75 protein-coding genes, 2 pseudogenes and 1 riboswitch are annotated in these 89,331 nt (G+C 39.8%); of the genes and pseudogenes, 64 read left to right on the top strand and 13 right to left on the bottom strand.

All coding sequences use genetic code 11. The features are described from left to right. The coding region (locus tag ACO6HM_RS07435) for a GNAT family N-acetyltransferase (protein WP_485390458.1) at positions 1-269 on the top strand (269 nt) is incomplete at its 5' end. 161 nt (positions 270-430) lie between these two features. Here ACO6HM_RS07435 and ACO6HM_RS07440 read toward each other — a convergent pair. Beyond that, positions 431-843 (bottom strand): annotated as a pseudogene (locus tag ACO6HM_RS07440) (IS4 family transposase); the annotation flags it as partial. A 271-nt stretch (positions 844-1,114) separates the two neighbouring features. Between ACO6HM_RS07440 and ACO6HM_RS07445 the strand changes: the two are divergent. The 22 genes and pseudogenes from ACO6HM_RS07445 (at position 1,115) to ACO6HM_RS07550 (ending at position 20,410) form a co-directional block, all read left to right on the top strand. Next, a complete protein-coding gene (locus ACO6HM_RS07445) occupies positions 1,115-2,008 on the top strand; it encodes an ORF6N domain-containing protein (RefSeq protein ID WP_485390459.1) in 894 nt (297 codons plus the stop codon). A 245-nt stretch (positions 2,009-2,253) separates the two neighbouring features. Further along, positions 2,254-3,348 carry an ankyrin repeat domain-containing protein gene (locus tag ACO6HM_RS07450; RefSeq protein WP_485390460.1) on the top strand — a complete coding sequence of 365 codons (1,095 nt, stop codon included), beginning with the start codon at positions 2,254-2,256 and terminating at the stop codon, positions 3,346-3,348. Between the two features lie 26 nt (positions 3,349-3,374). Beyond that, positions 3,375-3,557 carry a hypothetical protein gene (locus ACO6HM_RS07455; RefSeq protein ID WP_485390461.1) on the top strand — a complete coding sequence of 61 codons (183 nt, stop codon included), beginning with the start codon at positions 3,375-3,377 and terminating at the stop codon, positions 3,555-3,557. Positions 3,558-3,626: 69 nt separating this feature from the next. Beyond that, entirely contained in the window at positions 3,627-4,289 is a 663-nt protein-coding gene (locus tag ACO6HM_RS07460; protein ID WP_485390462.1) for a response regulator transcription factor, read from the top strand. Continuing rightward, on the top strand, positions 4,286-5,302 hold the full coding sequence (locus ACO6HM_RS07465) for a sensor histidine kinase (RefSeq protein WP_485390463.1): 1,017 nt from the start codon (positions 4,286-4,288) through the stop codon (positions 5,300-5,302). Before ACO6HM_RS07460 ends, ACO6HM_RS07465 begins: the two co-directional genes overlap by 4 nt. 139 nt (positions 5,303-5,441) lie before the next feature. Then, a pseudogene (locus ACO6HM_RS07470) lies at positions 5,442-6,199 on the top strand (ABC transporter ATP-binding protein). After that, entirely contained in the window at positions 6,196-8,193 is a 1,998-nt protein-coding gene (locus ACO6HM_RS07475) for an ABC transporter permease (RefSeq protein ID WP_485390464.1), read from the top strand. The pseudogene ACO6HM_RS07470 and the gene ACO6HM_RS07475 overlap by 4 nt, the downstream one beginning before the upstream one ends. A gap of 19 nt (positions 8,194-8,212) precedes the next feature. Continuing rightward, entirely contained in the window at positions 8,213-8,347 is a 135-nt protein-coding gene (locus tag ACO6HM_RS07480) for a hypothetical protein (RefSeq protein ID WP_485390465.1), read from the top strand. Between the two features lie 333 nt (positions 8,348-8,680). Next, positions 8,681-9,982 (top strand): ATP-binding protein, encoded by a 1,302-nt coding sequence (locus ACO6HM_RS07485; RefSeq protein WP_485390466.1) that lies wholly within the window; start codon positions 8,681-8,683, stop codon positions 9,980-9,982. Between the two features lie 141 nt (positions 9,983-10,123). Further along, positions 10,124-10,390, top strand: a complete 267-nt coding sequence (locus tag ACO6HM_RS07490; protein WP_485390467.1) for an ORF6N domain-containing protein — start codon at positions 10,124-10,126, stop codon at positions 10,388-10,390. Positions 10,391-10,435: 45 nt separating this feature from the next. Next, positions 10,436-11,005, top strand: coding sequence for a hypothetical protein (locus tag ACO6HM_RS07495; protein WP_485390468.1), 570 nt, complete (start codon positions 10,436-10,438; stop codon positions 11,003-11,005). Between the two features lie 165 nt (positions 11,006-11,170). Further along, positions 11,171-11,854, top strand: a complete 684-nt coding sequence (locus ACO6HM_RS07500) for a zinc metallopeptidase (RefSeq protein WP_485390469.1) — start codon at positions 11,171-11,173, stop codon at positions 11,852-11,854. A 135-nt stretch (positions 11,855-11,989) separates the two neighbouring features. Beyond that, a complete protein-coding gene (locus ACO6HM_RS07505) occupies positions 11,990-13,762 on the top strand; it encodes a Na/Pi cotransporter family protein (protein WP_485390470.1) in 1,773 nt (590 codons plus the stop codon). An 80-nt stretch (positions 13,763-13,842) separates the two neighbouring features. Continuing rightward, the gene (locus ACO6HM_RS07510; protein WP_485390471.1) at positions 13,843-14,721 is read left to right on the top strand and encodes a methionyl aminopeptidase; all 879 of its coding nucleotides are present in this window, start codon (positions 13,843-13,845) and stop codon (positions 14,719-14,721) included. Between the two features lie 98 nt (positions 14,722-14,819). Continuing rightward, positions 14,820-15,551 carry a leucine-rich repeat protein gene (locus tag ACO6HM_RS07515; RefSeq protein ID WP_485390472.1) on the top strand — a complete coding sequence of 244 codons (732 nt, stop codon included), beginning with the start codon at positions 14,820-14,822 and terminating at the stop codon, positions 15,549-15,551. 14 nt (positions 15,552-15,565) lie between these two features. Continuing rightward, entirely contained in the window at positions 15,566-16,453 is an 888-nt protein-coding gene (locus tag ACO6HM_RS07520) for a DegV family protein (RefSeq protein ID WP_485390473.1), read from the top strand. Between the two features lie 108 nt (positions 16,454-16,561). Continuing rightward, a complete protein-coding gene (gene rpmG / locus ACO6HM_RS07525; RefSeq protein ID WP_023356034.1) occupies positions 16,562-16,711 on the top strand; it encodes a 50S ribosomal protein L33 in 150 nt (49 codons plus the stop codon). Positions 16,712-16,737: 26 nt separating this feature from the next. Beyond that, a complete protein-coding gene (gene secE / locus ACO6HM_RS07530; RefSeq protein ID WP_485379129.1) occupies positions 16,738-16,947 on the top strand; it encodes a preprotein translocase subunit SecE in 210 nt (69 codons plus the stop codon). 20 nt (positions 16,948-16,967) lie between these two features. Continuing rightward, positions 16,968-17,498, top strand: coding sequence for a transcription termination/antitermination protein NusG (gene nusG / locus ACO6HM_RS07535; protein WP_485390474.1), 531 nt, complete (start codon positions 16,968-16,970; stop codon positions 17,496-17,498). A 13-nt stretch (positions 17,499-17,511) separates the two neighbouring features. Beyond that, on the top strand, positions 17,512-17,937 hold the full coding sequence (gene rplK / locus ACO6HM_RS07540) for a 50S ribosomal protein L11 (RefSeq protein ID WP_208428014.1): 426 nt from the start codon (positions 17,512-17,514) through the stop codon (positions 17,935-17,937). 88 nt (positions 17,938-18,025) lie between these two features. After that, entirely contained in the window at positions 18,026-18,721 is a 696-nt protein-coding gene (gene rplA / locus ACO6HM_RS07545) for a 50S ribosomal protein L1 (protein ID WP_208428015.1), read from the top strand. Positions 18,722-18,988: 267 nt separating this feature from the next. Further along, complete coding sequence (locus tag ACO6HM_RS07550; RefSeq protein ID WP_485390475.1) at positions 18,989-20,410, top strand: MATE family efflux transporter; 1,422 nt, start codon at positions 18,989-18,991, stop codon at positions 20,408-20,410. Positions 20,411-20,850: 440 nt separating this feature from the next. Here ACO6HM_RS07550 and arsS read toward each other — a convergent pair whose 3' ends face one another. The 4 genes from arsS to ACO6HM_RS07570 all read right to left on the bottom strand — a co-directional run bounded on the left by arsS (position 20,851) and on the right by ACO6HM_RS07570 (position 23,296). Then, entirely contained in the window at positions 20,851-21,816 is a 966-nt protein-coding gene (arsS, locus tag ACO6HM_RS07555; RefSeq protein WP_485390476.1) for an arsenosugar biosynthesis radical SAM (seleno)protein ArsS, read from the bottom strand. Positions 21,817-22,019: 203 nt separating this feature from the next. Next, positions 22,020-22,358 carry an arsenosugar biosynthesis-associated peroxidase-like protein gene (locus ACO6HM_RS07560; protein ID WP_208428019.1) on the bottom strand — a complete coding sequence of 113 codons (339 nt, stop codon included), beginning with the start codon at positions 22,356-22,358 and terminating at the stop codon, positions 22,020-22,022. Between the two features lie 101 nt (positions 22,359-22,459). Beyond that, on the bottom strand, positions 22,460-22,897 hold the full coding sequence (locus tag ACO6HM_RS07565; protein WP_485390477.1) for a C-GCAxxG-C-C family protein: 438 nt from the start codon (positions 22,895-22,897) through the stop codon (positions 22,460-22,462). Between the two features lie 111 nt (positions 22,898-23,008). Further along, the gene (locus ACO6HM_RS07570; RefSeq protein ID WP_485390478.1) at positions 23,009-23,296 is read right to left on the bottom strand and encodes a DUF4491 family protein; all 288 of its coding nucleotides are present in this window, start codon (positions 23,294-23,296) and stop codon (positions 23,009-23,011) included. Positions 23,297-23,906: 610 nt separating this feature from the next. Between ACO6HM_RS07570 and ACO6HM_RS07575 the strand changes: the two genes are divergently transcribed. Together ACO6HM_RS07575 and ACO6HM_RS07580 are read left to right on the top strand one after the other, a co-directional pair. Beyond that, complete coding sequence (locus ACO6HM_RS07575; RefSeq protein ID WP_485390479.1) at positions 23,907-25,631, top strand: hypothetical protein; 1,725 nt, start codon at positions 23,907-23,909, stop codon at positions 25,629-25,631. Between the two features lie 141 nt (positions 25,632-25,772). Continuing rightward, positions 25,773-26,714: an Rpn family recombination-promoting nuclease/putative transposase gene (locus ACO6HM_RS07580; RefSeq protein ID WP_485390480.1), complete on the top strand. Its 942-nt coding sequence runs from the start codon at positions 25,773-25,775 to the stop codon at positions 26,712-26,714. A 102-nt stretch (positions 26,715-26,816) separates the two neighbouring features. On the opposite strand, the gene ACO6HM_RS07585 is transcribed toward ACO6HM_RS07580, so the two are convergent. Next, positions 26,817-27,812, bottom strand: coding sequence for an NAD(+) diphosphatase (locus tag ACO6HM_RS07585; RefSeq protein WP_485390481.1), 996 nt, complete (start codon positions 27,810-27,812; stop codon positions 26,817-26,819). Between the two features lie 311 nt (positions 27,813-28,123). Between ACO6HM_RS07585 and ACO6HM_RS07590 the strand changes: the two genes are divergently transcribed. Continuing rightward, positions 28,124-30,118 (top strand): 2-isopropylmalate synthase, encoded by a 1,995-nt coding sequence (locus ACO6HM_RS07590; RefSeq protein ID WP_485390482.1) that lies wholly within the window; start codon positions 28,124-28,126, stop codon positions 30,116-30,118. 127 nt (positions 30,119-30,245) lie between these two features. Here the strand turns inward: ACO6HM_RS07590 and ACO6HM_RS07595 are convergent, their stop codons facing one another. Next, complete coding sequence (locus ACO6HM_RS07595; protein ID WP_485390483.1) at positions 30,246-30,716, bottom strand: COG2426 family protein; 471 nt, start codon at positions 30,714-30,716, stop codon at positions 30,246-30,248. Positions 30,717-31,080: 364 nt separating this feature from the next. Between ACO6HM_RS07595 and nifJ the strand changes: the two genes are divergently transcribed. Both nifJ and ACO6HM_RS07605 read left to right on the top strand, forming a co-directional pair. Then, positions 31,081-34,620 (top strand): pyruvate:ferredoxin (flavodoxin) oxidoreductase, encoded by a 3,540-nt coding sequence (nifJ, locus tag ACO6HM_RS07600; protein ID WP_485390484.1) that lies wholly within the window; start codon positions 31,081-31,083, stop codon positions 34,618-34,620. A gap of 208 nt (positions 34,621-34,828) precedes the next feature. Next, positions 34,829-38,647, top strand: coding sequence for a phosphoribosylformylglycinamidine synthase (locus tag ACO6HM_RS07605; RefSeq protein WP_485390485.1), 3,819 nt, complete (start codon positions 34,829-34,831; stop codon positions 38,645-38,647). A gap of 353 nt (positions 38,648-39,000) precedes the next feature. Here ACO6HM_RS07605 and nspC read toward each other — a convergent pair whose 3' ends face one another. The 6 genes from nspC to ACO6HM_RS07635 form a co-directional block, all read right to left on the bottom strand. Then, positions 39,001-40,179, bottom strand: a complete 1,179-nt coding sequence (gene nspC / locus ACO6HM_RS07610) for a carboxynorspermidine decarboxylase (protein ID WP_485390486.1) — start codon at positions 40,177-40,179, stop codon at positions 39,001-39,003. A gap of 63 nt (positions 40,180-40,242) precedes the next feature. Next, positions 40,243-41,502 carry a saccharopine dehydrogenase family protein gene (locus tag ACO6HM_RS07615; RefSeq protein ID WP_485390487.1) on the bottom strand — a complete coding sequence of 420 codons (1,260 nt, stop codon included), beginning with the start codon at positions 41,500-41,502 and terminating at the stop codon, positions 40,243-40,245. Then, positions 41,502-42,380 (bottom strand): polyamine aminopropyltransferase, encoded by an 879-nt coding sequence (gene speE / locus ACO6HM_RS07620; RefSeq protein WP_485390488.1) that lies wholly within the window; start codon positions 42,378-42,380, stop codon positions 41,502-41,504. Before speE ends, ACO6HM_RS07615 begins: the two co-directional genes overlap by 1 nt. 28 nt (positions 42,381-42,408) lie before the next feature. Continuing rightward, a complete protein-coding gene (locus ACO6HM_RS07625; RefSeq protein ID WP_485390489.1) occupies positions 42,409-42,705 on the bottom strand; it encodes a hypothetical protein in 297 nt (98 codons plus the stop codon). Between the two features lie 560 nt (positions 42,706-43,265). Then, a complete protein-coding gene (locus tag ACO6HM_RS07630; protein ID WP_485390490.1) occupies positions 43,266-44,717 on the bottom strand; it encodes an aminotransferase class I/II-fold pyridoxal phosphate-dependent enzyme in 1,452 nt (483 codons plus the stop codon). A 636-nt stretch (positions 44,718-45,353) separates the two neighbouring features. Continuing rightward, positions 45,354-45,473: riboswitch (FMN riboswitch) on the top strand. A 175-nt stretch (positions 45,474-45,648) separates the two neighbouring features. Then, positions 45,649-46,920, bottom strand: coding sequence for an IS110 family RNA-guided transposase (locus ACO6HM_RS07635; protein ID WP_208427912.1), 1,272 nt, complete (start codon positions 46,918-46,920; stop codon positions 45,649-45,651). A gap of 285 nt (positions 46,921-47,205) precedes the next feature. Between ACO6HM_RS07635 and ACO6HM_RS07640 the strand changes: the two genes are divergently transcribed. The 36 genes from ACO6HM_RS07640 to hydG form a co-directional block, all read left to right on the top strand. Next, positions 47,206-47,946 (top strand): ECF transporter S component, encoded by a 741-nt coding sequence (locus ACO6HM_RS07640; protein ID WP_485390491.1) that lies wholly within the window; start codon positions 47,206-47,208, stop codon positions 47,944-47,946. Between the two features lie 232 nt (positions 47,947-48,178). After that, on the top strand, positions 48,179-48,415 hold the full coding sequence (secG, locus tag ACO6HM_RS07645; protein WP_208428034.1) for a preprotein translocase subunit SecG: 237 nt from the start codon (positions 48,179-48,181) through the stop codon (positions 48,413-48,415). A 110-nt stretch (positions 48,416-48,525) separates the two neighbouring features. Then, positions 48,526-50,712, top strand: a complete 2,187-nt coding sequence (gene rnr, locus ACO6HM_RS07650; RefSeq protein WP_485390492.1) for a ribonuclease R — start codon at positions 48,526-48,528, stop codon at positions 50,710-50,712. Further along, positions 50,705-51,175 carry an SsrA-binding protein SmpB gene (gene smpB, locus ACO6HM_RS07655; protein WP_485390493.1) on the top strand — a complete coding sequence of 157 codons (471 nt, stop codon included), beginning with the start codon at positions 50,705-50,707 and terminating at the stop codon, positions 51,173-51,175. The genes rnr and smpB overlap by 8 nt, the downstream gene beginning before the upstream one ends. A gap of 123 nt (positions 51,176-51,298) precedes the next feature. Continuing rightward, the gene (locus tag ACO6HM_RS07660) at positions 51,299-52,576 is read left to right on the top strand and encodes an AI-2E family transporter (protein ID WP_485390494.1); all 1,278 of its coding nucleotides are present in this window, start codon (positions 51,299-51,301) and stop codon (positions 52,574-52,576) included. Positions 52,577-52,603: 27 nt separating this feature from the next. Continuing rightward, complete coding sequence (locus ACO6HM_RS07665) at positions 52,604-53,413, top strand: mechanosensitive ion channel family protein (protein WP_485390495.1); 810 nt, start codon at positions 52,604-52,606, stop codon at positions 53,411-53,413. Between the two features lie 46 nt (positions 53,414-53,459). Next, positions 53,460-54,926, top strand: coding sequence for an RNA-binding domain-containing protein (locus ACO6HM_RS07670; RefSeq protein WP_485390496.1), 1,467 nt, complete (start codon positions 53,460-53,462; stop codon positions 54,924-54,926). 292 nt (positions 54,927-55,218) lie between these two features. Further along, the gene (locus ACO6HM_RS07675) at positions 55,219-55,926 is read left to right on the top strand and encodes a TlpA family protein disulfide reductase (protein WP_485390497.1); all 708 of its coding nucleotides are present in this window, start codon (positions 55,219-55,221) and stop codon (positions 55,924-55,926) included. 173 nt (positions 55,927-56,099) lie between these two features. Further along, the gene (locus ACO6HM_RS07680) at positions 56,100-56,507 is read left to right on the top strand and encodes a Fur family transcriptional regulator (protein ID WP_485390498.1); all 408 of its coding nucleotides are present in this window, start codon (positions 56,100-56,102) and stop codon (positions 56,505-56,507) included. A 234-nt stretch (positions 56,508-56,741) separates the two neighbouring features. Beyond that, the gene (locus tag ACO6HM_RS07685) at positions 56,742-57,641 is read left to right on the top strand and encodes a LysR family transcriptional regulator (RefSeq protein WP_485390499.1); all 900 of its coding nucleotides are present in this window, start codon (positions 56,742-56,744) and stop codon (positions 57,639-57,641) included. A 36-nt stretch (positions 57,642-57,677) separates the two neighbouring features. Then, the gene (gene rfbC, locus ACO6HM_RS07690; protein ID WP_485390500.1) at positions 57,678-58,250 is read left to right on the top strand and encodes a dTDP-4-dehydrorhamnose 3,5-epimerase; all 573 of its coding nucleotides are present in this window, start codon (positions 57,678-57,680) and stop codon (positions 58,248-58,250) included. A 101-nt stretch (positions 58,251-58,351) separates the two neighbouring features. Next, positions 58,352-59,389 (top strand): dTDP-glucose 4,6-dehydratase, encoded by a 1,038-nt coding sequence (rfbB, locus tag ACO6HM_RS07695; RefSeq protein ID WP_485390501.1) that lies wholly within the window; start codon positions 58,352-58,354, stop codon positions 59,387-59,389. A 3-nt stretch (positions 59,390-59,392) separates the two neighbouring features. Continuing rightward, a complete protein-coding gene (gene rfbD / locus ACO6HM_RS07700) occupies positions 59,393-60,319 on the top strand; it encodes a dTDP-4-dehydrorhamnose reductase (RefSeq protein WP_485390502.1) in 927 nt (308 codons plus the stop codon). A gap of 148 nt (positions 60,320-60,467) precedes the next feature. Next, positions 60,468-61,598 (top strand): CPBP family intramembrane glutamic endopeptidase, encoded by a 1,131-nt coding sequence (locus ACO6HM_RS07705; RefSeq protein ID WP_485390503.1) that lies wholly within the window; start codon positions 60,468-60,470, stop codon positions 61,596-61,598. A gap of 6 nt (positions 61,599-61,604) precedes the next feature. Next, positions 61,605-63,254, top strand: coding sequence for a putative manganese-dependent inorganic diphosphatase (locus ACO6HM_RS07710; protein ID WP_485390504.1), 1,650 nt, complete (start codon positions 61,605-61,607; stop codon positions 63,252-63,254). 271 nt (positions 63,255-63,525) lie between these two features. Continuing rightward, positions 63,526-64,935, top strand: a complete 1,410-nt coding sequence (locus ACO6HM_RS07715; protein ID WP_485390505.1) for a Sapep family Mn(2+)-dependent dipeptidase — start codon at positions 63,526-63,528, stop codon at positions 64,933-64,935. After that, positions 64,936-67,389, top strand: a complete 2,454-nt coding sequence (locus ACO6HM_RS07720) for an LTA synthase family protein (protein ID WP_485390506.1) — start codon at positions 64,936-64,938, stop codon at positions 67,387-67,389. It abuts the gene before it with no gap. Positions 67,390-67,458: 69 nt separating this feature from the next. Beyond that, positions 67,459-70,200, top strand: a complete 2,742-nt coding sequence (locus ACO6HM_RS07725) for a YfhO family protein (RefSeq protein ID WP_485390507.1) — start codon at positions 67,459-67,461, stop codon at positions 70,198-70,200. Further along, complete coding sequence (locus ACO6HM_RS07730) at positions 70,169-71,110, top strand: glycosyltransferase family 2 protein (RefSeq protein WP_485377250.1); 942 nt, start codon at positions 70,169-70,171, stop codon at positions 71,108-71,110. The genes ACO6HM_RS07725 and ACO6HM_RS07730 overlap by 32 nt, the downstream gene beginning before the upstream one ends. Continuing rightward, the gene (locus ACO6HM_RS07735) at positions 71,107-71,532 is read left to right on the top strand and encodes a GtrA family protein (RefSeq protein WP_485390508.1); all 426 of its coding nucleotides are present in this window, start codon (positions 71,107-71,109) and stop codon (positions 71,530-71,532) included. The genes ACO6HM_RS07730 and ACO6HM_RS07735 overlap by 4 nt, the downstream gene beginning before the upstream one ends. Positions 71,533-71,662: 130 nt before the next feature. Continuing rightward, a complete protein-coding gene (locus ACO6HM_RS07740) occupies positions 71,663-72,004 on the top strand; it encodes an Asp23/Gls24 family envelope stress response protein (RefSeq protein ID WP_485377252.1) in 342 nt (113 codons plus the stop codon). A gap of 107 nt (positions 72,005-72,111) precedes the next feature. Then, complete coding sequence (gene nusB / locus ACO6HM_RS07745) at positions 72,112-72,531, top strand: transcription antitermination factor NusB (protein WP_485377253.1); 420 nt, start codon at positions 72,112-72,114, stop codon at positions 72,529-72,531. Between the two features lies 1 nt (position 72,532). Next, complete coding sequence (gene xseA / locus ACO6HM_RS07750; RefSeq protein WP_485390509.1) at positions 72,533-73,813, top strand: exodeoxyribonuclease VII large subunit; 1,281 nt, start codon at positions 72,533-72,535, stop codon at positions 73,811-73,813. Further along, on the top strand, positions 73,806-74,015 hold the full coding sequence (xseB, locus tag ACO6HM_RS07755; protein ID WP_485377255.1) for an exodeoxyribonuclease VII small subunit: 210 nt from the start codon (positions 73,806-73,808) through the stop codon (positions 74,013-74,015). Before xseA ends, xseB begins: the two co-directional genes overlap by 8 nt. After that, positions 74,008-74,931, top strand: a complete 924-nt coding sequence (locus tag ACO6HM_RS07760) for a polyprenyl synthetase family protein (protein ID WP_485380119.1) — start codon at positions 74,008-74,010, stop codon at positions 74,929-74,931. Before xseB ends, ACO6HM_RS07760 begins: the two co-directional genes overlap by 8 nt. An 18-nt stretch (positions 74,932-74,949) precedes the next feature. Next, the gene (gene dxs / locus ACO6HM_RS07765; RefSeq protein WP_485390510.1) at positions 74,950-76,839 is read left to right on the top strand and encodes a 1-deoxy-D-xylulose-5-phosphate synthase; all 1,890 of its coding nucleotides are present in this window, start codon (positions 74,950-74,952) and stop codon (positions 76,837-76,839) included. A 6-nt stretch (positions 76,840-76,845) separates the two neighbouring features. Next, positions 76,846-77,673 (top strand): TlyA family RNA methyltransferase, encoded by an 828-nt coding sequence (locus ACO6HM_RS07770; RefSeq protein ID WP_485390511.1) that lies wholly within the window; start codon positions 76,846-76,848, stop codon positions 77,671-77,673. Then, positions 77,673-78,533 (top strand): NAD(+)/NADH kinase, encoded by an 861-nt coding sequence (locus ACO6HM_RS07775; RefSeq protein WP_485390512.1) that lies wholly within the window; start codon positions 77,673-77,675, stop codon positions 78,531-78,533. The genes ACO6HM_RS07770 and ACO6HM_RS07775 overlap by 1 nt, the downstream gene beginning before the upstream one ends. A 40-nt stretch (positions 78,534-78,573) precedes the next feature. Further along, on the top strand, positions 78,574-79,017 hold the full coding sequence (gene argR / locus ACO6HM_RS07780) for an arginine repressor (RefSeq protein ID WP_485390513.1): 444 nt from the start codon (positions 78,574-78,576) through the stop codon (positions 79,015-79,017). A gap of 72 nt (positions 79,018-79,089) precedes the next feature. After that, the gene (locus tag ACO6HM_RS07785) at positions 79,090-80,448 is read left to right on the top strand and encodes an FAD-dependent oxidoreductase (RefSeq protein ID WP_485390514.1); all 1,359 of its coding nucleotides are present in this window, start codon (positions 79,090-79,092) and stop codon (positions 80,446-80,448) included. A 123-nt stretch (positions 80,449-80,571) separates the two neighbouring features. Next, a complete protein-coding gene (locus ACO6HM_RS07790) occupies positions 80,572-81,300 on the top strand; it encodes a YebC/PmpR family DNA-binding transcriptional regulator (protein WP_485390515.1) in 729 nt (242 codons plus the stop codon). A gap of 119 nt (positions 81,301-81,419) precedes the next feature. Next, positions 81,420-85,358: an Ig-like domain-containing protein gene (locus tag ACO6HM_RS07795; RefSeq protein ID WP_485390516.1), complete on the top strand. Its 3,939-nt coding sequence runs from the start codon at positions 81,420-81,422 to the stop codon at positions 85,356-85,358. A 9-nt stretch (positions 85,359-85,367) separates the two neighbouring features. Continuing rightward, positions 85,368-87,053 carry a DNA repair protein RecN gene (recN, locus tag ACO6HM_RS07800; RefSeq protein WP_485390517.1) on the top strand — a complete coding sequence of 562 codons (1,686 nt, stop codon included), beginning with the start codon at positions 85,368-85,370 and terminating at the stop codon, positions 87,051-87,053. Positions 87,054-87,154: 101 nt separating this feature from the next. Beyond that, positions 87,155-87,415 carry a TM1266 family iron-only hydrogenase system putative regulator gene (locus ACO6HM_RS07805; protein WP_208428067.1) on the top strand — a complete coding sequence of 87 codons (261 nt, stop codon included), beginning with the start codon at positions 87,155-87,157 and terminating at the stop codon, positions 87,413-87,415. Beyond that, entirely contained in the window at positions 87,405-88,469 is a 1,065-nt protein-coding gene (gene hydE, locus ACO6HM_RS07810) for a [FeFe] hydrogenase H-cluster radical SAM maturase HydE (protein ID WP_485377267.1), read from the top strand. Before ACO6HM_RS07805 ends, hydE begins: the two co-directional genes overlap by 11 nt. Before the next feature lie 24 nt (positions 88,470-88,493). After that, positions 88,494-89,331 (top strand): [FeFe] hydrogenase H-cluster radical SAM maturase HydG (gene hydG, locus ACO6HM_RS07815; RefSeq protein WP_485390518.1); only part of this gene is annotated, 838 nt, incomplete at its 3' end.

An 89,331-nucleotide genomic window follows, 5' to 3' on the forward strand; every position in this document is an offset into this window, starting at 1 on the left:
TTGAAAAAGATAACGACTTTATCGGATATGTGATTTATCATGATTACGATTCAGAGAGTGTCGAGATTGGATGGGTTTTAGAACCTTCCTTTTGGGGGCTGGGGATTGCAACATGCTTGACATCAGGTATGATAGCAAAAGCTAGAAACTCAGGTAAACAGGTAGTGATTGAATGTGTACCTGAACAAAAAAGTAGTATTCGGATAGCTGAAAAATATGGATTTCAAAAGTGTGGTATTATCGATGGACTGATGATATATCGTTTGTAGAGGTAAATCCAAGTTTGTTTAAATTATCGAATAGTGTGAAAACAAAGCTCATAACTTTAAGACCTGAAAATCTTTCAGCTATGTGCTTTTTCTGTGCTTATTTTATATCTGGCTGAATATTAGCAGATATACCTTTTCTATAAAACTTTACAGTGCTTTCTTTATGCCACTGCAGCCTCTGGATGGAGCGAAATACGCAGATATTCAGGTAGTCTTGCTTCAAAATCAGTAGTAAAAGCAGTCAATTGCTCATCGTTTTGCTTCAAGATCACCTGAAGGCTTGTCATCAAGGTATTCATCAGAATGCCAAGTGATCTGCTGAAAGTAATGTCTGCTATTTCATCGACAAGGAAGAAGAACAACTCGCCAAGGGTTCTCTGATTTTCATTTTGACGTTGCTCCATTGCAATTAACATATATCTGGTAAGCACAATAGCTATGTGGGCTGTTAGTGCATCATAGGATAAGCTATGGCATTCTCCTTTCCTACCATAACACAGACAGAAAGCAGATACTTTGATTTGCCACGGCGCTTTTTGTTCCGGGAATAGATATCTTTGATATTTATATCTTTTGCCGAAATGTCATTGCGGTATGCCGTTTTATGCTCTATAATAGTAGATATTTTAAACGGCAGTGCATGTTTATTTGACAAAAAAGCTCCAGAAAGAGATAGTGCCAGTGAGAGGCTTGCCTGTACTGAACAGCTTATTGCTTCGGTAGAGAAGGATGGGGTAGAAGGGATTCAGACAGAAGTGGATAAGAACAGTCTGGATGATGGTTAAGTTATTTTATCAGATTTGAGGTCGCAAATTGCGACTTCAAGTTAAAATATGGAGATATTTATGGCAGAAGATAAAAATCTTGTCATAGAAGATAATAAAGAAATACAGAGTATGATTTATACCTTTAGGGGTAGGCAGGTAATGCTTGACAGTGACCTTGCTAGGCTGTATCAGGTAGAAACTAAATATTTAAATAGGCAGAGAAATAGGAATGCTGAAAGATTTCCAGAAGATTTCTGTTTTCAGTTGTCAAAAGAAGAATATGAGATTTTGAAGTGCCAAAATGTCACCTCAAAAAAAGAAAATGGTTCAGGTGGTAGAAGATATCTTCCTTATGTTTTTACAGAACAGGGAATTGCAATGCTTTCGTCAGTTCTTAAAAGTGAAGTAGCAGCTAAAGCAAGTATAAATATAATGAGAGCTTTTGTAGAAATGCGTAAGTTTCTTATATCAAATAATGAAATGTTTGCTCGTCTTGATAGAGTTGAGTTAAAGCAATTGGAAACAGATAAAAAGTTGGAAGAAGTCTTTGACTACATAGCCACAACAAAAGAGGTGAAACAGAAAATCTTTTTCAACGGTCAGATATATGATGCTTTCAGCCTAATGGTGGAAATTGTAGAAAAGGCAGAAAAAGAGCTCATACTGATAGACAACTATGTTGATGTAAATACTCTTAACATATTGAGTAAGAAGAAAGATGGAGTAAACGTGTTAATTGTAACATCTGGGAATGGAAACCTTACTGATAAAGACGTTGCTAAGCTTAACTCACAGTATCCGAAGCTGGCAGTTAAAATAAGTAAAGATTTCCATGACAGATTTATTATCATAGACAGAAAAGAGGTTTACCATGTAGGAGCATCTATTAAGGATGCAGGGAAGAAAAGTTTTGGAATTACGAAGTTAGAAGAGCAGGACTTGATAGACAGTCTTTTAGGTAAGGTGCGATAATATCGGGCATCAGCTCCGTTTTTGCGTTGCTCAGAGGCGCATTGCGAAGCAGCTAAGCCTATGAGCAATGCAAAAAGGTAGGAGCGTCACTTAGTAAGATAAAAATCAGAATTAAAAGACATAATTGAAGGTCGTAGGTTGAAAATTCAAAATGGATGAACCGCCTACATAAAGGGACATCAAAATAGGCAAGACCTAACTGACATCATATTGTAAATGAACTAAGGGGGAAAATGGAGGATTTTATGGAAACATATAAAATAGCACATTTTGGAACTTTTGATGCATCTGAATTGGACTCGGAAATTATAGCAATCTATAACAACGATTTAGAAGCATTGAAAAAACTGCTTGGTAAAAAAATAAACAAGATTATTAAAATAAAGGGAAAATATACCGAATCATTTACTCCGTTAGAAATGGCGCTGTACTTAAACAAAAAGGATATAATCAAATACTTATATGAAAACAATGCTTCGTACAAAGGTAAATTCCACCCTAAGCCGATTGAAATTGCTCTAAGGTGTTGCGATGCCGAAACAGTTCTTATGTTTAAAAATGATTTGGAAAGTATGGACGAAGAGAAAAAAGCCGAACTATTGAAAACGATTTTTTGGGGAGATAATAAGGCAGAAAACATAGAGGCTTTGGAGAGTCTTGGCATCACCATCTCTAAATACGGCGGGCTTATGTTAAGATATTCAGCTTTTAATAATGATATTGAAACGGTGAGACTTTTCTTAGAAAAGGGAGCAGATGTAAATTATCACAAAGCAGACTCGGTTTTCTCCGATACAAGCACACCTATCATAAAAGCCGCGCTGTGCAATAATCTTGAAATTGTCCGTTTGCTTGTAAAGTATGGAGCTGACATAAGCATAGAAAACAAGCGCGGAGAAAGACCGTATTCCATCGCTGTTAAAAATGATAACAGAGAAATGATAGAGCTTTTAGCAAAATACGAAACAAGAGATTTACACAGTATTGAAAGCAAGGATACTGTGCTAAAAAAGTATAAATTGCCGAATAGTCTGGTCGAATTTCTTAAAGGAGACAAACTCAAGATAAAAATTGTCGGTGACAAGTATTGCAAATTTATTCGTTTTTACTCTTACCATGACACCGTAGAAACGAAATGGAAAAGGAAAAAAGTGCTGTCATTGGTGGCAGAAGTTGATAATTACAGTGCTGTCGATATAGTTTGGCACCATGATAAACAAATGATTTGCGCTATTGACGAGGAACATGAGACTTTTACTCCCCTTGCCCCTTGGGAAGAGTTTTATATGAATATGGGAAAATATGTTTTGGCATACTTGAATGGAGATATGAATACTTAAAGAAAATGAATTAAAGGAGACCAGCTATGAAAGATTTTAATAAGTACAAATTATTAAGCAAAGGGAAAGTATTTGGTGATAGGGCTAAAATTGCCTTATTATTACTATATAGCAGCACAGCTTATGAAGAGCTAAAAGACGAAGGAGCGCAAACCTCAGTTGCCGGAAGTTATGGCTGTATAGGTGGTGATCCGGCTGCAACACTTTAGCCAGTTCTTAAAAGTGAAATAGCAGATAAAGCAAGTATAAATATTGAGTACAAAAAGGAAGTAAAAAGAGTGAAAATATTTATTATAGAAGATGAGATGACAATCAGGGAGGAACTAATCGAGCTTCTTCAAAAATATGGATATGAGTGTAGCAGCAGTAACGATTTTCGCCATATCTCAGAAGTGGCGCTTTCCTCAGGGGCAGACTTAATCCTCCTTGACATCAATCTACCCTATCAGGACGGCTTCCAGGTATGCAGAGAAATAAGACAGAAATCAACGCTTCCCATCATTGTTCTCACCAGCAGAAACAACGACTTTGACGAACTGATGAGTCTAAACACTGGAGCTGACGATTATATATCAAAGCCATATAATGCACAGGTTCTTCTGGCACGAATACAAAAACTTCTGAAGAGAACATATGATGTGCAGGACAATGTTATAATTACCTACAAGGGACTGACCTTAAACGTACTTAAAGCTGAAATAAGCTACAAAGGGCAGAGTAAAGCACTTACCAAAAATGAAATGGGGATTTTACGGATGCTTATGATGAATAAGGGGAATATCATTCCACGTGATGCCATCATTGATGAGCTATGGCAGAGTGAGGAGTTTATTGACGAAAATACCCTGAATGTAAATATTGTGCGCTTGAGAAAAACACTTGCAGAGATAGGCCTGCCTGATTATCTGAAAACAAAGCGCGGACTGGGGTATTGCATATGAGGATGTCAGAATATCTAAAGGACCGTATTTTCTCTTTGATGTGTATGTTTGTATCTATGGTTCTGCTCTTTGCCCTTCTTTGGCTAATTGGAACAGCTACAGTCTTTGTTCTGTTTGCAGAAGTGGTTTTTGCTACAGCGTATGTGACATCACTTGTCTATGATTTTATCCGCAAGAGTGGATACTATAAGCTGCTTTTGAAAATGTTAGAGCAGATGGAAGAAAAGACGCTTCTAGGAGAACTCCTCTCACATCCTGGATTTTTAGAGGGACAGCTTCTGATAGAGGTGTTGCACCGCTGCAATAAATATCAAAATGACAGGATAGCCGCTGCCAGACAGGATACCAGAGAATATAGAGAGTACATTGAGTCCTGGGTACATGAGATTAAGACACCGATTACGTCAGCACGTCTTATGATTGAAAATGAAAAGAATCCAACGACACTGCGCATCAATGATGAAATAGGTAAGATTGAAAACTACGTGGAACAGGCTTTGTATTACGCTCGTAGTACTGATGTGGAGAAAGACTTTAAGGTAGAGAAAACTTCCTTACAGGCAATAACTGTAGCAGCGCTGAAGTCATACTCCAAACCACTGATACAGGCGGGTGGAAAGCCGGTTATGGAAGGGCTTGATATTCCTGTTACAGCAGATATCAAGAGTTGTACTTTTATCATCGGGCAGATGATTTCCAATGCAATCAAGTATCGAAAAGATGGACTGCAAATCACATTTACAGGTAGAGCTGAAAAAAACAGAGTGCTGCTTTTGGTCTCGGACAATGGAATTGGGATATCGGAAGCTGATTTACCTAGGATATTTGATAAGGGATTTACGGGTGAAAATGGACGCCGCTATTCAAAGTCAACAGGCATTGGCTTATATCTTTGTAAAAAAATGTGTGAAAAAATGAATATCGGGCTTTCTGCTTCCAGTACGTCTGGGAGAGGGACTACCATAACGATGGATTTTCCTACTGAAAGCTACTTGAAAGAGGCGGGGGTGTAGATTCCTGCTTCTTTTATTATTATATCTTTAGATTACATTTTTGTAAGGTAAATGTAATCTAACTTAATGGCATAGTCAGATGTATTAAAGTAGAATAAAGGTACAAAAACAAAGGGCCTTTGAGAAAGGAGTAAGACAAATGGAAAATACAATATTACAGGTAGATGATATCCAAAAATTTTATGGCAACAAGGGAAATTTGACTAAGGCTATTGATCACATTTCTTTGTCCGTGAAAAAGGGAGAATTCCTAGGGATTATGGGAGCTTCAGGCTCAGGAAAACTACATTGCTAAACTGTATATCTACTATAGACACTGTCACAAGCGGACATATTTACATAGAGGGGAAGGATATTACAGAACTTCATGGAGCTATGCTGTCGGAGTTTCGAGGGAAAAAACTGGGATTTATATTTCAGGATTTTAATCTTTTAGATACGCTGACTGCTTATGAAAATATTTCACTTGCACTGTCTATAGCGGGTATGAAGTCAGTGGACATTAACGAGAGAGTATTACAGGTTGCAAAGGCACTGAATATTCAAGAAGTGTTAGAAAAGTATCCTTATCAGATGTCAGGAGGCCAGCAGCAACGTGTAGCAGCGGCGAGGGCAATAGTGACAAATCCCGCTATAGTACTGGCAGATGAGCCGACAGGGGCACTGGATACGAACTCTTCAAGGATGTTGTTGACTATGTTAACCGAGCTTAACGAACAACTGGATGCCACCATTCTAATGGTAACTCATGACGCTTTTTCAGCGAGCTATTGTAAACGCATACTTTTTATCAAGGACGGTAAGGTTTTTAATGAACTGCATCGTGGCGAGGATACCCGCAAAGAGTTTTTTGCAAAGATACTTGAAGTGGTGTCAGTACTGGGAGGTGAAAAATGATTTCACTAAAGCTGATTTTTCGAAATGTTCACAAGAACGTAAGGGAATATTTTATTTATTTTTTAACGCTGATGTTCTCGGTAAGCCTCTTTTACGCGTTTAACTCGATATCTGCTCAGCCGGCACTTTCTAATCTTGGTGTCACCAGAAAGGTCTTATATGAACAGCTGGTTATACTGATATCTGCACTTTCGATTGTGATTGCTGTGGTGCTGGCGTTTTTAATTATTTATGCAAATCAATTCCTATTAAAAAGACGTAAAAAGGAATTGGGCCTTTACATGTTGCTTGGGATGAAGAAGGGACAGATCTCAAGACTGTTTGCGGGCGAAACTCTATGTATTGGAAGTATTGCACTTGCAGTGGGATTGGTTTTGGGCTTTGCCATCTCACAGGGAGTTTCGCTGGCAGCACTAAGGCTCTTTGCAGTAGAATTGGACAAATTTCAGGTTGTATTTTCTGCAAAGGCACTTTTTATGACTGCCTTATGTTTTGCAATTATCTTCCTGATTGTACTGCTCTTTAATGTCTGGTCGGTTACAAATGTAGAGTTGATTGACCTGATAAGGGCAGACAGAAAAAATGAAATGATGAAGTCAGGAAAGCCGGTACTTACAGCCTGCTTGTTTATACTTTCCATAATAGGTATTGGAGCTTCTGCCATTTTGTTTAATAAGAATGGGATATTGCCGACGAAGGAGAATTTCTCTTTTCAAATTGCGGTCTCAAGTTTAACTGTGGGAACCTTCCTTTTGTTTTTCACCTTGTCCACAGTTTTGATAAGGCTCTCAAAAGCTAATAGGGCTTTTTATCTGAAGGGCTTAAATACATTTCTTGTGCAGCAGATTGCAAGCAAAATCCGCACAAATTATCTAATTGTTACTATTGTATGCGGACTTCTCACCGTTACCATTTGTACAGTGTCAATCGGTGCAAGTACAGCGCTTACAATGAATCAGTTAGCCAAGGAAGCGGCTCCTTATGACCTAAATGTGGTTTCAAATATTTCTGTAGACGGAGATGGGGACATTGCAGCATATCTTGCAAAAAAAGGAGCCGGACTGGATAAATACGCCGAGAAGATGGAGCAGATTAGCTCGTATGAGACTGACCTTACCTATGGAGAGTATTTTAATGGTCAGAGGTTGGAGCTTTGGCAAATTGATGAAGAGCTTCCCGAACAAAAGATTGATGCATTTGCCTTATCGGATGTCAACAAAGCACTTAAAATGCATGGGAAGAAGCCACTCACGTTAAAGGAAGATCAATATCTGATAAACTGCAATTATAAAGGGACTTATGCCTATATAGATACCGCACTAAAGATGCATCCGGAAGTCACGATAAATGGAGAGGTATTACATAGGGCTTCTGATGAAGTGATGCAGGATACATTTATCATGACTAGTATTGGTAACAATGACAGGGGGACATTAATCATTCCTGATAAGATTGCTAATGGCCTTAAGAAAGACATGAATGCACTTTTGGTACGGTATAAGCCTGATGTAAACTCCAATGAAGTACTGAAAAAAATGATACCAATTGGACTGGATAAAACACACGGATATAGATACGCAGAAAAGAACATAATGTATGAAATGTATTACGGAACCAATGCGTTGATGAGCTTCTTATGCTGCTATCTTGGTATAATCTTTCTTTTAATCTGCGCAGCTCTACTTGCATTAAAACAGCTTACAGAGACGACCGACAATGTCAGCCGTTATGGGCTGTTGCAAAAATTAGGAGCGGCAAAAGGAGATATAAGTAGAGCCATTTTTGTACAAACAGCGGTATTTTTTGCTCTTCCTTTGATGGTTGCAGGCATCTACTCTGTTTTTCTTACAGAAAAGGCGATGACTGTTGTAGAAAAATTTATGAATATCCATATTTCAACCAATATAGGATTAACTGTGATTATGTTCCTTATTATTTACGGAGGATATTTCCTTGCAACCTATCTGTCAGCTAAACGTATGGTGACAGAGTAAAAGAAACGGAGGTATAAAGATGTTTGAAAATGTTAATATGAATGGTGTATTTCATAGTATTGTTGATACCTGGCTGCCTGTAATCGGAGTAGTGGCTGCTGTGATTATAGTTATAACAGTTGTCAGTGTGATACGTAAAAAGAAAAAACACTGAGAACAATTTAAGACTAAGTGTAAAATGTAGTACTGATTCAAAAAACTGTACTGTAAAGGTAAATATATTCTTGTAAGCAAACCTCCCATATTTTAGGTGGGAGGTTTTTATGAATGTGGCGATACAAATTCTAATTTTATACATGTGGAGACGGTAGTATTGATTACTAAGAAGGGCTGATATAAACACCATATAAGGCTTTTTTATTAAAACATAATTGCGGAGTCCGCAAAAATTTTTCGAGTTACTCTTGATAAAAAGCTGAAATTTGGTTATAATCAGTACAAAAAATAAATGCGGAATCCGCAAAAAAATCTTAATAGGTGAAATGATATGGAATTTAGCAGACTTGAATATATGCAAAAGTTGATATCCAAAATGCATAATGGAAGAGTAAAGATTATTACAGGAATCAGAAGATGCGGGAAGTCTTATCTTTTGTTTGAATTGTTTACACGTTATCTTCAAGAAGAAGGAATTGCTGCCAATCAGATAATTACACTTGCTCTCGATGAGTTTAGAAATGCTAAATACAGAAATCCCATGGAATTAGACAAATATATCAGAGAACAGATAACTGATAAAAGTAAGCAATACTACATTTTGATTGATGAAATACAGTTTGTGTCGGAAATTCAAAACCCATATGTTGAAAGTCGTGATGCAAAGCTTACCTTTGTGGATGTAGTGCTAGGGCTAATAAAAATAAAAAATGCGGATGTCTATATTACCGGCAGCAACTCAAAGATGCTTTCAAGTGATGTTTTAACTCAGTTTCGCGACCGTGGAGATGAAATACGTGTTTATCCACTATCCTTTACAGAGTTTCATGAGATGTATGAAGGGAATGAGCGTGATGCCTGGGTGGATTACTACACATATGGGGGCATGCCTATCGTATCCTCCCTACCGTCACATGAAGAAAAAAGTCAATATTTGAGAAATCTGTTCAAAAGAACATATATAAAAGATGTTGTTGAAAGATACAATATACAGAACGATACAGCGGTGTTAGAGGATTTGTTAAACATTACTGCATCTGCTGTGGGCTCACTTACAAATCCGACTAAACTTTCAAAGACCTTTTTGAGCGAAAAACAGATCAAAATCAGTTCCGCAACTATTGACAAATATCTTGATTATTTTGTAGATGCATTCCTTATCTATCGAGCTAATAGATATGATGTAAAGGGAAAGAGATATATGCAGACTCCGCTGAAATATTACTATACCGATGTAGGTTTGCGGAATGCGAGACTGGGGTTCAGGCAACAGGAAGAAACCCATATTATGGAAAATGTACTTTATCTAGATTTGATTAGAAGAGGATATGATGTAGATGTAGGTGTCGTGGAGCAAAACATCAAAACGCCTGAAGGAAAGAAATTGCGAAAACAGCTTGAAGTTGATTTTGTTGTCAATCGAGGAGATGAGCGTTATTACATCCAATCAGCATTATCTGTTGCCGAACCTGAAAAGAGGAAGCATGAAATAGAGTCGTTGATTCGAATCCCGGATTCGTTTAAGAAGATAGTAATAACAAGAGACTACATCAAACCCTGGATAGATGAAAATGGTATACAGTATGTTGGTGTTGAGCAATTTCTGCTTGATAAAAATGCTCTGAGTGTGTAACCGCTCCTACCTTTTTGCGTTGCTCATAGGCTTAGGTGCTTCGCAATGCGCCACTGAGCAACGCAAAAACGGAGCTGACTTCTATGATTTTATTGAAAAATCATATTAGCCACAAGAGAGGGCAGGTGGGGTAGGCAGGTAATGATTGACAGTGACCTTGCTATGCTGTATCAGGTAGAAACTAAATATTTAAATAGGCAGAGAAATAGGAATGCTGAAAGATTTCCAGAAGATTTCTGTTTTCAGTTGTCAAAAGAAGAATATGAGATTTTGAGGTGCCAAAATGTCACCTCAAAAAATGAAAATGCTTCAGGTGGTAGAAGATATCTTCCTTGTGTTTTTACAGAACAGGAAATTACGAATCTGGAAGTAGAAGAACTGACGAAAAGCCTTTTAGCTAAAGTATAGTAGACAATATATTAGGGAGTAGTTACATAAATTAAAGGAGGCTGTATGAAAGATTTTAATAAGTACAAATTATTAAGCGAAGGAAAAGCATTTGGAGATAGGGCTAAAATTGCCTTATTATTACTTGATAGCAGCACAGCTTATGAAGAGCTAAAAGAAGAAGGGGCGAAAACCTCAGTTGCCGGAAGTTATGGCTGTATAGGTGGAGATCCTGCTTCAATACTTGAGATGCTTACAATAGAATTGATATGCCGTAATCCTCGTGATACCTGGTATTTGCCTGACGATGTAAAATATTGGGACAGACGCTTTGGCAGTTTGTTTGAAACAAAGTTTTTTTGCTATGATGACGATGTAGAAACCTGGAGTAAGATACTATATAAATACTTTATAAAGCTAAAGTGGATGCCTAAAAGGGAAGATTATACTTCGACAAAAAGCTATAATAATGTCTGGGGATATTTTGCAGAGCTCTTAGCCGTTGTAAAAGAAAATAATCACCCTGAATTTAATAAATATTATGAGATTGCTACCCAAAACGGTATGAGTGAAGTGGTATTTGAAAGAAAGATAAAGGAGCTTTCTGAAATAAAACATTCATTTATAAAAGATTAAATATTACCTTGTTAAAACTTTACAAAATTAACCCCCATTGCCATAAACATCATAATCCATTATAATTATATTCATCTTTAGCTAAGGCTGTTACCTGTCAAAGTAAAAAACTGTGACAGAGTCTGCCTGATTGAAGTGAGAATAATTGTACCAGGAGGAAATTTTATGTATTGGTTTTATACAGATATCCCATTGTTTATAGGCGTAATTCTTACTATGATTGCATCTTTTTACTTAAAGAGCACATATAGGAAATACAGTCAGGTTTCAAACAGTAGAGGGATGACAGGGGCAGATTGTGCTATGATGATTCTTCGCAATGCGGGGATAAATGATGTAAGTGTTCAGTATATTCCGGGAAGCCTTACCGACCACTATTCTCCAAATGAGAAGGTTCTTAGACTTTCTGAGAGTGTCTACGGTTCTACTTCAGTAGCGGCACTTGGTGTGGCAGCACACGAATGTGGCCATGCTATTCAAGACAAAGAGGGATATGCACCCCTTAAACTTAGGTCAGTATCAGTACCTGTAGCAAATATAGGCTCTATGCTTTCCTGGCCACTCATTTTAATAGGTCTTGCAATGGGCTATATGGGGCTTGCGCAGATAGGTGTTATATTGTTTACTTTTGTGGTTTTATTTCAGCTCATTACCCTACCTGTTGAGTTTGACGCATCAAGAAGGGCAATGATTGCTCTTGAAGAACAGAACATATTAGCTGGCAGTGAGTTAAGTGACGCAGGTAAGGTCTTAAGAGCGGCAGCCTTGACTTACGTTGCAGCCCTGCTTTCATCCATTTTGCAGCTATTAAGGCTTATAATGCTTACCAGAGGCGGAAGAAGGAGATAATAGTTTGTGGATGAATAACGCCTCGAAAAAAATATACACATCTTTGTAAAATTTTAAATACCTCTGTATTTATTCATGAAAATTTGTTATTCTAATAGATGGTAAACATTTATATAGTGGCTAGAGGAGAAAGAAATGACTATTTATTCCGTATTTTCGCTGTTAGGCGGACTTGCATTCTTCCTTTTTGGTATGAACGTGCTCTCGGGAAGCCTTGAAAAGGTGGCGGGAGGAAAGCTTGAGACAAGCCTTAGGAAGCTTACCTCAAATGTGTACATGAGTTTATTCTTAGGAGTTGCAATTACAGTTGCCCTGCAGTCATCATCAGCACTCACCGTTATGCTGGTCGGACTTGTAAACTCAGGAATCATAACACTTTCACAGACCATCTTCGTTATATTTGGTGCGAATGTCGGCAAGACTGCTACATCATGGCTGCTTTCCCTAAACAGCATACAGACGGATAACTTTTTCATATCATTATTAAAGCCTGCTAACTTCTCGCCTATAATGGCGTTTGTTGGCGCATTTATGATGATGGCTTGCAAGTCGCAGAAAAAGAAAAACTTGGGCACGGTTCTTATCGGCTTTGCCCTCCTTATGCATGGAATGGGCATGATGAGTGATTCTATGTCTCCTCTTGCGAAAATGCCGGAATTTACAAGTGTGCTTACAGCATTTAACAATCCTATCATAGGTGTGTTAATCGGTGCTGTGTTTACGGGTATCATCCAGTCCTCAGCGGCTTCGGTCGGTGTACTTCAGGCGCTTTCACTTACAGGCTCCATTACCTTTGGTATGGCCATTCCTATTATCATGGGTGAAAATATCGGTACCTGCGTGACATCTCTCCTTTCATCCATCGGAGTAAAAAGAGATGCAAAGAGAGTGGCCATAGTCCACATAAGCTTTAATATAATCGGAACGGTAGTATGTCTTGTGATATACTTCTTGCTTAGATACTTTGTTCAGCTTACCATTTTTGACAAGCCGATTAGCATAATTGCAATAGCTATCTTCCATACAAGTTTTAATATATTTACAACCTGCATACTCCTGCCGTTTAATAAGGTACTCCTAAAAATTGCCTATGCTGTGGTTAAGGATGAGGGTGCAGAGAAGGAAGCTGAGAAGGAAGTGCTTTTCGATGAAAGACTTTTACTTTCTCCCGGACTTGCTATCTCACAGGCAAGAAGTAAGGTGAAGGAAATGAGCCGCCTTGCAAGTGCGAATATAAATAGAACACTTGAAAACTTTGAGAATTTTAGCAACAAGAAGAGCGAAGAAATCAAAAAGGCTGAGGCTACCCTTGATTATCTTGAAGACGAGATTGGGTCCTTCCTTATCAAGCTTTCGTCAAAAGAAGTAAATGATGTGGAAGGTAATACCATATTTGAAATGCTCCACTGCATCAATGACTTTGAGAGAATAGGCGACCATGCCATAAACCTTAACAAGATAGCGAAGGAGCTTAAAGAAAAAGAACTGAACTTCTCAGACTATGCTCTTGATGACTTTAAGGTGCTTCATGGGGCGCTTTCGGAAATCCTTGATATGACTGTAGAATGCTTTGCAAAGGATGATGAGAATAAGGCGGGCGAGATAGAACCTCTTGAACAGGTCATTGACGGAATTACTAGAGAAATGAAAGACAGACATATCAAGAGACTTCAGGCAGGCAAATGCAGCGCTGAACTTGGTATATATCTTACTGATATAATCTCTAACTGCGAGAGGGTTTCAGACCACTGTTCCAATATTGCGGTTTGCATTATTCAAAGTAAGACCTCTTCTTTTGAGACTCACGGCTACTTAAATGAGCTAAAGAGCAGCAAAAGTGAAGCATTTACAGCAAGATACGAGGCATACAACAATAAATACAGACTTTCTGATGAATTTATGTCTTAATGACTTGACTTTAATACTGAAAAGAGTATATTCTTAAAAGGTCGGTTAGAAATGGCTAATAATAGAACGAAGGTAGAGAAATGTTTTTTGATAAAATAGGCAGGAATGATGATTGCTGGTGTGGAAGTGGCAATAAATATAAGCACTGTCATCAGCAATTTGATGAAAAGCTGGCTGAATTAAAGAGTGCAGGACATAAAATACCTACACATAAGATGATTAAAAATGCAGCTCAGATAGAAGGAATCAGAGAGGCGGGCAAGGTAAACAATGCAATACTTGATGAGGTTGCATCAAAAATCAAAATGGGAATGAGCACCGAAGAAATCAATTCTATAGTTGTAGAAGCAACTGCAAGGCTGGGTGGAATAGCGGCTCCTCTTAACTATGAGGGCTTCCCAAAGAGTGTATGCACCTCTATTAATGATCAGGTTTGCCACGGTATCCCTTCCGCAGAGGACATATTGGAAGACGGAGACATAGTAAATGTAGATGTAACTACCATATATAAGGGCTATTACGCAGATGCTTCAAGGATGTTCCTTATAGGAGATGTCCTCCCTGAGGATAAAGAGCTGGTAAAGGTAGCAAGAGAGGCTATAGATGTAGGCCTGTCTGTGGTAAAGCCTTGGAACTGCCTAGGCGATGTGGGACAGGCAATCAATGACTTTGCCAAGGCACACGGGTACTCAGTTGTACGTGAGATAGGCGGTCATGGCGTAGGGCTGGAGTTCCACGAAGACCCTTGGGTAAGCTATGTAAGTAAAAAGAATACAGGCTATGTGCTTGCGCCAGGCATGGTATTTACCATAGAACCTATGATAAATGAGGGCAGGGCGGAAATATTTATAGATGAGTCAAATGAGTGGACAGTATATACCGAAGACGGCTCCTACTCAGCACAGTGGGAAGTTACAGTTGCTGTTACGGAAGATGGGTATGAGATTTTAGCATCGTAGTTATATGCATAGCGGTTTGTACACATTTTACCCGTGCAAAGTGTTGTAGTAAGGTTCTTATTTAATTCACAGTTACATGTATAATGAAAAGGAATAAAATGAAAATTAAAATTAAAGAAAAGGCAGTTTTTGCTGTATTATCTATGGTTTTCTCCTTTGCTTTTTTGCAGGGGTTAACGGCTGAGACAGTGAAAGCTAATGAAACAAAAGCAAGAATAATAGTGGCAGAAGCTATAGTTAGCGAAGGGGCGGTAGAAGCAACAAGCCCTGATGCTATAAATGCTACACATTCTGCCATAACCACAACTTCTCCTGCCATATCGACATCTCCTGCAGTTTCTACCCAGAGTGGTATCAATGATGGAGATGATGAGGAAATCACAGAAATAGAAGCGGATGATGAATTCTCTGTTGGTGGAGTATTTTACACAGTTACAGAGATAAAAAACGGAAAGGTCTATGTAGGAGTCTCAGGAGTTGTAAATGACAGGGCAACGACAGTTTTCATCCCTAAGAAGATAAAATTCAAAGGTAATGAAATGACAGTTACTTCCATAGAGGAGGACGGATTTTCCTATATGGAAAGGCTTAGGAAGATTGTTATTTATGCAGACATTGTTAAAATAGGCAATGATGCCTTTAAGGATGCGGTTAAGTTTGACAGGTTTGTTATAAGGACAACTAAGCTTAAAAAAGCAGGAAAGAATATATTTAAGAATGTAAGCAAAAAGATGATTATAGAAGTGCCTAAAAAATCACTTTCCTCATATAGGAAGCTGTTTAAGAACAAGGGAGTCAGGGTTAAGGAAATTAGGGTGATTAAGAAGTAATACCTGGTTAGGAGATGATAGTGAACGATTTTATATTAAGCTGCTGTTCGACTGCTGATTTATCCGCATCTCACTATGAGAAGAGGAATATTAAAACTATTCCTTTTCATTTTAGTCTTGATGGCGTAGAGTACCTGGATGATGGAAGTATGTCTATAGATAAGTTTTATAAAGAAATGGCGGCAGGAAAGATGACATCTACCTCTCAGGTAAATGTTGAAGAATATGAGAATTATTTTGAAGAATTTCTAAAAGAGGGCAAGGACATTTTGCACCTCACCCTATCTTCGGGCATCTCAGGGACTTATAATTCTGCAATGCTTGCAAAGGATGAGCTAAGTGAAAAATATCCGGATAGAAAGATATTTATAGTGGACAGCCTCGCAGCAAGTTCAGGCTATGGACTGCTTATGGACAAACTTGCAGACATTAAAGATGAGGGTAGGACTATAGAAGAAGTAAGGGACTTTGCCATAGAGAACAGGCTTAGGCTAAACCATTGGTTCTTCTCTACAGATCTTACCTACTATGTAAGAGGAGGCAGGATATCAAAGGCAGAAGGGTTTATAGGCAATGTGCTTGGCATCTGTCCACTGCTTTATGTGAACAGAGAAGGCAAACTTAAGCCATACGAGAAGGTAAGAACAAAAAAGAGAGTCTATAGTAGGATGGTTGAAATGATGGAAAAGCTTGCAGACGATGGAACAGACTACTCAGACAAATGTTATCTGTCAATGTCTGCCTGTATTGATGATGCACAGAGGGTGGCATTGCTTATTGAAGATAGATTTAAGAAAATCAAGAATAAAATTCTCATTAACAATATAGGAACTACAATTGGCAGTCATACAGGCCCTGGCACTGTTGCGTTGTTTTTCTGGGGTAAAGAGAGAGGCGAGTAAAAAAATATTGACTACTCGCCTTTTCTGTGCTATATTGATATAGCGAGATGAAAGAGGTCTTTTTTTTATGCCTAAAAACAAGGTAATTTTAAAGCGGAGGTGAAATTAATGCGAGTTAAAATCACACTGGCATGTACAGAGTGTAAACAGCGTAACTACAATACGATGAAGGAAAAGAAACTTCATCCGGAAAGAATGGAAACAAAGAAGTATTGCAGATTCTGCAAGAGACATACTTTACACAAAGAAACAAAGTAATTGTGTTAAGTTGAAAGGAATGTAGAATGGGAGAAAAGGCGAATAAGACAACTGAGAGTGCGGTTAAGACCGGTTTTGCTCAGGAAGTCAAGTCGGAGTTTAAGAAGATAATCTGGCCAAGCAAAGAGTCCCTTACAAAAGAGTCAGTTGCCGTAATAGCAACTACTATTGTACTCGGAGGCATTGTAGCCCTTTTGGACTTAGGCATCCAGTATTTAATCAATGGTGTTCTTTAATATTAAAAAAAGGTGATTATATGGCAGAAACTAATTGGTACGTGGTACATACTTACTCAGGATATGAGAATGCAGTCAAAGATGACATTGAAGCAACTATCAAAAGCAGAGAATTACAGGACGAGATAAAAGAAGTTCTCGTGCCAACTGAAGAAGTTACCATCATTAGAAGTGGTAAGGACAGTAAGAAGGGCAAACCTACACCAAGAAAGCTTTATCCCGGTTATGTATTCATCAACATGGTAATGAATGATGAAACCTGGTATGTTATCAGGAATACAAGGGGTGTTACAGGCTTTGTAGGTCCGGGATCTAAACCTGTTCCTCTTTCTGCTGAAGAAATGGATAAGATGTTAAATGGAATCCGCACTTCAGTTGAAGCAGATATTGAGGTTGGTGACTGGGTTAGAATAGTTACAGGTTCATTTAAGGATCAGGAAGGCGAAGTTATCGAGGTTGATCTTGATGAGAGACTTGTGACCATAAATATCAACTCTATGGGAAGAGATATGCCGGTAGAAATTAGTTTCACAGATATCAAGAAGATTTAACGGAGGTTATGATATGGCTAAGAAGGTCGAAGGTTATATAAAATTACAGATCCCTGCAGCGAAGGCTACACCAGCCCCTCCTGTAGGACCTGCACTTGGACAGCATGGTGTTAATATTGTCCAGTTTACAAAGGAGTTCAACGCACGTACAGCTAAGGATGAGGGTATGATTATCCCTGTAGTCATTACTGTATATGCTGACAGAAGCTTTAGTTTTGTTACAAAGACTCCTCCGGCACCGGTTCTTTTAAAGAAAGCGGCAAAGATTGAGACTGCATCAGGCGTACCTAACAAGAATAAGGTAGCTAAGATTCCTTCTTCTGAGGTAAGAAAGATTGCAGAGCTTAAGATGCCGGACCTTAATGCATCAAGCATTGAGGCAGCTATGAGCATGATAGCCGGCACAGCTAGAAGTATGGGTATTGTTATAGAAGACTAATTATTAGTCGTGATTATTTGATTTTAGTGTGAGTGGGAGACTGCAAATGGCAGTCGAACAGTTAGATAACCACAGGAGGTTTTTAATAATGAAAAGAGGAAAGAAATATCAGGACGCAGCTAAGCTTGTTGAAAAGACTAAGGCTTACGATACAGAAGAAGCAGTAGAACTTGCAAAGAAGACAGCTGTGGCTAAATTCGATGAAACCATCGAAGCACATATCAGACTCGGTGTAGACGGTCGTCACGCTGATCAGCAGATTCGTGGTGCTGTAGTGCTTCCTCACGGAACAGGTAAGACTGTACGTGTGCTTGTATTCGCAAAGGGTACAAAGCTTGATGAGGCTCAGGCAGCAGGAGCAGATTTTGTTGGTGGCGAAGAACTCATTCCAAAGATTCAGAACGAAGGTTGGTTCGATTTTGATGTAGTTGTAGCTACTCCTGACATGATGGGTGTTGTTGGCCGTCTTGGCCGTGTACTCGGACCTAAGGGACTTATGCCAAACCCTAAAGCAGGAACAGTAACTATGGATGTTACTCAGGCCGTTAACGATATTAAGGCAGGTAAGATTGAATACCGTCTTGATAAGGCCAACATTGTACATGTACCGGTTGGAAAGGCATCTTTTACTAAAGAGCAGCTCGCAGATAATTTCACAGCACTTATGAGCGCTATAATAAAGGCAAAGCCGGCTTCAGCCAAGGGCCAGTATTTAAGAAGTGTAACCATCGCTTCTACAATGGGCCCTGGTATCAAGATAAATACGTCTAAATTGGTAGGCTAATTAGTTAAAAGTTGACATTTAGGCAGTAAGAAGCCCTTATCCTTTACATCGCGCATATATGGCAGCCTGTTTATATACAGGCTGCTTTTGTTAGAGGGGAAGTCCTTATGACTTCCCCTCTAACAAAAGCAGGATTTATAAGCCTGATTTTGCAGTGATTAACAAGGACCGTTATAAAGCTATAATGAAGTGGATTTTACTTTTAATGATATTCGGTAAATACGTAATATAAATAACCTTATCAGAAAAATAGTAACGGAGGCAGACATGGGAATTAAAGAGAGTTTATTTAAAAAACTTGGTGGCGCAAAAGACATGACCGAAGGCAGTCCATCAAAGAGACTTATAGAGTTTTCCATCCCTCTCCTAATCGGGAATTTTGCCCAACAGCTATATAGTACAGTTGATTCTGTTATAGTTGGAAAGTACGTAGGTGATGGGGCATTGGCTGCAATAGGTGCCAGCGGAGCTCTTGTGTTTCTTCTTATGGTGTTGTTCATAGGCATTTCTATGGGAGCCGGTATCCTTGTATCTCAGTACTATGGGGCTAAGGATAGAGAAATGCTCTCAAAGACCATTGGAAATGCCATCATCTTAAATGCCATCATCAGTATCCTCATAATGATTGCAGGAAGTCTCTATATAAGGCCTTTTTTAGAGCTTTTAGGGACACCTCACCAAATACTAGATATGGCAGTAAGCTATACAATGATTAGCTGTCTAGGCATCATGGGTACCAGCTACTATAACATTTTATCAGGCCTTCTAAGGGGAATGGGCGACTCAGTCATGCCGCTTATCTACCTCATAGTATGCACTGTAGTAAACATCATTCTAGATATCATCTTTGTAGGACCACTAGAAATGGGAGTTGCAGGAGCAGCCTATGCCACCATCATTTCACAGATTATATCTGCCATTCTTTGTTATCTGAGAATGCTTAAGATGAAGGATGTGCTTACCCTTGACAGACAGGCCTTTAAGCTAGATGGGACACTGTCAAGACATCTTGTAAAGCTTGGGCTTCCTGTTGGTATTACTCAGGCACTCTTTGCGATAGCCGCAATCTTTGTCCAGAATTTAACCAATACCTTCGGAACAGTATTTATAGCTGCATCTACGGTGGTAATGAGGGTAGACGGCTTTGCTATGCTTCCAAACTTCACCTTTGGTACTGCAATGACAACCTTTGTAGGACAGAATGTCGGAGCAATGAAGATAGACAGAGTTAGAAAAGGCACCAGGGACGGACTTAAAATCGGAGTGACTACCTCTGTTGTTTTAGTAGGGCTGATACTTATATTCGGAAAGTTCCTGATGGGGCTCTTTACCAATACAGAAGAAGTTATCGAAGTGAGTTATGAAATGATGTGTATACTTGGAATAGGCTATATAGGAGTCGCCATCAATCAGATACTTTCAGGAACCATCAGGGGAGCGGGAGATACTATGACTCCTATGTGGGTAGCGCTTGCTACAACAACTGTTATAAGACTTCCAATTGCCTATGGAATGGTTTACCTTACCAAGAGTGCGGCTCTTCCTGCCGGAGAACCAAGGAGCATATATTATTCTCTTGTGATTTCATGGGTGATGGGAGCCGTCATCACAGCCATCATATATAAGATAGGACGCTGGGCAAAGAGAGCCAGAATAGGCGGAAAGATAGTGGATATATCGAATATGTAGAAATTCTGTATTCTAATAAGGCTTGGCAACTCGTAAAGATTTAATGAAAAGCCAAATCAAGAAAGAATTCTGCTTCGCAGGATTCACCGCCTGTGGCGGGTCGCATAAGCGACATCTACATATCCGTCGCAGTGCGATCCCTCGGAGAGATTTTTATTTGACAGGTAATTTCAGAGAAATTTCCTGTCAAATAAAAATAAAAACCGCACCTGGTTGAAGGGTGCGGTTTTTTGGTTGATAGATTTAACGAAATCTTTTGTTTAGGATTGCTCCTTATCAAGAGTATAATTAATAAACGAGTGCATTTCAAGGATTAATGCCTAACTTATAAAAGTTCTAGAAAAATTGCAAATTAATCGTTGTTTTATCTAGAAAAAATGAAAAAGAGCTCTAAATGAGCTCTATAGATAAGTGGCACCGCCACTTTAGAGTGAACCGCCTCAGCTGGAGCCTGCCCCTGCAGTACAGGCATAACAGTGTTTATCAACCAGGATGGTTCTCTTTTTGTAAGGCTTTCCAAGTAGATCAAATATTGTCTTTTCAGGCTGTAAGCAGGGAAGACCAGCGGCAAGATTAAAGTCACAGTCGTATACCTTCCCATCATAGTCTACAGATAGCTGAAAACGGCACATTATAGACTTAGCAGCTTCAGGGTTAAAGGCTTCATACAGCTTCTTAAGGTAGCTCTCAAGATTGTGTGTCCTTGCGAGGAAGGCACCAAAGCGTCCTAAAGGATTGTTATAGAGAGTATACAGGGAATTGAAACTAATACCAAAGTCAGCATCAAGCCTCTCCTTATACTCCTTTTCCATGGCTGTCTGGTCAGGTGGAAAGAAGGCTCCCGCAGGATTGTAGACAAGATTAAGCACAAGTCTCTCATCCCTTCCGTAACCAAGTTCATTGAGACGCCTAAGAACAGTTATAGCTCTTTCAAACGCCATATCTCCCCTTACCCTATTCATCTCTGCAGCGCGGTAATAAGGGAGGGAACAGACTATTTCAACACAGTTTTTGGCAAAAAACTCAGGCAGGTCAGTATATCCCTCCTCCAAAAGTATCACAAGATTAGTGCGGACTATTACTTTTTTAGCAAATTTCGCAGCCTCTTCTACAAGATAGCGAAGATTAGGATTCATTTCAGGAGCACCACCGGTAATATCTATGGTAGATATATTCTGCTCTTTAGCATAGGAAAGGGCAGCATCCATAACCTCCTTTGACATTTCCTCTGTCCTTGCAGGACTGCTTAGAACGTGGCAGTGCTTGCAGGCAAGATTACACCTTCTTCCTATATTCATCTGGAGTACATCCAGTGAATCAGCTGTATGAAGACAGGACCTGTCTACGGTTTCTTTGAAATCAGGTACAGAAGTAATATCTGCAAAACTACGGATAATATCGTCCATTGGTATCTCCTTTAATTGATGCTATATAAAAAGAACTGTCATAACAGGCCTTTGGCTTATTATGACAGAACTATGATTACTTATTAAAGCTAAAACGTCATAAGAGAGCAAACGCATTTAACATCATAACAAAAATGTTCGTAATTTGCAAATCTTATAAGAAAAACCCCAGTGTCTAAGCTCAAAGCATAAATGGTATCCAATTAGAACTCGAGCTTCTCAACGATATTCTTAGCCTGCACACCATGTACAAGGGAAGCACCGCCTCTTATAGCAGCTGCTACATGGATAGCTTCCATAATCTGCTCTTTATTCACACCTTTATTGAGGCAGTCATTGGTGTAAGCGTCTATACAGTATGGACACTGAACTGTATGTGCTACTGCAAGTGCGATAAGAGACTTTTCTCTTGCGGTAAGAGCACCTTCTGCAAATACAGCATTGTAGTACTCGAAGAACTTCTCTCCAGCGTGAGTTGTAGGTGTTTCACCTGCAACTGAGCCAAACTTTGCTAAATCTTCCGGATTGTAATAAGTTTCCATAATAACCTCCTGATAATAATTTGATCGCATCATTTACTAAATATCAAGCCCTCTTAAATATTACAAATAAGAGGTCTATATACTATTGTGAATGATGGATTTTAGTTTTCCATCTCATCCAAGATGTCTAGGGCAGTCCTGACAAAGCGGGGACAGGCTTCGAATAGAATGCCGCTCTCAAATATCTTAGGGACATCCTCAGGCTTTGAAAAGTCATAGCCTAGCAAATCTCGGCAGGTGCAATGGTTATGAGCCTTCTTAAACTTCTCTAAGAACTCAGCCCTTTTTGCAACCAGCTTATCCTTAACTTCTTGCTGATTCGCCCCTGTATTGCCATACTTCATACCAAGCACCAGCATTCCGCCTATGATGGCACCGCAAGTTTCGCCTATGCCAAGCCCTGCACCAAAGGTTGAAGCAACCTTGAGGGCATCTTCCTTTGACATACCAAGTCTGTCTGCCCATTCTCCCATAATAATCTGGGAACAGTCAACTCCGCCCATAAAGGAGTTAACAATCTCTTCTTTGGTTAATTCCATATTCCCTCCTTAAAGATGAGTTTGTAATATTGTATCATAATATTTGAATTAAGTCTGTTACTATAAACAAACACAATAAATAGGCGGATTTATAATGTAAATAAATATATATTAGTATCTTCTTTTAGGATTTTTTGGAAACCAACCTTTTTTAACCCTATCCTCCTGCTCAAAGAGTTCTCTTATACTCCATAGACAGGAAATACCAAAGACTGCAATCAGGGAACTGATGACAGGACTACTTATAAATAATGAGATGAAGAGAGAAGTAATTCCTGTAGCTAAGAACAGAGGCCAGATTTTCTTTGAAAAATAATACTCCCCCTTTACTACAATGACGTGAAAAACTCCAATGAGCAAAAAAGTAGCTACACCGAGAATTAGACCTGAATAATTCATGTTATCCTCCATAAACTAAGTTTACATATATTGATGGCTCGACTTCGCTAGGTGCTTAGATATCACTCGCACTAAACTAACACTTCACCTGACGTCTCGTAATCATTAAGTGCTCAAATTATATCATAATAACCAATAAATTAACAGTATGTTTATTTGGTGATATTTTGTCAAGAGTATTATTATATGGAAAAAGATAACACAGAAAGCGTAGATTAGAATAGAACACATAAAAGACGGAAAAAAGACTTGCATTTAAGTGGTGATGGGTGTATAGTATAGTTGTGGTTACAAAATGCATAGGGACATCAATTTAGTTATTTAATTTGAAACCAACAAATTTAAATGCACACAAGACTTTAGCACTCTTTATAGGAAGCTCCCGAGAGGGGTTATTTAGAAAAATAAAAAAAGTTTCAAAAAGGTGTTAAGTTTTTTATCTCCCGTTCCGATATAGTATGTGTAAGTCAAAAAAACTATAAACTACGTTATACGGATTATCTTAGCGTACATAGGATATGATGTTAACCAGCCAGGGATGGCGACTAGGGAGACTGTCTTAGCGTACATAGGATGAGGTCCCGACAATAATAAGGAGGTTATTAGAATTATGAATTTCAAGAAAACAATCGCAAAGTCACTCGTTGTAGCAATGGCATTAGGTATGGTGCCTGTAGCTAACTTACAGACAGCTAAGGCTGCTCCTGCAATTACTTTCAAGGGTGCTGAAGGAATTGCAACTGTTGCAGGTGCTAAGTTCTGGGGCATAGCTAAGGAAGACAAAAAGGGTGGCAAGGATAGTGTAACAATCGATACAGCTAAATACAAGATAACAAATGTGCAGGATATATCTGATATGATAGATGTATATGCCGCACTTAAGGGTAAAGCTGGAATCATCGCTGTTGGTGATACTCCAACTCCTGATAGTACTTGGAAGGTATTAAAGCTTGAAGCTGCTGATACCACTTTCAAGGCTCAGTTCGTAGCTAGTACAAGCGCAGTAAAGGGAACAAAGCCTACTCACGCTTTAGGTGGAGATTTCGGTTATCTTTTTGCTACTAAAGGTAAAAAGGGTGAGACAGAAGTAGATTTAAAGGCTGATGCTGAAAAAGTTGAAGTTAAGCTTAATGATGGCAGCTGGCAGACATTCCAGGCTTTCCTTGGTGGAACAGCTCCTACCGATGATCTTGTTAATAAGAGACTTAGAGCTCTTGGACAGAGCGGATCAACTCTTTCATTCAGAATTAAGGGAACAGATACAGCTTGGGCTAGTAAAGAGTCTAAGTTAAAGATTGCTACACAGGGCAATGCTCCTGCTGCAAAGGTAGATGTAACCAAAGAGACTACAAGTGTTAAAAACGGTGTAGAATGGCAGTTAGTTGATGCTGGCGCTGCTGCAGTTCCTGCAAACTGGAAATTATCTACAAGTAAGAAGGGACTTACTCTTTCAGAGCTTACTGGTTTAGTTGACACTAAGGATCAGGATTTACTTGTAAGAACAGGTGCTAATGCTAAGAAGATTGCTTCTAAGGTTGGTAGAGTATCACTTAAGAAGCCTGCTGAGAAATTGAATGTTGGTACTGCATTTACCGGTACAGGAGCAGCTATTAACGTTGATGGAAAGACTGGTGTTATCGTTAGCTCAACTCTTGCTTATGACATCACAAAGGGTCTTTTACTTCAGAACGTAAGCAGCAAGGATATTGAGTATGCTTTAGTTCCTTCAACAGGTGACACATCTAAGTTTAAGTGGAGCGTACTTAAGGCTTCTAAGGATCCTGTAAAGAAACCTACCAAGGCTAACCTTAAGTATTCAAAGGATGAGAAGGCTAATACCTGGACAGAAGGAAAGACTAAGCTTTTCTTAAGACTTTCAGGTACAAAGCAGGATAAGAATGGTGTTGCAACCAGATCTGGCGTATCTGCAGGTGCTATCATCAATATTGCTAACATTGCTCAGAACGTAACATTCGAAGGCGCAACTGTAGCTGGTGACGCTGCAAAGGCTGCAGTTACAGCAGCTAGTGGTTCAACTACAGCAGCTATTCAGATTGCTACAGGAACTGCTGCAACCTTCACTATCAATGCTAAGGTTGATAAGGTTGTAAATCCTAAGGGTGGTTCACCAAAGGTTAAAGTTGTTAAGGCTTTACCAAAGGGCGTTACTTACAAAGTAGGTAAGGTTGACGGAGCTACAGGTAAGTTCACAATCACTGTAAACGTATCTAACAAGGCATTTACAGGCGCTGAGATAAATGCAGATGCTGAGTATGGTCTTACATACGAAGGCGCTAACAGCGGATTCAAGATTACCTTCGCTAAGAAGAACTAATTTGATTCCCAATCAAAAAACTAAATTATAATAATTTGCCCCAACCGGAGTTTCCGGTTGGGGTTTTTTTAGACCTTTTATAAATCCTAAAAGCATGATATACTATAAATGACTATTCCGAGGTTCGCTAAGAATCAACATATGAACAACAAAGACAAAGCAGAAAAACTGCTAGAGGACTACAATGATGTATTTGCAGATATTGTAAATACCCTGCTTTTTGACGGAGTCAGTGTGATTAAGGAGGACTCGCTTGAAGAGAGTAAGGTTAATTCCATTTACAAAGCAGAGGACTCTAAGCTTCACGAGCAGGAGAGAGACATAAGTAAGTATTGGAAAGATGGGGGCTTAAATCTCCTAATAATCGGAATTGAAAATCAGACCAGAGTAGACAGACTTATGCCTGCAAGGATAATTGGATATGATGGAGCTTCCTACAGAAGTCAGTTGCTTAAAACTGATGATAAGGGTAATAAGACGAGGATTGCGCCAGTGGTTACGATAGTTCTATACTTTGGCACAACCAGGTGGAATCAACCTAAGTCTCTAAAGGGTATAGTGGACATTCCTAAAGGACTTGAAGACTATGTAAATGACTATAAAATCAATGTTTTTGAAATTGCTTTTTTATCAGAAGAAAAGGTAAGACAGTTTAAGAGTGATTTCGGGCTGGTTGCTAAGTATTTTACCAACATTAGAAAAGATCCATACTATTTGCCGGAGAATGAAAATGAGATAAAGCATGTAGATGCTGTGCTGAAGTTCCTTTCCATAATGTCTGGAAGTGAGGATATTATAGAAAAAATTACAACCAAAAATGGAAGTGAGGTGAAAACTATGACGGGAGGACCACTTAGCCAGTTGTACTATAAGGGTGTAAGAGAAGGCAGAGAAGAAGGCAGAGAAGAAGGCAGAGAAGAAGGTATGGAACAAGGTGTCAACGAGACTCTGCTAAAGGTCTACATTAACTGCCGTAAAAAAGGTATGTCTATTGAAGAGAGCGAAGACATAGTTCACTTTGCAGACAGAGAAAGCCTTGACAAGGCAGAAGAGGAATTTCAAAGGATGAATTCTGAAAATTAAATAAGTAAAGAGGAATTTATAAGGGGCTGTCACAATAGGGATGAAACCATACTGCAAATTATGTTTGTAATTGGTTCAATCCTTTGTAGCAGCCCCTTTATGTTAATTTTTATACCATCTTTCATCCAGCTTCCTATCTGCAAAATGATTTATCATTTCTTCTGTAAGGCTCACGCCTTCATGCATCTGCACTATATCCTCAGGATAGAACCAGGTACCCTCTTTAAGCTCTTCAGTCTCAAGTACAACCTCGTCACTTCCATCAACTTCTGCGAAAAATCCCGCAAGTAATGAAGAAGAGGCCGACCAGGGCTGGCTTTTGTAAAAGGTTATATTCTTAAGTCTAAGACCAACCTCTTCGTATGCTTCCCTTACAGCACTTTCTTCAAGGGTTTCCCCTATTTCCGTAAAGCCTGCTACCAGAGCGTAGCGGTCATATCCCTTGTTGGCATACTTTGTAAGTAAAATCCTGCCCTTATGAATGATGCCTACTATTACTCCGGGGCAGATTTTAGGGTATATCATATTGCCACAAGCGGGGCACTTAAGCATTCTCTCCTTGTTATCGTGTATAGTAAGTGCGCCACACCTGCCACAATGTCTGTTATCTCTGTACCAGCTATATAGCTGCCAGGCTGTTATGACAGCAAAGGAGGTAGAAAGGGGTATAAGGGAGCGAAACTTAGAGGCAGGTATATAGTAAAGTCCATCTGTACTATAATCACCTGACTCACTATTACCGGAATTCTCCCTATCTTTGATACTTGAATAAGCCAGACCTGTTCCTTTAAGAAATGAAGCATCGACAAGAAGGAAAAACTCACGGTTCTCGCCATCAATATCCATCTTAAAAAGATATATTAGCTTATTCTCTGCGACGCTAAGAGTCTCCCTGATTTCCTTAAAGGTAAGAAGCTTCCAAACCACCTCTTCACTTCCTGCCTTGCCGGGGATAGCACTTTCAAGGCTTGCAACGTTTCCTTCGGCGTGGCAAAGAAGTTCATTATTATGAAAATGCAGTATAAAACTATTGTCAGAAGGTTTAGTCTCTGCCTTGTAACTGTTGTCATAGCTATTATTTAAGTAATCCTGTATCATATTCATCCTCTTTCAAGAGTGTCTAATACTTTTGACACCCACATCATATATTGTAGCACTAAAACAAAGAGATACAAGTGCCATAAGTATTTAAATTTTCTACATACATACTTGAAGAGATAATTCTTAATCTAATTAAAATATATCAATAAAATAGTTAAAATATTACCTTGTCGATTAAGACGAAAATATGTTATATTAAAATATATCAATAAGATTGAGCTGAATAGTTTGTGATTAAAGCCACCTTTTTATGAATACAAGTGAAGTTACAGACTATCTAATAAATAAATTGTACATATGGAGAGAATATGAAAAACTACAATAAGTATCAAAGAAACTATTTTATGCCTAAACATCCTACCTATGACTGGGTGAAGAAGGAGCACATAGAAAAACCGCCTATTTGGTGCTCGGTTGACCTAAGAGATGGCAACCAGGCTCTCATTGAGCCTATGGATCTTGAAGAAAAACTGAAGTTTTTCAAGCTTTTGGTGGATATCGGCTTTAAGGAGATAGAGGTTGGTTTTCCTGCGGCTTCTGAGACAGAGTATAATTTCTTGCGTACACTTATAGAAAGAAACCTGATTCCTGAAGATGTTACGGTTCAGGTGCTTACACAGGCGAGGGAGCACATTATCAAAAAGACCTTTGAAGCAGTAAAGGGTGCGCCACACGCAGTTATCCATGTGTACAATTCTACCTCTGTAGCACAGAGGGAGCAGGTATTTGCCAAGGATAAAGAAGAGGTTAAGCAGATAGCTATCAAAGGAGCTAAGTTACTTAAAAAGCTCGCGGCTGAGACTGAAGGGAATTTTTCCTTTGAATATTCTCCTGAGAGCTTCACCGGTACTGAGGTGGAATATGCCCTTGAGGTGGTAAATGCAGTTATAGATGTGTGGGAGCCTGATAAGAACAATAAGGTGATTATCAATATCCCTGCTACAGTTGAGCTCTCACTTCCTCATGTATTTGCTACACAGGTAGAGTATATGCACAAAAACATGAACCGCAGAGATGGAGTGATATTAAGCCTGCATCCGCATAATGATAGGGGAACAGGGGTGGCTATAGCAGAGCTTGGCATACTTGCAGGGGCGGATAGAATAGAGGGAACTCTTTTTGGCAATGGAGAACGTACCGGTAATGTGGATATCATCACTCTTGCGATGAATATGTATTCACATGGAGTAGATCCGGGACTTGATTTTTCAAGGTTAAATGACATCAAAGAGGAATATGAGAAACTTACAAGAATGCAGGTCTCTCCAAGGCATCCTTATGCGGGAGAACTCGTATTTACAGCATTTTCAGGCTCACATCAGGATGCTATATCTAAAGGATTCACTTATAGAGAAAAACACAAAAAAGGTAAGTGGACAGTTCCATATCTTCCTATTGATCCTAAGGATATAAATAGGAGCTATGATGCAGATGTTATCCGCATCAACAGTCAGTCTGGTAAGGGTGGAGTCAGCTATATATTAAAGACGAATTACGGAATAGAAGTACCTAAGAATATGCAGGAGGAGCTTGGCTATACCGTTAAGTCGGTATCTGACCACGAACATGCCGAGCTTTCTGCTGATAGAATTTATAGCATATTCTATAACAAATATGTGAATAACCACGAAGTATTTAGTATAACTGATGCCGAGTTTGTTCAGGGAGGTGGATTCCTTGCAACCATTAATATAAGCCATGGTGGAAGGGAGCATGTGGTAAAGGCGAACGGCAATGGCCGACTCGATGCAGTGGCCAATGCCTTAAGACAGTATTTTGGCATAGAGTATGAGCTTACAGATTATGAAGAACACGCGCTTACAGGTAGTTCCGCATCTAAGGCGGTGACCTTTGTGGGAATAGTCTGTGGTGATAAAAAGTATTGGGGAGTCGGTATAGACGAAGATATAATTAAAGCTTCAATAGACGCACTTGTATCCGCACTTAACCAGTCTGAACAGCTAAAATACGTGGAGGAGAGGGAAGAGAGATTAACGGATATCCTCAACATTATTCAAGAAAATTATAAGGAGGTTACACTTGACTATATAGCAAAGAAGACCTTCCTTTCAAAACCTTATCTCTCAAAATATATAAGGATAAAGGCGGGTATACCTTTTGGAGATATTGTACGCATTACCAGGCTTAAGAAAGCAAAGGCATTCTTACTGGGAGGCAATATGAAGATTGAAACAATCTCAGAGGCAATCGGATACCCTAATGTGGAGCATTTTATAAGGCTGTTTAAGAGGGAGTATGGAAAGACGCCTGCCCAGTTTAGAAATGAAGCAAATAAAAAATAAAACAGCAAACAAATTCAAAAACTGCCCTTAGAAGACCTTTTTGGTATTCTAGGGGCAGTTTTACATGAAAACACCTTCTGGAAATCTAACACAATTATTGCTGTTTTTGCATAGAGTTAAGGCTTAATTATCGCGTGAGGAAAGACAGTGCACCAAGGCTTACCACCATCATGATTATGCCTGCAAGAAGTACTCCGGCAAGTACGGCTATAGTTCCCTTTTTAATGTTTATACCTAAGAGGCTGGCCGCAAGACTGCCTGTCCACGCACCTGTACCCGGTATCGGGATACCCACAAAGAGTGTGAGGGCAATAAAAAGTCCAAAGCCTGCTTTATTTTCAAGCTTCGCCCCTGCTCTATAGCCTTTTTCAAGGAAGAAATGGCAGATTTTGCCTATGTATGCCTTATCCTTTCCCCAATGTAAGAACTTGCTTGCAAAGAGGAAGATGAAAGGAATAGGAACCATATTCCCAAGTATGGAAATGATGTAGGCAGTTAAGGGCGGGACTCCGATTGCAGTTGCAAAGGGTATAGCTCCTCTTAGCTCGATTATAGGAAGCATTGATATAAAAAATACCTGTAAATATTTAATAAGCATGGCCACTCACTTTCTTTTTTATAATGTTTTTTGATTATAACATCTAATGATATTAGTGTCAAAAGAATAAAAAGTAAGGTTTGCCTACCGGAGAAGTTATTATCTTTATAAAAATCTCCTCTTTAAAAAGGGAAAATAAGATAGAAGATGTCGATAATGATAGCTATTATCAAAATTATCCAATAATTATTGAGAAATTACATCAATTAACACAAATTGCACAATAAAAATACATGATTTGGCTTTACATAATTAAACTTAAATAGTAGAATTAAGGATATGTAATAAAGCTTGAAACAAATACTTCGTTATTACGGATTGTTTTTGTTGTCATCAATAATATTTATTATTTAAGGAGGCTACTATGGCTAGATCAATGAAAACTATGGATGGAAATACCGCAGCCGCTCACGTATCCTATGCGTTTACTGATGTGGCAGCTATCTATCCTATCACACCTTCTTCACCTATGGCAGACTACACCGACCAGTGGGCTACCCAGGGAAGAAAGAATATCTTCGGACACGAAGTAATCATGTCTGAGATGCAGTCTGAAGGCGGTGCTGCAGGTGCTGTGCATGGTTCTTTACAGGCAGGTGCATTAACCACAACCTATACAGCTTCTCAGGGACTTTTACTTATGCTCCCTAATATGTACAAGATTGCAGGTGAGTTACTTCCTGCAGTATTCCACGTTTCAGCCCGTGCGCTTGCAAGCCACGCACTTTCTATATTTGGTGATCATTCAGACGTTTACGCCTGTCGTCAGTCAGGCTTTGCAATGCTTTGTTCAAACAGTGTACAGGAAGTTATGGACCTTGGTGCAGTAGCACATCTTAGTACTATCGAGAGCCGTGTTCCTTTCCTTCACTTCTTCGATGGTTTCAGAACCTCACACGAGATTCAGAAGATTGAAACCTGGGATTATGATGACCTTAAGGATATGTGCAATATGGATGCAGTTGCTGCATTTAGAAATAAGTCACTCAATCCTAACCGTCCTCAGCAGAGAGGTACAGCTCAGAACCCTGATATCTTCTTCCAGGCAAGAGAGGCTTCTAACCGTTTCTATGATGTAGTACCTGAAGTTGTTCAGAACTACATGGATAAGGTTAATGCTAAGATTGGTACTAACTACAAGCTTTTCAACTACTATGGCGCAGAAGATGCAGACAGAGTAATCATAGCTATGGGTTCTGTTTGTGAGACTATAGACGAGACTATCGATTATATGAACGCTAACGGACACAAGGTTGGTGTTGTTAAGGTACGCCTTTACAGACCATTCTCAGCTAAGCACCTTATCGCTGCTATTCCTGAGACAGTTAAGCACATCATCGTTCTTGACCGTACAAAAGAGCCTGGTTCTCTTGGTGAGCCACTTTACCTTGATGTTGTGGCATCTCTTCGTGGAACTAAGTTTGAGTCCTGCCTTGTTACCACAGGCCGTTACGGTCTTGGTTCAAAGGATACAACTCCTGCTCAGATTATTGCAGCTTACAACAATACTGAAAAGCCAAGATTTACCATAGGTATTAAGGATGATGTAACCAACCTCTCACTTGAGATTACCGAGAATCCATCTACTGCTCCTGAGGGTACAACCTCCTGTAAGTTCTGGGGACTTGGTGCAGACGGTACTGTTGGTGCTAATAAGAACTCAGTTAAGATTATCGGTGACCACACAGATAAATATGCTCAGGCTTACTTTGACTATGATTCAAAGAAGTCAGGCGGTGTAACCATTTCTCACCTTCGTTTCGGTGATAAGAAGATTAACTCTACCTACCTTATCAACAAGGCAGACTTCGTTGCCTGTCATAACCCTTCATACGTGCGTAAGTACGATATGGTTCAGGATATTAAGGATGGCGGAACCTTCCTTCTTAACTGCCCTTGGGATGTAAATGAGCTTTCAGAGCGTCTTCCGGGACAGGCTAAGAAGTACATCGCTGATCATAACATTAAGCTGTATACAATTGACGGTATCAAGATTGGTAAAGAAATCGGTCTTGGTGGACGTATCAATACAGTGCTTCAGGCAGCTTTCTTTAAGCTTGCTAACATCATTCCTATCGAGGACGCTGTTGAGTATATGAAGGCAGCGGCAAAGGCTTCTTACCAGAAGAAGGGTGACGATGTAGTACAGATGAACTACAACGCTATCGATGCCGGTGTTGCAGGCGTAGTTGAGGTTAAGGTTCCTGAGGACTGGAAGAATGCGGTAGCCGAGGATATCTCAGAGAAGGCTGATGCAGGTCTTGAGAACGTTGTTCACTATGTAAATACAATTCAGAATAAGGTAAATGCACAGGCAGGTAACACACTCCCTGTATCTGCATTCGTAGAGTATGCTGATGGTACTACACCTTTAGGCTCAGCTGCTTATGAAAAGAGAGGTATAGCAGTAGAAGTTCCTGTATGGAACAAGGATACCTGTCTACAGTGTAACCTCTGTTCTTATGTATGTCCTCACGCAGCAATACGTCCTGCTGTAATGGACGAGGAAGAGGCAGCAAAGGCTCCTGAATCTATGAAGATGGTAGACATGAAGGGTATGCCTGGCAAGAAGTTTGCAGTTACCGTTTCCGTACTTGACTGTACAGGCTGCGGTTCTTGTGTAAATGTCTGCCCAGAGGTTAAGGGAAATAAGACACTTTCACTTTCAGCTCTTGATACACAGCTTGTAGAGCAGAAGAGCTTTGACTATGGCAGGACTCTTGAGCTCCATGAAGATGTACTTGAGAAATTCAATGCAGTTACACCAAAGGGAAGTCAGTTCAGACAGCCTTACCTTGAGTTCTCAGGTGCTTGTGCAGGCTGTGGCGAGACTCCTTACGCTAAACTCATTACACAGATGTTCGGTGACAGAATGTTAATCGCCAATGCAACAGGTTGTTCATCAATCTGGGGCGGTTCTTCACCAGCTAACCCATATACAGTTGACAAGAGAGGCAGAGGTCCTGCTTGGGCTAACTCACTTTTTGAGGACAATGCTGAATATGGCTATGGTATGGCACTTGGCTCAGAGGCTCTTAGAATGAGAGTTATCGAAAATGCTGAGAGACTTATGGACAAGGTAGACGGAGATACCAAGGAATTAATCCAGAAATACCTTGATACACAGCATAACTCAGGCGAGAACAGTGTTGCAGCAAGAAGAATGATTCAGGCTCTTACAGCTTGTAACGTAGAAGCAGAAGAGAAGGATTATATCTTAGACAATGCTGATTATGCAGGCAAGAAGAGCCAGTGGATCTTCGGTGGAGACGGCTGGGCTTATGATATCGGTTACGGCGGTCTTGACCACGTACTCGCATCAAACAGAGATGTCAACGTATTCGTATTCGATACTGAGGTTTACTCAAATACAGGCGGACAGGCTTCTAAAGCTACTCCTACAGGTGCTGTTGCACAGTTTGCAGCAGGTGGTAAGGAAGTAAGAAAGAAGAACCTCGCTGAAATAGCTATGGGCTATGGTTACATCTATGTAGCAATGGTAGCCATGGGAGCTGATTACAACCAGTGTGTAAAGGCTATTGCAGAGGCTGAGGCATATCCTGGTCCATCACTCATCATCGGCTATGCTCCTTGTATCAGCCACGGTATCAAGGGCGGTATGAGAGTTTCTATGACACAGGAGAAGAGAGCCGTTCAGTCAGGTTACTGGAGCCTCTTCCGTTATAATCCACTTCTTGCAGAGGAAGGCAAGAACCCATTCACAATGGATTCAAAAGAGCCTACATTGAGCTATAGAGAGTTCATTGAGACAGAGGTTCGTTATAACAGACTTCTTAGAAGCAATCCTGAGAAGGCTGAAGAGTTATTCAAGCGTTCTGAGAAAGAAGCTAAGTTCAGACTTGAGACCTTCAAGAGAAGAACTACTTGGAATGTAGAGGAATAATCTCAAATAATACATAAATAAGTCTGTCTTTGACAGTTACGGCGTAAGCTCTTCAATATGAGGGGCTTACGCTTATTTTTTGTATAAAATACCGTTATATTATTAGAATAAAGTATAAATAAAATCATATATATTCATTTTACTAATAAATGACCTCATGCTATAATGAAGGAAACTAAACCTAAACTTATAAGCAAGGAGTGGGATTATGGGAAATATTAGAAGAGTATATGTTGAAAAAAAGAAGGACTATGCGGTTAGGGCAAAGGAACTAAAAGAAGAATTTGCCGACTATCTTTCACTTAAAACAATTGAAAATGTAAGGGTGCTAATCAGATATGACATAGAGAATTTGGATGAGGCTACCTACAAGAAGTCACTTGGCATAGTATTTTCCGAGCCACCTGTGGACTTACTCTACGAGGAAGATTTCCCGCTTGATTCTGGTGAAAGAGAGTTTTCTGTTGAATATCTTCCCGGTCAGTTTGACCAGAGAGCAGACAGCGCCATTCAGTGCGTTAAGCTCTTAAATAAAGAGGCTGAGCCTGTTATCCAGTCTGCTACTACTTATGTAGTAAAGGGGCAGATTACAGAGAAAGAATTTGAAGAAATAAAGGCTTATCTTATTAACCCAGTGGATTCAAGAGAAGCAGCAAAGAGTAAGCCTGAGACTATAGTACAGACCTTTCCTGAGCCAGAGGATGTAAAAATCTTTGAAGGCTTTATAAACATGCCTGAAAATGAGCTTAATGAACTTTACTCATCACTTAACCTTGCAATGACATTTAAGGACTTCTTGTTTATAAGAAAATATTTTTTAGAAGAAGAAAAGCGTAATCCAAGCGTGACAGAGATAAGGATGCTTGATACCTACTGGTCTGACCACTGCCGCCATACTACCTTCCTTACAGAGCTTACAGAGGTAGAATTTGAGGAAGGCAAGTACTCTAAGCCTTTGGTCACTAGCTTCAACGACTATAAGGAGAACTTTGCCTCCCTTTACAAGAACAGAGACGATAAATACATCTGTCTTATGGACATTGCTCTCATGGGTATGAAGAAGTTAAAAGAAATGGGCAAGCTCACAGATATGGAAGTTTCTGATGAGATAAACGCCTGCTCCATAGTAGTGCCTGTTGAAGAGACGCTTGCGGATGGCACTAAGCATACTGAGGAATGGCTCATCTTCTTTAAGAATGAGACACACAACCATCCTACAGAGATAGAACCATTTGGTGGGGCGGCTACCTGCCTTGGTGGTGCAATCAGAGATCCGCTTTCGGGCAGAGGCTATGTATATCAGGCTATGAGAGTAACAGGAGCAGCAGACCCTACACTTCCTTTGTCTGAGACACTTAGTGGTAAGCTCCCACAGAGAAAGATAGTGACAGGAGCGGCAGCGGGCTATAGCTCTTATGGCAATCAGATAGGACTGGCTACAGGCCTTGTAGATGAGATATATCATCCTGACTATGTGGCAAAGCGCCTTGAGATTGGTGCAGTTATGGGAGCTGCAAGAAGAAAAAATGTAATTAGAGAGAATTCAGATCCGGGAGACCAGATTATCTTACTTGGCGGACGCACAGGGCGAGACGGTATAGGTGGAGCAACAGGCTCCTCAAAGTCGCATACAACCAAGTCCATAGATACCTGTGGAGCAGAAGTCCAAAAGGGAAATGCTCCTACAGAGCGTAAGATTCAGAGATTTTTCAGAAGACCTGAAATAACTAAGCTCATAAAGAAGTGTAATGACTTTGGTGCAGGCGGTGTATCTGTAGCCATAGGAGAGCTTGCTGCAGGACTTCATATCAATCTTGACAAGGTACCTAAGAAATATGCGGGCCTTGATGGCACTGAGATAGCCATTTCCGAGTCCCAGGAGAGAATGGCAATAGTGGTTGACAGTAAAGATGTGGCTGCCATGCTTAAGTTTGCAGACGAAGAGAACCTAGAGGCTGTAGTTGTGGCTGAAGTAACTAAGGAGCCTCGTCTTGTTATGGAGTGGCGTGGCAAGGAAATAGTGAATATCAGCAGAGCCTTCATAGATACAAACGGAGCAAGAAGTGAGGCAAAGGCGAGGGTTAAGGCACCTGCTCCTGACATATTCTATGAGAACCATAGCAGGGAATTTGAAGGAAAGAGTCTTAAAGAGGCTTGGCTTTCAGTACTTAGCGACTTAAATGCCTGTGGTAAGAAGGGACTTGTTGAGAGATTTGACAGCTCAATCGGGGCAGCCACAGTTACCATGCCGTTTGGCGGAAAGTATCAGTTAAGCCCTATTCAGACTATGACAGCCAAGCTTCCAAATGATTTGGGAGAAAGCGATGTGGTAACACTTATGAGCTATGGCTTTGATCCTTATATCTCAAAGGAGAGCCCTTACCACGGAGCTGTCTATGCCGTTATCAATTCTGTAGCAAAGATAGTTGCAGCAGGTGGAGATATGAAGAAGATTCATTTCACCTTCCAGGAGTATTTTAAGAGGCTTGGTGATAAGGCAGAACGCTGGGGAGAGCCACTTGCGGCCCTGCTTGGTGCATACGATGCACAGATGAAGCTTGGACTTGCTTCAATAGGAGGCAAGGATAGTATGTCAGGAAGCTTCAATGACATAGATGTACCGCCAACTCTTGTAAGCTTTGCTGTAGATATAGGAAATGCTAACGACATTATCAGTCCTGAGCTTAAGAAGGCAGGGAACATCCTTGTTAAATTTAACATAGAAGAAAATGAGTACAGGCTGCCTGTATTTGAAAAGCTGATTGAGGACTATAATAAGATAACAAACCTCATACATAAAAAGCATATAGTTTCAGCCTATGCCCTTGGCAGATACGGAGTCTCTGAGGCTGTAAGCAAGATGGCTTTTGGTAACAAGCTCGGAGTAAAGTTTGATGAAAGTATTACCGACAAGGACTACTTTAAGCCTGACTTTAGCTCTATTGTAGCTGAAGTAAGTGCTGACAGCCTTGATGAGGTAATGAAGTCAGGACTTAATGTAACTAAGCTTGGTGAAGTTACTGACAGTGGCAAATTCCAGTTTGCAAATGCAAGTATAGACATAGAGGAAATGCTTAATAGCTGGCAGGAAAGACTGGAAAAGGTATATCCTACAAAGACAGGAGAGAAGGAAGCAAAGCCTGAGGAGAATATCTATGATGTAAGAAAAGAGGCTGGTTTTACACAAGCTTCAGACTCAAAACTTTACATAGCTAAGAATAAGGTAGCAAAGCCTAGAGTATTCATCCCTGTGTTCCCTGGTACAAACTGTGAGTATGACCTTACTAAGGCATTTACAAAGGCAGGTGCAGAGGTCGAGACAGTAGTATTTAAGAACCTTAATGCAGAAAATATCAAGGACTCAGCGGCAGAATATGTAAGAGCTATAAAGAACTCTCAGATAATAATGTTCCCTGGCGGTTTCTCAGCCGGAGATGAGCCTGACGGTTCTGCTAAGTTCATAGCTTCAGTATTTAGAAATCCTCAGATAGCAGAGGAGACCAATAGACTTCTTAAAGAGAGAGACGGACTCATCCTCGGTATATGTAATGGTTTCCAGGCCCTTATCAAGCTTGGCCTTGTGCCATACGGAGAAATCACTGAGATAAAGGAGGATTCGCCTACACTTACAACCAACAAGATAGGCAGACATATATCTCAGTCAGTATACACTAAGGCAGTTACCAACAAGTCTCCTTGGCTTATGAATGTAAGGCTTGGGGAGGTATACTCCATACCTGCATCACATGGAGAGGGAAGATTTGTGGCAAATGAAGAATGGCTTAAGAAGCTGTCCGCCAATGGGCAGATTGCCTTCCAGTATGCTGATGTAGAAGGCAGTGTGACCATGGACTGTGCTTTCAATCCAAATGGCTCATATAATGCTATCGAGGGTATAATCAGCCCTGACGGCAGGGTGCTTGGCAAGATGTGCCACTCTGAAAGAATTGGTGAAAATGTAGCTATCAATATAGTTGGAGGAAAAGATCAGGGTATATTTGAAAGTGGTGTAGAGTACTTCAGATAGATACTTATTATATGATGTGGGTGTCAAAAGTATTTGGCACCCAATGATACAGGATTGCTACAGCGTAGCTTTAGCAATTCTTGCAAAAATATTCGTAATCCGCTCATTTTTTGCAAAAAATGGCTGCTTACTCATATTTTTTGCGTGTCAAAAGATAATAATTTCTCTTGTAAGCAAGCCCCTCTCGAATTTTTATACTTTTGACACTGTATCATTATATTATTAAAGGGAGTTTAGCACTAAAAATAGTGCTAAACTCCCTTTTTTAAAATCGGCTCGTTAAAAGTCCTGTTACCGTTTAAGATTATTTGTTGTTATCCTATAAGCTTCCTGAGAGCGTATATCTGACTGATTTATGACAGTCTTGCCTTAAAGTCTTGATATCCGAAGCTTTTGATATTCTCCACACTACCATCCTTTTTAAGTACGGCAAGGTCTGGAAGAGGCATGCCGTTGAATGTGTTGTTTTTAACAAAAGAATAAATGGCCATATCTCCGAATATAAGCATATCTCCGATGTTCTTTTCTTCATCAAAGGAGAAGTCACCTATTATATCTCCTGCAAGGCAGGTACAGCTTCCAAGTCTGTAGTTATATTTCTTTTCGCCTGCTTCTCCTGAGGTAAAAAGAGGTGGTCTGTAAGGCATTTCAATCACATCAGGCATGTGGCAGGCAGCACTGATATCAAGAATCAGATTGGTAGTGTCGCCTGAGGTGGTCTTATCAAGGATAGTTGTTACTGAATAGCCTGCATTTAAGGCAACAGCCTCACCCGGCTCAAGATAGACTTCCACATCGAACAGGGACTTAGCCTCATTTATACACTTAATCAGCAGTTCTCTGTTGTAGTCATCCCTTGTTATATGGTGACCGCCGCCAAAGTTAAGCCATTTCATATTTTTTAGATATTTTCCAAAATTCTTATACACAACCTCCAAAGTATTCCTTAAAGGCTCTGCCCCCTGTTCACAAAGGGTGTGAAAGTGAAGTCCGTCAACACCGCTAAGTAGTGAAGCATCTTCTTTAAGAGCATTTTCAAGGGTACTTAGAGTGATGCCAAGCCTGCTTCCACTGGCACAGGGATCGTAGATTTCATGGCCTTCTTGCGTGGAAAACTCAGGATTTATTCTAATTCCTATACTAACTCCTTTATCTATACAGTATTTTTTATACTTCTTTAGCTGATTTACAGAGTTAAATATGATATGGTCGCAGATTCTTGTTATTTCCTCCATATCCTCATCCTTATAAGCGGGAGAGAAGATATGGTTCTCCTTTTTCATTTCTTCAGCGCCAAGCCTTGCCTCAAAAAGCCCACTGGCTGTAGCGCCTACCAGATATTCTCCTATGAGGGGATAGAAATAAAAGCCCGAAAATGCCTTTTGTGCAAGTAAAATCTTAGCGCCTGTCTCGTCCATCATAGATTTTAGAATCTTACAGTTTTCCTCTATCTTGGCTTCGTCTATGACGTAGCAGGGAGTTTTAAGCCCCTCAAATGCCTTTTTTAATTCGGGATAATTATTTGAAATCAAGTTAAACTCCTTTATATTCAAAGACACAGAGAGGTTTAATTCTCTGTGTCTGATGTAACCCTCTTATGGTACAAGTACAGGATTTTCTTCAACCTGCCAAGGAAGTCCCCATTTATTAAGTGCCTCCATATATGGATCCGGATCAAATTCATCTGTGGTATATACTCCGGGCTTTCTCCAAAGTCCGTTTAATACAAGCATTGAGCCTATCATAGCAGGAACGCCTGTAGTATAGCTTACAGCCTGACTTCCAACCTCTTTGTAGCAGGCTTCGTGGTCACAGATGTTGTAGATGTATATGCTTTTTTCCTTGCCGTCCTTCAATCCTGTGAAGATACAGCCGATATTGGTCTTTCCCTTTGTACGAGGACCAAGGGAAGCTGGATCAGGAAGGAGAGCCTTAAGGAACTGGATAGGCACTATCTCTTTGCCTTCATAGTTGATAGGGGTTGTAGAGAGCATACCTACATTTTCAAGGCAGTTCATATGTGTGAGATAGCTCTGCCCAAATGTCATAAAGAAGCGGATACGCTTAACCTCAGGCATATTTCTGCCAAGAGCCTCAAGCTCCTCGTGGTGAAGAAGGTACATATCTTTCTGCCCAACCTCTTTGAAGTTATACTCGCGCTTGATGCTCATTGCAGGGATTTCTACCCATTTACCATTTTCAAGGTAGCTGCCAGGTGCAGATACTTCACGAAGGTTAATCTCAGGGTTGAAGTTGGTAGCAAATGGATAGCCATGGTCTCCACCGTTGCAGTCAAGGATATCTATGGTATCTATCCTGTCAAAATAATGCTTCTTCGCATAAGCAGCAAATACGCTGGTTACACCCGGATCAAAGCCTGTTCCAAGAAGTGCTGTAAGTCCTGCTTTTTCGTATTTCTCAGCATAAGCCCACTGATAAGAGTAATCAAAAAGTGCTGAAAAGCCTTTTTCTTTGCAGCGCATTTCATAAGCAGCCTTCCACTCAGGCTCTTCTGTATCCTCAGGCTCATAGTTTGCTGTATCGATATAATGTACATTTGCAAGAAGGCAGGCATCCATAATAGCAAGATCCTGATAAGGAAGTGCCACATTAAGCACTGCATCAGGCTTGTAGCTCTTAATAAGCTCTACTGTCTTAGCTACGTCCATAGCATCTATCTCTGCAGTAGTAATAACAGTCTTTGTCTTACCCTCAAGCCGAGCCTTAATAGCATCGCATTTGGACTTTGTTTTACTTGCTATGCAAATCTCTGTGAAAACTTCGCTGTTCTGACAGCATTTGTGGATTGCAACCTGTGCAACTCCACCGCAACCGATAATAAGTAATCTTGACATTATTTTTCTCCTTTATTTTCTTCTTCTTCCAATATATCTTCAACATATTTAGGTAACATAAATGCGCCTACATGGAGGTTGCTTGTATAATACCAGGTTTTGATATTTCTCTTTTTCCACTCTTCAGGCTTGAAGTCTGTGATAGGGTGGTACTTTTTGCTGGCAAAGCCAAACATCCAGTAGCCTGAAGGACAGGTAGGGATATGTGCCTGATATACACGGCTTATAGGAAAGCTGGTATACACCTTTCTATGCATTGCCCTGAAGGCTTCTTCATCTTCATCAAAGAAGGGGCTTCCATGCTGGTAAACCATAATTCCATCGTCTTTAAGAGCCTTGTAACAGCTGCCATAGAACTCTTTGGTAAATAGTCCCTCTGTATGACCAAACGGATCTGTAGAGTCATTTATAATGAGGTCATATTCAGCCCTCCTGCCCCTAAGGAAGCGAAGTCCGTCCTGATGGGTTATATGAACCCTCTCATCATCAAACCCCTTTACTGCATCGGGGAAAAACTCCCTACAAACCTCGACCATTTGCTCGTCAGGCTCTACAACTTCTATTCGCTCGATCTCGGGATATGCAGTCAGCTCTCTGGCTACACCTCCGTCACCTCCGCCTATTATAAGCACCCTCTTTACATTTGGGTGTACTGACATAGGTACGTGGGCAACCATTTCGTTGTATACAAATTCGTCTGCTTCTGAGAAGATTATATCTCCGTCAAGCATCAGGAACCTACCAAATTCGTGTGACTGAAATACCTCTATTTTCTGGAATTCGCTTTCAGCGCTGTACAATTGCTTTTCCACGCCTATGTCCATACTAACATTTTCTGTGAATTCTTCAAAAACGTGGATGTTTGTATAATCGGACATCTTTCCTCCTTTCATAGGTTAAGTAAAATTAATACCAAAGGTAACAAAATGGAATAAGCAGATGAATAAAAATTATCCATAGCCCATAAAGCCCTCCCATCAATGCTCCGGCAGTCATCGGTAAAAATGCCGCTAAATTTGCAATGATAGCTATAGCCTTATAAATTTTTGATTTAGTAAATAGGCAAACCAGAATACAGCCATAAAAGCCACACCACAGCCACCCGTATGGATGACCAAGGTAAATATTGTTTAAAGACATCAAAGTTACAACAGGTAAAATGACACTTAGAATTATTCCAACATACTTTAGTGTAATCTTCATATTACTACCTCCAAATTCTAAGTTGTAGGGCTGTTGTGTTTGTTTTTTGACTGAGTTACGCCTTCGCTGATAAATGTCCAGACTCGCTCCGGTTTTTCTGCAAGGTGCTATTTTTAAGTTTTTACATGATTACGAAAAACCTAACGCGCTCGCTTTTTGGCAGTGACTCACACTTAGCAAATTGCGAAGCAATGAAGCTAAGTGTGTAAGTCCTGCCTATATAATAGCAGTCCACGATTGACGAGTGCTTGCACGAAGTCAGAGTGGAGACGGCGAACTATGCGGCATTATCAGCTCCGGCTGTTTGATTGATAAGTCGTCACAAACAAACACAAAAGCCACATGGGGGCAGGTTGGAGTGGCTGTCTTTAATTTGGTATTCTGGTTATTATTTGCATAAATTTAAGGTATCAGCTCCGTTTTTGCGTTGCTCAGAGGCGCATTGCGAAGCAGCTAAGCCTATGAGCAATGCAAAAAGGTAGGAGCGTCACTAAGATTACAAACAATCACATCAACCCTACAAATTAAAATTTGTCATTAGGATTGCAATATTTACTTTGCTATTTTATCAGCACTTCCAACCTCTTAACCTCAGGATCGGCTGTACCCTGCAAGCTGCATCCTTTTTCTTTTGCATACAGGATGTGGTCAACAATATCCTTTGTAATGAGCTCTCCCGGAGCAAGTATAGGAATGCCCGGTGGATATGCCATAACTGACTCGCCAGCTACCCTGCCGTATGCTTCCTTTATAGGCACAGACTCCTTTTCGGCGTAAAATGAATACTGCGGACTTGAAACTACCTTTGGAATAACTGCATCCACAAAGGCAAGACCGCTTTTCTCTCTGGCATACAGCCTCTTGATATCCTCAAGAGCACCAACAAGCCTTTCTATATCCTGAAGCCTGTCGCCTATTGAGATATAAGCCATAATATTTCCTATATCGCCGAATTCTATCTGTATATCATATTCATCACGGAGTAAATCGTAAATCTCAATTCCTGTAAGCCCAATGTCTTTGGTGTACACACAAAGCTTGGTTACATCAAAGTCATAGACATTCTTTCCGTCTATGAGTTCTTTTCCGTAGGCGTAGTAACCTCCTATGCTGTTTATCTCATTTCTTGCGTACTCCGCCATAGTTATAACCTTTGCAAAGCTCTCCATGCCTCTAAGTGCAAGGTTTCTCCTTGAAAGGTCAAGACTTGAAAGTAGAAGATAGTTAGCTGAGGTCGTCTGGGTAAGTCCTATTATCTGTCTCACATGACCTACATTCATATTTTCGCCTGTAAGTAAGATGGAACTCTGTGTGAGGCTTCCACCTGATTTGTGCATAGAAATAGCCGACATGTCAGCACCTGCACGCATTCCAGCGATAGGGAGATTGGAGCCGAAATAAAGCTGGGTTCCGTGTGCCTCATCAACAAGGACTTTGAGCCCTTTTTCATGGGCATAGTCGGTAATGCTCTTAAGGTCGGAACAGATACCGTAGTAGGTTGGATTGTTTACAAGTACAGCTACCGCGTCAGGATTACTGTCTATGGTCTCTTTGACCGCATCTATCTCCATACCGAGAGCCACACCTATCACAGGATGAATCTCAGGCTTTACATAGACAGGGATGGCACCACAGAGAATGAGTGCATTGATTACACTCTTATGCACATTTCTTGGGAGAATAATCTTGTCGCCTGCCTTGCAGACAGAAAGCACCATGGCCTGTACTGAAGCAGTGGTTCCGCCTACCATAAGAAAGGCATGAGCGGCGCCAAAAGCCTCAGCCATAAGGTCTTCAGCCTCTGAAATGACGGAAACAGGGTTAGAGAGGTTGTCAAGGGGCTTCATACTGTTTACATCAAGGGAAACACATTGTGCGCCAAGAAGTCTTACAAGCTCAGGGTTTCCGCGGCCTCTTTTATGTCCCGGTACGTCAAAAGGCACAACTCTTTTTTTCTTAAATGTTTCAAGAGCCTCACAAATCGGAGCTCTCTGCTGTCTGCTAATGTCCATCTCATTTTCCTCATATCTATATAATAAAAAGTGTGTGCTCGCACACACTTCGCGCGCGAGCGGTGCCGTAAGGCAAATTCCCCTGCCGCGAGCTGTGCATCCCTCGGAGAGATTTTTATTTGACAGTTAATTTCGGAGAAATTTCCTGTCAAATAAAAAAGCAGCTCAATCATCTTGAGCTGCACGTAGTTTCCTTTAAAATAGAATAAGTGCGTTAACTTCATTCAGAGTAGTCCAGCAAATATCAGGTTGCTGCTCTTATTGACGTTTCACAAGATGATAATGATTGTAGAGTAATCAACTTATAAAATCCGGGCTTCAAACCCTATCAATAATGTGGAATAACCACTACGGCAAGTGACCGCCTGTCCGTAAGGCAAAAACAAAAAACTTGGTCTGATATTTGCATGATGAATCACGCAACTATGTAGAATAATCATAACATCAAAGGGACTTAGTGTCAAGAGTTACGCCAAATTTATGTGCTAGAGAATCCATAAAAAGCTTAGCAAAAATTTGTAAAAAATTTGAGGTAATAAGTCTAAAAAACATAGAAAGTTTGAAAAACTTAAAAAGCTCAAAAATCTTCTTGACAATGGAGTAAGATGGGTCTAACATAGACCTATAAAAATAAATAGCATTCTTCAGGGCAGGGTGTAATTCCCGACCGGCGGTAAAGTCCGCGAGCATTTGCAGAATCGGTGAGCTTAGGCAATTCCGATACCGACAGTAAAGTCTGGATGAAAGAAGAAATAATAGGATATTAACTTATCCTATGTTTTTGCAACGTAATCAGCCCTGGCCAATCGGTCAGGGCTTTTTTCCTTAAAGAATGCGGAAAAGAGGAAGAGTGAAAAATAACTTATATTTTTGGGCGCACTTATATAAGGGGTCGCAAGATCCCTAAAATTGGTAACTATATAAATAAATGTTAGTTATCGTTGCGTTTTACTAACTTTGAGCTATCATAACCAAGGCTTTCAAGATAAGCAAAGACATTGTTTTCATTTAGAATCACACGCTCTATTTGATTTTTCGGAGACATAAGTTCTTCATAATCAATAGGATTAAACGGTTTTTCTTCTGAAACCATGTGATAAATGCATACTATCATCATTCGTGCTATGGCAATGATTGCTTTCTTATGACCACGGCGTTTTTTAACTCGACCATATTTGATTGCAAAATAGGTCTGCTTTTTGCTCTTGATTGCTGCAAGCGCACATTGTACCATCATAGGCTTTAAGTAATCTCCTGCTTTAGAAATCCGCACAGACTTCTTTTTACCGGCTGACTCATTGTTAGTAGGTGAAAGCCCACACCATGAGCACAGATGCTTTGCGTCATCAAAGATGCTCATATCTACGCCTGTTTCGGCAAGAACGATTGTTGAACTTAGTTCGGTCATCCCAGGCATTGTAGAAACAAGTTCAACGAACTTGTAGTAAGGCTTCATCCTTACATAAAGCTCAACTTCAGATTGAGTAATCATGCCATCAAGATACTCCAGATGGCTGCGGGCAAGTTCAAGCTTTTTAGCCTGATCAGATTCTATGTTGTACCCCCTGATTGCCTCAATGATTTCATCGGATTTAGCTTTTGCCCCTTTTTTAATGAGTCTGCGGACAGCTTTTTCATCAATGGAATCAGAAGTATGTGTAAGAAGATACGACATGATTTCTGTGGCTGTTTTGCCAAAAGGATCAGACAGTACACTGGCAATGCCGACATTGGAAACAGTCATGCAGTTTTGTATGCGGTTTTTCTCAGAAGATTTCATACATACCAGTTTGAAACGGTATCTTGCGATTTCACGCAGCTGTCTGAAGTCTTTAGGGGGAATGAACGAGCATCTGACAAGGTCGAATTTGTAGAGGTCAGCAATCCATTTGGAGTCTTTTTTATCAGTTTTCTTTCCCTTGATGGCTTTGACATATTTAGGATGGGTAAGGCAGACTTCTATGTCATTCTCGAGATAATTAAAAATAGGAATCCAATATTTCCCAGTGGATTCCATACATACATGATAACAATTATTCTCGATTAACCAGCTGTGAAATTTTCTAATATCTGAGTTGAAAGTAGAAAATGATTTTTGCTTGTACTCAGAGATTCCATCAGCATTTGTGATTACGATGGTTGCAACGATAACATTTTTGTGGACATCAAGCCCACAGCAGATGGAGTATTTTAACTTCATCATAAGTATCACCACCTTTATAAAAAAAGGATAGCAACATTGACTGTCATCCTGCGACTGAATAAACATGGTTTACTACCAATGATAAGAGTCCGGGCTCAATGTCCCACTTGTTTGTGCTTGTAAGGATGACGGCACATATAAATATACGGGGTCGAAAATAAATTCGCCACTCCTCCTCCCGTGCTCTGTAGTATATTGCTATCCTATATAGATATTATAAGACAAAGCGAGGAGAGGCACAACATTTTTTCATAACTTGTTTGTGCCTTGAGCGAAGCGAAAGGAATGGTAAAAAATATGGTTCTATTAGGTGGTTTGAAAGATGCAGCGGTTGAAAATTGGGGTATGGTAGTCATCTCACTTTTAGTGGTGGCGGCACTCATTGTATTGGCGTTCGTCACAGAAAGGGTACTTAAGAAAGAAAGAGAAGACGCATCGTTCAAAGTAAGGAATCTTGCAATAGTAGCAATGTTCTCAGCTATCTCAGCAGTGCTTATGTTGTTTGAGTTTCCTATTCCCTTCATTGCGCCGAGCTTTTACAGGATTGACCTCAGCGAGGTGCCCGTGATTATTGGTGCCTTTGCGATGGGACCTGTGGCAGGCATTGTTATAGAGTTTGTAAAGATATTACTTAATTTATTTATAAATGGCACATCATCCGCCTTTGTGGGAGAATTCGGCAATTTCGTAGTTGGTTCAGCCTTTGTTATTCCTGCGTCCATTATGTACTTAGCAAAGAAAACCAAGAAAAGGGCTATAATGGGGCTTGTAGCAGGAGTAATTACTACTACTGTAATAGGCTGTCTTGTAAATGCCTTTGTACTTCTTCCTTTTTATGGAGCTGCCTTTGGGGGCATAGACAAGATTATAGCAGCCGGAACAGCTGTAAACCCTGCGGTTAACAGCGTATTTGTCTTTTGTCTCATCATAGTTGCACCATTCAATATTATTAAATTCAGCATTGTATCTGTAATAACTGTGCTTATTTACCATAAGATTAGTTATTTGCTCAAGATGGGGAAATAAAGAGATATTCACGGAATTTAAACTTGACTTTTATGTTGTGATATCTTATCATATTCTTGAAGATAGAAATCCAACTAGTGCAAACGAACCCCCAGAGCGGCTACTCTGGGGGTTCTTCCAAATTTTAGGCGGTTAGGCTTCGTCGGAGAAAATTATATTTCCCACGGTCTTGAATTCTATACGAAATTGTGGTAGAATGTTGAAAGATATGTTTTGAAAGGAAGAGATGGTTATGTCTACATTAAGAATTGTTGTTACAGTTATTTATTGCATTATATGCATTGCACTTGCGGCTATAGTACTTTTACAGGAAGGAAAGCAGCAGGGACTTGGAAGCATTGGCGGTATGGCTGATACCTACTGGGGCAAAAATAAAAGCCGTTCAATGGAAGGTAATCTTAACAAGGCTACCACAGTTGTTGCCCTCGGCTTTATAGTGCTTTCATTTGTGCTTAATATGAAGTGGTAATTAAGTAGAACAAGAAAATTTTAACTGTTGCATAGTATGTTGTTTCAGGTCTTATCCTGCCTACACACTTTGTAGCAGTTTTTCTTTTTTATAGACAAGGGGTGATAGAGGTGGCTAAAGAATATACTAAGAAGATGAGGGAGAGAAGAGAGTTTCTTCTGCAGTTTTTTGAAAGAAAGGACTATGTTCCTATGAAGTTTAAGGATATTGCGTCCTTGTTTCAGGTGCCTAAGGCTGAAAGAGGGGATTTGCAGCTTATACTAAATGACATAATAAAAGAAGGAAAGCTTGTAGAAAATGGAGAGGGACGCTACACAAAGCCTGATGCCGACCTCGTCACAGGAACATTTATGTCTACAGCTAAGGGCTATGCCTTTCTTAGGACTGCTGAGGATGAGGAAGATGTGTTCATTCCTGCCTCAGAGGTTGGCAATGCCTTTGATGGGGATGCTGTTACCGTTAAGCTTTTAGCCAAAAGCAGGGGAAAGAGCAGAGAAGGTAAGGTCGTTAAGGTAATAGAAAGAGCATTTACTACAATTGTAGGCACTTTTGAAAAGAGCAGGAACTTTGGCTTTGTAGTGCCTGACAACACTAAGATTACTTGTGATATTTACATACCTAAGAATGCCTGCAAAGATGTGCCTAAGGGTGTAAAGGTGGTTGTAGAACTTACAAGCTATGGCGACGCTAAGTTTAGTCCTGAGGGTAAGATAATAGAGATTCTTGGCTTTGAAAATGATAAGGGTGTTGACATCCTCTCTATCGCCAAGGCTTACGGCATAGAGGATGAATTCCCGAAGGAAGTGTGTAAAGAAGTAAAAAAGGTGCCTGCGAAGGTCATTAGGACTTCGATTAAGAACAGACTTGACCTTAGAGAAATGAAGATAGTTACCATAGATGGAGAGGATGCCAAAGACCTTGATGATGCTGTGTCTGTGACTAAGGAAGTTGAGGCGGACGGTGAGGTTATCTATCATTTGGGAGTGCACATTGCTGATGTTACCAACTATGTGAAGGAGGGTTCAGCCCTTGATAAGGAAGCCATTAAGCGTGGTACAAGTGCCTACCTTGTAAATAAGGTTATACCCATGCTTCCAAAGGAGCTTTCAAACGGCATCTGTTCCCTAAATGAAAATGTGGACAGACTCACCCTTTCCTGTCTTATGGATATAAATGAGAAGGGAGAAGTGGTTTCCCACGAGATAGCGGAAACAGTGATTAGGACTGCACATAGGATGAATTATTCTGATGTAAATGTACTCATCACTGGTGATGGCGAGAGATTTAATGAGTTAAAAGAAAAGTATGAAGATGTGTACGAAATGCTTGTAAATGCAGAAGAGCTTGCACTAATCCTTAGAAAACACAGGCATGAGAGAGGCTCGATTGACTTTGATTTCCCTGAGGCTAAGATTATAGTTGATGATAAAGGAAGAGTTACTGATATTAAAGCATACGATAGGAATGAGGCTACCAGGCTGATTGAAGATTTTATGCTTATTGCCAATGAAACTGTGGCGGAAGACAGCTTCTGGCAGGAACTTCCTTTTGTGTATAGGACTCATGAAAATCCTGATGAAGAAAAAATTAGGGAATTAAGTATATTTATTAATAATTTTGGGTATAATATAGGGAAGGGTGGAAAGAAAAAGTCTAAGACGGAAATACATCCTAAGGATATTCAGAAGCTTTTAAGCAAGATAGAGGGTACTCCTGAAGAGATGCTTATAAATCGGATGACGCTAAGAAGTCTAAAGAGGGCTAAGTACACGACCTCCTGTGATGGTCATTTTGGACTTGCTGCTAAGTATTATTGCCATTTTACCTCCCCTATAAGGAGATACCCTGATTTACAGATACACAGGATAATAAAAGAGAATCTAAACGGCAGGCTTACAGACAAGAGGGTATCGCATTATAAGGCTATTCTTTACGATATAGCGCTTCGCTCGAGTATGATGGAGCGAAGGGCTGATGAGGCAGAAAGAGAAGCGGATAAAATGAAGGCAGCGGAATTTATGTCTCATAAAATAGGCGAAGAATTCAATGGTGTAATCTCGGGGGTTACAAGCTGGGGTATATATGTTGAGCTTCCAAATACAGTTGAGGGTATGGTTAAAATCAGCAGTATAAGAGGGGATTACTATGAATTTAACGCTGAAAGAATGGAAATAGTAGGGGAACATACCAAGAAAAAATTTAGTCTGGGACAGCAGGTTAGAGTAAAAGTAGTTGAGGCAAGTAAGCAGATGAGAACCATAGATTTTAGGATAGTAGAAGGAGAGAAGGATGTCTAAGGACAATTATAAAGTAGTGGCACAGAACAAGAAGGCGAGTTTTGATTATTTCATAGAAGAGAGATATGAGACTGGGATTACCCTTGCAGGTACTGAAGTTAAGTCAGTTAGAATGGGCAAGGTCAGCATCAAGGAGTCCTATGTGCAGATAGATAAAAACGGCGAGGTTATCATTATAGGCATGCACATAAGTCCTTATGAGAAGGGAAATATTTTCAACAAGGATCCCCTTAGAACCAGGAAGCTCCTTATGCACAGGGCTGAGATAAATAAGCTTGTGGGCAAGGTAAAGACTGCAGGCTACACCCTGGTACCGATTAAGGTGTACCTCAAGGGCAGTCTTGTCAAGGTTGAAATAGGCCTTGCAAGAGGTAAGAAAAACTATGACAAGCGTCAGGATATACAGAAAAAAGACCAGAGAAGAGAAGCAGAGAGAGATTATAAGGTGAAAAACCTGTACTAAAGGGTGGTTGTCAACGAAATAGAAGGTGGAGTGATTGGTATGGATAGAAAAATTTTACAGGAGCTGGCAAATGGGATAGTTGAAATAATTAAAAATGATTATTTGTCAGAGAAAGGTTAATATATGAATTTTTATAAGGATAAGGTTAATAAAAAGTATCTTGAAATCTCAATGTATGTGATTTTTACCTGCATAGTTATCTTTCTATTAAGTAGGGTTACTGACCAGCTTCCTACCCTTGCAAAGACTGCGGGTCAGGTTGTATCTTGGGTGGGAGCGATACTTAAGCCTGTAATCATAGGCTTTGTTATAGCTTATCTCCTGTTTCCTATGCTTGAGAAAATAGAAAGCCTGCTTAAAAAGATAAAACCTCTTAAAAAGAAGAAGAGCGTTAGAGGACTCGCAGTGGCGCTTCAGGGGGTTATTATTCTGGTTGGCTTATTTTTATTAGTTTCACTCCTTGTTTCGATAATTACCAAGCAGGCTAGGGCAGCTAATTCAGAGGATATAATTGAAGGTATAAAGACCTATGCAAACTCTATAAATTCGTTGTATTGGGAGCTTATGGACAGGCTTGACAAGCTAAATATTAATTCTGCTGAGATAAAATCAAGTGTAGATACCTTTATGAACAACATAGGTACCTACCTGCTTAATCTGTCAAGTCAGGTGGGAAATATAGCAAGTAACTTGAAAGACGGGGTTGCTACAGCGTTTTTCGCTCTTATATTTAGCATTTACTTCCTGCTTGATATGCCTAAGCTTAAGACATACTGGGGCAGGGTGCTTACCATCATTCTGCCAAAGCGGGTAAAATCTACGTTAGACACCATGATTAGTGATGCTGACAGAGTATTTTCGGGCTACATAAGAGGTCAGGCCTTTGATGCCTTCATGGTAGGAGTAGTTGTAAGTATCGTGTTTTCAATAGTCGGAATACAGTATGCCATTGTTATTGGGCTTCTTATCGGACTTGGCAATCTCATCCCTTATATGGGACCTATAGTTGGCTATACCTCGATAGCAATTGTGGGGATAGCCACAGGTGATTATAAAAGTATGATAATAGCGGCGATTGCACTGCTTATTATACAGGCAATAGATGGTAATCTCATCTATCCTAAGCTTCTAAGCTCAAGCGTAAATATTCATCCTATGATAGTCATCATCTCTCTTACGGTAGGAGCAAGCGTAGGCGGACTTGTGGGAATGATAGTTGCCGTACCGTCAGGAGCACTGGCAAAAGTGTGGTTTGAAAGGCTTATCAACTTAAAGGAGAAGAGAAATGAAGCCAAAGAAATAAAAGAGGAAAAAGAAGCTAAAGAAAACAATGTAAGTGAAGAGAATGACGTAAAAGAAGAGAATAACGACAACAAAGAGAATAACAAAAATAGAGGATAAAATAAATAAAGAAAATAAAGGTGAATAATGGAAAAGTTTGAGAAAATCTTTAATATGAGCTTTGAACAGGCAATGTTATATTTATCAAAACCTGTCATCATTCTCATATTAAGTAAAATAGTAGTAACCATAGTACTTAGAATCCTGGATAGAATATTTGCAAAGTCAAAGCTTGACATGGGGATGAAGGGATTCTTTAGGCAGATTGTCAGGGTATTGATTTATGTAATAGGAATTATTATGGCTGCACAGTCACTTGGGATAAATACATCATCCATTGTAACTCTCCTAGGTGTTGTCTCCCTTGCTTTTTCACTTTCCTTACAAAATATCCTTACCAACGTATTCTCAGGAATAATGCTCCTTATCACAAAGCCATTCGCTATAGGTGACTTTATTGAGGTGTCAGGAGTGATGGGGACAGTCGCAAGCATCACTCTTATGCGTACCAAGCTATGTACTCCTGACAATAAGGTAGAGCTCATACCCAACTCAGATGTAGCTTCACAGAGGATATCAAACTACTCAGGTGAAAGCAAAAGAAGGGTAGATATAGAGATATCCGCAGATTATAAGGCTGAAACTAAACAGGTAATAGATGCAATAAAAAGTGTGGTTGATAAAGACGAGCGTATAGCCAAAGATGGAGTATATGCTCCTACAATAAGACTGTTAAGATTCAATGCAAGTGATATTACATATACAGTCAAGGTTTGGTGCGAGAATCTTGTTTACTGGGATGTTTACTTTGATTTGATGGAGAATGTAAGAGAGTCATTTAATGTAAATGGGATTGAGTTCAGTTATCCTCAAAGAGTGGTTCATATTGAGAAGTAGTATTTTTCTTGTATAAAGAGAGTGTTTTATATAAAAGGAGACTCAAGTGGCAATAAAAGATAAAAATTATATAAATAATTTGATTATGGAATTAATTTCTTTGTCGAGTGAAACAGAATGGGTAGAATTTAAACACAATAATGCTGAACCACAGATGATAGGAGAGTATATTTCTGCTCTTAGTAATTCTGCAACTTTATTAGGAAGACCTAAAGCATATATATTATGGGGAATAGATAATGAAACTCACAAAATAGTTGGAACCTCATTTGATTATAGAAATTGTAAAAAAGGCTCCGAAGAGCTTGAAGCCTGGTTATCTCGTGTGCTTAACCCTCGAATAAATTTTAAATTTTATGAATCTGAAATAGGTAATATGAAGTTAACTCTTATGGAAATACCGGCAGCAGAAAAACAACCTATAAAATTTGGTGGGGAAGAGTATATTCGAATTGGTAGTAATAAGAAAAAACTAAGTGAATATCCTAATAAGGAAAGGGAATTATGGAGGGCATTTGATACAACACCTTATGAGCTTAGGAATGTAAAAGAGAATGTATCGATTGATGATATATTTATATTATTGGATTCTGTGGGGTATTATGAAAAGATGGGATTTGCATTACCCGAAAGTAAAAATAAAATAATAGATGATTTTATCAATGAAAGATTTATTAGTAAAAATGACGCAGGTGGTTATGATATTACCAACTTGGGGGTGCTGCTTGTTGCTAAAAATCTGAGTAGCTTCGAAAAACTATCGCATAAAGCTGTAAGGGTGATCTGGTATAAGAGTAATAATAGACTTGATACAATTAGAGAGAAAGTATTTAATAGTGGATATGCAGTAGGATATAATGAGATTGTAGACTACATATTGACAATTATTCCTCAGGAAGAAGTCATAGAAGGTTCTATAAGAAAAACAAAGTTAGGATATCCTGAAATAGCAATTCGTGAGTTGCTTGCAAATGTTATGATTCATCAAGCCATTGAGCAAAAGGGTACAAGCCCTATGGTAGAATTGTTTAAGGATAGAATAGAGTTTTCAAATGCAGGTTCACCATTAGTTTCAATAGAACGTATAGTAGATACAGTTCCGATTTCAAGAAATGAAAATTTGGCTGGCTTTATGCATAAGTGTGGTATTTGTGAAGAAAGAGGAAGTGGATATGATAAGGTAATATATGCTACAAGTAGTAGCTCTATGTTGGCTCCCAAAATTGAAAATCAAAGTGATAAATTTACAAAAGTAACTTTGTATTCGCAAGTACCTTTTGATTTAATAAACAAAGAAGACAGGATTCGAACTTGCTATATGCAGACGTGTTTTTTATATGTAAATGGTGAAGCTATTAATAATAATGCAGTAAGAGAGTTATTTGATATCTGCGAAAAAGACAAATATAAAGCTTCAAGGATTATTAAAGATACATTAGAGGCTAAACTTATAAAAGCTGTAGATGAAAATACAGCACCGAGATATATGAAGTATATCCCATTTTGGGCATAATTTAAGTTGCAGTAAGTTGCAAATTTGATAAGAAGTATATGGATGGAGAATTAAGAACCCATTGATTTAGGGGCTTTTAAGAAATACAAATTTTAAATTTAAGTTGCAGTAAGTTGCAAAGTGGCAGTATAGAATAAATTATCTGTTGTGAATTGAAAAAGGTGAATTGAAAAATTTAGCTTTACCTATAGACAAACTAGGTAAAATTGTGTACAATATAATCTCATAAAATATTTAGTCATTTATAAATGTTAAAACAAATATAACTGGCTATCACCATTACGGAGGAAAAATGAAAAGAAAATTATTTGGACTAATATTAGCTACATCTTTGGTAGTATCAGCTTGTCAGGGAAATGGCGGGAGCTCTTCTGCTACAAAGAGCGGCTCAGCTTCCACATCAGGAAGTGCTTCTGCGACTGAAAGTAAGACATCATCAGCTAACAGCGGCTCATCATCAACAAAAAGCACGACCTCATCAGCCAATAGCTCATCATCAGCTGCTTCTTCTGCAAAAGAAGGAAGCACTGCTTCGGCAGGCACAGAGGCAGGCAAGGAGAAATTCCCTTCATTTGAAACAACGGATACCAAGGGAAACAAGGTAACAGAGAAAATCTTTGCTGACAAAGACATAACCATGGTAAATGTATGGGGAACCTTCTGCGGGCCTTGTATCAACGAAATGCCTGAGCTTCAGAAGATATATGAAAGCCTTCCTAAAAATGCCAATCTAATCGGTATTGTAGCAGATGTTCCTGAGGGAATGAAGGACGGAGTTGACAATGCAAATTACATCGAAAAGCAGACTGGTGTAAAGTATACAAACCTTACACTCAGTGATTCACTTAGCAGTTTTGCGAAGAGATTCTATGCAGTTCCATCCACAATCTTCGTAGACAAGAACGGAAACATCATTGGTGAACTTGTAATGGGTGCTGATATCGATGCTTATGTGAGAAACCTCCAGAATGTGCTTACAGATTGGAAATATGAGTCGTAAAATGTAGCTTAGATACAGAGCGAGAAGCGTATGGCAGCTGCATCACTGATATCAGGAAAATGGATACCGGTGATTTATACAGTATAAACGAGATACAGGAAGCCCTTGTCTGCCTTGACAAAATCTATTAATGACAGTAAACTTCTGTATATGGCATAGATTTTGGAGGGATTATGGCAAAGGAATATAATTCCAAGGGTAAAAATGAAGTTATAATGTATCTGAAGGCTCATAATGATCATAGACTCACAGTTGCAGAGATTCTTGATGGACTAAAGGAAGAGGGTATCAGTATCAACCGCTCTACCATATATAGGAACCTTGATAAGCTAGTGGAAAGCGGCGATATACTGGTTTTCAAGGGAAAGGATAGTGAGTCCGCGTTTTACCAGTATTCGGGAGAGCACAAGGAATGCAATGCCCATCTTCACTTGCAGTGTAATTCCTGCGGGAAGATATTTCATCTTGAGCATGGCTTTGTGGATGACTTTATGGATAAGCTTCGTAAAGATCTAAAGGTGGAGCTTGATGTCTCAAAGACCATGCTGGTAGGAACCTGTGAGAAATGTTTGGGAAAATAAATTGATATGTAAATAAGGCATAGCCTTTTGCGTGGCCAAAGTTGGACTTAGTATCTGATGTTTGGAAAGCGGCGCAGGGCTATGCCTTTTTGTTAGGTATATTTCTCGTGATTTATGGTTTTAAAACTTAATGAACTATGTTATAATTAAAAGATATAACGGGCAAGATGATTATAAACTTGATAAAAGATGATGAACTTAAATAAATGGAATATACACGAGAGGGAGTAACCTATGACTTTACAGCAGTTAAGATATGTGATAGAAGTAGCCAAGACAGGCTCTATGAATGTAGCTGCAAAACAGCTCTTTGTAAGCCAGCCGAGTCTGTCAATGGCTATTAGGGAGCTTGAGAATGATGTGCATATCTCTATATTTGAAAGAACCACCAAGGGAGTGGTAATCACAGCCGAGGGCGAAGAGTTCCTAGGCTATGCCAGACAGATTATCAATCAGGTGGAACTCTTAGAGGACAAATACATAGAGGCAGGACAGATAAAGAAGAAATTCGGAGTATCCGCCCAGCATTATTCATTTGCCGTAAAAGCCTTTGTAGAAATGGTAAAGGGCTTTGATATGGATAAGTATGAGTTCGCCATAAGAGAGGCAAGAACCCACGATGTCATCCACGATGTGGTTACAGGAAAGAGTGAAATAGGTATACTTTATACCAATGATTTTAATGAAAAGGTGTTAAACAAGATATTTAAGGATAATCAGCTTGAGTTCGTTCATCTTTTCACCTGTGAGGGTTACGCCTATCTTTGGAAGAATCATCCACTGGCAGGGAAGAAGGTCATAGATCTTGAGGAACTTCAGGACTATCCTTGCCTTTCGTTTGAGCAGGGAGATAACAATTCGTTTTATTTTGCGGAGGAAATACTTAGTACCTACGATTTTAAGAAGACTATTAAGTCAAATGACAGGGCTACCAATTTGAACCTTATGGTGGGGCTAAATGCCTTTACTCTATGTTCGGGCATCATCTGCGAGGAGCTAAATGGCAGTGATTATATTGCGGTTAAGCTTGCCAAGGAGGTGACTATGGATATTGGGTATATCAAGAGGGCTCATATGAATATGAGTGAGATAGGGGAGCTTTATATTGATGAGATTAAGAAGTATGTGGGCTAATTCATTAGAAAAAATAGTTTAACAGGAGAGCTTTTTGTGAAGAAAGTAGAAACAGGAATTGATGGGCTTTTTGTGATAGAACCTCAGGTTTTTGGAGATCATAGGGGCTGGTTCATGGAGAGCTGGTCAAAGAGGAAATTTGAGGAAATTGGGATTGACTGCGAGTTTGTACAGGACAATCATTCATTTTCAGAGAAAAAGGGCACTCTTAGAGGACTGCATTTCCAAAAGGGAGAATATGCCCAGGCTAAGCTTGTAAGGGTGCTAAGAGGCAGGGTTTATGATGTGGCAGTTGACCTTAGAAAGAATTCTCCTACCTTTCTTAAGTGGTTTGGGGTAGAGCTTAGTGAAGAAAATAAAAAAGAGTTTTTTATTCCAAGGGGCTTTGCACATGGATTTTTAACTCTTACTGACAATGTGGAATTTGCCTACAAGGCAGATAATTATTATAACAAAGAGTCTGAGGCAGCCATCATCTACAATGATGAAAGGATTGCTGTGGACTGGAGGCTTGAAGGCCTTGGAATAGATGAGGTTATTGTATCTGATAAGGATGAAATTGCGCCAAGACTTGAGGAAGTGGATGAAAGCTGTTTTTACATTTTATAGAAAATCCTACCGATTTTTCTATAAAACATAGATGCTTTGAGTAAGAAATTTGAACGGTTATATCTAGATATATACTACCAAAGTAGAAAGAAAGGTGAAAAATGAAAGTAATAGTAACAGGTGGGGCAGGCTTTATAGGAAGTAATTTTTTATATTATGTTCTTAAAAAACATCCTGAAAATGAGTATATTTGCCTTGATAAGCTAACCTATGCGGGCAATCTTTCAAACCTTGAAGAAGCGCTTAAGAATCCAAGGCTTAGGTTTATAAAGGGAGACATTGCTGACAGGGACTTTATTTATAAGTTGTTTGAAGAAGAAAAGCCTGATCAGGTGGTAAACTTCGCCGCAGAAAGCCATGTAGACCGCTCAGTGCTCTTTCCTGATGAGTTCTTAAGAACCAATATTACAGGGGTGGGAGTCCTCCTTGATGCCTGCAGAAAGTACGGAATTAAGCGTTTTCATCAGGTATCAACAGATGAGGTTTACGGGGACTTGCCTCTTGATAGAGAGGATTTATTCTTTACTGAAGATACCCCTCTTAATCCCTCAAGTCCTTATTCATCTTCAAAGGCATCTGCAGACCTGATAGCCCTTGCCTATCACAGAACCTACGGTCTCCCTGTGACCATATCAAGATGCTCAAATAACTACGGTGCCTATCAGTTCCCTGAGAAGCTTATTCCTCTTATGATATACAATGCTAAGCACGATAAGGAACTGCCTGTATATGGCGAGGGCATCAATGTTAGAGATTGGCTTTATGTAGAAGACCATTGTATAGCCATTGATATGATACTTGAAAAGGGCAAGGCTGGCGAAGTCTACAATGTAGGCGGGCACAACGAGAAGAAGAATATAGAGGTGGTTAAGGCCATCCTTAAGGCTACCGGCAAGCCTGAAAGCCTCATTAAATACGTTACAGACAGACCTGGGCATGATTTAAGATACGCCATTGATCCAAAGAAGATAGGAAAGGAACTTGGCTGGAAGCCGCTTACTCCATTTGAAAAGGGTATTGAATACACCATAAAATGGTATTTAGACAATGAAAAATGGATGGAAGACGTGATGAGTGGGGACTATGAAAAATACTACACAGAGGTGTATAACAACCGCGAAGAAAAATTTGGCAGGTAAAAGATGAGAATACTTGTAACCGGTGCAAAAGGACAGCTGGGTATAGCTGTTATGAGGGAATTGTTAGGAAAAAAACAGAGATTTGACTTTAGGCTTATGCTTACGGTATCTAATGATGTCTCCTGGAATTCCCTGTACAACCTAATGAAAGAAGACGGTCTTTTAGATGAAAGAGCGGAGATTACAACTCTTGATATAAGAGATTATTATGCGGTTAAGGCAGCTCTTATTAGTTTCGTGCCGGATGTTGTTATCAACTGCTCTGCATACACCGCTGTGGATGACTGCGAGGATTACGAAGATGAGGCAAGGCTTGTCAATGAAGAAGGAGTGAAAAACCTCGCCCTTGTGGCAAAGGAAATAGATGCTGCCTTGGTACACATTTCAACGGACTATGTATTTGACGGCTGTGGCACAAGGCCTTATACAGAGGAAGATAGGCTAAACCCGGTGAGTGCCTACGGAAGAACTAAGGCTCTTGGCGAGAAAGCAGTGTGCGAAAACCTTGAGAAGTATTTTATTATAAGAACTGCCTGGCTCTTCGGAGAGGGAAAGAACTTTGTAAAGACTATGATTTCGCTATCAGAAAAAAATAAAACTCTTCGTGTGGTTTCTGACCAGATTGGTTCTCCTACCTCTGCAGCGGAGCTTGCAAGATTTATAGTCTACCTTATTCAGACTGATAAATACGGAATCTGGCATGGAGTTTGTGACGGAAGTACAAGCTGGTATGAGTTTGCCAAGGAGATAATGAGACTCATAGGAAGAGAAGAGGTGGAGGTAGTGCCTATAACTACGGGTGAATATCCTACAAAGGCCAAACGTCCGCATTTCTCGGTTCTTTCCAATGAAAAGCTTCATAATGAAACGGATTTTAAGATTAAATCATGGGAAGAGGCACTTAAAGAATATATTTCAAATATATCCTAGAAAGAATAAAAACACCTTGACTCTATAATTGCAATATTCTTAAGATTTGTTTACAAAGGGCATTAAATGACCTATTAAGGTTGATTTTAACGAGGATTATATGGTATAAAATATAGTCATAATATTACTATGAAAGAGAGGACTTAAATTGAACAACGAGAACGAAAATATTGAAAAGGTAGAGCAGCTTGAGGAGGCTGCCAAGAAACTGGAGAATGTAACCGCAAGACTTGAAGGTTTGGCTGAGAAAATGGAAGGGATTGAAAATGAGGCTAAAAAAGAAGAGGGCCTTTTAAATAAGATACTTGCAAAGAAGACCTTTGGCATACTAGGTTGGGGATTTTTTGCCTTTGTCATAGTATCGTTAATCGCCCAGGAAATCGGAGTAGCCTTGATTAGGATGCTACACACAGGCGATGGACCGATACCTGCAATTATGACTTATATTGTATCATTTTTCCCGCTGTACTTTATTGCCTTTCCGGTGCTTTTAATCGTTATCAAAAAGCTGCCTAATGACAATAGGGAGAAGGAGAGCTTAGGTTTTCCAACTCTGTTAAAGTGCTTCTGTATGTGTATCACCATCATGTATCTTGGAAATATCTTAGGAACGGGACTTTCTGAGGTAATCGGAGGCTTTTTTGGCAAGACTTCAACCAACAATCTTGCTAATCTAATTACAAATGCTGACCTTACAGGCACAATTATCTTTGTTGTTATTGTTGGCCCTATAATGGAGGAAATAGTATTTAGAAAGATACTTATCGACAAGACTGTGAAGTACGGTGAAAGAAATGCAATGATGCTTTCTGCGCTTATGTTTGGACTTTTTCACATGAACCTTTTCCAGTTCTTCTATGCCTTTGGTATAGGTCTAATCTTTGCTTATATTTACATAAAGAGCAGAAAGATTGGATATTCAATAGCTTTTCACATGATTATAAACTTCATGGGTTCGGTTGTTGCAGTGCTTGTGTCTAAGAACTTCACCGAGGACGTGGTAAGTAAGCTTCAGAGTGGCAATCCTGAACTTATTTCTCAGGCCTTAACCCCTGGGATTATAATGTCTACCGTATATTCATTTGCTATTATTATCACTTTCTTTGTAGGACTTGTTTTACTCATTATTGGAAGAAAGAACATGCGGCTTGATGTAAACGGTGCACCATTTACAAGGAGAGAAGAAAAAGGCCTTGTCTACGGAAACTTCGGTATGGCATTTTTTATAGCTGCCTGCATCGTAATGATGGGACTTTCAACGCTTGCGCAGCTAAGTTAGGAGAATATGAAAGAAGAAAAGATAGTTTATGTAATAGGACATAAGAATCCCGATACTGATTCAATTTGTTCTGCCATATCTTATGCGGAGCTTAAGAATCTGACATCAGGCGGAATTAAATATATTCCAAAGAGAGCAGGTCAGATAAATGAGGAGACTGAATATGTCTTAAAAAGGCTTGGGATAGAACCGCCCGGCTACATGCCTGATGCGGGTACTCAGGTAAAGGATATGGAGATCCACGAGACTCCTTTTGCTGACTCAAGCCTTACCATCAATGAGGCCTGGGAGCTTATGAAAGAGGCTAAGGCGGCTTCCTTACCTATTACTGACAGCGAGGGACGGCTTGAAGGCATAATAGCTATAGGTGATATTGCGAAGTATTTTATGGGAAATGCAGATGAAACCATACTTTCAAAGGCTAGAACCCAGTATAAGAGAATGGCGGATACTCTGAATGGGAAGCTGGCTCTTGGCAATGAACACGGCTACTTCATAAAGGGCAGGGTTATCATTGGTACTGATGATCCCAAACTCCTAGCATCCAATATGGCAGCAGATGATTTGGTTGTGCTGGGCAATAGAAAGGATACCCAGCTTGCCGCAATCAAGGCGGACGCCAGCTGTATAGTGATTAGCGGAGGGCATACCGCTGATGAAGAAGTCATAGCAGCGGCTAAGAAGAAGAGCTGTGTAATCATAGAAAGCCCTATGGATACTTATACCATAGCTACTTTTATAAGCCATAGCATACCTGTAAGGTATCTTATGAAATGTGAGAGGATAGTAACCTTTCAGTCGCATGATTTTACAGATGCAATCAAGGAAACCATGGGTAAGTACCGCTATCGTGACTTCCCTGTAATAGATGCAGACGGACGCTGCCTTGGTACAATTTCCAGAAGAAACCTCATCAATGTAAGGAAAAAGCAGCTCATCCTTGTTGACCACAATGAGCGGACTCAGACTGTTGACAACATAGAAGAAGCAGAAATCCTTGAGATAATTGACCATCATAGAATAGGCTCCCTTGAGACTATGGGACCGGTTATGTTTAGGAATCAGCCTGTAGGGTGTACCGCAACTATTATATATCAAATGTACAATGAAAGAGGAGTAGAGATACCTAAGAAGATAGCAGGACTTCTTCTTGCTGCAATTCTCTCTGATACCCTTATGTTTCGCTCACCTACCTGCACCAAGTTTGACCAGGAGGCTGTGACTGTACTTGCGGGAATTGCAGGCATAATCATAGAGGACTTTGCTAATGACATGTTTATGGCGGGCAGCAATCTTTCCGAAAAGGCTCCTGAGGAGATATTCTATCAGGATTTTAAGAAATTTATGGCAGGTGAAACATCCTTTGGAGTTGGGCAGATTAACTCTATGGACTCCAAGTCTCTTGCAAATGCTGAAGAGAAAATAAGACCTATTTTACAGAGTGAATGTGGTAAAAACGGTATGTCGATGGTATTCTTTATGCTTACCAACATAGTTGAGGAATCCACAAAACTCCTCTGCTTTGGAGACGGAAGTGAGAGAATTATAGAAAAGGCCTTTGATGTGAAAGTCTATAAGGATGCCGCTACCCTAAAGGGGGTAGTTTCCAGAAAAAAGCAGCTAATACCTGCTATCATGGGCGTATTCAATGCTTAGCATTATACTTTTTTCTTGAAATATGATAATGTAATGGTATAATTCTCAGTAAGAAATTTGCTTGCAGGCAAGCCCCAATAGAATTTTTATGCTTTTGACACGCAAAAAATATGAGCGGATTACGAATATTTTTGCAAGGATTGCTAAAGCTGTGCTGTAGCAATCCTGTGTCAATGGGTTTCAAATACTTTTGACACCCACATCATTTAATAAATATTTAAGGTATCTTTCCTATCGGGTAAAGAATAATTGTAAATACGGAGGTATAAAGATGGCTTACGAAAAAGAAATAAGTGACTACATTGAGAGTCATAAGGAAGAGATGTTAAACGACCTTATGGATCTTATAAGGATTAACAGTGAAAAAGGCGAAGAAAAGCCTGGTATGCCTTACGGTGAAGGCCCATATAAGGCTCTTGAGGCCGCAAGTAAGCTTCTCACAGGCTATGGCTTTAAGGTAAACAATTATGACAACAGAGTAATTACAGCTGACTCTTATGATTTACCTACCAGACTTGATATCTTAGCTCACCTTGATGTAGTACCTGCGGGAGATGACTGGACAGTTACAGAGCCTTATAACCCTGTTATTAAGGACGGACTCCTCTACGGCAGGGGAAGCTGTGATGACAAGGGACCTGCAGTTGCAGCCCTTTATGCAATAAGAGCAGTCAAAGAGTTAAATATACCACTTAAACACAATGTCCGCCTCATCCTTGGTTCAGACGAGGAATGTGGCAGCAGCGATGTAGAGTACTATTACACTAAAGAAAAGGCTGCGCCTATGACAATTACTCCTGATGCGTCCTGGCCTCTTATCAATATAGAAAAGGGCGGCATCAGCAATGAGTTTACAGCTGAATACGAAAAGACCGACAAGACTCCAAGCCTTGTGTCCTTAAAGGGAGGTATCAAGATAAATGTGGTCCCAGGCAAGGCTACAGCAGTAGTAAAGGGGCTTAAAGAGGCAGATGTTAAGGAGATAACCAAGAAATTTGAGGAGGAGACAGGGCTTAGATTTGAATTAAACGAAGAGGGAGACCTGCTTAATATCAAGGCTATCGGCGTGAATGCACACGCATCCCTCCCACATATGGGCAAGAATGCCATCCAGGGACTTGTCACCCTCTTATCTAAGTTCCCTCTTGCTGATGCCCCTGTAAATAACTATGTGAAAGCACTTAACAACATCTTTCCTTATGGCGACTACCATGGTAGAACAATGGGAGTTGACCTTAAGGATGATGTCTCAGGAGAGACCACAGTTAGCTTTGACATCCTTGAAATCACTGAAACACATTTCAAGGGTGCTTACGACTGTCGTGCAAGCATAGCCGCTAACGATGAGAATACGGGCAAGGTAATGGAGCGAAAGATTCGCGAACAGGGATTTACCATACCTGAAAAGCCTATGTTTGAGCCTCATGTAGTAGACGGCAATTCGGAGCTTGTAAAGACCCTGCTCAAATGCTATGAAAAGGGCTTTGGAGTAACAAATGCTAAGCCTATAGCCATAGGTGGAGGGACCTATGTACACCATGTTGAAAATGGAGTAGCTTTTGGCTGTGAAGATCCTGAAATTGACAACCATATGCATGGTGCAGACGAGTTCATGGTGGTTGACATGATAGTTAAGAGTGCGAAAGTATTTGCGGATGCAATAGTGGAGTTATGCAAGTAAATGAAAATTATTAAAAAGATTTATAGGATATACAAAAAATATAACCCTGACGAATCCTTGTTAGGGTACTTAAAAAGGCATATTGGGCAGGTTATACTTGCCCTTATGCTTTCTCTGTTTGTTGTGGGTATTTTCTGCTTTGATGCAGCCCTGACACAGTTTAACAAAAATGGCAAGGACTTTGAGAAGCTGTTTTATACAGATGATTTTGATAATTTAATATGGGGAATGATTCTAATTTTAATCCCTGTATTTTTATGTATATACTCTATCTTCCGCTTTGCGGGTGCGCCAAAAGAGAAAAAGCTTATTAAAAGAGGAGAGAATTCTATCCTCACCCAGATAATTATACTCATTTCTCTGGGCGTGGCAGGCGGAATCTTAAGATATGAGAGTAAAGATATTTACGGTCTTGTAAATAAATTCATAATATACAATGATGGTATAGCTTATCTTAAATTCATAGGTGTAATACTTTTGGTTACCTTAGGTGCAATCTGGGAAAAGCTCATATTATGGCTGAGGTCAGGAGGCGCTTACAGGCATCCTTGGTTTATCAAATGCTTTATGGCGGGGCTTACAGGGCTTATGGGCTTTTATCTGGTTGAAATGCAGATGGGAACCCCTCCGAATGTCATCGTAAAAATGATGTTCTTTAACATGATGTACTGGATTATCCTCTATACCTTTTTATATGCGGTATTTAGAGGGATTAAGATACCTGCCTTTATCTGCATCGTCCTTGCATACCTGGTGGGAGTTGCCAACTACACTGTACTTCAGTTTAGGGGCAACTACATTATGTTCGGAGACCTTACGGTTATCGGAACTGCGATGGAAGTAGCAGGAAGGTATAAGCTTCACCCTGATACTCCGTTCTTTGTAGCTGTGAGCATATTTGTGGTCTTTCTCATCATACTGATACTGATACCAAGGCTTAGGAAGAATAAAATAAATCCTGTTAGAAGGATAATTACCACACTGATAGCAATTGGATGCCTGTCTGTAGCCTGTATCTGGTCTTTTCAGGATGGACTGCTTTACAACTATATCTTCGGCCTTTCCTGGAACTATAATGAAAATGTAAATGATGAGGGTTATCTTGCATATTTTTTCAGCAATATGCACGCAACAAGCGGTGTCAAAGTTGAGGGCTACAGTCCTAAGGTGGCTAGGGAAGCTGTAAAAGAGGTGCTTGATTCACCTGATAATATAATGAAAGATTATAAGGACGGTGTACGCTATCCTACCATCTTAGTCATTCAAAATGAAACCTTTGCAGACCTTTCGGTTCTTGCAGACATTAAGACAGATAAGCCTGTTATGCCTTATATAAAGAGTCTTAAGAAGAATACAATTAAAGGCTATGTAAATATGAGCGTAACGGGAGGGCCTACAGCCAATACTGAATTTGAATTCCTTACAAGGAGCTCGATGGCATATATGCCGACAGGCTCAGTACCTTATACCCAGTATCTTAAGCAGAATGTACCATCGGTGGTAGAGGTGCTTAAGAATCAGAAAAATCCTTACAAGACAACTGCTTTCCATCCTTACTATTCATCAGGATATAACAGGAAGAGTGTGTATCAGTATATAGGCTTTGAAGATGCTGTATTTTACGAGGAATTTAATGATAAGGAGCTGCTTAGGGGGCTAATTACCGATAAGAATGACTACAAAGACCTCATAGAAATGTACGAAAAAAATAAAAAAGCTAACAAGGATCAACCACAATTTTTCTTTAATGTAACTATGCAGAACCATGGTGGCTTTTCAAATAACAAGGTGCATTTTGATGAGCCTGTCAAGATAACCAACTTCAAGGCGGTTCAGGCACTTGATAACTATGTTTCGCTTATGAGGACAAGTGATACTGCACTTAAGGATTTGATTGGGTATTTTAAGAAGGTGGATGAGCCTGTTATCATACTTTTTTACGGCGATCACCAGCCGTCGTTTTCGGATGATGCGACAGAGCAGTTAAATGAGCATAGCCTTTATAAAAACGATAACGACAAGAGACTGTCAAAGTTCGTAGTTCCTTACTTTATCTGGGCTAATTATGACATTCCTGAGTATGACGGCATGCTTGACGGAGGACTTACAGGTGAATATAACACTGTTTCAGTTAACTATCTGGCATCAATCCTGTTAAAGTATTCAGGGGTTGAGCTTTCTGATTATGATAAATACCTGCTAAACCTCCATCAGTATATACCTGCGATGTCAGCTCTTGGCTACTGGGACGGCAATGGCAAAAGACTCTTCTCCACTCACCTTACTAAGCCGCAGGCCTCTGAATTTGGCGTGTCTACAAGGCATAAGCAAAAGAAGGTGGACGAGAAGAAGGCTGAGAAGCTAAAAAGAGGCTATGAAAATGTGCAGTACAACCTAATCTTTGATGCCAAAGACAAGCTCTGGGATGTATTTTTGCCGCAAACAGACAGGTAGAATAATTTGAAAAAATCCTATTTCTATGGTAAAATCAACTGATAAATGTGACTAAAACAGGAGATTCTGATGGGTGAAGGTGATAAGAATAAACTTAATGCTGCTTTTAACAAAATTGAAACTAAAAACCATCTTTATATTATAGCTTATACATTGTTATTCTTGATTGTTTTTAGTTTTATGTTTATAACTTTCATTTTAGAAGGGCGGAGTTTTGTATGGGAGTCAGATGGCTATACCCAACATTTAAAAACCCTTATGTACATTAGAAAATACTATACTGAAGCTATTGCATCAGGCAGCTTTCCAAGCTATGATTTTAATTTGGGCTTTGGTGGGAATATTTTTACAACTCTAACTTATTATGGCTTTTTTGATCCCATAAACCAGCTATCCATACTTGTACCTTTCAAGTACACAGATTATTTATATAGCTTTTTAGTTGCATTAAGAGTCTATCTTTCGGGACTTTGCTTTATTTTTATGTGCCGTTATTTCGGTAAAAGAAGGTTATATTCTATAATCGGTGCTTTGGTATATATTAGTACATCTTATGTGTTTTTTTGGGGAATTAAGCACCCTTTTTTCTTAAATCCCATGATTTATCTTCCTGTTTTAGTGGTTGGACTTGACCTTATACTGCGTAAAAAGAAACCTTATATATTTATATTTGGCATTTCTTTATCTGCGTTAAGTGGTTTCTATTTCCTTTATATGATGACTATAATGCTGTTTTTATATGCGAATGTAAGGTTTATGGAACTATATAAATGCTCTGAACAAAAAATAAAAGAGTATGTATGGAGCTTTTTAAGGGTATTTGCAATGTACATATTGGGAATTTCCCTTGTAGCTATAGTATTATTGCCGCATATCATGGCCTTTTTAGATAGTAATCGAGCGGGAAATATAGAAGATTATTATGGCTTTTTTGATTTAAAATACTTAAAATTTATGCTGTCACTTTTTTATGCAAAAGCTCAAAATTTTGGCCTTACTATATCACCACCGGTATTTTTTACTTTAATTATTGCATTTTTTAAGTATCAAAAAAGTAGAAAACCCCTTCTGTTTTTGACGGGTTTGTCTATAATTTGTCTTGGGATGCCATTTGCAGGCAGGATAATGAATGGTTTTTCTTATGCTACAAACCGCTGGATGTTTGGTACAGGGCTGCTTCTTTCATATTTGTTTGTAGATACAATGGAAGAATTGATGGAAAGAAAGCATAAGGCTTTTATTATCAAAATTCTTGGCATTTTAAATGTTCTATGCTTTGTTTTTTATATTATAGGTGGCGATAAATATCAATTGATTGGTTTAATCCTAGTAGATATTGCGTTTTTCCTGGTATATTTTTTGAATGATTATATTGAGAAAAAACTCTCATTCATCAGTAAAATGGGAAGTTTAATGATTGTTGTTCTGCTGATACCTGCAAATGCCTGTGTTGTTGGAATTATGACTTATTATGACACAGGTTTTATTGAAAAGTATAGAAAGTATGATAATTTCTCAAGATATGAAAATAGTCAGGAAGTATTTTTTAAAAACTCAGAGTATGTTTCTAAGGAAGAGTATTTTAGAACAGATGGAAGCAGCTTTACACAGAATCTTGGGATGATAGCGGGATTTCCGAACAGCTACCTATATTTTAGCATTATCAATCCGCATATAGGAGAATTATTTGATGAACTAGAGATTGCTGACCATAGGAACAAAATCTTTTTTGCGGGTATGGATGGCAGAGCTGTTGCAAGTAATTTGGTTTCTAACAAGTACTTTCTTGCTAAAGAGAAATACAAAGGAGAGGTTCCTTATGGTTATACCTTAAAAGCGCCAAATGGACAGTATAAGATATATGAGAATAAGTATTTTCTACCATTTGGCTATACCTATGACAAGTACACAACTTATGATGAAATTAAGGATGCTTTTTCTTTGGATAAAGAGGCAAATATGCTTGATATGGTTTATCTGGAGGAGAAAATTCCTGATATAGAGCAAGGCGTACCTAAAAAATATTACAGCGAAATTCCTTATAAGGTGGAAGTTGGAAACAGAGTTAGGTATAAACCTAATAAATATATAGATTTTTCTTATGATAATAAAAGTGAAGATGGGAAAGAGAATAAAAAGTTAAATTCATCCGGCAAATACTTAAAGGTTTTGTTTGATGATGATAAGAAGAAAGAAACTTACCTTTATTTGGAATCGCTCTTTTTGAATGAGCGTTTTTCTACTTCTAAAATTGGCATTCGTTCATATGAATTAAATAAAAAGGATATTGTAAGAAGTAAGAGACATACATCTTATTTCGGGAGAAACAATTTTTTATTTAACTTAGGGAATGCAGGTAAGAAGAAAAAATGGGGGAAATTATATTTTCAGAAAAAAATAAAATATCCACTTGCAGATATGAGAGTTTTCTCAGTTTCGATGGAGGGAATTCCAGCTAAAATAAACAAGTTAAAGGAAAACCACCTACAAAATGTAAGGTTTGGAATAGATGAAATTTCCGGAGAGATTAGCTTGGATAAGCCTAAAATATTGACTATGAGCATTCCATATGAAAAGGGTTGGAAAGCCTATGTAAATGGAAAGGAAGTGCCAATACTTAGGGGAAACTATATGTTTAGCTGCCTCTCTCTTGGAAGAGGAGACTTTAACATTGAGCTGAAATATCGTACACCAGGGCTTACAATCTCAATTATGCTTTCAGTAGCATCATTTATTATCCTTGGAGTGATGCTTGTATTAGATTGGAGGAAAAGGAAGAATGTTGGTATCAGTAGTAGTGCCTTGTTATAACGAAGAGGCTGTAATCAGACTTTATTATGAGGAAATGAACAAAGTTACGGAATTACTAACAGACTATGACTTTGAACTTATTTTTGTAAATGATGGATCAAAGGATGGTACCCTTGGTATTTTGAAAGAATTTGCCTCTAAAGACAATAGAGTCAAGTTTATATCATTCTCAAGAAACTTTGGTAAAGAATCCGCTATGTACGCAGGACTTAAAAATTCAAATGGTGATTATGTTGTACTAATGGATGCAGATTTACAGGATCCTCCTAAAACCTTGATAGATATGTTAAGGATTGCGACAGAAGAAGGGTATGATTCGGTCGCAACGAGAAGAATTACGAGAAAAGGTGAGCCGCCTATACGTTCTTTTTTTGCAAAGAAATTTTACAAAATAATGAATAAAATATCAAAAACAGATATTGTGGACGGAGCAAGAGATTATAGGTTAATGAGTAGAAACTTTGTAGATTCTCTACTTAGAATGAGTGAATATAGCAGATTTTCGAAAGGACTTTTCGGCTGGGTAGGCTTTAAGACCAAGTGGATAGCTTATGAAAATGTGGAAAGAGCCGCGGGGGAGACTAAGTGGAGCTTTTGGAAACTTCTTCTTTACAGCATAGAAGGAATAGTTGCCTTTTCAACCCTTCCCCTCAGCATTTCGGTGTTTTTTGGGATTATATTTGCCTTCTTTTCTTTTATCGGATTGGTCTTTGTTGTGATAAGGGCTGCTATTTTTGGGGATCCTGTAGCGGGTTGGCCTTCCATGATGTCTATTATCCTGCTAGTAGGAGGAGTTCAGTTGATTTGTATAGGCATCCTCGGAATTTACCTTTCAAAGGTTTATTTAGAAGTAAAGAAAAGACCTATTTTTATTTGTTCAGACAGCAATATAAAGGATATCAAGCTATGAAAAAAATATTATCTTTGTTTGATGGGAGTATGATAAGGTTCATCATTGTCGGAGTTATCAATACTGTGATAGGAACAGCAATAATGTTTGGATTGTATAATTTGCTGGGAGTAGATTATTGGATATCAACAGCTAGCAATTATATTTTGGTTAGTATTTTAAGTTATTACCTAAATAAATATTTTACTTTTAAGAATAAAGAGAAATCACTTTTACAGGTAGTTAAGTTTGCTATAAATATTGCTATCTGTTATGCCCTTGCTTATGGAATAGCTAAGCCTGTTGTGGTCTTAATTCTTTCAGGGCAGGGTGAAAAATTCCAGACTAATATAGCAATGCTTACAGGGATGGTATTTTTTACAGGCTTTAATTACTTAGGACAGAGGTTCTTTGCTTTTAAAAGTGAAAAAAAGACTGAGTGATTTTAGCGATTTTTGTCTAATACATTGCAAAAATATTCATAAATGGTTATAATATGGAGAGAAAAAACTATGGAGTTACGGACAAAATCTGTCGCCAGAGAAAGATAAGCCGTTACTTAAGGAGGTTAGTATGAATACAAAGGAAATTAAAAATATTGGTGAGATTTACATAGCAGATGAGGTGGTTTCTGCGATTGCAGGGCTTGCAGCTCTTGAAGTAGACGGAGTAAAGGCTGTTGCAGGCAAGCCTTCAGAGAATTTTAAGTCCAAAAATGCATATAAGAAGGTAAAAGTTCAGGTAGTTGGAGCCTTTGTTTATGTAGATATGTCAGTTGATATTAAATACGGCTACAGCATACCAAAAGTTACCAGACAGATACAGGAAAAGGTAATTACAGCACTTTCGAATATGATAGGCTTAACCTGTAAAGAAGTTAATGTAAAGGTTGTGGTTGCACCGGATGCAGTATAACCTGCATTTGTAAGTGACCACTCTTACTCAGCCGATTATTAAGAATCTCCTTTAAGCGTGTTTTCTTGAAGGAGATTCTTGTGCATTGAAATAATGAAAGGTTTTATATGACAAGAAGAGAATTTAGAGAACACACAGCCAAACTTACCTTTGTCTTTGAGTTTTATCCGGAAGACGAATGGAAAGAACAGTTTGAGGCTTATGCTGACTATGCGGAAATAAAAGAAGAAGAAAGAGAGAGTCTGTGGAAGAGGGTTTTAGCCGTAGAGGAGAAAAAAGCTGAGATAGACAGTTTTATAGACGGAGCCAGCAAAAAATGGAGAATAAACAGACTTTCAAAGACTGACCTTATGCTGCTTCGTGTGGCTGTATATGAGATAAAGTTTGACTCAGAAATCCCTGACAAGGTATCGGTAAATGAGGCGGTTGAATTGGCTAAAATCTATGGTGGTGACGAATCTCCTGCATTTATAAACGGAGTGCTTGCTAAATTTATGACGGAGGATAAGTCCGGGGAAGAAAAATAATATGGCTGAAAGAAGAGTATTTTCGGTACTGGAAATCACCAGATATATTAAAAGCAAGCTTGAGGGAGATTTTGCCCTTAGAAATGTCAGGATAAGCGGTGAGGTCTCTGATTGCAAAGAAGACAAAAAGGGACATATATATTTCACCATTAAAGACGATGCAGCCATTATGAGCTGTGCCATGTGGTCTTCAAAGAGAAGTGTGGGACTTAATTTTAAGCTTGAAACAGGACAGCACATTGTAGTCACAGGCAATATAGGAGTCTATGAAAGATGGGGAGATTACAGGCTTTATGCCGATAAAATAGAAAAAGATGGAGTAGGAAGGCTCTTTGAAGAGCTTGAAAAACTAAAACTTAAACTAAGAGCAGAGGGACTCTTTGATGAATCACATAAGAAGCCTATTCCTAAGTATCCTAAGAAAATAGGCATAATAACCTCAAGAACAGGTGCTGTCATTGAGGATATAAAGAGAACGGCAAGGGAAGCCAATGCCTATGTTCAGCTCATACTCTATCCCGCAATAGTTCAGGGAGCAGATGCTGCAGCTACCCTTATAAAGGGAATTAAACGCTTTGAAGAAGAAGGCGTAGATACCATTATCATAGGCAGGGGAGGTGGCTCCATTGAAGACCTATGGTGCTTCAATGATGAAAAACTGGCAAGAACTATCTACAACTGTAGAATACCTGTGATATCGGCGGTGGGACACCAGACTGACAGGACGCTGGTTGATGAGGTATCCGACCTAAGCGTGGCTACTCCTACGGCAGCGGCCATGAACGCAGTACCGAGCCTTACACTGGCATTTGCTGAACTTGATGCCTTTAAGGACAGTATAACAAATAAGCTGCAGCTAAGAATAGACAGGATGAAGTCTTCTATTGACAAGTTTGAATATGCCATAAGAAGACAGAGCCCTCAGATGAAGATAAAAGAGGTGGGCAGACAGATAGAGAATTATTCGCTAAATTATAACCGCCTACTAAGTGCTAAGCTTGATAATTATGATAGATTGATAATAGGCAGCAAACAGCAGCTTGACCGTCTTATGAGGGCATCTTATGAGGCATTAAATAAGAAGTTTATTACAATTACTACAGAGATAGAAGGAAAATCTCCTATGAAGAGGCTTATGGGAGGATATTCTTATGTTGAGAATGAAGCAGGAGAGAATATCCGAAGCATAAAGAGCGTAAAGCAGGGAGAGAGGCTTAATCTTGTGCTAGCAGACGGCTCTGTAAAGGCTAAGGTAGAGGAGATAAATAAGAAAAATGGCTGAGAAAAAGAATAAAACTATTGAAGAAAATATGACAAGGCTTAGCGAGATAAATAACCTCATGAGCGATTCCTCTATAAAGCTTGAAGAATCATTTAAGCTTTATAAAGAGGGAGTGGAATTGGTTGAAAAGTGCAAGAAGCAGCTTGCAGATGTAGAGAAACAGATAGTTATCTTAGAAGAGCAGGGAAGTGTCAATGAATAGCGGATTTAGAGATAGGCTTAATACAAGAATCGCAGAGGTTGAGAAGGTTATAGAAGAATATTCCCCCAAGCTTAAACTTCAGGATAAACTTATTGAAGAAGCTATGAATTACAGCCTCCTTGCGGGAGGTAAAAGGCTTAGACCTCTTTTAATGCTTGAGACCTACAGGCTTTTTAACGGAAGTAAGGAAGAACTGGTACGCCCCTTTGCGGCAGCTCTTGAGATGATACATACTTACTCTTTGATTCATGATGACCTGCCTGCTATGGACAATGACAATATGAGAAGAGGGAAGCCTACCAATCATAAGGTTTACGGAGAGGCAGTAGCCATACTTGCGGGGGACGGGCTGTTGAATCTGGCGGCTGAAACCGCTTGCAAAGCCTTTGACCATTGTGAAAACCTTGAGGAATATAAAAGAGTGGGAGAGGCTCTGTCTTCTATGTTTTCTTACTCTGGCGCAGATGGTATGATAGGAGGACAGATTCTTGATATGCTTTCAGAAGAGGGCAAGAAAGAAAAGAATGAGGACTTCTTCCAAGCCATGTATGACCTCAAAACAGGAGGACTTATAAAGGCAGCCTTTGTGATAGGAGCCATCCTCGCAGGAGGAAGTGAGGAAGAGATAGCTTCCATGGAGAGAACCGGAACTTCACTTGGTCTTGTATTCCAGCTTCAGGATGACCTCTTAGATATAAAGGGAGATGAGGCAAAGCTTGGCAAGCCTCTTCACAGCGACGAAAGAAACAACAAGTTCACATATCTAAAGCTCTTAGGTGAAGCTAGGGCTTTGGAGATAATGGAAGCTAATAATAAAAGTATTTACAAAAACTTAGAAAACATCTGTCACAAAAACTGTAGTTATGACGGCTTTATACTTGAATTTTTGGAGTATTTAAAAAGCAGAGAGAGTTAGACAAATGGGGGTAGAGTTATGCCTTTACTTGACAATATAAATGAGCCTAACGATATAAAAAATATACCTGAGGATAAACTTTATGAACTTGGCAGGGAAATAAGGAGATACCTTATTAAGACCGTCTCCACAAATGGAGGGCATCTTGCCTCAAACCTCGGTATAGTGGAGCTTACCATGGCTTTGCACCGCTATCTTGATTTTCCAAAAGACAAATTAATCTGGGATGTGGGGCATCAGTCATATGTCCACAAGATTCTTACAGGAAGAAAAGAGGGGCTTAACAGGCTTAGGAAGATTGACGGACTTTCAGGCTTTCCCAAAAGAAACGAGAGTGACTGCGATGCCTTTGGAGCAGGACACGCTTCAACCTCTATCTCTGCGGCCCTGGGCTTTGCGGCCTCAAGAGACCTTTTAGGCAGGGATGAAAAGGTGGTTGCAGTTATTGGTGACGGCGCCATGACAGGCGGTATGGCACTTGAGGCGCTTAACAATGCAGGCACACTTAAGTCCAATCTTATAATTATACTTAATGACAATGAATGCTCCATATCAAAGAATGTGGGTGGAGTAGCCAGATACCTTGATGGAATAAGGACAAACAGAAAATACCTCAAGCTAAAAAGCGGTGTAAAAGAGACCTTAACGGGTTCAAACATTGGCAACAGGCTCTTTGAGAAGCTTAAGGTCTCAAAGGATGTAATTAAGCGTATGTTCGTGCCGGGGATGTTTTTTGAAGACATGGGACTTACCTACCTTGGACCTGTAAACGGGCACAATATGAAGGAACTTGAGGCTGCCCTTGAAAATGCAGGGAGAGTCGAGGGTGCCGTCATTGTACATGTCATCACCAGAAAGGGCTTAGGCTATAAAAAGGCTGAAGAACATCCTGCTAAGTTCCACGGAGTGGATCCCTTTGACATAAAGACAGGAGAGAGCCTCAGTGTAAAGACAGGAAGGAGTTATACATCCATATTTTCAGACACTGTCCTAGAGCTTGCTGCAAAGGATGATAAGCTTGTTACGATAACAGCCGCAATGCCTTTTGGTACAGGACTTTACAACTTTAAGCAGGTGTACCCTAACAGATTTTTTGATGTAGGCATAGCAGAGGAACATGCCGTTACCTTTGCAGCAGGAATGGCGGCTTCCGGGCTAAAGCCTGTGGTGGCTATCTACTCCACATTTTTACAAAGAGCCTATGACCAGATTATACATGATGTCTGTCTTCAGGAACTGCCTGTAGTATTTGCAGTTGATAGGGCAGGGCTTGTAGGCAGTGACGGAGAAACCCATCAGGGCATCTTTGACACAAGCTATCTCTCTTCAATCCCGAATCTTACCGTTCTAAGTCCAAAAGACGGGAGAGAACTAAAGGAGATGTTAATCTATGCTTATAGCCTTAATAAACCTGTGGCTGTCCGTTTCCCGAGAGGGATGGCAGATGAGTTTACAGACATAGAATTTAAGACTATAAAAGCCTATGAAAATGTGGTCATTGAAAAGGGTAAGAATGTTGCTATCTTTGCTACAGGAAAGACAGTTAAGCTAGCCCTGGATATAAGCAAAATCCTTAAAGAAAATAAGATTCTTCCTACGGTGGTAAATGTCCGCTTCCTTGACAGGGCTGACGGCAGCCTCCTTAAAGAACTTAAAGACGACCATTGGGTTGTAGCTGTGGTTGAGGAAAGTGTAAGAACAGGGAGCTATACTGAGAGGCTTATGGCAGAGTCGGCGGGGCTTGGACTAGCCTATCATTTCATACCCGTAACCTTGCCGGATAGCTTCATAGAACAGGGAAGTGTAGATGAGTTATGGGATAGATATGGACTTAATGCCGAGGTTATCGCAGAAAAAATAAAAGAAGAGGCTCTTACTAAGTTAGATGATGAGCTATTTAGAAGGTAGTTGATAATGAAAGAAAGACTGGATGTACTTCTTACCGAAAGAGGATTCTTTGAGTCCAGAGAAAAGGCAAAGGCCGTCATTATGGCGGGAGAGGTCTTTGTTAACGGTCAGAGAGAAGATAAGGCTGGGAGTAAGTTTGACAGGGAAGTAGAGATAGAAGTAAAGGGTAAGACCTTAAAATACGTGAGCAGGGGAGGCTTAAAGCTTGAAAAGGCTATAGAGGTGTATAAGCCCGTACTTGAGGGCAAGGTGTGTATAGACATCGGCTCATCTACAGGAGGCTTTACTGACTGTATGCTCCAAAACGGTGCCACAAAGGTGTATGCAATCGATGTTGGCACCAACCAGCTTGCCTGGAAACTAAGAGAAGACCCTAGGGTAGTCTCTATGGAAAAGACTAATATACGCTATGTCACGGAGGATGATTTACCGGATAAAGCTGACTTTGCCTCTGTGGACGTGTCTTTTATCTCTCTTACCAAGGTTCTTCCTGCTGCCGTTAACCTCCTTAAACCAGGGGCAAAAATGGTCTGCCTTATAAAGCCTCAGTTTGAAGCAGGAAGAGAAAAAGTTGGCAAGAAGGGCGTAGTAAGAGACTTCAGGGTGCACGAAGAAGTAATCGAGAAGGTAATTAGATTTGCAGGGGAGCTTAATTTCATCATCAAGGGGCTTACATTTTCCCCTGTTAAGGGGCCTGAGGGGAATATTGAATATCTTTTATGCATAGAAAAAAGGGGAGAAATGCAGGAAGATGGCTGTGTATCAGATATTTTGAATGAAGTAAAGAAAGTAGTTGAAGAAGCTGAAAATACCCTGAATAAGGGGGAGGAATAATGATAAAGATAGGAATTATAGTTAATCATTCAACAAGGGCAGCCGAGGTTGACATAGATAAGGTATGCGCCTATATTGAGGAAAAGGGAGGAAGTTTTCATAGGCTGAAGGTAAAGAGCGGAAGTGCTGAGCTTATGGAGAACTTTACTGATATAACTGACCTTCCTAAGGATGCAGACTGTGTTATGGTTCTTGGCGGGGACGGAACCATCATTCAGGCCGCCAGAGAGCTTGCGGAGACGGGGGTACCTATACTGGGAGTAAACCTTGGTACGGTGGGCTTTCTTGCTGAAGTGGAACTTTCGCATATTTACAAGGCTATCGATGCGGTAATAACAGGTAAGTATAAGCTTGAAAAGAGATTTATGCTAAAGGGAAGAGTGATTAAAGACGGTAAGGAAGTCTATGAAGCCAATGCACTTAATGATATAGTGGTGGCAAGGGGCAATCTCGTACGAGCCATATCCACATCTGTTTATATAGATGGCAATCAGGTGAGCTCACTTCACGGAGACGGCATCATAGTAACTACTCCTACAGGCTCTACAGGTTATAATCTTTCCGCAGGGGGGACTATCATACTTCCTGATGCAGAGGTCTTTGGCATCCATCCTATCTGCCCACACAGCTTAAACTCCAGAGGGGTGATTACTTCTTCTGCATCAAAGATTGACATAGATGTTGAATGGAATAAGAGGAGTGAGCCTGATGAGGCCATAGTGAGCTTTGATGGCAACAAGGGGATAAGGCTTATGCCTGGTGACAAGGTTCAGGTAATGAAGTCAGAACTTACGGTGCCATTCCTTAGGATAAATGATTTCAATTTTTTTGAAAGCTACAGAAAGAAGTTCTTAAGCTAAATTAAGTTTAGTATTATTATCTTAAATGAGTGAGGGAGTTATGAAAACAAAGAGGCATAATGCAATAATTGATTTTGTCAAAACCAGAGAGATAGGTACACAGGAGGAGTTGTTGGATTTGCTTAAGAAAAGCGGATTTGATGTGACTCAGGCAACTATCTCAAGGGATATCAGAGAGTTGAATTTAACCAAGGTAAATGCAGGGAACAGGCAGAAATATGCAGTCATCCAAAATGACGAAGGTGTAAGTGAAAAATATGTAAGAGTACTAAGGGATGGCTTTGTATCAATGTTTTCCTCAGGCAATCTCATAGTGCTTAGGACTGTAGTCGGTATGGCTATGGCGGTGGCTACTGCTATAGACGCACTTGAAATAAATGAGATTATAGGCTGTATAGCAGGAGATGATACCATTTTCATAGCAGTTTCTGAGAACAGTTCTACCACAGATGTAATAAATGAGTTAAAGAAACTTACCAGATAAAGCTGATTTTGTAAGTGAGAATTTGTGTTATCAACCTTCGTAAAGTTAACCACATAGAAAAGAGGTAAAATTATGGAAACAGTTAAGAATTTAATCATCGGTTTTGGTAAAGCAGGAAAGACACTTGCGGGCTTCTTGGGAAGCAAGGGAGAAAGCGTGATTTTAGTTGAAAAAGATAAGAAAATGTATGGAGGTACCTGCATAAATGTAGGCTGTATACCATCTAAGTTTTTATCCAATAAGGCTACGCTTAGAAAGGTGTCATCTCTTGATAACGAGACCTACTACAAGCAGGCTGTAGAGGCTAAGAAAGATCTTATATCAAAGCTTAATAAGGCGAACTACGATAAGGTAGCGGGAGTTCCCAATGTAAAGGTAATTGATGGAACTGCATCCTTTGTTAATGCTAATACCGTGGAAGTAAAATCATCAGAGGGAAACTTGGAGATTCAGGCTGAGAGAATATTTATAAATACAGGACTGGTACCTGTAGTGCCTAAGATAGAGGGACTTAACTTATCTGAACGCATCCATACCAGTGAAACCATTATGGACTTAGAAGTCTTCCCGGAAAGCCTTGCAATCATAGGAAGCGGCTATATTGGACTTGAATTTACCAGCACCTACTCGCTCTTTGGAAGCAAGGTTACAGTATTTGGTGATAATCCAAAGTTTCTTCCAAGGGATGATGAAGATATCGCAGGCCTTGTGATGGATGAGCTTAAGGCTCAGGGTGCTGCATTTTTACTCGGCACCAAGGTAACTAGATTTGAAGAAGTCTCGGACGGAGTAAATGTTTACTTTGAAAATGCAGAGGGTAAGGAGGAAGTGAAAAAGTTCTCCGCTGTCCTTGTGGCTACAGGAAGGAGACCTGATACCCAAGAATTATCCCTTGATAAAGCAGGAGTAAAGGTAGGCGAGAGGGGAGAAATCCCTGTAAATGACAGGCTTGAAACCAATGTGCCAAACATTTACGCTCTGGGTGATGTACACGGAGGACTGCAGTTTACCTACCTCTCACTTGATGACTTTAGAATCATAAAGAGTGTGCTATTTAACGATGGAAAGTACAACCTGAAAGAAAGAAAACATATTCCTTTCAATGTATTTGTGGTGCCATCCCTTGCTAAGGTAGGTATGAATGAGATGGAAGCTAAGGCAGCAGGAGCATCCTATAAGCTTGCCAAACTCCCTGTAATGGCGATTCCTAAGGCAAAGATTTTAGGCAATCAGACAGGACTTTTCAAGGTACTCATAGATGAAAAGACAGGAAAGATACTTGGAGCAAATCTTTTTGGAGTAGAGGCACATGAGATTATCAACTTGTTTACCTTGGCTATGAACGAGGGAATAAGCTATGAGAGTCTAAGGGATCAGATTTACACACATCCTACTATGGCAGAGTCTTTTAACGATTTGCTTAATCTGTAATAACTTTACAGAGAAAGCCATTAGTGATAGAATAAAATGCATGTTTTTAATATGGGATGTCCTCTGTGAGCCTGTTTGCAAAGGATTAGATGCCCGAATAATATATGAAATGAGGATAATAAGATGTCAGGACATTCAAAATTTGCCAATATCAAACACAAAAAAGAAAAGAACGATGCAGCAAAGGGTAAGATATTTACCATTATTGGAAGAGAAATTGCAGTAGCTGTAAAGGAGGGAGGCGCAGATCCTGCCAACAATTCAAGGCTTCGTGATGTAATTGCCAAAGCCAAGGCTAACAACATGCCAAATGACACAATTGACAGAGGCATTAAGAAGGCAGCAGGAGATGCAAATTCAGTAAACTATGAGCGTGCTGTGTATGAGGGATACGGTCCAAGCGGGACAGCCATTATAGTTGAAACTCTTACAGACAACAAGAACCGTACAGCAGCCAATGTAAGAAATGCCTTTACAAAAGGTGGCGGCAATGTAGGAACTCCGGGCTGTGTGTCTTATATGTTTGATGAAAAGGGACAGATTCTTATAGATAAAGAGGAATATGATGCTGACCCTGATGAATTTATGATGACAGTAATAGATGCAGGGGCTGAGGACTTCATTGACAATGATGACAGCTTTGAAATATTAACTGCACCTGAAGCATTTTCAGAGGTCAGAGAAAAGCTTGAAAAGCTAGGTGTACCAATGGCTGAGGCAGAAATAAAGATGATTCCTCAGAATTATGTTACACTTTCTGATGAAGAAGATATTAAGAAAATCAACAAAATCTTCGATTTATTAGATGTAGAAGATGATGTGCAGAATGTATTTCACAACTGGGATGAATAAGTATACAACCATATCGTTTGCGCAAGTAAGTGATATGGTTTTTTAAAAGTGACACATAACTGCCAAAGGATTGGGATAGCATTGAAATATTGTTTAGTGCTAATTAGAGGAGGAAATCCATGAAGGATAATCGCGTGAAACTATTTAAAAAATCAAAAGGTAAGACAGCCTTGTTCTTAGCCCTGCTTATGGTGCTAAACCTCGCACCACTGCCTGAAAATGCAGGTGAGGGCTTAATTCCGGGATTTGTTAAAACTTTGTCAAATATTCAGAGAATAGCAGGCAATAGTATAAACAGCGTACTTGCAGCTGATGACAGGGATTACTTGCTTAAAGAGGGTGACTTTGAAGTAAATCTTGCAAACGGTGGCTCAAGGGAGCCTTATACACTTATTCAGGATACTAACACCTTGGTGCTTACAAGTATATTAAAGACACCGCCGAAGACCTCACAGGCTGTGAGCGGTGCTAAGATAATTCTTAATGATACCTCTGAAAATGTGGTTAAGGCTGAGGTAACTACTGCGGCAAATGGAGACAGCACAGGTATCAAGTTTACTAAAAGAGGAGCAGGAAGTAAGCAGATATCAGGTAGTGTTCAGATTGCAGGAACTAACTACAACTTCAGCTTCTTTGTCAAGGTAGACCTTGAGATAGACAAGACCAATACTACTACAGATGCAAATAAGCCAAAATACGAGACTGTATTCTCTACAGATAAAGGACCCGGTACCCTTGTAATACCTGTGGTAAATGACAGTTATCAGATAAAGTTAAAAGGCTATAAGACCTCTACTGCCGATGGCTATCTTGATTACAGAGGCTCAATACTCAATTGGTCAGTATCTGTAAATGGAAAGAATAACGACAATTCTGTGCTTGAAATAGACCAGAGTAACGGTGTAGTAAAAGCGGTTGGCGCAGGCGTTGCAGAGGTGGCTGTAGCAGCAGGAGAAGATCCTACAGGTAAGGTTAAGGAAACTTCTACAAGAGTTATAGTTCCTTTTAAGCTTTCGCTTGAAAATGCGACAGGAGGAGTGTATACAAACTTTAATCCAATTGGCAGTAACGATGTAATTACCTTAGAAGGTGGCAAGAAGGCCATTTACACCAATGTAATGGATCCAAACGACATAGAGTGGGAAGTAAAGAAAGACGGAAAAGTTGTAAAGGACATCCTCTCATTTACCAATACGAGAACAAAGACTAATGATTCTGCTGCCAACTTCCTGATAGAGGGCAAGAGAGCGGGTACTTACGAGGTAACGGCAAGGCTTAAGAATGTTAAAAATGACTATAAAAACCTTAACTATGCAAAGGTTTCATTTAAGGTAGTTGTGCCTCTTATGACCTCCAATGCAACTGTATATATGAATGTGGGAGATACCTATGATATATACAACAATTCAAATATCGGAAGTATAAAGGAATTTACCTTTGTAGCAGATGGAAGTGGTGCGGTAAAGGTAAACAACTCCACATCTGTCATTACAGCCCTTAAGACAGGAAGAGGTACTGTTACAGTAAGCAACGGAAGCAGCAGCTTTGTGGTAACTGTTGTAGTAATTGATACCATTGCACTTAGTGCAAGCAACCTCACTATTCCTGTGGGTGGCTCTGTCGACCTAAATGCAGTGGCGACAGATGTGTCTACATCCGATTCTTGGCAGTGGACATCTGAAAATACAAGCATTGCTACAGTGGCAGGTGATGGAGTGAGCGCAGTAGTAAAGGGTGTGGCAGCAGGCGAGACTACAGTTACAGTCGAACACACAGTTGGAGGAATAACCAAGAGAGTCTCCTGTAAGATAATCGTAACTGCAGCTGTGACCAAGATTACTCTTACACCTGAAGAGACAGTTTTGGAAGTAGATAAAATAGCTTCAATCAGGGCGGATATTACACCTAAGACTTCAGCAGGAACTTATTTGTACTGGAGAAGCTCTAACCCTGAGATAGTAAAGATAGATGATGAAAATAATCATTCTGCTGTAGCTTCCGTAACCGGTGTATCTCCGGGTATAGCCATCATTATGGCACTTAATAAGGACAATGTGGTACTTGGTTCTGCAAAAGTTGTTGTCAATACAGCAGTTACAGGTATCATACTTTCACAGAGCGTAGCAGAAAAGCCGCTCAGTGATAAGACTTTCCAGCTGTCAGCTACAGTCACTCCAAAGGAGGCTACAAGTGCGAAGATCAATTGGAAGTCAAGCAATGAAAAGGTAGCAACGGTAGATGCCACAGGTCTTGTTACCTTTAAGTCAGCAGGACATGTAAGCATTATAGCTTCATCAGATACTAACCCACAGGTTATGTCAACCTGTGATTTGACCATAATCAAATCAGTAGAGGGAATCAAGCTTGAGAAAAATGAGATTTCTCTTGCAGTAGGAGAGACATATAAGGTATCTTCAACACTTACTCCAAGTGATGCATCTAACCAGAACCTTGAATATAAGTCAATGGATCCCAAGATTGCAGATGTAAGCAAGACAGGACTTATTACTGCGAAGCAGGCGGGTGTGGCTTATGTTATAGTTTCTACTCCGGATGGAAAGGTAAGTGTTACCCTGACTGTCAAGGTGACACAGCAGGCTACCGGAATGAAGCTCTCAGCGGCTTCGCTTATCCTTGATGTGGGTGAGAGCTATACACTTGAAGCTACATTTAATCCAAAGACAACTACAGAGACCAAGGTGCTTTGGTCTGTGGCAGATAAGTCTGTAGCAAAGGTAGATGCCAAGGGTAAGGTAACTGCGGTATCAGCAGGAGACACAATAATTACAGCAAAGAGTAGCAACGGACTCACTGCAGTATGTACGGTTAAGGTCAATCAGCCTGTTGGCAGCATTGAGCTTAATTATACAGAATATGACCTTGCTGTGGGAGATGAGCTTGAACTTGAAGTGACCTTTGACTCTGAGGATGTTACCAATCAAAAAGTAAAGTGGAAATCATCCAAGTCATCAGTAGCAAGTGTAGATAAAAACGGTGTTGTTAAAGGTAAGAAGGGCGGAGTTGCCATCATTACCGTAACAGCTGATGAGAACGGTATGCAGGCTAACTGCGTGGTTACTGTACAAGAGCCTGTATCTCAGATTACACTTAATAAAACAGCCTATAATCTGGGCTATCACAAGAGCTTTTTGCTTAAGGCAAAGCTAAAGACCAATTCTGCTACGAATAAAAAGTTAAAATGGACAAGCAGTAAGAGCAGCGTGGTATCTGTCAATAAGTCAGGTATGATATATGGTAAAAAGCCGGGATATGCTACAATTAAAGTAAAGGCTACTGATGGAAGTGGTGCTGAAGCCAGCGCAAGAATAAGGGTAGTAAGAGAAGTAGGCTCCATAAGCGCCAATCCGTCCTTCCTTTCTATGATAGTAGGAAGAAGAAAGACTATCAAAGTTAAAATAACACCTAAGAATGCTACCTACAAGACAGCTAAGTACATATCTGACAATACTGACGTTGCCATGGTGGACTCCAAGGGAAGGGTGACAGCTCTTGCCGCAGGAAAGGCGAAGATAACTGTTGCCGCAAAGGATAACAGCAAGAAGAAACAGGTGGTAGTGGTACAGGTAAGAGAGTATGTGCCTGCTACAGGGCTTACTTTGTCCAATACAACACTCACAATGGGTGTGGGCGACAAGCAGAGTACAGTTTATTCAATCAGCCCAAGTGGAACAGATGATAAGGTTAAGTGGGCTACAAACAATAAGGCTGTAGCGAAGGTGAATAAAAAGGGCCTCATAACCGCAGTTGCACCTGGAACAGCTATAATCACTGCATCAACAACAAGTGGAAGAACAGCTCAGGTTTCTGTGACTGTTGTAGGTCTTAACTTCTACAGACTTGACCTTGAACAGTACGACACCTATTCATTATCGGTGCTTGGAGATGTAAAGAATGTATCTTGGGATTCAGAGAATCCTGATATAGCAACAGTAGCAGGCGGTGTTGTTACTGCCAAAAAAGCCGGAACAACCTACATACTTGCGAGGGTGAACGGTGCAGTACTTCGTTGTAGATTAGTAGTAAAGAACATAAAATAAGGGGGATATATGCTGGAGGGACTTCATGTTAAAAATCTGGTAATCATAGATGAGGCTGAAGTCTCTTTTGGTGGGGGACTAAACATCCTTACAGGAGAGACAGGTGCGGGAAAATCAGTAGTAATAGGCTCTATCAACCTGGCGCTGGGTGCCAAAGCAGGTAAGAATCTGGTTAGGGCAGGCAAGGAGTCAGGCTTTGTAGAGCTCATATTTTCCGTAAATAATGATGTTGGGGATAAGCTAAGGAGGCTTGATATCATACCGGAAGACGGACTGGTGGTAATCACCAGGAAGTTTACGGGGGAGAGAAGTGTAAGCAAAATCAATGGGGAGACAGTTACCCTCTCGAAGGTAAAAGAGGCAGCAGCCCTCCTCCTTGATATCCATGGGCAGACAGAAAATCAGACCTTGCAGCTTTCTAAGAATCATCTAGAACTGCTTGACAAATATCTCAAAGATGAAGTTAAGCCTTATAAAAAAAGGCTGAAAGATCTTGTAACTGAGTATAGAAATAAGGAAAATGAGCTTCTTGAATATAGTGCTGATGAAGCTTCCATATCAAGGGAACTTGATTTTCTTAAATACGAATGCAAAGAGATAGAGTCAGCGAAGTTAGCAAAAGATGAGGAAGAGGAGCTTGACAAAAAGGTTCGTAAGTACTCTTCTTCAAGCAAGATAGTAAGTCTTATAGAAGAGGCAAGGAAGAACCTTTCAGATAATGGTGGGGCTGATGACAGCATTGGAAGTATAGTAAGGGCTATGTCAAGGCTGTCTGATGTGGATGAGACTTCTGTAGAATTGTTGAATCAGATATCAGAAATAGAAAGCCTCTTAAATGACTTTGAGCGCTCACTCTCTGATTATGCTGATGACAATGTATTTGATGAAGCAGATTTTATGCAGTCTGAGGCAAGACTTGACAAGATAAGAGGGATATATGCTAAGCATGGAGACTCTTATGAGACTACAATTGACTTCCTTGATGCTTCTCTTGCGCAGATAGAAAAGCTTGAGCATGCCTCAGAGTATAAAGAAAAACTTTCTATGGAAGTAGAAAAGCTAAAGAAGGTGATTCTATCTGAGTGTTATGAGCTTACAAAGGTGCGAAAGAGGGGTGCGCTTAAGCTTTCAAAGCTTGTGAAGCAGTCCCTTATAGACCTCAACTTCCTTCAGGTAGAGTTCGATGTGGAATTTGCAGGGTCCAAAGATTTTACTTCCAAGGGAAATGACGAGATTATATTTAAGATATCTACTAATCCGGGTGAGCCTATGAGGTCGATATCTGAAGTTGCCTCTGGCGGTGAGCTTTCAAGAATAATGCTTGCTCTCAAGTCGGTTATGGCGGATACAGATGAGATACCTACTATGATTTTTGATGAGGTGGATACAGGTATAAGTGGCAGAACGGCTCAGATGGTAGCTGAGAAGATGGCTCTTCTTTCAGCCAAGAGGCAGATTATAGCCATTACCCATCTTGCACAGATAGCGGCTATGGCAGATAATCATTATCTCATTGAGAAAAAAGCTGATGATAATCATACCGCTACAGATATCAGGAGGCTTGATGAGGCTGAAGAGGTTAGTGAACTTGCAAGGATATTAGGTGGAGTTGCAGTTACAGAAAATGTGATAAATTCTGCGAGAGAAATGAAAAAACTTGCAACTGATACTAAAATAGGGCTTAAGCAGGGGTAAGAGAACTTTGTTAGTTTTGGCTAATATTGTTGAAATTCGGGAACAAACTTTGTATAATTATTATAAGGTTTGTTCTTTTTTATTTAAGGAGGAGTTTAAGTATGGAAAAGAGAGTGGCACTTTTAAGCATTATTGTGGATGAGAGGGATTCTGTTGAGAAGCTGAATGCTCTTTTACACGAGTATGGTGAGTTCATTATCGGAAGAATGGGTATACCTTACAAGAGGCGTGAGATTAATATTATCAGCATTGCCATGGATGCACCTCAGGATACTACATCAGAATTAGCGGGGAAGATAGGAAAGCTTGAGGGGGTTAATGTTAAGACTTCTTTTTCAGGCGTGATTTCTAATGATGAATGATGCTAGAGAGTTAATAGAGAGGTTAGGGGAGAAACATAGTTTAAGCGTTTCAGAATATGAGACACTTGTAGAAAACTTTAATGAAGAAAACGCTGAAATACTCAGGAAATATGCGGATAAGGAGCGAAGAGCTCATTATGGCAACAAGATTTTTATAAGAGGTTTGATAGAGGTAAGTAATATTTGTAAGAATGACTGTTACTACTGCGGTATAAGAAGGAGCAACAGAGAGGTTGACAGATACAGGCTTACAGCGGATGAAATCCTTGAATGTGTGGATGCAGGCTATGGACTTGGCTTTCGTACCATTGTCATGCAGGGTGGAGAGGATGCGGCCTTTAGCGATGAATTTCTGGTAGAGGTAATCACTGAGGTTAAGAGAAGATATCCTGAAGTCGCTCTCACACTATCCTTGGGAGAGAGAAGCAGAGAAAGCTACCTGAAGTTAAAGGCAGCAGGGGCTGACAGATATCTGCTTCGTCACGAAACTGCAGATTCTTTACATTATTCAAAGCTTCATCCGCCTGAACTTACCTTATCTCACAGAATGGACTGCATTAAAAGTCTTAGGGAAGCAGGCTTTTATGTGGGCTGTGGCTTCATGGTAGGCTCACCGTATCAGACTGCAAAAACTATCGCAAAAGACTTAAAGTTCATAGAGGAGTTAAGACCTGAAATGTGTGGAATTGGGCCATTTATTTCGCAAAAGGATACTCCTTTTAAGGATATGCAAAACGGAAGTGCAGATTTTACCTGTTATCTGCTATCCATAATAAGACTGATACACCCTCCTGTTCTCTTGCCTTCGACCACAGCTCTCGGAACTATTGATAGCTATGGAAGAGAAAAAGGGATACTTGCCGGGGCAAATGTCATTATGCCTAATCTTTCTCCGTCAGAAGTTAGAGGGAAATATGCCCTCTATGACAAGAAGCTATGTACAGGAAGTGAGGCTGCAGAGGGGCTTAGAGAGTTGAAAAAGAGAATGTCTGCTATCGGCTTTGAAATAGTAAACGAGAGAGGCGACATTAGTACATCTAAAAGGGAAGATTAACTGACCTTAAGAAAGGGGAATTATATGTACAAATATGATGTAAAATCGCTTAAAGCTGAAGAATTTATCAATAACGAAGAAATACTTGAAACTCTTGCTTATGCAGAGGAAAACAAAAACAATCTGGAACTTATTCGAACAATCTTAGAGAAGGCTAAGCCCGTAAAGAAAGATAAGGGCTATGTCTGTAATGGTCTCTCCCACAGGGAGGCATCTGTACTTCTTGCCTGTGATATCCCTGAAATAAATGAAGAAATCAATAAAATTGCAGAGGAAATCAAACTTGCTTTCTATGGCAATAGAATAGTTATGTTTGCACCTTTATATTTATCAAACTATTGTATAAATGGCTGTGTGTACTGTCCTTATCATGCCAAGAATAAAACAATAGCAAGAAAGAAGCTGACTAAAGAAGAGGTTAAAGAACAGGTAATTGCCCTTCAGGATATGGGACATAAGAGACTTGCGATAGAAGCGGGAGAAGATCCATTTAATAACCCTATCGAATATATTCTTGACTGCATCAAGACCATTTACAGTGTGAATCACAAGAACGGTGCAATAAGAAGGGTTAATGTAAATATTGCCGCTACAACTGTAGAAAACTACAAAAAGCTTGCAGATGCAGGCATAGGAACCTACATACTGTTTCAGGAAACCTACAACAAGAAAAGCTACGAGGAGCTACATCCAACAGGACCAAAGCATGACTACTGCTATCATACAGAGGCTATGGACAGGGCTATGGAGGGTGGTATTGATGATGTAGGACTTGGAGTGCTCTTTGGGCTTGAGGGATATAAGTATGAGTTTGCAGGCCTTCTTATGCATGCTGAGCATCTTGAGGCGGTTCACGGGGTTG

It is taken from the genome of Catonella sp. (assembly GCF_057250765.1).

Coding starts and splice junctions, on each gene's coding strand:
- ACO6HM_RS07445 (WP_485390459.1), top strand. CDS start 1,115: ATGGCAGAAGATAAAAATCTTGTCATAGAAGATAATAAAGAAATACAG.
- ACO6HM_RS07450 (WP_485390460.1), top strand. CDS start 2,254: ATGGAAACATATAAAATAGCACATTTTGGAACTTTTGATGCATCTGAA.
- ACO6HM_RS07455 (WP_485390461.1), top strand. CDS start 3,375: ATGAAAGATTTTAATAAGTACAAATTATTAAGCAAAGGGAAAGTATTT.
- ACO6HM_RS07465 (WP_485390463.1), top strand. CDS start 4,286: ATGAGGATGTCAGAATATCTAAAGGACCGTATTTTCTCTTTGATGTGT.
- ACO6HM_RS07475 (WP_485390464.1), top strand. CDS start 6,196: ATGATTTCACTAAAGCTGATTTTTCGAAATGTTCACAAGAACGTAAGG.
- ACO6HM_RS07480 (WP_485390465.1), top strand. CDS start 8,213: ATGTTTGAAAATGTTAATATGAATGGTGTATTTCATAGTATTGTTGAT.
- ACO6HM_RS07485 (WP_485390466.1), top strand. CDS start 8,681: ATGGAATTTAGCAGACTTGAATATATGCAAAAGTTGATATCCAAAATG.
- ACO6HM_RS07490 (WP_485390467.1), top strand. CDS start 10,124: ATGATTGACAGTGACCTTGCTATGCTGTATCAGGTAGAAACTAAATAT.
- ACO6HM_RS07495 (WP_485390468.1), top strand. CDS start 10,436: ATGAAAGATTTTAATAAGTACAAATTATTAAGCGAAGGAAAAGCATTT.
- ACO6HM_RS07500 (WP_485390469.1), top strand. CDS start 11,171: ATGTATTGGTTTTATACAGATATCCCATTGTTTATAGGCGTAATTCTT.
- ACO6HM_RS07505 (WP_485390470.1), top strand. CDS start 11,990: ATGACTATTTATTCCGTATTTTCGCTGTTAGGCGGACTTGCATTCTTC.
- ACO6HM_RS07510 (WP_485390471.1), top strand. CDS start 13,843: ATGTTTTTTGATAAAATAGGCAGGAATGATGATTGCTGGTGTGGAAGT.
- ACO6HM_RS07515 (WP_485390472.1), top strand. CDS start 14,820: ATGAAAATTAAAATTAAAGAAAAGGCAGTTTTTGCTGTATTATCTATG.
- ACO6HM_RS07520 (WP_485390473.1), top strand. CDS start 15,566: ATGATAGTGAACGATTTTATATTAAGCTGCTGTTCGACTGCTGATTTA.
- rpmG (WP_023356034.1), top strand. CDS start 16,562: ATGCGAGTTAAAATCACACTGGCATGTACAGAGTGTAAACAGCGTAAC.
- secE (WP_485379129.1), top strand. CDS start 16,738: ATGGGAGAAAAGGCGAATAAGACAACTGAGAGTGCGGTTAAGACCGGT.
- nusG (WP_485390474.1), top strand. CDS start 16,968: ATGGCAGAAACTAATTGGTACGTGGTACATACTTACTCAGGATATGAG.
- rplK (WP_208428014.1), top strand. CDS start 17,512: ATGGCTAAGAAGGTCGAAGGTTATATAAAATTACAGATCCCTGCAGCG.
- rplA (WP_208428015.1), top strand. CDS start 18,026: ATGAAAAGAGGAAAGAAATATCAGGACGCAGCTAAGCTTGTTGAAAAG.
- ACO6HM_RS07550 (WP_485390475.1), top strand. CDS start 18,989: ATGGGAATTAAAGAGAGTTTATTTAAAAAACTTGGTGGCGCAAAAGAC.
- arsS (WP_485390476.1), bottom strand. CDS start 21,816: ATGGACGATATTATCCGTAGTTTTGCAGATATTACTTCTGTACCTGAT.
- ACO6HM_RS07560 (WP_208428019.1), bottom strand. CDS start 22,358: ATGGAAACTTATTACAATCCGGAAGATTTAGCAAAGTTTGGCTCAGTT.
- ACO6HM_RS07565 (WP_485390477.1), bottom strand. CDS start 22,897: ATGGAATTAACCAAAGAAGAGATTGTTAACTCCTTTATGGGCGGAGTT.
- ACO6HM_RS07570 (WP_485390478.1), bottom strand. CDS start 23,296: ATGAATTATTCAGGTCTAATTCTCGGTGTAGCTACTTTTTTGCTCATT.
- ACO6HM_RS07575 (WP_485390479.1), top strand. CDS start 23,907: ATGAATTTCAAGAAAACAATCGCAAAGTCACTCGTTGTAGCAATGGCA.
- ACO6HM_RS07580 (WP_485390480.1), top strand. CDS start 25,773: ATGAACAACAAAGACAAAGCAGAAAAACTGCTAGAGGACTACAATGAT.
- ACO6HM_RS07585 (WP_485390481.1), bottom strand. CDS start 27,812: ATGATACAGGATTACTTAAATAATAGCTATGACAACAGTTACAAGGCA.
- ACO6HM_RS07590 (WP_485390482.1), top strand. CDS start 28,124: ATGAAAAACTACAATAAGTATCAAAGAAACTATTTTATGCCTAAACAT.
- ACO6HM_RS07595 (WP_485390483.1), bottom strand. CDS start 30,716: ATGCTTATTAAATATTTACAGGTATTTTTTATATCAATGCTTCCTATA.
- nifJ (WP_485390484.1), top strand. CDS start 31,081: ATGGCTAGATCAATGAAAACTATGGATGGAAATACCGCAGCCGCTCAC.
- ACO6HM_RS07605 (WP_485390485.1), top strand. CDS start 34,829: ATGGGAAATATTAGAAGAGTATATGTTGAAAAAAAGAAGGACTATGCG.
- ACO6HM_RS07615 (WP_485390487.1), bottom strand. CDS start 41,502: ATGTCAAGATTACTTATTATCGGTTGCGGTGGAGTTGCACAGGTTGCA.
- speE (WP_485390488.1), bottom strand. CDS start 42,380: ATGTCCGATTATACAAACATCCACGTTTTTGAAGAATTCACAGAAAAT.
- ACO6HM_RS07625 (WP_485390489.1), bottom strand. CDS start 42,705: ATGAAGATTACACTAAAGTATGTTGGAATAATTCTAAGTGTCATTTTA.
- ACO6HM_RS07630 (WP_485390490.1), bottom strand. CDS start 44,717: ATGGACATTAGCAGACAGCAGAGAGCTCCGATTTGTGAGGCTCTTGAA.
- ACO6HM_RS07635 (WP_208427912.1), bottom strand. CDS start 46,920: ATGATGAAGTTAAAATACTCCATCTGCTGTGGGCTTGATGTCCACAAA.
- ACO6HM_RS07640 (WP_485390491.1), top strand. CDS start 47,206: ATGGTAAAAAATATGGTTCTATTAGGTGGTTTGAAAGATGCAGCGGTT.
- secG (WP_208428034.1), top strand. CDS start 48,179: ATGTCTACATTAAGAATTGTTGTTACAGTTATTTATTGCATTATATGC.
- smpB (WP_485390493.1), top strand. CDS start 50,705: ATGTCTAAGGACAATTATAAAGTAGTGGCACAGAACAAGAAGGCGAGT.
- ACO6HM_RS07660 (WP_485390494.1), top strand. CDS start 51,299: ATGAATTTTTATAAGGATAAGGTTAATAAAAAGTATCTTGAAATCTCA.
- ACO6HM_RS07665 (WP_485390495.1), top strand. CDS start 52,604: ATGGAAAAGTTTGAGAAAATCTTTAATATGAGCTTTGAACAGGCAATG.
- ACO6HM_RS07675 (WP_485390497.1), top strand. CDS start 55,219: ATGAAAAGAAAATTATTTGGACTAATATTAGCTACATCTTTGGTAGTA.
- ACO6HM_RS07680 (WP_485390498.1), top strand. CDS start 56,100: ATGGCAAAGGAATATAATTCCAAGGGTAAAAATGAAGTTATAATGTAT.
- ACO6HM_RS07685 (WP_485390499.1), top strand. CDS start 56,742: ATGACTTTACAGCAGTTAAGATATGTGATAGAAGTAGCCAAGACAGGC.
- rfbB (WP_485390501.1), top strand. CDS start 58,352: ATGAAAGTAATAGTAACAGGTGGGGCAGGCTTTATAGGAAGTAATTTT.
- rfbD (WP_485390502.1), top strand. CDS start 59,393: ATGAGAATACTTGTAACCGGTGCAAAAGGACAGCTGGGTATAGCTGTT.
- ACO6HM_RS07710 (WP_485390504.1), top strand. CDS start 61,605: ATGAAAGAAGAAAAGATAGTTTATGTAATAGGACATAAGAATCCCGAT.
- ACO6HM_RS07715 (WP_485390505.1), top strand. CDS start 63,526: ATGGCTTACGAAAAAGAAATAAGTGACTACATTGAGAGTCATAAGGAA.
- ACO6HM_RS07720 (WP_485390506.1), top strand. CDS start 64,936: ATGAAAATTATTAAAAAGATTTATAGGATATACAAAAAATATAACCCT.
- ACO6HM_RS07725 (WP_485390507.1), top strand. CDS start 67,459: ATGGGTGAAGGTGATAAGAATAAACTTAATGCTGCTTTTAACAAAATT.
- ACO6HM_RS07730 (WP_485377250.1), top strand. CDS start 70,169: ATGTTGGTATCAGTAGTAGTGCCTTGTTATAACGAAGAGGCTGTAATC.
- ACO6HM_RS07735 (WP_485390508.1), top strand. CDS start 71,107: ATGAAAAAAATATTATCTTTGTTTGATGGGAGTATGATAAGGTTCATC.
- ACO6HM_RS07740 (WP_485377252.1), top strand. CDS start 71,663: ATGAATACAAAGGAAATTAAAAATATTGGTGAGATTTACATAGCAGAT.
- nusB (WP_485377253.1), top strand. CDS start 72,112: ATGACAAGAAGAGAATTTAGAGAACACACAGCCAAACTTACCTTTGTC.
- xseA (WP_485390509.1), top strand. CDS start 72,533: ATGGCTGAAAGAAGAGTATTTTCGGTACTGGAAATCACCAGATATATT.
- xseB (WP_485377255.1), top strand. CDS start 73,806: ATGGCTGAGAAAAAGAATAAAACTATTGAAGAAAATATGACAAGGCTT.
- ACO6HM_RS07760 (WP_485380119.1), top strand. CDS start 74,008: ATGAATAGCGGATTTAGAGATAGGCTTAATACAAGAATCGCAGAGGTT.
- dxs (WP_485390510.1), top strand. CDS start 74,950: ATGCCTTTACTTGACAATATAAATGAGCCTAACGATATAAAAAATATA.
- ACO6HM_RS07770 (WP_485390511.1), top strand. CDS start 76,846: ATGAAAGAAAGACTGGATGTACTTCTTACCGAAAGAGGATTCTTTGAG.
- ACO6HM_RS07775 (WP_485390512.1), top strand. CDS start 77,673: ATGATAAAGATAGGAATTATAGTTAATCATTCAACAAGGGCAGCCGAG.
- argR (WP_485390513.1), top strand. CDS start 78,574: ATGAAAACAAAGAGGCATAATGCAATAATTGATTTTGTCAAAACCAGA.
- ACO6HM_RS07785 (WP_485390514.1), top strand. CDS start 79,090: ATGGAAACAGTTAAGAATTTAATCATCGGTTTTGGTAAAGCAGGAAAG.
- ACO6HM_RS07790 (WP_485390515.1), top strand. CDS start 80,572: ATGTCAGGACATTCAAAATTTGCCAATATCAAACACAAAAAAGAAAAG.
- ACO6HM_RS07795 (WP_485390516.1), top strand. CDS start 81,420: ATGAAGGATAATCGCGTGAAACTATTTAAAAAATCAAAAGGTAAGACA.
- recN (WP_485390517.1), top strand. CDS start 85,368: ATGCTGGAGGGACTTCATGTTAAAAATCTGGTAATCATAGATGAGGCT.
- ACO6HM_RS07805 (WP_208428067.1), top strand. CDS start 87,155: ATGGAAAAGAGAGTGGCACTTTTAAGCATTATTGTGGATGAGAGGGAT.
- hydE (WP_485377267.1), top strand. CDS start 87,405: ATGATGAATGATGCTAGAGAGTTAATAGAGAGGTTAGGGGAGAAACAT.